Annotated in this window: 97 protein-coding genes and 3 pseudogenes (2 of these 100 only partly in view); 39 read left to right on the top strand and 61 right to left on the bottom strand. The window is 64.4% G+C overall.

Annotation, left to right across the window (positions count from 1 at the left end):
* A protein-coding gene (locus QA640_RS16120; RefSeq protein WP_283041586.1) for a VCBS domain-containing protein crosses the window boundary here: on the top strand, positions 1-2,137 show its 3' portion. The gene continues 1,076 nt to the left of window position 1, outside the view; 2,137 of the gene's 3,213 nt are visible here — the last part of the coding sequence; its start codon lies beyond the left edge, outside the window; the stop codon is at positions 2,135-2,137.
* Between the two features lie 173 nt (positions 2,138-2,310).
* Positions 2,311-2,496: a hypothetical protein gene (locus tag QA640_RS16115; protein ID WP_283041585.1), complete on the top strand. Its 186-nt coding sequence runs from the start codon at positions 2,311-2,313 to the stop codon at positions 2,494-2,496.
* A gap of 1,487 nt (positions 2,497-3,983) precedes the next feature.
* On the opposite strand, the gene QA640_RS16110 is transcribed toward QA640_RS16115, so the two are convergent.
* Genes QA640_RS16110 through fliL form a run of 4 tightly spaced genes read right to left on the bottom strand, consistent with a single transcriptional unit; the run spans position 3,984 to position 6,931 of the window.
* On the bottom strand, positions 3,984-4,757 hold the full coding sequence (locus tag QA640_RS16110) for a flagellar protein FlbB (protein ID WP_283041584.1): 774 nt from the start codon (positions 4,755-4,757) through the stop codon (positions 3,984-3,986).
* A 9-nt stretch (positions 4,758-4,766) separates the two neighbouring features.
* Positions 4,767-5,213 carry a DUF6468 domain-containing protein gene (locus QA640_RS16105; protein WP_283041583.1) on the bottom strand — a complete coding sequence of 149 codons (447 nt, stop codon included), beginning with the start codon at positions 5,211-5,213 and terminating at the stop codon, positions 4,767-4,769.
* Entirely contained in the window at positions 5,210-6,412 is a 1,203-nt protein-coding gene (gene fliM / locus QA640_RS16100) for a flagellar motor switch protein FliM (RefSeq protein WP_283041582.1), read from the bottom strand. Before fliM ends, QA640_RS16105 begins: the two co-directional genes overlap by 4 nt.
* An 18-nt stretch (positions 6,413-6,430) precedes the next feature.
* The gene (fliL, locus tag QA640_RS16095; RefSeq protein ID WP_283041581.1) at positions 6,431-6,931 is read right to left on the bottom strand and encodes a flagellar basal body-associated protein FliL; all 501 of its coding nucleotides are present in this window, start codon (positions 6,929-6,931) and stop codon (positions 6,431-6,433) included.
* Between the two features lie 388 nt (positions 6,932-7,319).
* On the opposite strand from fliL, the gene flgF reads away from it, so the two are divergent.
* From flgF to flgH, 4 genes are read left to right on the top strand one after another with little or no spacing between them, the layout of a single operon-like run.
* The gene (gene flgF / locus QA640_RS16090; protein WP_283041580.1) at positions 7,320-8,081 is read left to right on the top strand and encodes a flagellar basal-body rod protein FlgF; all 762 of its coding nucleotides are present in this window, start codon (positions 7,320-7,322) and stop codon (positions 8,079-8,081) included.
* A 21-nt stretch (positions 8,082-8,102) separates the two neighbouring features.
* Positions 8,103-8,891 (top strand): flagellar basal-body rod protein FlgG, encoded by a 789-nt coding sequence (flgG, locus tag QA640_RS16085; protein ID WP_283041579.1) that lies wholly within the window; start codon positions 8,103-8,105, stop codon positions 8,889-8,891.
* 9 nt (positions 8,892-8,900) lie between these two features.
* Positions 8,901-9,998, top strand: a complete 1,098-nt coding sequence (gene flgA / locus QA640_RS16080) for a flagellar basal body P-ring formation chaperone FlgA (protein ID WP_283041578.1) — start codon at positions 8,901-8,903, stop codon at positions 9,996-9,998.
* Between the two features lie 3 nt (positions 9,999-10,001).
* A complete protein-coding gene (gene flgH, locus QA640_RS16075; protein WP_283041577.1) occupies positions 10,002-10,766 on the top strand; it encodes a flagellar basal body L-ring protein FlgH in 765 nt (254 codons plus the stop codon).
* A gap of 204 nt (positions 10,767-10,970) precedes the next feature.
* Here the strand turns inward: flgH and QA640_RS16070 are convergent, their stop codons facing one another.
* The 4 genes from QA640_RS16070 to QA640_RS16055 form a co-directional block, all read right to left on the bottom strand.
* Positions 10,971-11,750: a fumarylacetoacetate hydrolase family protein gene (locus tag QA640_RS16070; RefSeq protein WP_283042807.1), complete on the bottom strand. Its 780-nt coding sequence runs from the start codon at positions 11,748-11,750 to the stop codon at positions 10,971-10,973.
* Between the two features lie 751 nt (positions 11,751-12,501).
* The gene (locus QA640_RS16065; RefSeq protein WP_283041576.1) at positions 12,502-13,308 is read right to left on the bottom strand and encodes a phytanoyl-CoA dioxygenase family protein; all 807 of its coding nucleotides are present in this window, start codon (positions 13,306-13,308) and stop codon (positions 12,502-12,504) included.
* A gap of 237 nt (positions 13,309-13,545) precedes the next feature.
* Positions 13,546-13,911, bottom strand: a complete 366-nt coding sequence (dksA, locus tag QA640_RS16060) for an RNA polymerase-binding protein DksA (RefSeq protein WP_085966600.1) — start codon at positions 13,909-13,911, stop codon at positions 13,546-13,548.
* 213 nt (positions 13,912-14,124) lie between these two features.
* Positions 14,125-14,736, bottom strand: a complete 612-nt coding sequence (locus QA640_RS16055) for an NAD(P)-dependent oxidoreductase (protein ID WP_283041575.1) — start codon at positions 14,734-14,736, stop codon at positions 14,125-14,127.
* A 129-nt stretch (positions 14,737-14,865) separates the two neighbouring features.
* On the opposite strand from QA640_RS16055, the gene QA640_RS16050 reads away from it, so the two are divergent.
* Positions 14,866-15,237, top strand: a complete 372-nt coding sequence (locus QA640_RS16050) for a helix-turn-helix domain-containing protein (RefSeq protein ID WP_283041574.1) — start codon at positions 14,866-14,868, stop codon at positions 15,235-15,237.
* A 182-nt stretch (positions 15,238-15,419) separates the two neighbouring features.
* Here QA640_RS16050 and QA640_RS16045 read toward each other — a convergent pair whose 3' ends face one another.
* Complete coding sequence (locus QA640_RS16045) at positions 15,420-15,833, bottom strand: flagellar assembly protein FliX (protein ID WP_283041573.1); 414 nt, start codon at positions 15,831-15,833, stop codon at positions 15,420-15,422.
* 270 nt (positions 15,834-16,103) lie between these two features.
* Here QA640_RS16045 and QA640_RS16040 point away from each other — a divergent pair, with 270 nt between their 5' ends.
* The 4 genes from QA640_RS16040 (at position 16,104) to QA640_RS16025 (ending at position 18,640) form a co-directional block, all read left to right on the top strand.
* On the top strand, positions 16,104-17,228 hold the full coding sequence (locus QA640_RS16040; RefSeq protein ID WP_283041572.1) for a flagellar basal body P-ring protein FlgI: 1,125 nt from the start codon (positions 16,104-16,106) through the stop codon (positions 17,226-17,228).
* Positions 17,228-17,593, top strand: coding sequence for a flagellar assembly peptidoglycan hydrolase FlgJ (gene flgJ, locus QA640_RS16035; protein WP_283041571.1), 366 nt, complete (start codon positions 17,228-17,230; stop codon positions 17,591-17,593). Before QA640_RS16040 ends, flgJ begins: the two co-directional genes overlap by 1 nt.
* Before the next feature lie 12 nt (positions 17,594-17,605).
* Positions 17,606-18,121 (top strand): hypothetical protein, encoded by a 516-nt coding sequence (locus QA640_RS16030; RefSeq protein WP_283041570.1) that lies wholly within the window; start codon positions 17,606-17,608, stop codon positions 18,119-18,121.
* A gap of 156 nt (positions 18,122-18,277) precedes the next feature.
* On the top strand, positions 18,278-18,640 hold the full coding sequence (locus tag QA640_RS16025) for a hypothetical protein (RefSeq protein ID WP_283041569.1): 363 nt from the start codon (positions 18,278-18,280) through the stop codon (positions 18,638-18,640).
* On the opposite strand, the gene QA640_RS16020 is transcribed toward QA640_RS16025, so the two are convergent.
* The 5 genes from QA640_RS16020 to QA640_RS16000 all read right to left on the bottom strand — a co-directional run bounded on the left by QA640_RS16020 (position 18,637) and on the right by QA640_RS16000 (position 27,034).
* Entirely contained in the window at positions 18,637-19,002 is a 366-nt protein-coding gene (locus QA640_RS16020) for a hypothetical protein (RefSeq protein WP_283041568.1), read from the bottom strand. The two genes, QA640_RS16025 and QA640_RS16020, sit on opposite strands and share 4 nt — an antisense overlap.
* 10 nt (positions 19,003-19,012) lie before the next feature.
* Positions 19,013-19,381 carry a flagellar biosynthesis regulator FlaF gene (gene flaF / locus QA640_RS16015; RefSeq protein WP_283041567.1) on the bottom strand — a complete coding sequence of 123 codons (369 nt, stop codon included), beginning with the start codon at positions 19,379-19,381 and terminating at the stop codon, positions 19,013-19,015.
* 293 nt (positions 19,382-19,674) lie between these two features.
* Positions 19,675-21,918, bottom strand: coding sequence for a DUF1522 domain-containing protein (locus QA640_RS16010; RefSeq protein ID WP_283041566.1), 2,244 nt, complete (start codon positions 21,916-21,918; stop codon positions 19,675-19,677).
* Positions 21,919-22,164: 246 nt separating this feature from the next.
* Positions 22,165-24,438, bottom strand: a complete 2,274-nt coding sequence (locus QA640_RS16005; protein WP_283041565.1) for a DUF1522 domain-containing protein — start codon at positions 24,436-24,438, stop codon at positions 22,165-22,167.
* Between the two features lie 322 nt (positions 24,439-24,760).
* Entirely contained in the window at positions 24,761-27,034 is a 2,274-nt protein-coding gene (locus QA640_RS16000; RefSeq protein ID WP_283041564.1) for a DUF1522 domain-containing protein, read from the bottom strand.
* A gap of 322 nt (positions 27,035-27,356) precedes the next feature.
* On the opposite strand from QA640_RS16000, the gene flbT reads away from it, so the two are divergent.
* Positions 27,357-27,782: a flagellar biosynthesis repressor FlbT gene (gene flbT, locus QA640_RS15995; RefSeq protein WP_283041563.1), complete on the top strand. Its 426-nt coding sequence runs from the start codon at positions 27,357-27,359 to the stop codon at positions 27,780-27,782.
* Positions 27,783-27,874: 92 nt separating this feature from the next.
* Here flbT and QA640_RS15990 read toward each other — a convergent pair whose 3' ends face one another.
* The 9 genes from QA640_RS15990 to QA640_RS15950 all read right to left on the bottom strand — a co-directional run bounded on the left by QA640_RS15990 (position 27,875) and on the right by QA640_RS15950 (position 41,378).
* Positions 27,875-29,383 carry an aspartate aminotransferase family protein gene (locus QA640_RS15990; RefSeq protein ID WP_283041562.1) on the bottom strand — a complete coding sequence of 503 codons (1,509 nt, stop codon included), beginning with the start codon at positions 29,381-29,383 and terminating at the stop codon, positions 27,875-27,877.
* Complete coding sequence (locus tag QA640_RS15985; RefSeq protein ID WP_283041561.1) at positions 29,380-30,630, bottom strand: hypothetical protein; 1,251 nt, start codon at positions 30,628-30,630, stop codon at positions 29,380-29,382. Before QA640_RS15985 ends, QA640_RS15990 begins: the two co-directional genes overlap by 4 nt.
* 1 nt (position 30,631) lies before the next feature.
* Positions 30,632-32,212 carry a hypothetical protein gene (locus tag QA640_RS15980; protein WP_283041560.1) on the bottom strand — a complete coding sequence of 527 codons (1,581 nt, stop codon included), beginning with the start codon at positions 32,210-32,212 and terminating at the stop codon, positions 30,632-30,634.
* A 9-nt stretch (positions 32,213-32,221) separates the two neighbouring features.
* Complete coding sequence (locus QA640_RS15975; protein ID WP_283041559.1) at positions 32,222-33,001, bottom strand: hypothetical protein; 780 nt, start codon at positions 32,999-33,001, stop codon at positions 32,222-32,224.
* Positions 33,002-33,070: 69 nt separating this feature from the next.
* Positions 33,071-34,945, bottom strand: a complete 1,875-nt coding sequence (locus tag QA640_RS15970) for a flagellar protein (RefSeq protein ID WP_283041558.1) — start codon at positions 34,943-34,945, stop codon at positions 33,071-33,073.
* A 20-nt stretch (positions 34,946-34,965) separates the two neighbouring features.
* Positions 34,966-36,834 carry a flagellar hook-associated protein FlgK gene (flgK, locus tag QA640_RS15965; protein ID WP_283041557.1) on the bottom strand — a complete coding sequence of 623 codons (1,869 nt, stop codon included), beginning with the start codon at positions 36,832-36,834 and terminating at the stop codon, positions 34,966-34,968.
* Positions 36,835-36,872: 38 nt separating this feature from the next.
* A complete protein-coding gene (locus tag QA640_RS15960; protein ID WP_283041556.1) occupies positions 36,873-39,122 on the bottom strand; it encodes a flagellar hook-basal body complex protein in 2,250 nt (749 codons plus the stop codon).
* Between the two features lie 179 nt (positions 39,123-39,301).
* Positions 39,302-39,817 carry a peptide-methionine (R)-S-oxide reductase MsrB gene (msrB, locus tag QA640_RS15955; RefSeq protein WP_283041555.1) on the bottom strand — a complete coding sequence of 172 codons (516 nt, stop codon included), beginning with the start codon at positions 39,815-39,817 and terminating at the stop codon, positions 39,302-39,304.
* A 97-nt stretch (positions 39,818-39,914) separates the two neighbouring features.
* On the bottom strand, positions 39,915-41,378 hold the full coding sequence (locus QA640_RS15950) for an FAD-dependent oxidoreductase (RefSeq protein WP_283041554.1): 1,464 nt from the start codon (positions 41,376-41,378) through the stop codon (positions 39,915-39,917).
* Positions 41,379-41,470: 92 nt separating this feature from the next.
* On the opposite strand from QA640_RS15950, the gene QA640_RS15945 reads away from it, so the two are divergent.
* From QA640_RS15945 to QA640_RS15935, 3 genes are all read left to right on the top strand, one after another.
* A complete protein-coding gene (locus tag QA640_RS15945) occupies positions 41,471-42,022 on the top strand; it encodes a histidine phosphatase family protein (protein WP_283041553.1) in 552 nt (183 codons plus the stop codon).
* A gap of 46 nt (positions 42,023-42,068) precedes the next feature.
* Positions 42,069-42,494 carry a universal stress protein gene (locus QA640_RS15940; RefSeq protein WP_283041552.1) on the top strand — a complete coding sequence of 142 codons (426 nt, stop codon included), beginning with the start codon at positions 42,069-42,071 and terminating at the stop codon, positions 42,492-42,494.
* Between the two features lie 91 nt (positions 42,495-42,585).
* Positions 42,586-42,969 carry a hypothetical protein gene (locus tag QA640_RS15935; RefSeq protein ID WP_283041551.1) on the top strand — a complete coding sequence of 128 codons (384 nt, stop codon included), beginning with the start codon at positions 42,586-42,588 and terminating at the stop codon, positions 42,967-42,969.
* 7 nt (positions 42,970-42,976) lie between these two features.
* Here the strand turns inward: QA640_RS15935 and QA640_RS15930 are convergent, their stop codons facing one another.
* Positions 42,977-43,213: a DUF1127 domain-containing protein gene (locus QA640_RS15930; RefSeq protein ID WP_349253748.1), complete on the bottom strand. Its 237-nt coding sequence runs from the start codon at positions 43,211-43,213 to the stop codon at positions 42,977-42,979.
* A 185-nt stretch (positions 43,214-43,398) separates the two neighbouring features.
* Here QA640_RS15930 and QA640_RS15925 point away from each other — a divergent pair, with 185 nt between their 5' ends.
* Positions 43,399-44,742, top strand: a complete 1,344-nt coding sequence (locus tag QA640_RS15925) for a PLP-dependent aminotransferase family protein (protein ID WP_283041549.1) — start codon at positions 43,399-43,401, stop codon at positions 44,740-44,742.
* Positions 44,743-44,754: 12 nt separating this feature from the next.
* Here QA640_RS15925 and QA640_RS15920 read toward each other — a convergent pair whose 3' ends face one another.
* On the bottom strand, positions 44,755-45,327 hold the full coding sequence (locus QA640_RS15920; protein WP_283041548.1) for a YdcF family protein: 573 nt from the start codon (positions 45,325-45,327) through the stop codon (positions 44,755-44,757).
* A 189-nt stretch (positions 45,328-45,516) separates the two neighbouring features.
* Positions 45,517-46,119: a hypothetical protein gene (locus QA640_RS15915; RefSeq protein WP_283041547.1), complete on the bottom strand. Its 603-nt coding sequence runs from the start codon at positions 46,117-46,119 to the stop codon at positions 45,517-45,519.
* 71 nt (positions 46,120-46,190) lie between these two features.
* Between QA640_RS15915 and QA640_RS15910 the strand changes: the two genes are divergently transcribed.
* A complete protein-coding gene (locus QA640_RS15910) occupies positions 46,191-46,625 on the top strand; it encodes a hypothetical protein (RefSeq protein ID WP_283041546.1) in 435 nt (144 codons plus the stop codon).
* Here QA640_RS15910 and QA640_RS15905 read toward each other — a convergent pair.
* A complete protein-coding gene (locus QA640_RS15905) occupies positions 46,622-48,034 on the bottom strand; it encodes an MFS transporter (RefSeq protein WP_283041545.1) in 1,413 nt (470 codons plus the stop codon). The two genes, QA640_RS15910 and QA640_RS15905, sit on opposite strands and share 4 nt — an antisense overlap.
* Before the next feature lie 281 nt (positions 48,035-48,315).
* Positions 48,316-48,822, bottom strand: coding sequence for a ferritin-like domain-containing protein (locus tag QA640_RS15900; protein ID WP_283041544.1), 507 nt, complete (start codon positions 48,820-48,822; stop codon positions 48,316-48,318).
* A 424-nt stretch (positions 48,823-49,246) separates the two neighbouring features.
* Here QA640_RS15900 and QA640_RS15895 point away from each other — a divergent pair, with 424 nt between their 5' ends.
* The 9 genes and pseudogenes from QA640_RS15895 to garD all read left to right on the top strand — a co-directional run bounded on the left by QA640_RS15895 (position 49,247) and on the right by garD (position 59,687).
* Positions 49,247-50,329 carry a YbhN family protein gene (locus QA640_RS15895; RefSeq protein WP_283041543.1) on the top strand — a complete coding sequence of 361 codons (1,083 nt, stop codon included), beginning with the start codon at positions 49,247-49,249 and terminating at the stop codon, positions 50,327-50,329.
* Between the two features lie 239 nt (positions 50,330-50,568).
* Positions 50,569-52,515, top strand: a complete 1,947-nt coding sequence (locus QA640_RS15890; RefSeq protein ID WP_283041542.1) for a hypothetical protein — start codon at positions 50,569-50,571, stop codon at positions 52,513-52,515.
* 49 nt (positions 52,516-52,564) lie between these two features.
* A pseudogene (locus QA640_RS15885) lies at positions 52,565-52,777 on the top strand (DUF1800 family protein); the annotation flags it as partial.
* Positions 52,778-52,779: 2 nt separating this feature from the next.
* Positions 52,780-53,031 (top strand): annotated as a pseudogene (locus tag QA640_RS15880) (MFS transporter); the annotation flags it as partial.
* Between the two features lie 125 nt (positions 53,032-53,156).
* Positions 53,157-54,062 (top strand): LysR substrate-binding domain-containing protein, encoded by a 906-nt coding sequence (locus QA640_RS15875; RefSeq protein WP_283041541.1) that lies wholly within the window; start codon positions 53,157-53,159, stop codon positions 54,060-54,062.
* 154 nt (positions 54,063-54,216) lie between these two features.
* Positions 54,217-55,161 carry a 5-dehydro-4-deoxyglucarate dehydratase gene (gene kdgD / locus QA640_RS15870; RefSeq protein WP_283041540.1) on the top strand — a complete coding sequence of 315 codons (945 nt, stop codon included), beginning with the start codon at positions 54,217-54,219 and terminating at the stop codon, positions 55,159-55,161.
* Between the two features lie 25 nt (positions 55,162-55,186).
* Complete coding sequence (gene gudD / locus QA640_RS15865; protein ID WP_283041539.1) at positions 55,187-56,554, top strand: glucarate dehydratase; 1,368 nt, start codon at positions 55,187-55,189, stop codon at positions 56,552-56,554.
* A 21-nt stretch (positions 56,555-56,575) separates the two neighbouring features.
* Positions 56,576-58,024 carry an aldehyde dehydrogenase family protein gene (locus tag QA640_RS15860; RefSeq protein ID WP_283041538.1) on the top strand — a complete coding sequence of 483 codons (1,449 nt, stop codon included), beginning with the start codon at positions 56,576-56,578 and terminating at the stop codon, positions 58,022-58,024.
* A 121-nt stretch (positions 58,025-58,145) separates the two neighbouring features.
* On the top strand, positions 58,146-59,687 hold the full coding sequence (gene garD, locus QA640_RS15855) for a galactarate dehydratase (RefSeq protein ID WP_283041537.1): 1,542 nt from the start codon (positions 58,146-58,148) through the stop codon (positions 59,685-59,687).
* 20 nt (positions 59,688-59,707) lie between these two features.
* On the opposite strand, the gene QA640_RS15850 is transcribed toward garD, so the two are convergent.
* The gene (locus tag QA640_RS15850; protein ID WP_283041536.1) at positions 59,708-61,213 is read right to left on the bottom strand and encodes a CYTH and CHAD domain-containing protein; all 1,506 of its coding nucleotides are present in this window, start codon (positions 61,211-61,213) and stop codon (positions 59,708-59,710) included.
* A 440-nt stretch (positions 61,214-61,653) separates the two neighbouring features.
* Between QA640_RS15850 and QA640_RS48320 the strand changes: the two genes are divergently transcribed.
* Entirely contained in the window at positions 61,654-62,562 is a 909-nt protein-coding gene (locus tag QA640_RS48320) for a hypothetical protein (protein WP_349253724.1), read from the top strand.
* 35 nt (positions 62,563-62,597) lie between these two features.
* Here QA640_RS48320 and QA640_RS15835 read toward each other — a convergent pair whose 3' ends face one another.
* The 3 genes from QA640_RS15835 to QA640_RS15825 form a co-directional block, all read right to left on the bottom strand.
* The gene (locus QA640_RS15835) at positions 62,598-62,948 is read right to left on the bottom strand and encodes a hypothetical protein (protein ID WP_283041534.1); all 351 of its coding nucleotides are present in this window, start codon (positions 62,946-62,948) and stop codon (positions 62,598-62,600) included.
* A 545-nt stretch (positions 62,949-63,493) separates the two neighbouring features.
* Positions 63,494-64,108, bottom strand: coding sequence for a DUF2147 domain-containing protein (locus tag QA640_RS15830; RefSeq protein ID WP_283041533.1), 615 nt, complete (start codon positions 64,106-64,108; stop codon positions 63,494-63,496).
* A gap of 108 nt (positions 64,109-64,216) precedes the next feature.
* Complete coding sequence (locus QA640_RS15825; protein WP_283041532.1) at positions 64,217-65,245, bottom strand: NAD(P)/FAD-dependent oxidoreductase; 1,029 nt, start codon at positions 65,243-65,245, stop codon at positions 64,217-64,219.
* A gap of 185 nt (positions 65,246-65,430) precedes the next feature.
* Between QA640_RS15825 and QA640_RS15820 the strand changes: the two genes are divergently transcribed.
* Positions 65,431-65,898 (top strand): thioesterase family protein, encoded by a 468-nt coding sequence (locus QA640_RS15820; RefSeq protein ID WP_283041531.1) that lies wholly within the window; start codon positions 65,431-65,433, stop codon positions 65,896-65,898.
* A gap of 3 nt (positions 65,899-65,901) precedes the next feature.
* On the opposite strand, the gene QA640_RS15815 is transcribed toward QA640_RS15820, so the two are convergent.
* Positions 65,902-66,222 carry a 2Fe-2S iron-sulfur cluster-binding protein gene (locus tag QA640_RS15815; protein WP_283041530.1) on the bottom strand — a complete coding sequence of 107 codons (321 nt, stop codon included), beginning with the start codon at positions 66,220-66,222 and terminating at the stop codon, positions 65,902-65,904.
* Between the two features lie 119 nt (positions 66,223-66,341).
* Entirely contained in the window at positions 66,342-66,719 is a 378-nt protein-coding gene (locus tag QA640_RS15810; RefSeq protein ID WP_283041529.1) for an Hpt domain-containing protein, read from the bottom strand.
* Positions 66,720-67,136: 417 nt separating this feature from the next.
* Here QA640_RS15810 and QA640_RS15805 point away from each other — a divergent pair, with 417 nt between their 5' ends.
* Positions 67,137-72,806, top strand: a complete 5,670-nt coding sequence (locus tag QA640_RS15805; protein WP_283041528.1) for a negative regulator of septation ring formation — start codon at positions 67,137-67,139, stop codon at positions 72,804-72,806.
* Between the two features lie 75 nt (positions 72,807-72,881).
* On the opposite strand, the gene QA640_RS15800 is transcribed toward QA640_RS15805, so the two are convergent.
* The 7 genes from QA640_RS15800 to QA640_RS15770 all read right to left on the bottom strand — a co-directional run bounded on the left by QA640_RS15800 (position 72,882) and on the right by QA640_RS15770 (position 81,938).
* On the bottom strand, positions 72,882-73,529 hold the full coding sequence (locus QA640_RS15800) for a response regulator transcription factor (RefSeq protein WP_283041527.1): 648 nt from the start codon (positions 73,527-73,529) through the stop codon (positions 72,882-72,884).
* On the bottom strand, positions 73,526-77,065 hold the full coding sequence (locus QA640_RS15795; RefSeq protein WP_283041526.1) for a NahK/ErcS family hybrid sensor histidine kinase/response regulator: 3,540 nt from the start codon (positions 77,063-77,065) through the stop codon (positions 73,526-73,528). Before QA640_RS15795 ends, QA640_RS15800 begins: the two co-directional genes overlap by 4 nt.
* Before the next feature lie 174 nt (positions 77,066-77,239).
* Positions 77,240-78,730: a sodium:solute symporter gene (locus tag QA640_RS15790; protein WP_283041525.1), complete on the bottom strand. Its 1,491-nt coding sequence runs from the start codon at positions 78,728-78,730 to the stop codon at positions 77,240-77,242.
* Positions 78,720-78,857 carry a DUF3311 domain-containing protein gene (locus tag QA640_RS15785; RefSeq protein ID WP_254106163.1) on the bottom strand — a complete coding sequence of 46 codons (138 nt, stop codon included), beginning with the start codon at positions 78,855-78,857 and terminating at the stop codon, positions 78,720-78,722. Before QA640_RS15785 ends, QA640_RS15790 begins: the two co-directional genes overlap by 11 nt.
* A gap of 273 nt (positions 78,858-79,130) precedes the next feature.
* Positions 79,131-80,015, bottom strand: a complete 885-nt coding sequence (locus tag QA640_RS15780; RefSeq protein ID WP_283041524.1) for an MlaD family protein — start codon at positions 80,013-80,015, stop codon at positions 79,131-79,133.
* A gap of 16 nt (positions 80,016-80,031) precedes the next feature.
* Positions 80,032-80,802, bottom strand: a complete 771-nt coding sequence (locus QA640_RS15775; protein WP_283041523.1) for an ABC transporter ATP-binding protein — start codon at positions 80,800-80,802, stop codon at positions 80,032-80,034.
* Positions 80,803-80,804: 2 nt separating this feature from the next.
* On the bottom strand, positions 80,805-81,938 hold the full coding sequence (locus tag QA640_RS15770; RefSeq protein WP_283041522.1) for an ABC transporter permease: 1,134 nt from the start codon (positions 81,936-81,938) through the stop codon (positions 80,805-80,807).
* A gap of 138 nt (positions 81,939-82,076) precedes the next feature.
* On the opposite strand from QA640_RS15770, the gene dgcA reads away from it, so the two are divergent.
* Positions 82,077-83,072 carry an N-acetyl-D-Glu racemase DgcA gene (dgcA, locus tag QA640_RS15765; protein WP_283041521.1) on the top strand — a complete coding sequence of 332 codons (996 nt, stop codon included), beginning with the start codon at positions 82,077-82,079 and terminating at the stop codon, positions 83,070-83,072.
* Here dgcA and QA640_RS15760 read toward each other — a convergent pair.
* Entirely contained in the window at positions 83,042-84,238 is a 1,197-nt protein-coding gene (locus tag QA640_RS15760; protein WP_283041520.1) for an MFS transporter, read from the bottom strand. The two genes, dgcA and QA640_RS15760, sit on opposite strands and share 31 nt — an antisense overlap.
* 75 nt (positions 84,239-84,313) lie before the next feature.
* Between QA640_RS15760 and QA640_RS15755 the strand changes: the two genes are divergently transcribed.
* The 4 genes and pseudogenes from QA640_RS15755 to QA640_RS15740 all read left to right on the top strand — a co-directional run bounded on the left by QA640_RS15755 (position 84,314) and on the right by QA640_RS15740 (position 88,201).
* A complete protein-coding gene (locus tag QA640_RS15755; protein WP_283042806.1) occupies positions 84,314-85,657 on the top strand; it encodes a hypothetical protein in 1,344 nt (447 codons plus the stop codon).
* Positions 85,658-85,885: 228 nt separating this feature from the next.
* Positions 85,886-86,250: pseudogene (locus QA640_RS15750) on the top strand (ADP-ribosylation/crystallin J1).
* 241 nt (positions 86,251-86,491) lie between these two features.
* Positions 86,492-87,526, top strand: a complete 1,035-nt coding sequence (locus QA640_RS15745) for a caspase family protein (RefSeq protein WP_283041519.1) — start codon at positions 86,492-86,494, stop codon at positions 87,524-87,526.
* Between the two features lie 9 nt (positions 87,527-87,535).
* A complete protein-coding gene (locus tag QA640_RS15740; protein WP_283041518.1) occupies positions 87,536-88,201 on the top strand; it encodes a hypothetical protein in 666 nt (221 codons plus the stop codon).
* A gap of 213 nt (positions 88,202-88,414) precedes the next feature.
* Here the strand turns inward: QA640_RS15740 and QA640_RS15735 are convergent, their stop codons facing one another.
* The 4 genes from QA640_RS15735 to thiD all read right to left on the bottom strand — a co-directional run bounded on the left by QA640_RS15735 (position 88,415) and on the right by thiD (position 92,309).
* Positions 88,415-89,398 carry a threonine/serine dehydratase gene (locus tag QA640_RS15735; RefSeq protein WP_283041517.1) on the bottom strand — a complete coding sequence of 328 codons (984 nt, stop codon included), beginning with the start codon at positions 89,396-89,398 and terminating at the stop codon, positions 88,415-88,417.
* 63 nt (positions 89,399-89,461) lie between these two features.
* Complete coding sequence (locus QA640_RS15730; protein ID WP_283041516.1) at positions 89,462-90,505, bottom strand: glycosyltransferase family 1 protein; 1,044 nt, start codon at positions 90,503-90,505, stop codon at positions 89,462-89,464.
* Positions 90,505-91,317, bottom strand: coding sequence for a UDP-2,3-diacylglucosamine diphosphatase (locus QA640_RS15725; protein WP_283041515.1), 813 nt, complete (start codon positions 91,315-91,317; stop codon positions 90,505-90,507). The genes QA640_RS15730 and QA640_RS15725 overlap by 1 nt, the downstream gene beginning before the upstream one ends.
* Before the next feature lie 194 nt (positions 91,318-91,511).
* Positions 91,512-92,309 (bottom strand): bifunctional hydroxymethylpyrimidine kinase/phosphomethylpyrimidine kinase, encoded by a 798-nt coding sequence (gene thiD, locus QA640_RS15720; protein ID WP_283041514.1) that lies wholly within the window; start codon positions 92,307-92,309, stop codon positions 91,512-91,514.
* A gap of 227 nt (positions 92,310-92,536) precedes the next feature.
* Here thiD and QA640_RS15715 point away from each other — a divergent pair, with 227 nt between their 5' ends.
* The gene (locus tag QA640_RS15715; RefSeq protein ID WP_283041513.1) at positions 92,537-92,782 is read left to right on the top strand and encodes an Lrp/AsnC family transcriptional regulator; all 246 of its coding nucleotides are present in this window, start codon (positions 92,537-92,539) and stop codon (positions 92,780-92,782) included.
* Positions 92,783-92,936: 154 nt separating this feature from the next.
* Here the strand turns inward: QA640_RS15715 and QA640_RS15710 are convergent, their stop codons facing one another.
* Both QA640_RS15710 and QA640_RS15705 read right to left on the bottom strand, forming a co-directional pair.
* Complete coding sequence (locus QA640_RS15710; protein ID WP_283037042.1) at positions 92,937-94,268, bottom strand: IS1182 family transposase; 1,332 nt, start codon at positions 94,266-94,268, stop codon at positions 92,937-92,939.
* A 233-nt stretch (positions 94,269-94,501) separates the two neighbouring features.
* Positions 94,502-95,428: a cytochrome c gene (locus QA640_RS15705; protein WP_283041512.1), complete on the bottom strand. Its 927-nt coding sequence runs from the start codon at positions 95,426-95,428 to the stop codon at positions 94,502-94,504.
* Between the two features lie 154 nt (positions 95,429-95,582).
* On the opposite strand from QA640_RS15705, the gene QA640_RS15700 reads away from it, so the two are divergent.
* Positions 95,583-96,002, top strand: coding sequence for a CHRD domain-containing protein (locus QA640_RS15700; protein WP_283041511.1), 420 nt, complete (start codon positions 95,583-95,585; stop codon positions 96,000-96,002).
* 454 nt (positions 96,003-96,456) lie between these two features.
* Here QA640_RS15700 and QA640_RS15695 read toward each other — a convergent pair whose 3' ends face one another.
* Positions 96,457-97,425, bottom strand: a complete 969-nt coding sequence (locus QA640_RS15695) for an IS110 family transposase (protein WP_283041210.1) — start codon at positions 97,423-97,425, stop codon at positions 96,457-96,459.
* A gap of 237 nt (positions 97,426-97,662) precedes the next feature.
* Complete coding sequence (locus QA640_RS15690; protein WP_283041510.1) at positions 97,663-98,946, bottom strand: cystathionine gamma-synthase family protein; 1,284 nt, start codon at positions 98,944-98,946, stop codon at positions 97,663-97,665.
* A 719-nt stretch (positions 98,947-99,665) separates the two neighbouring features.
* Between QA640_RS15690 and QA640_RS15685 the strand changes: the two genes are divergently transcribed.
* The gene (locus tag QA640_RS15685) at positions 99,666-99,866 is read left to right on the top strand and encodes a hypothetical protein (protein ID WP_283041509.1); all 201 of its coding nucleotides are present in this window, start codon (positions 99,666-99,668) and stop codon (positions 99,864-99,866) included.
* Positions 99,867-100,009: 143 nt separating this feature from the next.
* Here QA640_RS15685 and QA640_RS15680 read toward each other — a convergent pair whose 3' ends face one another.
* The 8 genes from QA640_RS15680 to QA640_RS15645 all read right to left on the bottom strand — a co-directional run bounded on the left by QA640_RS15680 (position 100,010) and on the right by QA640_RS15645 (position 110,708).
* The gene (locus tag QA640_RS15680) at positions 100,010-100,453 is read right to left on the bottom strand and encodes a cytochrome c (protein WP_283041508.1); all 444 of its coding nucleotides are present in this window, start codon (positions 100,451-100,453) and stop codon (positions 100,010-100,012) included.
* Between the two features lie 125 nt (positions 100,454-100,578).
* Positions 100,579-102,888 (bottom strand): xanthine dehydrogenase family protein molybdopterin-binding subunit, encoded by a 2,310-nt coding sequence (locus tag QA640_RS15675; RefSeq protein WP_283041507.1) that lies wholly within the window; start codon positions 102,886-102,888, stop codon positions 100,579-100,581.
* A gap of 243 nt (positions 102,889-103,131) precedes the next feature.
* Positions 103,132-103,539: a DUF1127 domain-containing protein gene (locus tag QA640_RS15670; RefSeq protein WP_283041506.1), complete on the bottom strand. Its 408-nt coding sequence runs from the start codon at positions 103,537-103,539 to the stop codon at positions 103,132-103,134.
* Positions 103,540-103,847: 308 nt separating this feature from the next.
* Positions 103,848-105,377 (bottom strand): murein biosynthesis integral membrane protein MurJ, encoded by a 1,530-nt coding sequence (gene murJ, locus QA640_RS15665; protein WP_283041505.1) that lies wholly within the window; start codon positions 105,375-105,377, stop codon positions 103,848-103,850.
* A gap of 527 nt (positions 105,378-105,904) precedes the next feature.
* On the bottom strand, positions 105,905-107,056 hold the full coding sequence (locus QA640_RS15660) for a DegT/DnrJ/EryC1/StrS family aminotransferase (RefSeq protein ID WP_283042805.1): 1,152 nt from the start codon (positions 107,054-107,056) through the stop codon (positions 105,905-105,907).
* A 51-nt stretch (positions 107,057-107,107) separates the two neighbouring features.
* Positions 107,108-108,112: a Gfo/Idh/MocA family oxidoreductase gene (locus tag QA640_RS15655; RefSeq protein WP_283041504.1), complete on the bottom strand. Its 1,005-nt coding sequence runs from the start codon at positions 108,110-108,112 to the stop codon at positions 107,108-107,110.
* A gap of 186 nt (positions 108,113-108,298) precedes the next feature.
* Entirely contained in the window at positions 108,299-109,711 is a 1,413-nt protein-coding gene (locus tag QA640_RS15650) for a mannose-1-phosphate guanylyltransferase/mannose-6-phosphate isomerase (RefSeq protein WP_283041503.1), read from the bottom strand.
* 7 nt (positions 109,712-109,718) lie between these two features.
* Positions 109,719-110,708: an NAD-dependent epimerase gene (locus QA640_RS15645; RefSeq protein WP_283042804.1), complete on the bottom strand. Its 990-nt coding sequence runs from the start codon at positions 110,706-110,708 to the stop codon at positions 109,719-109,721.
* A 204-nt stretch (positions 110,709-110,912) separates the two neighbouring features.
* On the opposite strand from QA640_RS15645, the gene QA640_RS15640 reads away from it, so the two are divergent.
* Both QA640_RS15640 and QA640_RS15635 read left to right on the top strand, forming a co-directional pair.
* Positions 110,913-111,872: a lysylphosphatidylglycerol synthase transmembrane domain-containing protein gene (locus QA640_RS15640; RefSeq protein WP_283041502.1), complete on the top strand. Its 960-nt coding sequence runs from the start codon at positions 110,913-110,915 to the stop codon at positions 111,870-111,872.
* A complete protein-coding gene (locus QA640_RS15635) occupies positions 111,869-112,882 on the top strand; it encodes a glycosyl transferase (protein WP_283041501.1) in 1,014 nt (337 codons plus the stop codon). The genes QA640_RS15640 and QA640_RS15635 overlap by 4 nt, the downstream gene beginning before the upstream one ends.
* Before the next feature lie 17 nt (positions 112,883-112,899).
* On the opposite strand, the gene QA640_RS15630 is transcribed toward QA640_RS15635, so the two are convergent.
* The 3 genes in view from QA640_RS15630 to QA640_RS15620 are tightly spaced (at most 2 nt apart) and all read right to left on the bottom strand, a layout consistent with a single transcriptional unit that may run on beyond the window.
* On the bottom strand, positions 112,900-113,847 hold the full coding sequence (locus tag QA640_RS15630; protein ID WP_283041500.1) for an NAD-dependent epimerase/dehydratase family protein: 948 nt from the start codon (positions 113,845-113,847) through the stop codon (positions 112,900-112,902).
* Entirely contained in the window at positions 113,844-115,064 is a 1,221-nt protein-coding gene (locus tag QA640_RS15625; protein WP_283041499.1) for a glycosyltransferase family 4 protein, read from the bottom strand. Before QA640_RS15625 ends, QA640_RS15630 begins: the two co-directional genes overlap by 4 nt.
* Before the next feature lie 2 nt (positions 115,065-115,066).
* Positions 115,067-115,343: the end of a nucleoside-diphosphate sugar epimerase/dehydratase gene (locus QA640_RS15620; protein ID WP_283041498.1), read on the bottom strand. The gene runs 1,634 nt beyond the window's last position; 277 of the gene's 1,911 nt are visible here — the last part of the coding sequence; its start codon lies beyond the right edge, outside the window; its stop codon occupies positions 115,067-115,069.

Raw genomic sequence — 115,343 nt, 5'->3', positions numbered from 1 at the left:
CAACAGTGCGAGCGGCGCCTACACTTTCGTGCCGAATAGTGACGCGATCAACGCGTTGACGGCGCCCACGACCGATGCCTTCGATATCACGGTGTCGGACGGCAACCTCTCCGTTAGTCAGACTTTCACGATCACCATCGATGGCGTCAACGACGCCGCCATCATCTCCGGCCCCGCGACCGGCTCGTCGATCGAAGCCAGCGGCGTTGCCAATGCGACACCCGGCATACCGAGCGCAACCGGCACACTCACCGACACCGACGTCGACAATACCGCCAATACCTTCACGGCGATCAGTTCGCCAAAAGCGAGCACAGGCGGCTATGGTACCTTCACCATGACGGCGGCCGGCGTCTGGACTTACACACTCGACAACACCAACAGCAAGGTACAAGCACTGAACGTCGGGGATACCCTCACCGACACCTTCACCGTAACCACCGTCGACGGTACGCCGCAGGTGGTGACGATCACCATTCATGGCACCAACGATGCCGCCATCGTCTCGGGTGACACGACCGGATCAGTGACCGAAGCCGCCGGCTGCAAACCGGAAACATCGATTGTGACCGGCACGCTCACCGACACCGACGTCGACAATCCAGCCAACACGTTCACGGCGATTGGCGTGCCAAAGTGCAGCGAGCACGGCTACGGTACCTTCTCGATCACGGCGACGGGCGTCTGGACCTACACGCTCGACAACAAGAATTGCGCAGTGCAAGCGCTCAACGTCGGCGACACCCTGACCGACACGTTCACCGTAGCCACCATCGATGGCACAGCACAGGTGGTGACGATCACCATCCATGGCGCCAACGACCCCGCCATCATCTCCGGCACGACGACCAGCGCGGTCACCGAGGCGGCCGGCTGCAAGCCGGGAACACCGACTGCGACCGGCACACTCACCGACACCGACGTCGACAATCCGCCCAACACGTTCACGGCGGTATGCTCGCCCGAGGCCAGCACGGGCGGCTACGGCACTTTCACGATGACGGCTGCGGGTGTGTGGACCTACACGCTCGACAACAGCAACAGTGCGGTGCAGGCGCTCAATGTCTGCGACAAGCTCACCGATACCTTTACGGTGACCACCATTGACGGCACCCCACAGGTCGTGACGATCACAATCCACGGCGCCAACGACCCAGCAATCGTCTCCGGCACCACGACCGGCTCGGTCACCGAGCCCGACTGCAAGACACAGGGAGCGCCGATTGCGACCGGTACACTCACCGACACTGACGTCGACAATCCAGCCAACACGTTCACGGTGGTTTGCGAGCCAAAATGGAGCACGCACGGCTACGGCACCTTCACGATGACGGCGTCGGGCGTGTGGACCTACACGCTCGACGAAGACAACTGCGCGGTGCAGGCACTCAAGGCCTGCGACACGCTGACAGACACCTTCAGGGTGACCACCATCGACGGCACCACGCAGGCTGTGACGATTACCATCCACGGCGCAGGCTTTCAGGGCTTCGACAGCCCGACCGCCGCAACGCAAGCGGCTTCGCCACCAATCGACGGAGCGTCGCAACATGATACCGCAACGAGTGGAGGCGACGGCAACCCGACACCTCAAGCGGCAGTCAGTCCTGTCCCAACGAATGCCGACGTGACCGGCGCGAATACCGGCAACGTGGTGACGGCCGATAAGAGCGGCGATGACATCGTCCAGGAAAAGTCCGGACCCGAAACGATCAATGGGTTCAATGCAAGCGATGCGCGCGGCGATGGACACTGGACGAACAACGGCGGCGACTGTTTTGTTTTTTCCTCCGCGGTCGCCTCGCTCTCCGGTGCACTCGAGCGCACCATTGCGTCTCTTCAGGCCGCCGGCGCGGACCATCCCGAATTATCCGATCCCGCACACTTGCTCCTGACCTCGCCTCTGCCCGCAGTGCCGGGCCCTGAAGACGCTTTCCACTTCAGGCACGAGATTCCCAATTCCAGAGGCTCGGACGCCATCGACACCGCGGAGTTGCTCCCTCTCCATTCATCGATCGATCAGGCTGCAGGCGCTGCAGCGGATCATGGTCCGGGCCAGGAGGCCGCTGACACTTCGGCTGCGGCTCTGATTCATGACGCAATCGCTCGCGCCTCCCATCACGATTTGATGGGGTGAAGAAACAGATCCCCACGTTCATGCGCGATTTCCGGGTGGCAGATCTCCCCCGTGGTTCCATATTGAAACAAAATTTGATCGAAGATCAAAGAATAGCGTGAATATTCCCCAAAAGCGTCTTGATTTCTTTCTGCCATCCCAGCTGGGCGTAATTTGTGGATGGGTAAGAACATATGACCGATCAACAATTGGCACTCAATGCGATTAGCGAGGCGCAATCGATTCTCGAGGATTACTTTCAACCTCGACCTCAGAGTATCGAACGTACTCTCGACAAGCTGATCGAAATTCTCGAACGTCCTGACCTGGTCGTCGCTGTAAATCGATTGCAGCGAAGCAATTCTCGTGCAGACCAATGAAGAACCGGCTTCGATCGATCGCCCTCGCGGCGTGCGCCGGTGCGCTGTTGCCGATCGAGATATCCGACGCCGTGGCAAAGCAACAATGCAGCAGCGCGGCCCCATCGGCTACACGGGGGCACTGGTGGTCCTATCGCATTATTGATGGGCGGAAATGCTGGTACGAGGGCAAGCCCATGCTCGACAAATCGTTGCTCGAGTGGCCGAAAGGCGAGTCCAAGCAAGCAAATGCCGCCGCGGACATTACAAGCGCCGTGGCGCCAAGGTCGACTAATCGATTGGACGCACAAGCCTCGGCCGCTAAGCAGCTCGATACGTTCGACGCCCGTTGGCGCGCTCGGATCGGAGACCGCTGACGGCTGCAAGCTGCAAGCTGGATGGCACCGGGCCTAACTTCAGTGCTCGACGACTTCGCGTGTTGCGCGGAAACTTCCGCACGCGAGCCGGCTCTCAGTGCTGCCTCTTGGTCAAATCTGCCCCAAGGGAACTCTCCTGATCCGAGCATTCGTCAACGTCACAATCCTCCTCAGACGTCGGCAACGCGTGCTGATGGTCCAACGTCGTCGTCCAGGCGGATGTCATCGCGAGAATGAGCAGGCGATTCACAGCGTCGTTCACGGCCTCAATTGCGCGCTCTGCTACGGACGCGTAGTTCATAGCTTCCTCCCGCGCTGCTGATTGCGAATGACCAAAACTAGAACGAACCGTTCGGCGCGAGTGTCGTGCACCTCACATTTGCACGCGTCAACTCATCGCACGTTCATAAGCTGAAGCTCCGTTCGGCCACAGCCGACACGCGAAGCTGGGCACTTCATCCGGCACAAGGTTGGTTGCCGAGTGCTCCAGCTCAACCCATGAGGTGTTGCAAGCAATGCACGACTCAGAATGAGTAGCGTCGTGACGATCCGAATTCGATTGGTCAGTGGGGGCTCGATCGATGCACGGGGAAGCCAATTGCATTCTGTGTAGCAGGGCACGAGCACTCGTTGCTCTCGTTCCAATCGCCAGGGGATATGTTCTGAAGGTTTATGAGTGCTCCTGTTGCCACAGCACTCTGCATCTTGTGACACGTTTCACCAAGGCGGCGCTGGTCAAGCAAAAATGCGGCATGCCAATTCCCGTCGGAAAATGGCACGACTCGTCCGCGGGCAATGTCGCCGATCGCAGAGGGCACCGTCGGCTCGCGAATTAGAGGCGGTGCAGGCCGCCTCCGCACCTAGCCGAACGTCCTCATGATCTGAGACAACATTGCCGTTGCGCCTCGGGTGTACCGGGCGCCGAAAAGCTGCTCATCCACGAAATGAAGGGCGAGGAGAGCAACAAATGTAGCCATCGCAACTCTCATGGCGAGAAGCATGATCGGCAGATATTATCGGCGGCTTAATTCATCATTGCAGTCAGACGCCGCACTGCACAAATCGTGACGTCAGCATAGCGGGATACCGCATGCCCCGAGGCTCAGTGCCGCGGGTGTCTTTGGCTGGTTTTCAATTGGGCTTTTGGGTCGGGCGGCCCTCGATCTTGGGGAGGTCGGCATCGGCGGAGCGGTCCCCGCCACTGCCGGCCCGGCGCGCCATCTCGACGGTCAGCCGCTCGGCGGCCTCGGGCTGCATCAACCCCATGATATCGGACATCTTGCGCGGCGCGATCTGCGTCGCGATCTCGATCAGCACGCCCATCTCCAGGCGGTCGAACACCCGCGCGGCGTCCTTGGGCTTCATGCCCTCATACATGGTCACGAGCCCCTTGAGGCGCTGAGCTTCCGCCGCCTTCTGCTCGGCCGCGGTGGTTGAAATACGGGACTCCACCGCCTTCATCTCCTCGACCTTGGACTCGATGCGCTTCTCGGCCGCCTTCAACAGGCTCTCGCGAATGTCGATTTCGCGCTGGCGCGCTTCCAGCTCCTGGCGACGGTTCTGCAAGCGCTCCAAAATCGCGCGCTCGGCGGGCGAAGTCTGCTCGCGGGGTTCTTCCGGCTTGATCACCTGGCCTTCGGGCTTGGTCTCGGGCGCGGCCGGCTTCGGCGCGTCTTCCTTGGAAGCCTCCTTCGGCGCCCCGTGCGTCGAGCCGGTGATGTCGGGGTCTTCGCGGCCGGTCGGGAAGTTGAGGTTCTCCTGCGCCCAGGATTTCTTGGTCGGGTTCGGCTGGTAGTCGAATACATAGCCGCCATTGATCACGAGGCCGGCGACCTTCAGCGTGGCGAGGGTGGCGACTGCGATCAGTACGACAGGAATGACGCGGATGTTACGAAAGGATTTCATGCAGCGACTTTATGCGGCAAGTCCGTTGGACCTTCTGCGCTCGGAGAACGCTTCGGCGGCCGCCGCCACCGCCTTCGCCGCCGAGGGCTTGGCGACCGGGGCTGCGGCAGCTTCCGGATTCGTCGCGGGGCGCGCGGCGATGGCGATCTTGGACAGGCGCCGCACTACGTTGTCGGCCTCCCCGAGCTGACGATAGAGCTGGTCGGACATCTGCGTTGCCGCGGCGAGCTGGCTGCCGAGATTTTCGTTGACATCGCGGACAGCGAGCTTCAGCCCGCCGATCGCGCGCTCGGCGATCTCGGTCGCTGTGATCAGCTCGGCGATGACGGCTTTCAACGAATGCTCGTCCGCCTTCAAGCGGGTCAGCCGCTTGTTGAGCAGAATGCAGTAGCCGATCGTCAGCATCAGGAGGATTGCGACCAGGGTCTCGATCGCCATGCCTAAGGAGTGGTTCATGGTGCCTCCATCATCTTGTTCTGCTCGTCGACCTTCTCGAACATCGCAAGTGTCGTGCCTGGCTTGCGCAGGGGTTTCGTCACGCGGATCGCGACGCGGTCGCCGACGCGTCCCATCCGCCCTTCCGTCAGCGTGACGCTGCCGCAGCGGACGGTCACGTTGGTATCCGCGCGCATGTCCAGCGGCAGCGTGTCGCCGACCTTGAGCCGCATCAGTTGCTTGAGCGGGATGTCGGCCTCGTAAAGCACCGCGTCGACCGCGATCTCGGCCTGCACGATCTCGGTGGCGAAGTGGCCTTCCCAGATCGGGTCGCGGCCGAACTTCTCGCCCATGAACATCTGCAGCAGCACGCCGCGGATCGGTTCGATGGTCGCATAGGGCAGCAGCAATTCGATATTGCCGCCGCGGTCTTCCATGTCGATGCGTAGGCGCACCAGGATCGCGGCGTTGGCCGGACGGCTGATCGCGGCAAAGCGCGGATTGGTCTCGAGCCGGTCGATCGTGAAGGTCACCGGCGACAGTGGCCGGAACGCCTGCTCGGCGTCAGCCAGCACCACCTCGACCAGCCGCTTGACCAGCTCGGTCTCGATCGTGGTGTAGGGCCGGCCCTCGATGCGCAGCTGGCTCGTACCGCGGCGGCCGCCGAGCAGCACGTCGATCATCGAGTAGATCAGGTTGGAGTCGACCGTCGCCATGCCGAAGTTTTCCCACTCCTCGGCCTTGAACACCGAGAGCACGGCCGGCAGTGGGATCGAGTTCATGTAGTCGCCGAAACGCACCGAGGTGATGCGGTCGAGCGAGACTTCGACGTTGTCGGAGGTGAAGTTGCGCAAGGAGGTCGTCAGCAACCGCACCAGGCGGTCGAAGACGATTTCGAGCATCGGCAGACGCTCGTAGGAGACCATCGCCGAATCGATGATCGCGCGAATGCCGGAATGGTCGTCGAGGGTGACGTCGCCGACGGTGAAGCCGAGGAGATTGTCGATCTCCTCCTGCGACAGCACGCGCTCGCCCGAGTTCTTGCCATTGCCGAGATCGCGGCTGCCGTCTTCGACCATGGCCGCCCATTGCAGGGCCATGGTCTCCGACAATTCATTCTCGGCAGCAGCCTTCGCGGCCTCCGCGGGATCCTCAGAATCGAGCGAGGCCTCCCATTGGGCGGCTATGGCATCTTGGTCGACTGGATCGTTGCCCGCCATGGCGCTAGCCCATCACCCTCACTGCACCATGACTTCCTTGAACAGCACCGCGCTGACCTGGATCGGCGCGACCGCCGCGTTGACGCGCTTGGTCAGCTCTTCCTTGAGGCGGAAGATGCCGGCCGAGCCGTTGAGGTCGGAGGGGCGCAGTTCCCGTACATAGGTCTGGAAGATGTCGGTGACTCGCGGCATCGTCGGCTTGATCGCCTCGATCTGCTTCTCTTCCTTCAACTCGAGCACGATCTTCAGCCGCAGATATTGCACGCGCTCGCCGGGCGCGCCGGCGAGGTTGACCATCATGTCGGGCACGTCGACGAAGGCCGGTGGCTTCGGCGGCGGCGCTGCCTCGGCATGGTGCTCGTCATCGCCGTGACGGAAGAAGAAGAACCAGGTCGCCGCACCGCCGCCGAGAACGGCGAGCACGGCGACAGCGATGATGATGAGCTTGAGCTTGTTCTTCGGCGGGGCCGCTTCGGCGCCTTCGGTGGCTGCGCCGCCTTCCGCTTCATTCTCTGCCATGGTCGCCGCGCTCGCTCACTATAAAGGGTCTGAGAGAGCGAAGCCCCCTGGTCGGCCAATGACGCGATACAAAATGCCCCAGCGCGCAACGCGCTCCTCATAGCTGCAAACGCTACGGTAATGATGGTTAACAGAACCTTTCGATTGCCCCCGCGCTAGGAAAAATCTGCCGGGCAAACATGGTCAACAGAACCTTTCTGCCGCTCCTCGCTCACCCCCGCCGAACACCTAAGCGACTGCAAATACGTCATTTTCTGCGTTGGCACGGGTTTCGCTGAGGAAAGGCCGAGACCGGACGGATTGGGAGAGCCCGAAGGTCTCATCGACGGGTCGGCCAAGACGCTTGGGAGAGCGGCGAAGCAGGACCTCCACAGGGGAGAACCATCCGATGCAGAACGCGCTTCTGGTCGGTTTATCGCGGCAGATGACGTTGGAGCGGCAGATGGATGTCATCGCCAACAACGTCGCCAATGCCAACACCAACGGCTTCAAGGCCGATCGCACGCTTTTTGAGGAATTCCTCAACTCCGGCGCGCATGAGGACAATTTCGTCGGCTCCGATCGCCGGATCTCCTATGTGCAGGACCGCGGCACCTTCCGCGACGTCGGCCAGGGCCCGATGGAGGAGACCAAGAACCCGCTCGACCTCGCGGTCGACGGCAATTCCTATTTCGCGGTGCAGACGGCCGACGGCGAGCGCTACACCCGCGACGGCAAGTTTTCGCTCAACAACCAGGGCCAGCTCGTCACCTCGGACGGCAACCTCGTGCTCGGCAATGCCGGCCCGATCACCTTCCAGCCGACCGACCACGACATCAACGTCGCGCCCGACGGCACGGTGACAGTGCTCGAGGGCACCGCCCGTACGGACTCCATCCGCGGCAAGATCCGCATGGTCGCCTTCGACGATCCGCAGAAGCTCGCCAAGCAGGGGGCCAATCTCTACGCCCAGGGTTCCGCGAACCAGCAGGCCGACGCCAAGTCAACCGTGCGCCAGGGCTACATCGAGAAGTCGAACGTGAACGCGGTCGGTGAGATGAGCCGCATGGTCGAGGTGATGCGGATGTACACCCAGGTCGCCAACCTGCTGCAGCAGCAGAGCGACATGCACAAATCGGCGATCGAGAAGCTCGCCGACGTTCCAGCGTAACGCCATCAGGAGACGATTGACATGCAAGCGCTTCACACCGCTGCGACCGGAATGGCGGCACAGGAACTCAACGTGCAGGTCATTTCCAACAACATCGCGAACCTGCGCACCACCGGCTTCAAGAAACAGACCGCGGCGTTCCAGGATTTGATCTACGAGCACATCCGCCGCGTCGGCGCGCAGTCGTCCGACCAGGGCACCATCCTGCCGATCGGCGTCGACATCGGCGGCGGCGTCAAGACGGTCGGCACACCGCGCAGCATGACGCAGGGTACGCTGTCGCAGACCGGCAACGATCTCGATCTGGCAGTCTCGGGCGAAGGTTTCTTCAAGATCCTGATGCCTGACGGGACCTTCCAGTACACCCGCGACGGCACCTTCCAGATGGACAACCAGGGTCGCATCGTCACCGCGCAGGGCAACCCGGTGCAGCCGACCATCACGATCCCGAACAACGCCTCGGGCCTTACCGTCAACGTGCAGGGCCAGGTCTCGGTGACGCTGCCGGGCTCGTCGACTTCGAGCGTCATCGGCCAACTCTCGCTGACGCGCTTCATCAACAAGGCGGGCCTCCAGCCGGTCGGCAGCAACCAGTTCACTGAGACACCCTCCTCCGGCGCGCCGCAGGACGGCACTGCGAGCTCCCAAGGCTATGGCACGATCACGCAGGGCAGCCTCGAACAGGCCAATGTCGACGTGGTCTCGGAAATGAGCGACCTGATCGCCGCGCAGCGCGCCTACGAGATGAACGCCAAGGTGATCAGCGCCGCCGACCAGATGATGCAATCCACGACGGCCCTGTTCCGCTAGGGAATGACGATGATGCGCAAGACCATCACTGCCCTCGCCGCCCTGCTCGCGCTGTCCGTGCCAGCATATGCCGCCGAAGACGGCATCGCCCCGCCGATGCTGCGCGCCAGCATCACCGTCACCTCCGACGTGGTGCGGGTCGGCGACCTCATCGACAATGCGGGCTCCGCCGCGCAGATCCCGGTCTATCGCTCGCCCGATCTCGGCACCACCGGCGCGCTGCCCGTCGCGCAGGTACTGAGCGTACTGCGCGCCAAGCAGGTGATCGGCGTGATGACCGGCGACCTCAAGGAGGTCACGGTCACGCGGCTCGCGCGCACCATTACCAACAAGGATCTCGAGCTCGCAGTCGCCTCCGCGCTCGAGCGCCGCTTCGGCCTTGGAGACGCCGCCAACATCACCGTCACTTTCGACCGCGGCGTCTCCGACGTGCGGCTGGACGCCTCCAACACCGGCGCGCTCCAGGCGATCGCCACGCGCTACGACGCGCGCAGCGGCCGCTTCGACCTGAGCTTCGAGATCAACAATGAGAACAGCCTCGCGCCGGCCAGGCTGCGCCTCACCGGCACCGCGATCGAGAGCGTGGAGGTCGCCGTGCTGACCCGCGACATCGACCGCACCGAGTTGCTGAAATCGTCCGACGTCGCGCTGGAGCGACGCCCGAAGGCGGACGTTCCGGGCGAAGCGGCCTCGCGCGAGCGCGCGGTCGGCATGCAGCTCCGTCATCCGATGCGGGCGGGGACCCCGATCCGCGTCGCCGACATCGCAAAGCCCGACCTCGTCCAGCGCGACCAGAACGTCACCATCATCTACCAGGTGCCGGGCCTCTATCTCACGACCCGGGGCAAGGCGGTCGATAGCGGCTCCGAAGGCGACACCGTCTCCGTCCTCAACGTGCAATCCAAGCGCACGCTCCAGGGCGTCGTCACCGGCCGCGGCCAGGTCACGATCCAGGGCGCCAGCCAATCCGCGCCGGCCGCCCCCGCAGTCGAACAGACCTCGTCCAGGCGCGAGGAGACGCCCGCAGCGGCCGCCCTCGCCCAAAGCCTGATCCAGGCCCCCGTTTCGCCAACCCAGATCGCGCAAGCACAAGCCAAGTCAGAGTAAGTCATGTCCAAGTTCAGTTCCGCGGCCCGTCTTCGTCGTATCGCCCTCTCCGGCACGCTGCTCGCAACCTTCGTCTTTGCGAGCGGGTGCTCCTCGATCGACCGCCTGTCGCAGATCGGCGAACAGCCGAAACTGTCCGCGATCGACAATCCGACGACGCAGCCCGGCTACAGGCCGGTGCAGATGCCGATGCCGAAGCCGGAAGTCGCCTCCTACAATCCGAACTCGCTGTGGCGCAACGGCAGCCGCGCCTTCTTCAAGGACCAGCGCGCTCATCAGGTCGGCGACCTCCTGACGGTGACGGTCAACTTCACGGACAAGGCCAACATCGCCAACGAAACCCAGCGCAGCCGTACCAGTAAGGAGGATTCGGGGATCACCGATTTCATCGGTAGCAAGACGGTGACGCAGCCGCTAAAAGTCCTGCCCGGCCGTATCCTCACCACCGATTCAACGTCCTCCGCCGACGGCAAGGGCTCGGTCCAGCGCCAGGAAGCCTTGCAGACCAACGTCGCCGCCGTGGTCACGCAGGTGCTGCCCAACGGCAACTTGGTCGTTGAAGGCAAGCAGGAGATCCGCGTCAATTACGAGATCCGCGAGCTGGTTGTCGCCGGCATCGTTCGGCCCGAGGACATCCAGAGCGACAACACCATCGACTCCAGCAAGATCGCCCAGGCCCGCATCGCCTATGGCGGCCGCGGCCAGATCACCGACGTGCAACAGCCGCGCTACGGCCAGCAAGTGATGGACGTGCTGCTGCCTTTCTGAGAGTTTCTTTGAGAGCTCCCACATCTCGTTGTGAACCTAGGCACGACGCGATGTTCTACGCGGCCTCCGGTAGCTCCCCTGCCGGAGGCCGCAAGAATTTTAGCAAGACGGCACAACCGCGGACCGCGAGTGCGGTTCCGCCGTTGGAATACCGCGCAGATACACTCCGTCATTGCAATGACGGAGGAGAATGAGGTTATGTCCTCACGTAAACTTCGCCTCCACCACACCCAGCCCGTCCAGTTCCATCCTCACCTTGTCTCCAGCCTTCAGCCACAGCGTTTTCACGAGGCTGCCGGTGAGCACGAGTTGGCCGGCATGCAGGCCCTTGCCTTCGGCGGCAAGGTGGTTGGCGAGCCAGGCAAGCGCGTTGTGGGGATGGCCGAGCACGTCGGCGCCGGTGCCGTTGCCAGCCTCTTCGCCGTTGATAAGGGCGCGGCCGGCGACCGCCTTGAGGTCGGGCAGCGACGAACGCGGGACAGCCTCGCCAAGCACGCAGCCGGCGGCGAAGAAATCATCCGCGATCAGCGTCGGCGCGCCCATCGTCTCCCACTTCACATAGCGGTCATCGACGATTTCGATGGCGGGAGCGTAGGCATCCACCGCCTCTCCCACCCATTCGGCGGTGAACGGCGCCTCGCCGGGCGCAAGATCGCGCTTCAGCCGCACGCCGATCTCGCATTCGACGCCGACGCGGACATAGTCGGAGGCAGCCAGTTTTGCGCCGCTGTCATGCACGACCTTCTCGAACACGCCGCCGGCGCAGGGATGGTCGATCTTCATGTAGTCCTGCATGACCTGGCTGGTGCAGCCGATCTTGTAGCCGACGAGCGGGCCTGCATGCGGCAGCAGCAGATCATGCAGCGCACGCTGGATCTTGTACCCCTCGGCCTCATCGCGCGGGGGAACCTCGAGCGGCGCGAGCGGGGCATGATTGCGGCGCGCCAGCGCGATCGCCTTTGCGGCTGTGAGAATTCTGTCCACCATCGGCGCCGCCTCCAACGCTACGCAACTCTACCGCGCACTTCAGCATCCCGGCCTCCGGCTGACAAGCGCCGCCGGGTGCGTGCATGTCATGCCTCGACCAGGCCGAGCCGGGTCGGGCGCTCGCCGAAGCCCAGGATTGCCTCTTAATTAATTGGGACCACGCCTGCCAGCCCAGCAGCGGTCCGGCGCCTGAAATCGTGGAACCCGGCGCGCTGCCGGTTCCCTCTCCCGCTGCAGCAACCCGCAGGGTGCTGTCGCCGATCATCTCGTTCTCGTCATTCGGGACGGCGGTCGAGAGCGGCGAGCGACATGCAGGACGTCGTCGCAGCCCGCAACTGCCTCGCGCCAGCCCTCGTCTTGGGTCGGATGTCGCAAAATCTGCGCTCGCGGGCCGGCAAATTTGATCCACCAGACCCTACTGCCGGCCTTTAAGGAGTTGTTGAGCCGGTCCAGGCTTTATGGCGGTGCGTGCCCCGCACTCCCGCAGGATGCGTGATGACGGCAATGCTTCGTGCCGCTGGTCGCATCTTTAGACATTGAGTCGATCCTATTGCTCCGACTCGCAAATACATCCTCACCTGAAGTGAAGGCTCTTTCTCATGCGAGCTCACGTGAGCATGAAGGAGTTGAGTCTAGCCCCTTGATCGTGATTCATTTTTCCCGTTCGCGGTGAACTGGATCACCGCTGGACGTGGTCGTGGCGCGCGAACGCGGGCCACGACAGCATGAGCGAACCACATTGCCTTCGTCACGCACGTTCTAGTGCGATGCGGATCGCGATCTCCACCGGCGAATAGTCGCCGTCCGCTCGCTCCAGCCGGTAGGGTTCGGCGAGGTGCAGGCACGGTTGCACCAGGAAGCGCGGCCACGTTCCCCGGTGTTTCTGCGCGGCATGAACCAGGAAGGGATGGCAGATGTAGACCGTACCGGCCGGGCCGGTCGCAAGCGCGATCGGGCAGTCCGCCCCCATTCCATCCAGCTCCATGCGCGCCCGGCCCGCCTCGCCAGCTGGCTCGAGATAGCGCGCCATCTGAAGGTGCGAGCCGACCCGGATCCGGGTCGGTGCATCGTTTTCGCCGACATCGGAGAACAGGAACAGGAGCAGCAGCGCCCGCCCCCGCGAGGTGATGTTGACGCGCCAGGCCGAGAAATCGCTCGTCTCGTTCGGGTCGCAGTCCTCGTCGGGGAAGCTGACGTCGACATGCCAGCCGGCATCACCCGGATCGTCCGGGTGCGGGAAGCGGACCGGCAAGGTGCCGATGTCACGGCGCGGACGCCATCGCCCCGGTCCCACGATCTGGTCGAACGCCGCATGAAGCACGGCCGTGTTGATGGCGTCGCGGAACGGCGCATCACTATAGCCCGGCAGCCTGATCACCGGTCGGGTCCATGTCGCAGGGTCATGCTCCCTGCACGGCAGGTCGCGCCACATGATGGCACGGGCCGCGTCGGCAAGGTCGCGGGAGAATGCGTTGTCGATCCGGACAAAACCGTCACGGATGAAGTGGGCGATTCGCGCGGGCTCGAGCGCGCGCCGGCATTCATGGTCAGTCATGATTGTCTCTCATTGGGGCGCCAGCCTGTCTCGTCCGCGAAATGCGGAACTGGCCGGCATAATCGATCGGGGATCGCGCAATCAGGATTGCAGATGCGGTACCTCCGCGGCGGAGGCGTTGCCGCTCAGCCCAGGAAGAAGACCGATGCGATATTGAGAGAGCAAAACATCATGGCCGCGCGAGTCTACGCGCGGGATCCGCGGCATTCAAGCGGCGGACGCCTTTGGCTTTCCGGCCTATTCGTCGCGATAGACCTTTTCGCGCTTCTCGTGGCGCTCCTGCGCTTCCACCGACAGCGTTGCGATCGGGCGGGCTTCCAGCCGCTTCAACGAGATCGGCTCGCCGGTCTCTTCGCAATAGCCGTAGGTGTTGTCCTCGATGCGCTGGAGCGCGGCGTCGATCTTGGCGATCAGCTTGCGCTGGCGGTCGCGGGCGCGCAGTTCGATGGCGCGGTCGGTTTCGGACGAAGCCCGATCGGCGAGATCGGGGTGGTTCACGTTCTCCTCCTGCAGGGCTTGCAGGGTGAGCTTGGACTCTTTGAGGATCTCATCCTTCCAGGCGAGGAGCTTCAAACGGAAGTACTCCTTCTGCCGGTCGTTCATGAAAGGCTCTTTTTCGGTCGGTCGGTAATTTTTCAACTTTTCCAAGGGCGGCCTATTCTTTTTAAGCAACGACTCGCGACGGACAGGGTCCGTTGAGCGGGGCTTATATAGCGGCCTCCTGTGACAGACAATATTTCCCTGATCTTGGCGTTACCGCCTCCAAGTCCTTGCACCGGCAGGTTTATCGGCAAGTGCCTGGGGGCGGTTATCCACTCAATAGCCGACCGTGAAGCGCTTCCGCAGATGCGAAGGCCGCTCGATCTCATCGGCGAGCGCAATGGCGTAATCGGCGAAGGTGATCCAGCTCTTCCCGCTCGCATCTGCGAGAAGCTGATCAGTCCCAAGCCGGAACTTGCCGGTCCGCTCACCCTCCACGAACAGTGCTGAAGGCGAGATGAAGGTCCAGTTCAGCTCCTTTTCCTGCCGCAACAGGTCCAGGAATGCGGAACCTTTCTCCGCTTCTGCCTTGTATTGCGCGGGAAAACCGGGGGTTGTGACCAGTTTCACGCCGGGGGCAACCTCGAGGCTGCCCGCACCGCCAACCACGATGTAGCGGCCGACCTTGGAGGCCTTGGCAGCGCCAATCAGCTTGTGCGGGTCACTGGCCATGAAGTGTACGGAACTGATCGCGACGTCATGCCCGGCCCACAGCTCAATGAGCCGAGCCTGGTCGAGCACATCGCCCTTGGTCGGGGTAACATTTGGCAGGCTGGCGATCCTCTCTGGGTTCCGGGCAATCGCGGTGACGATATGCCCGCGGCGGGACAGTTCCTTGGTGATCTCCGAACCGGCCCGGCCCGAGGCCCCGGTGACTGCGATTTTCATGGAAGGCTCCTTTGCTTCTGTGGTAACTAGTGGTAACTAGATATCGCAAAGGATGCTGGTGTTAAGAGAGCACTTTTGCCTTACCTGCTTACGCAAGAGTAACCGGAACGGATCGCGAGGAACGAAGACATGAAGCCCGATGTCTACGCAGCCAATTGCCCGACGCGCCAGATCCTGGATCGTGTTGGCGACAAATGGGCTGTGCTGATCCTGTTGCTGCTGCGCGAGGAGGCGATGCGTTTCAATCGGTTGCGCCGGACGATTGAAGGCATTTCGCAGAAGATGCTGAGTCAGGTTCTCAAATCGCTCGAACGCGACGGACTGATCAAGCGCCGCGCCATGGCAACCGTTCCGGTGACGGTCGAGTATTCGATCACGCAGCTCGGGCTGACGCTCGCAGCCGCGGTCGATCCCTTGCGCGACTGGGCTGAGCAGAACCTGAAGGACGTCCTCGCCGCTCAGCGCCGCTACGACGCGCAGCAGAAGCAGGAAGCAGCGTGAGAGCGCAGGCGATCTGTGCGCATCAAACTCCGCTGTCATGCCTGGCTTGACCGGTTGAATGCGCCCAGTATTCCAAACAGCGTAATTCATAACAGGGGCCGCAGCGCACTGGTCGCCCGGTCAAGCCGGGCGACGACCGCTGAGAGGTAGTACGTGAACGCGGTCGGCAACGAGCCCGCGGCTCAGCCCTGTCCGGCCTTTGCCAGTTCAACCTCGACGCGGAGCTCGATCTCGGAGAGCACGGCATCAAGACCTGGATCGCCGGAGGACGATTTGAGGTTCGCTGCCGCATCGCGCAGGCGCATCACCGTCGAGGCATCGAGATTGCCCGACAACAGTCCCATCTTGAGATCATCGAGCACATCGAGCGCGGACTTGCCACGGGCGACCGAGCGCTTGCGCCGCTCGACCGGATCCTCCTCGATGCCCTGCAGCGCGAGCAGGGCATCGATGTTGGCGGCGGCCTTCGGCGCGGATGCGGACTTGGTGTCCTGTGTCGAGGAGGTGTCAGGCAGCACGAAGGTGCCGGAGCTCGTTCGCCTGGTCTGGCTGGCGGGCGCTCCAAGCGTGGTGCCGTTCGGTCCGTAGATGCGCATCGAAGGAATCCGCGTGATCGATGGCGGCAGCTTCGCTGCATTATGGTTAACGAGGCGTAAACAGCCCGGCAAAATCTGCCGACAGGCGGCAGTTTCGTTTCCTAAGACGAACACCGGCTGGCGCCGACAAAGCGCAATTTAATCAACCTATTCAGCCACCTAGCTTGACCGCACCACGCTGGCACAGCGCTCGCATAGAGAGGTTCGGACCAGCTCGTCATGGGAGTGTCGAACCGGTCCGAGATCTGAAGGAGCCTCGGGGAGCAGAGGATGCCAGGCGTGCGTTGGGCAAGGTTATTGGGGGTGGCAAGTGCCGCGCTGTCAGCGCTGGCGCTCGCGGCCGCGCCTGCAAGCGCAACCTCGCGCATCAAGGACCTCGCCAATATCGAAGGCGTCCGGCAGAACCAGCTCATCGGCTACGGCCTCGTCGTCGGCCTCAACGGCACCGGCGACACGCTCAACAACATCCCCTTCACCAAGCAGTCGCTGCAGGCGATGCTCGAGCGCATGGGCGTCAACATCCGCGGCGCCACCATCCGCACCGGCAACGTCGCCGCCGTCATGGTCACCGGCAATCTGCCTGCCTTCGCGACGCAAGGCACGCGCATGGACGTCACGGTGTCCGCGCTCGGCGATGCCAAGAATCTGCAGGGCGGCACCCTGCTCGTCACCCCCCTGTTGGGTGCCGACGGCAACGTCTATGCGGTCGCCCAGGGCTCGCTGGCGATCTCCGGCTTCCAGGCCGAGGGCGAAGCCGCCAAAATCGTCCGCGGCGTGCCGACGGTTGGGCGCATCGCCAACGGCGCCATCATCGAGCGCGAGATCGAGTTCGCACTGAACCGCCTGCCGAACGTGCGGCTGGCGCTCCGCAACGCCGACTTCACCACGGCAAAGCGCATCGCCGCCGCCATCAACGACTATCTCGGCGTCAAGAGCGCCGAGCCGCTCGATCCCTCCACCGTGCAACTCTCGATCCCGCCCGAGTTCAAGGGCAACGTCGTCGCCTTCCTCACCGAGATCGAACAGCTCCAGGTCGATCCCGATCTTGCCGCCAAAATCATCATCGACGAACGAAGCGGCATCATCGTGATGGGCCGCGACGTCCGCGTCGCCACCGTCGCAGTCGCGCAGGGCAATCTCACCGTCACGATTTCCGAGAGCCCGCAAGTCAGCCAGCCCAATCCGCTGTCGCGCGGCCGCACCGTGGTCACCCCACGCACCGGCGTCAGCGTCACCGAGGACGGCAAGAAGTTCGCGGTCGTCAAGGACGGCGTCTCGCTCCAGCAGCTCGTCGACGGCCTCAACGGCCTCGGCATCGGCCCGCGCGACCTCATCAGCATCCTCCAGGCGATCAAGGCCGCCGGCGCGATCGAAGCCGACATCGAGGTGATGTGATGCAGACCAGCACGATCAATTCGGCCCCCATCGCCTCCTCAGCCTTCTCGGTGCAGAGCCGTAACGGCAGGCCCGACTTCGAGCTCGCCGCCGCCCTGCAAAAAGTCTCGCCGCAGCAGCAGGCCAAGGCCCAGAAGACCGCGACCGACTTCGAGGGCATGTTCCTCAACGCGATGTTCTCGCAGATGACGTCGGGCCTGAAGGGCGAAGGTCCGTTCGGCGACACGGTCGGCACCGGCGTGTGGCGCTCGATGCTGACCGAGCAGTACTCGAAGAATTTCGCCAACGCCGGCGGTGTCGGCGTGGCCAGCGAAGTCTACCGCACCCTCATCCTGCAGCAGGCGAAAACCGTCCGCACGGCATAAGGTCCAAACGACATGAACCACTTCAACTCGTCACGTCAGCCGGTGCCCGCCCCTCGCGCTGCCGCCGCCCCCGGTAGCGCGAGCGCGCCGGGCAGCGCCGAGGCCCGCAAGCTCGCCGAGGACCTGATGGATGCGATGAACGCGCTGCTCGGGCTGATCGAGCGGGAGACCGAACTGGTGCGTGCCGGCCGCTTGCGCGAAGCGCTTGCATTTGATTCGAAGAAGCAGGAATTGTCCCGCCGCTACGTCGGCGCTGTCAGCCAGCTCAAGGCGAACCAGACCCAGCTTGCGAAATCCGCGCCCGAGCTGCTCTCGACGCTGCACCGTCATCACGATGCGTTCCGCGCCATGCTTCAGGTCAACCTCACCGTGCTCGCAACCGCACACGCGGTGTCCGAAAGCGTGATCCGCGGCGTCAACGCCGAGATTCAGAAGCGCAATGTGCCGAACACCTACACTGCCGCCGGCCGGCGCGCGGCACCGGGTCCGCGCCACATCACGCCGCTCTCGGTCAGCCGCTCGCTCTGATCGCGGCAATAAATAGCGACAATTTTCCTCAAAACCGCACGCCGATCTTGGTGCGCGGCTAGGTACGTTTCCTAACTGGAGCTTTAAACCTGGCGCCCATAGTTGCGCGATTAGACGGGTTGGGATTTGACTCGGGGGCAAGGCCAGGAGGCTGCCGTGAGTACAGATTTCAGCATCAGGCCGGTGGGGATACCGGCTCCCATATTGTCAGTAACGACGTCGAACACGGCGGCGAACGATGCCGTGCAGACCGATTTACCGGTCAGCCAGACGGTCGCCGCAAGCGACGCGAGCGCGGCCGCGCGCAACGATTTGCAGGACAATGAGAACGTCTCGCGCCAGGTCGTGTTCAACCAGGCCGCGGCTTCGTTCGTCTTCCAGGTCGTCAATGAAAAGACGGACGCGGTGGTGACGCAATTTCCCGACGAAGCGATGCTGCGCCGTCGCGCCTATTTCCATGCGCTGGATTTGAGCAGGTCCGAGCCGTCGCGTCCGGTCTCGACCGACCGCAGCGCCTAGGCGTCCAGCGTGGCCTGAGCCGTATCGAGATAGGTCGAGCCGGTCGCAGGATCGGTCACGACATTCTTGATCTGCGCCTTGCCGATATTTGTCAGCGTGAACTTCGTATTGCCGAAGCGAAATGAGCTGTCCTTGATCAGCACCTGCTGATACTGCGTCGTGCTGCCGCTCTGATACCTGACCTGCGCGCGAAAGCCGTCGACATTCGAGATGGCAAGCGAGAACGTCTTGCCGTCGGGATATTTGCCCGTCCAGGTGCCCTTGTAGAGCGTCGGATCAACGGCGACGTATTTGGTCTTGCTGGGAGTGGATACGCCGGCCGCTTTGTACGACGTCGACAGGATGCTCATGAGGTCGGCCACGACGAACCTCCTACGGCCGCCCCGAAAGCCCGGCAGCGATGTTGCGGTTGATCTCGATCAGCGGACGGAAGTGATCGAACTGCGGGCTCATCTGGAGCGCTGCAGTCTGACTCAGAACGAACACGCTGATATTGGCGATCTTCTGGCGGACGTCGAGCGGCTGCGGATTGTTGTCTCGCATCGCTTCGCTCAGGAAGATCGTCCAGAGCTTGCGATTGAACATCAGCGCCTGCGTGGTCTGCTCGCTGAGCGGATCGGCGCTATTGATCGCGTCCTGCAGCTTGTTCGCGGCCTTCAGCAGCGTCTGCGCCTCGATGTCGCGAGGAGATGCAGTGGTCGTAGCGACACGCGCGTAGGCCGAAGCAGCAGAATTCGACATCAATCACACCTTGGAGGTTTTACCTAGCCCGTTGAACGGGCTTAAGGATTTCTTTCCCAACCCTAGGCAGCACCGCTTAAGATTTGCTTACGTGAGAGCGCGGAATGACTCCGGACAATTACGGGCCGAAGATTCTTCGCTCACGTCAAGGCTAAGTTCGGGTTGCGTGCACTGTAAACAACCGCGTCCGTTATGCGCTGATTTCTAATCGAGTGTTAGCGATCTCGTTCAAAAAAAACGGCGAGGCATTGGCCTCGCCGTAATTCCATTCGCTTCGATCGCCGGCGTCACGCTTAGCGGAGGAGCTGCAGCACGCTCTGCTGCGATTGGTTGGCCAGCGACAGCGCGGAGACCGCGATCGACTGGCGGGTCGACAGCGCCTGGCTGTTGGCCGCTTCCTCGTTGGTGTCGGCCAGAGTGAGGTTGGACGAGCCGGTCTGCAGCACGTTGATCAGGTTCTTCGAGAAGTCCTGGCGCACCTGCACGATCGACAGGTTCGAACCGAGCGCGGAGCCCTCCGACCGCAGCGTGCTCGAGGCCGCGTTGAGGCTCGTGAGCACTTTGTTGGTGGCGCCGTTGTCGATGAAGTCGACGCCGTTGACGAGGTTGCTGAGGCCGAGGCCCGCCGCGTTGAAGACGACGCCGTTGATGCTGAGCGTGGAGCTGCCCGTTTCGTTGAAGATGAGCTTCAACGTATCGCCGTTGAGCAGATTGACGCCGTTGAAGGACGAGTCCTGCGAGGTGGTGTCGATCTGCGCCAGGATGTTGTTGAACTGGTTGACCAGGTTCGAGCGCGCAGTCTGCGCGACCGGATCTTGGATCGGCGGCTGCGCGGTCGTGAAGGAGACCACGCCGGTGATCGTACCGCCGACCACGCCGCCGGCGGTCACGGAGCCGAGCGTCGAGGAGGCGTATTCGTTGACGGTCGTGATCGTGAGCACGCCGTTGGCGTCGATCGTCGCCGTCAGATGGTTGGCCTGGAGCTGGGAGTTGAGCTGATCGAGCGTCTTGACAGTGCCGTTGGTGCCGTCGCCGAAGGTGACGTTCACAGGCTTGCCGCCGTTGAAGGAGGTGAAGGTCAGGGTCTTGCCAGAGATGCTGCCCGTTCCCGGAGCGCGGCTCGCGGTGAAGGCGGTGCCCGTGCCGGTCGCACCGGTCAGACCGAACGCCGACAAGGCATTCCCGGTGCCGGTGATCGACAGGTCCGCCGAGGTGCCGGTGCTGAGCTTGAGTGTCCCGTTGACAATCGACGAGAGCGACGAACCGCTTGCCGCCACCACGTTGCCGGCGCTGATGGTGCCGGCACCGGTGGCGAGGTCGATCGCATTCAGCGTGTCTTGAATGTTGCCACCCTGGAGATAGACCACCGTGTTGCCGGTGGTGTTGTCCGTCACAAGGTTGCCGATTTTGGTGGAGCCTGACGGAGCGGCGGCAGGTGCCGCCGCGTTCTTGAATGCGATGGTTTTGCCGTCGACGTTGAGCGTGGAGCCGTCCTGAACCAGCGTGCCCAGCGTGGCTGCCGTCGTCTGGCGCGGCTTGGTGACGGTGACGTTTCCGGAGCCGGTCGCCGTGGTCAGGCCGAGCGCCTTCAGGAAGTCGGCCTTGCCGGTGACGCTGAGGTCGGCGCCCGTGCCGGTGGTGAGCGTGAGGACACCGGCGGCGATGGAGGCGTTGGAGCCCGAAGAGTTCGACAGCGTTGCGGTGCCGCCCGTGATCGCGGCCTTCTGAACGCCGCTTGCCAGGTCGATCGCATTCAGCACGTCTTGAACCGTGCCGGTCGGGGCGCCGCTCGTCCCCATGTAAACGGTCGAGTTGCCGTTGCCGTCGGTGACGATGTTGCCGCTGAAGCCGGAGCCGGCGGGAACGTTGGCGGCCGCCGGAACATTGCCGGCCCGGAACGTGATGGTCTTGCCGTCGACGATGAGTACGTCGCCGTCCGATGGCGCACCGTTCGCCGCAATCGTGCTCGCGCTGGACGGACCGAGCAGGGTGAGGCCCGGGGCCAGGCTGGCCGCATTACCCGCACCGTCCGGAGCCGCCGCGCCGACCAGCGACTGCGAGATACCGCCCAGCGTGGTCGCCGTGGTGATGGGGTTCGTACCGCCGGCCGTGCCGTTCGTGACGACGTTGCCGCTCGCGGTTGCGTTCGTATAGCTCGTGGTGCCGCGCAGGTCCGCGGGGCTCGCGCCGGGAATCGTGGTCGAGATGTTCGACTTGGTCGAGTATCCAACGGTCGTCTGCAGCGCCTGGTTGGCGATCGACTTCGCGCTGTCGATCAGCTTTTGCAGCGAGGTGATGCCGGTATTCGCGGCTTGCAGCACCTGCACGCCGTTGTTGATGCCGTCGAGCAGGTTGCTGATGTCGCTTGCCCGGTTGTCCAGCCCCTGCGCCGTGAAGAAGTTGGTCGGGTTGTCCAGCGCCGTGTTGACCTTCTTGCCGGTCGCCAGGCGCTGCTGCGTCGTGGCCAGCAGGTCGGCCGTCGATTGCAGCGACAACAGGTTCTGGCGAACGGACGCCGAGAGAACGATGTTGGACATTGGCGGGTCTTCCTTTTGAACCGGATACGAATCGGGCTCGCCGATCTGGAAAGCGGGCTTTGGTCCAGTTTTAGGGGCTGTCCTTTAAAGTATGGTTAACGCCGACTTAAGGGATAGGGTTAATGCCGGGTTAGCGCCCTTCCCGGCCCGGAAACACGGAATCTTCGCGGCCCTAACTAACGGCAGCAAAAAGCGGCGGGACCGAAGCCCCGCCGCCGGTTTTAGTTTCGTGATTTCAGCCGCTTATTAGCGAAGCAGCTGGAGCACGCTCTGCTGCGACTGGTTGGCCAGCGACAGCGCGGACACCGCGATCGACTGGCGGGTCGACAGCGCCTGGCTGTTGGCCGCTTCCTCGTTGGTGTCGGCCAGCGTCAGGTTGGACGAGCCGGTCTGGAGCACGTTGATCAGGTTCTTGTTGAAGTCCTGACGTACCTGCACGACGGAGAGGTTCGAACCGAGGGTCGAGGCTTCCGAACGCAGCGTGCTAGAGGCCGCGTTGAGGTTGACCAAGACCTTGTTGGTGGCCGCGTTGTCGATGAAATCGGTGCCCTGCACCAGCCCGGCCAGACCCAGCCCCTTCGAGTTGAAGGTCACGCCGGTGATGCTCAGGCTCGACTTCGCAGTCTCGTCGAACACCAGCTTGAGCTGGTCGCCGTTGAGCAGGTTGACACCATTGAAGGACGAGTCGACCGAAGTGGTGTCAATCTGCGACATGATGTTGTTGTACTGCGACACCAGGTTGGAGCGGGTCGCCTGGGCAACCGCGTCAACAGTCGGCGTCGTCGCATTTGTCCAGGTCAGGGCCGTCGTGATCGTGCCGCCGATTCCACCACCGGCGACGGCCGAACCGATCGTCGAGGACGCGTAGTCGTTGGTCGCCGAGATCGTGAGCAGGCCGTTGGCGTCGATGGTCGCAGCAAGGTTGTTGGCCTGAAGCTTGGTATTGAGCTGGTCCAGGGTCTTGACGGTGCCATTGGTGCCGTCGCCGAAGGTGACGTTGACCGCCGTACCGCCGTTGAAGGAGGAGAAGGTCAAGGTCTTGCCCGAGATGCTGCCGGACGCCGCGCTGCGGCTCGCCGTGAAGGCGGTGCCGGTGCCGGTCGAACCGGTCAGGCCGAGCGAGGCCAGCGCATTGCCCGAGCCGGTGATCGACAGATCCGAGTTCGCACCGGTCGAGATGTGCAGTGCGCCGGCGACGATCGAGGAGTTCGTCGCACCGGAAGCGGTCTGCAGGGTCGCAGTGCCTGAGGCGACGGACTTGACCGACTGCACGCCGGTGGCGAGATCGACCGCGGTCAGCACGTCGGCAACCGTCGCCGCCTGCAGATACACCGTCGAATTGCCGTTGCCGTCAGTCACGACGTTGCTGCCCGTGCCGGCAATGCTGGAGCCGGTCGGAACGTTGGCGGCGGCAGGCACCACCGCGTTCTTGAACGTAACGGTCTTGCCGTTGACGTTCAGCGTGGACCCATCGGAGATCAGCGTGCCGAGCGAGCCCGAGCTGGTGGTGCGAGCCGCCGAGACCGTGGCATTGCCCGAGCCGGTTGCGGTGGTCAGACCCAGGGCCTTCAGGATGTCGGCCTTGCCGGTGATGTTGAGATCGCCGCCGGTCGAGGTCGTGAAGGTGATCTTGCCGGCGGTGATCGCCGCCGCAGTGTTGCCGGTCGGCGTGCTCAGGGTAGCCGAACCCGAGGCGACGACCGCATTCTGGGCGCCGCTGGCGACGTCGATCGCATTCAGGAGGTCACCGACGGTTGCGGTCGAAGAGGTCGCGCTCGTGCCCGTGTAGACGATCGAGTTGCCATTGCCGTCCGTGGCGATGTTGCCGGTGACGCCATAGCCAGCCGGCGCGGATGCAGCCGCGGGAACCGCGGTCGCCGAGATCGTGATCGTATGACCGTTGACGGTGAAGCTGGTACCGTCGGTGAACTTGGTGTTGGCACCAGTGGTCAAGCCGGTGGCCGCGTCAAACAGCTTGGTGGCGGTCGTGATTGCAGCAGCCGACGTGTCGTTGACGGCAGTGACGGCGGTAAAGGTGCTCACGGTGCCCCCCAGCGTGGTGCTGCCGGTTGCGGCCGTTGCACCGCCCGCAGCGCCCGAGAACAGCACGTTGGTCAGTGCGCTCGTGCTGGAGTAGGTCGTGGTGCCGCGCAGGTCGGAGGCCGTCGCGCCCGCAATCGTGGTCGAGACGTTCGACTTGGTCGAATAACCGACCGTGGTCTGGAGCGCCTGGTTGGCGATCGACTTCGCGGAGTCCAGCAGCTTCGACAGCGAAGTGATGCCGGTGTTGGCGGCCTGGAGCACCTGCACACCGTTGGCAATGCCATCGAGCAAATTGTTGATGTCGCTGGCGCGGTTGTCGAGCGACTGGGCGGTGAAGAAGTTGGTCGGATTGTCGAGCGCCGTGTTCACCTTCTTGCCGGTCGACAGACGGGACTGGGTGGTGGCGAGGAGGTCGGCGGTGGACTGGAGAGAAAGCAGGTTCTGGCGAACCGACGCAGAGAGAACAATACCGGACATGACTCTTACCCTTCTGGTTTACGCGTCTTCGTTCGATCGCTTCGGATCGAGTGACGGGCACAGCCTGAGGGGACATGGCTAACAAAGGGTGAAACCTGCTCGCGAGCCGTAAGCGCCGGTTCACCATAAGGCTGCGCGAGCGCGTCGAGATCGGTGACGATCGATTTGAAACTCTTCACGTTTTTTCGGCGTTTGCTCCCCGTTAACCATAACCAACAGTTACTTTTTCAGAGCCGCCAGACCACCTCTCGATCGGCTGCGCAAAAACAAAGCGGCGGGGCCAAGCCCCGCCGCCATGACTTGATTGCGATGTCTGCCACTATTAGCGGAGCAGCTGAAGCACGCTCTGCTGCGACTGGTTGGCGAGCGACAGCGCCGAGACGGCGATCGACTGGCGGGTCGAGAGCGCCTGGCTGTTGGCCGCTTCCTCGTTGGTGTCGGCCAGCGTCAGGTTGGACGAACCGGTCTGCAGCACGTTGATCAGGTTCTTGTTGAAGTCCTGACGCACCTGCACCACGGAGAGGTTCGAACCGAGCGTCGAGGCTTCCGAGCGCAACGTGCTCGAGGCCGTGTTCAGCTTGGTCAGCACCTTGTTGGTCGCGGCGTTGTCGATGAAGTCGGTGCCCTGCACCAGCCCGGCCAGACCCAGACCCTTCGAGTTGAAGGTCACGCCGGTGATGCTCAGGTTGGACTTGCCGGTCTCGTCGAACACCAGCTTGAGCTGGTCGCCGTTGAGCAGGTTGACGCCGTTGAACGAAGCGTCCAGCGAGGTCGTGTCGATCTGCGTCATGATGTTGTTGTACTGCGACACCAGGTTGGTACGAGTGGCCTGGGCAACAGAGTCAGCAACCGGCGCAGTCGCGTTCGACCAGCTCAGTGCAGTGGTGATCGTGCCGCCAATCGTACCGCCAGCGGTGGCAGATCCGATCGTCGAGGACGCGTAGTCGTTGGTCGCCGAGATCGTGAGCAGGCCGTTCGCGTCGATCGTGGCGGTCAGGTTATTGGCCTGAAGCTGCGTGTTGAGCTGATCGAGCGTCTTGACCGTGCCGCCGGTGCCGTCGCCGAAGGTGACGTTGACCGCCGTACCGCCGTTGAAGGAGGAGAAGGTCAAGGTCTTGCCCGAGACGCCGCCGGACGCCGCGCTGCGGCTCGCCGTGAAGGCGGTGCCGGTGCCGGTCGAACCGGTCAGGCCGAGCGAGGCCAGCGCATTGCCCGTACCGGTGATCGACAGATCCGAGTTCGCACCGGTCGAGATGTGCAGTGCGCCGGCGACGATCGAGGAGTTCGTCGCACCGGAAGCGGTCTGCAGGGTCGCAGTGCCTGAGGCGACGGACTTGACCGACTGCACGCCGGTGGCGAGATCGACCGCGGTCAGCACGTCGGCAACCGTCGCCGCCTGCAGATACACCGTCGAATTGCCGTTGCCGTCAGTCACGACGTTGCTGCCCGTGCCGGCAATGCTGGAGCCGGTCGGAACGTTGGCGGCGGCAGGCACCACCGCGTTCTTGAACGTAACGGTCTTGCCGTTGACGTTCAGCGTGGACCCATCGGAGATCAGCGTGCCGAGCGAGCCCGAGCTGGTGGTGCGAGCCGCCGAGACCGTGGCATTGCCCGAGCCGGTTGCGGTGGTCAGACCCAGGGCCTTCAGGATGTCGGCCTTGCCGGTGATGTTGAGATCGCCGCCGGTCGAGGTCGTGAAGGTGATCTTGCCGGCGGTGATCGCCGCCGCAGTGTTGCCGGTCGGCGTGCTCAGGGTAGCCGAACCCGAGGCGACGACCGCATTCTGGGCGCCGCTGGCGACGTCGATCGCATTCAGGAGGTCACCGACGGTTGCGGTCGAAGAGGTCGCGCTCGTGCCCGTGTAGACGATCGAGTTGCCATTGCCGTCCGTGGCGATGTTGCCGGTGACGCCATAGCCAGCTGGCGCGGATGCAGCCGCGGGAACCGCGGTCGCCGAGATCGTGATCGTATGACCGTTGACGGTGAAGCTGGTACCGTCGGTGAACTTGGTGTTGGCACCAGTGGTCAAGCCGGTGGCCGCGTCAAACAGCTTGGTGGCGGTCGTGATTGCAGCAGCCGACGTGTCGTTGACGGCAGTGACGGCGGTAAAGGTGCTCACGGTGCCCCCCAGCGTGGTGCTGCCGGTCGCGGCCGTTGCACCGCCCGCAGCGCCCGAGAACAGCACGTTGGTCAGTGCGCTCGTGCTGGAGTAGGTCGTTGTGCCGCGCAGGTCGGAGGCCGTCGCGCCCGCAATCGTGGTCGAGACGTTCGACTTGGTCGAATAACCGACCGTGGTCTGGAGCGCCTGGTTGGCGATCGACTTCGCGGAGTCCAGCAGCTTCGACAGCGAAGTGATGCCGGTGTTGGCGGCCTGGAGCACCTGCACACCGTTGGCAATGCCATCGAGCAAATTGTTGATGTCGCTGGCGCGGTTGTCGAGCGACTGGGCGGTGAAGAAGTTGGTCGGATTGTCGAGCGCCGTGTTCACCTTCTTGCCGGTCGACAGACGGGACTGGGTGGTGGCGAGGAGGTCGGCGGTGGACTGGAGAGAAAGCAGGTTCTGGCGAACCGACGCAGAGAGAACGATACCGGACATACTGTTACCTTTCTGGTAGCTACGCGTCCTGTTTGACCGAGATTGATCAAACGACGGGCGGACGGTGCGTCCAAGCCTCTAACAATCCGTGAAATGAAACCGCCGGTTTGTCCGCGTCGGGCCGATGGCGGCTGCTCACGAGGTTTCAAACTCGGCTTTTGTGACCGCCAGCGCATTGAAATTGTTCGATTTTCGGCGACGGGGTCAGATGTTTACGACCCGTTAACCACATTCGGCAAGGATCAGTCCCAAATCAGACCGACAGCCGTCATTACGTGGGCACGCGCGAGGCTCGTTACAAAAGGGTTGATGGAGAACAGGCATGGCTCTCAAAGTCGAGCTCAGACCGCACGAACGCATCATCGTCGGCAACTGCGTAATCACCAACACCGACCAGCGCGCCCGCCTCCTCATCGACGGCGAGAACGTGCCGATCCTGCGCGAACGCGACATCCTGACGCCCGAGACCGCCGACACGCCGGCCAAGCTCGTCTATCTGGCCGTGCAACTGATGTACATCTCGCCGGACCCGCAGAGCCAGCACGGCACCTACTTCAATCTGGTGCGCGAGATCATGAGCGCCGTGCCGAGCTCCTGGCCAATCATCGAAGGCATCAACAACAACATCATGAGCGGCGATCTCTACCGGGCGCTGAAGGAAGCGCGCAAGCTGATCGCCTATGAAGCGAAGCTGAAGGACCAGTACGACGCCACGCATCCCAAGGACGGCGTCAGCTCGGCCGCCTGAGAGCTGTCTTTCGATCATCGCCCATTTTCTCGACGAACAAGTCGGCCCCGGATCATCTCCGGGGCCGATCTCGTTCCAGGCCGTGCGCAAGGCTACGGCGCAGCGAGCGGCGGCGATTCAATCTCGATCAGGTTACCGCCCGATCGTCGCGCACCGAAATCCAGCACGGCGGCAACCAGCGCATCGATGTCGGTCACATCCGTACGGTGATTGACGATCGCCGCGCGGATCGCGAACTGGCCGTCAATCGTCGTGCTCGAGGGCGCGGCGATGCCTGATACCTGGATGTCGGCGACGATCTCGCGATTGATCTCGTCTGCGTCGGGTGAGCGGTAGCGGAAGCAGACGATGTTGAGATTGACTGGCGCGAGCAGCTCGAGCCGAGGCTCGGCGATGATGCGCGCCTCCAGAACTTTGGCGAGCGCGCAGGTGCGCGCGATCATGGCGCCCAGCCTGTCGGTCCCGAACGTCTTCAGCGTGAACCAGGTCTTCAGTGCGCGAAAGCCACGCGACAGATCGGGACCGAAATCACACGGCCAGTGCGAACCCGCAGCCAGCCCCCTCGCCTCGCGCCGCAGATAGGCCGCAGGCTGCGCAAAGGCCTGCCTATGCTTCTCGCCGTCGCGGACCATGAGGAAGCCGGCGTCATAGGGCACCTGCCCCCATTTGTGGAAATCGAGCGCGATGGAATCCGCAAGCTCGATGCCGGCAAGGCGCGGCGCAAGTCCAGGTGAAAGAATCGCAAGCGCGCCGAACGCACCATCGACGTGAAACCAGATCCCCTCCTCGTGGCACAATCGGGCGAGATCGGCGAGATCGTCGATGGCGCCAATATCGACGGTGCCGGCGGACGCAACGACGAGGAACGGCTTGAAGCCGACCTCGCGATCGACGGCGATCTGCGCGCGCAGCGCGGCAAGGTCGATGCTATGCTCGGGGTCGACACCGATCTGGCGCAGCGCATCGGAGCCGAACCCCGCGATGTCCATCGCCTTCGCGATGCAGCCATGTGCCGCCTTCGACGTGTAGGCCGTGAGTAGCGCACCGTCACGGCCGATGCCGTGCTGACGCACAAGCGTGCCCAGCGCGCTCGTGCGCGCCACCAGCACCGCCATCAGGTTCGCCATCGACGTCCCCGTGACGAAGATTCCGCTGGCACCTTGCGGGAAGCCGAACAGCTCGCGCATCCATCCGGTGATCTGCCGCTCGACCTCGATCGGCATGTGATCGCGGCCACCGAGATTGGCGTTGAGCCCGGCCGCCAGCATCTCCGCGAGCATGCCGACCGCGGTGCCGCCACCATGCACCCAACCCATGAAACCCGGATGGACGTTGCCGGTCGTGTAAGGGGCGATCACATCTGAGAACTCGCGATAGACATCAACGAGTTCGGCTTCCGCACGCGGCACATCCGACTTCAGTTGCGCGCGAACGCTGTCCGGCGCGGGCTGCCACACAGCCCGCTCGCGCACATTGGCGATCGAGTCGATCGTCTCGTCCAGCATGCGATGGGCGAGCACGCGAAACTCATTCCAGTCCTGCGGATCGAGCGAGGTGCCCGTGAGCGCGCTTCGCACGTCGCCCCGGATGATCTCGTTCATGCCCCGCTCCCGTTCGCCTTCGCATGTCGCGACAGCATTGCCGTGAACGCGGCAAAGATCTTGCGCATCTGCGGCTGCTTGTACGGAAACACGTCCGGCGAATCCATGTTGTGCACTACGGCCGTGTTGTCAGCTTCGAAGATCAGAAGCTCGCCGCGCCGGTTCTCGGCGCAGTCGATGGTGAAATAGTCGAGCCCCACGCGAGCGATCATCTCGTCGAGCGCGGCACGATGGCGGCCCGCGAAGCCAGTATCGAAGTCGCGCATGAAGGCGGCTTCCTCCGCGCGCTTCTCTTCGCTGAAGGCCATGTTGGCATTGAGATACCAGATATCCCAATGGTCCGCGATCGCCATGTGACAGGCGTACGGCCTGCCGTCGACGATGGCGAGCCGATATTTGCGGAACAATCCGTCGGCGCTGGAATAGTCGACGAAGCGCGCGACGAAGAAATCGTGGTCCTGCCGCGCGGCCAGATAATCCGCAAGCGCCGCGAAATCGTCGACCTTTGCCAGTCCCGCGCCTGCATGCGTGCCGCGCGGCCGCACGATCATCGGAAACTGCAATTCGCTCGTGATGTCCTCGCACCGGATCCGCGCATGCGACAGATCCGACAATTGCGCGCGCGTCGCGCCGACCGTCGCGGGGATGTCGAGGCCCGCCGTGCCGGCGAGCAGGCGATGCAGCTTGTCGCGGTCGAGATTGGCGATGCGATCCGGGCGGTTGAGCAGCGGCCGCGGCCAGCGCGATGCGGCATTGTCGATCGCCGCGAGCGCCTCGCGGCATTCCTCGGAATCGGATGCGACGACGATGGCGACGTCGTGATCCGGCAGCGGCTCCGGCAGGCCAATACCCTTGACGACGTAGAGCGTCAACAGCTCGATGTCCGAGCTCTCGAGCAGGAATTCGATCGGAGTATTGCCGCCCATGTCGATCGCCGCCGCAAGTGCGAGCACGCGCAGCGCAGGTTTTGCAACGGCGCAAGGCGAGCGAAACAATTGATGAAAGGCGAGCACCTCGGCCTGGATCGCAAGGCCCGCCTCCTTGTCACCGAGAAGTTGCGCGATCAGCGACAGATCGAGCCCCTCGCCGGCCTGTGCGGTGCCGTCGGCGATCTTGCTCACGAGCCGATCGCGGAGCGGCCGCAGATCGACGCCGACGAACGCCTGGTGCGTCAACCGCGCAAAGCCGATACGATCGGCGACTTGCGGCGCGCTCGCGCCGGGCGGATGCGAAACTTCAGACTGCATGTCAGGCTCCGGATGCAGATGCCGCATCGTTCGTGCGGCCAAGCAGCAGCTCGATCTTCACCAGCACGTGGGCGATGCGATCGAGAACGTGCCGAAGATTCCTTTGCGCTTGCGCCGCATTGGCCGACCAAGCACCGGTCACGAGCTGCGCGCCGATGCAGAGCCGCAGTGGCGCGGCTTGCGTGCCGTCCGGCCGCTCCAGCCGCACCGGCTGGCCGACGAGGCAACGCTGCGCGGCCACCTGCCGGTCGGCGGCACTGCCGACCACGTCATCGCCCAGGTCGCGGGCGAGCGCACGATAGACCGCGTTTGTCTCGGTGATCGACACCGACCGGCCATCGCGCAGAAGCATGACGGGAAAAATCGTGTCGTGGATGAACTCTTCGTCGTCCACGCTGCCCCGGCGCGTGGCGGGCGCGATCGCGCCGAGTGACGGCGTCAACGCGATCATGTCGTCGATGCCTGCCCTGAGCTCGCCCAGCGCCCTGGCGCGGAAGGCTCCGGGTAGCGCGTAGTAGCTGGCGATCTCGGCCATCGCCGCCTCCCAGCGCAGCCATTGACCGAAATTCGGCCGACGCTCGAAACGTGATCGCAGGCCGTTCCAGCCCTTCGGCCAGTCGAAACGGCTCGCGTAATCGAGGAAGCCCGGCGCAATCTCGTTCAAGCGATCGAGCGCGCGCGCAAATCCCTTGGGCACCAGCAGCGCGCCGCTGAAGGCCGGACCACCGAAGAATTTCGAGCCGGTGACCAGCACCATGTAGCCGCGGTCGAGATAGAAGCGCAACCGCCGCCGGCCCAGCCGCATCTGGCAGGCATCGACCACGATCTGAACCTTGCCCGGCCACCGCTTTGCGATCTCGTCGAGACAGCCCTCGCTCGGCGCACGCCAGCCGAGCTTCGAGGAGTCCATGACCTGAAGCACCACGGGTGCACCTTGAGCGATCGTGGCCTCGATTGCGCGAAGCACCGCGGAGTCGGCGTCCACCTCATCCATCAGCGGCAGTGCAATACTGTCGCCGCCAAGACCCGCGATCACACTGTCCTTGCGGACCGACAAACCGCTCGCCGTCACCGAGCTGAAATGGCGCCCGCGCGCCGTGAACGCCGTTCCGCTTCCCGTCTGGTCCGAGCCGACGACGATGGTGACCGGCGGCGCGCCGAGCACCGCGCGCGCCAGGAACAGCGCGTGAAGCTGCGCATCGGTGCCGGAAGGCGCGAACACGACATCCACCCGCGGCGAGAGCTGGAGGTGGGCGCGCAATTCGTCACGCATGTCCTCGAGGCGGGCGTCGAAGGCGACCTCAACCTCGTCGAACAGCGACTTGTGCACGAGTTCCTCACGCGCGAGCGCGGCGCGCTCATAGGCCACTTGCGAGATCGAGGATGCGGTCGAGGATGCGAAATTCCAGATCTCAGGCGTCGGCTGCGGCGCGCAAGCGTAGGCGTTGAGACCGTCGCATGGATCGAGCGCGAGGCGCGGGTCACCGCCGGAGGCAAGCAGCGTCTCCAGCGGCGTAAAAAGGTCGCGCAGCCCGTAACGCGGACCGTCGTCAACATGGAGCCGGGATATGCCGAGGCTCATCCGGCCGCCTCAGGCAGCATCTGCTGCGGCGGGTGCCGGCGCGAATTGCGAGGTGATGTCGCCGTGGAACACCGATCGCCCGACGTGGTCGAGCGAGCTCTGGATGTCGGCCCAGATCTCGCCGCCGATATCGGTCCAGCGCTTGCAGAAGGCGAAGTCTTCGGAAAGATAGGTACTGGTTGCCGGGTCGATCATGCATTCGAACAGCGCGAAGCGGTTCTGGCTCCCAGCCAGCGTGTCGTGAGAATGTTCGCGGAAGAACTGCAAGCCGGCGTAACTCGGATGCCGGCACATCGCCTCCAGCACGTGACGGCGGATCATCAGGAAGCCGGTGCCCGCGTAACGCACGCGGGTAAATCCGTTGACGACGACGATGCGGTCGGGATCCTCGATCTCGAGCACGTAGTCGAGCGAGGCCGCCGGCACGTCGACCCGGCCGGCCTGGATCGCCCGCTTGGCCTTGTCCCAGTTGACGCGCTTGATCGGATAGCATCCGGCGACGACGTCGGCGCCGCATTCGATCAGCCGGAACACCTGTTCGGGCGCAAAGCCGATGTCGGCGTCCACGAACAAGAAATGCGTTGCCTTGGGATCGTCGAGGAACATCGCGACCAGATTGGCCCGCGCGCGGGTGATCAGCGCGTCGCCCTCGCGCAAGAGAACCTTGAGCTCGAGATTGGACATGCCATGCACGGCGCGCTGGAGCCTGAAGATCGAGCTCGCATAGATGCTCGACACCTGTCCGCCGAAGCACGGCGTTGCCACCACAAGCTGCATCCGATCCGACATCAATGGCCCCGCGCGTCCGAAATCCTCACCAAGAGGTAAACAGGCATGGTTAATGGAGCCTTAACGCTGTTACAGGAACTTGACGAGCGAGAGCTGCGCCAGCTTCGCCGTGGTCTGGTAGGACGCCTGGAGCGCGTTCTGGAGCGCCAGGATCTCGCTCGCGACCTGATCGGGAGAGGCCGACTCGGCCTGGTCGATGATGGTCTGAAGCTGCGCCTTGGCCTGGGTCTGGCGTGTGGTGGCATCCTTCATCGTGTTCTGGGCCATCGCGATATCGGTCTGGATATCCTCGATACGCTGCTGCCCGGGCTGCTCGGTCAGCGCCTGCGCAACCCGCTGGCTCAGGGCGGACACCTGACCGCCCGAATATTGCCCGGTCGGCGACGTCGAGAAAGTGCCAAACACAGCGGTCGCCTGCATCTGCCGGCGGATCGCGTCCTCATCGGCCTGCGCGCCATATTGAACCGTGACGGCATCGTCGACGCGCGCGACCGCTGTGGAGCGTGCCGAGCCGGGCCCGTCATTGCCGGTGTACCATTTGATCGTGTTGGCCGAGCCGTTCACCAATGTCGTCGCCGAGCTCGCCGGCGACGAGCCGACACGCAATGGCGGCTGCGTGGCCGTGATCGGAGAGGAGCTGAAACCAAGCGCCCCCAACGCGGCCGTATTCGAGCTGGTGATGTTCAGGCTTGCCGCGTCATCGGTGTTGATTGTGATCACGCCGCCATGGATCGTCGACGGTTTCGAGGTGCCCGTGATGGAGTCGATCTTGCCGAGCAGGGTCTGGATACTGTCGGTGACGTTGAGCTGGTTGCCGGTCGCGCCGGAATTGACGAAGGTCAGCGTGGTGCCGTTGACGGTGATGGTATTACCGGCTGCAAAGCTGGTCCCGATCGAATCCGAAGGCGCAGTGCCCGACAGCAGCGTCGCACCGGTGACCGGCGCCGGCGTCGCCATCTGGTTGTTGACGGCCGTGCCGATCGCCGAGCTCGCAGTATTGAAGAAATTGTCGCCGGCCGTCATGGCAGACGCCGCCACCAGCGAGGTGTTGGCAAGCTTCTTGATTGCGGTGTTCAGCGCGGTGTTGAGGTTGGCGGCCGTGTTGTTCGGCGTGGTCGGGTCGATGGCGAAGCTGCCCTGTGGCGCTGGTGTTGCGCTGGACGCGGTCAGGTCGATCTGCTCGGTCGTACCGTCCGGCAGCCTGAACTGAACGCTCAGTTTGTCGCCATTGTTCGGATTGTTGCCGTTGAGATCGACCGAGAAGGACACCGGCGAACCGCTCGGCCCCGTCACGGTGGCGCCGGTCAGCTTCGAGGAGACCGCCGCAATCTTCAGCCCGAACGGCGATCCTGCAACATCCTCGGCCACCTGCACCGAGCTCGCCGTCGGCTGCGTCTGCACCAGCCGGCCCATGCCGTTGGCGCCGAGGTCGGCGGCCTGGCGCTCGGCCATGACGGTCTTGAAGCCGGCCTGCGTCGTCGTGCCGTTGATGATGGCGTCGGCGTTGGCGACGGACTGCGAGTTGAAGGCGGTCCCGGAGAACAGATAGCGGTTACCCGACTGGGTGTTCAGCACGCCGACCATCGAGCCGAACTGCGCTGCCGCGGTGTTCTGCGCGATGGTCTGGCCGTTGACGTTGAGATCCTGCGCGGTGCTGGCTGCGCCAGTCTGCACCGTATTGCGGATCGTCGACAGCGACTGCAGCGCGGTGTTGGCGAGGTTGATGCTGACGTTGACGTTGGTGATCGTATCGGTATAGGCCGCGATGTTCGAAAGCTGCGCGCGGGAAGCAATCGCAAAGCCTTCGTTGGTGCCCATGCCGGAATAGTTCTGCGACAGCTTGCCGGTGGAGAGCTGCGTCGATAGATCGGTGAGCTGCTGATTGATGTTGCGGATCTGCGCGCCGAGAACCGACGATGAGTAGTTGATGCTGGCGATCGACATCTTTCAGAGCCCTAAACTGGTTACCTTTGAGCCTGGATCAACGTGTTCATCATGCTCTGTACCACCGACATAACGTGGGCGTTGGCGGCATAGGCATTCTGCAGCTGGATCAGGTTCGACATCTCCGAGTCGATGTTGACGCTGGACGTCGAGTTGAACTTTGCCTGGAGCGTCGAGACCACGACGCTCTGTCCTTGCTGCAACGCCGTCGCCTGGGTCGAGGCGTTGCTTTGGATGCTCAGAAACTGCTGCAGATAGCTCGAGACCGTGCCGCTGAAAGGCTGGCTCGACGAGCCCAGCCCCGTCGTCGGCGAATAGGAGAACACCGAGCTGGTGAGCTGCGTGTAGAGGAAGTCCGAGCGCGTGGTATCGCCCGCGGGCGTCACCGGCGAGGTGTTGTAGACCGAGAGCTTGCTCGGATCGGTCACCACCGCCGCGTTCACCCCGATGCGCCCGGCAAGTCCGGTCATCTGCGACCCCGAGGAGGTAATCGCCCCGGTGTAGAGCGCACTGCCATCGGTGAACAGCGGCAATTGCGCATTGCCCGACTGGAGCGACGAGATCGTCTTGGTCACCGAGACCGAATTGACCGTGCTCGAACCGGTGCCATCGGCCGTGATCTGGAGCGTGGTGCCGGAGCCCGCAAACGACAGATGCGCGCTACCGGCAAGCGCGGTGTTGAGCGTTGACAGGATCGAGCCCATCGGCGCGGAGAAGTCGATGCCGACTTTCAGGGGATTGGCATTGGTGGCGTTTTGCAGCGGCAGCGCCGCCGGATCCGCCACGTTGACGATGGTGATCTGGCGCTGGGTGTTAGTCGCCGTATCGGTGTAGGTCAGGTTGACCGAATTGCCCGGCGCAGCACCGGCGAGGTCGACCTTGAAGCCGGACGGCGGGCCGGCGACCGCTGTGCCGGCGGTGGTCTTGTCGGACATGGCGCTCGCCATCGTCGCCGCGAATTGGTCGACCTGGGTCTGTGCCTGCACCAGCGTCTGTTCGCGCAGCTTGAGGTCGGCCGCGATCTGTCCCGACGAAACCACGTTGTTGGCGACAACGTCAATCGACGAGCCGTTCGGCAGCGAGATGTTGAACGCGCCGACGCCGGATTTGGCCGGATTGCTGTCATAGAGTGAGTTCGCAGTCAACGCGCCCGCCGACGCGAAGCTGAACTTCGAGGCCAGCCCCGCGCCAACGAGCTGGATGCCAGTGTTGGTGTAGACGTTGGCCTGGTTGGAGCCGTCGGTGACGACGCGGACGTCGACATATTTCGAGAGCGTGTTGATGGCCTGGTCGCGCTGATCCATCAGCGTCGCCGCCGACGGATCGGTCGAGCTCAGGCCTTGCAGCTTGGTGTTGATGTCGGCGATCTGCTGCATCGCCGCGTTGGCCTGCTGCGCCGAGGTGCCGAGATCCTGCTCGACATTGGTGCGCAACGACTGGATACCCTTGGTCGTGAGGTTGAGCTGCTGCGCCAGCGATTGCGCAGCGGCGACCGCGACGGTCTGCGCCGACGACGCGCCTGCGCTCGTCGACAATGCCTGCAACGAGCTCGTGAAATCGTTCAGCGCGGTTTCGAGGGTGCCGCTGCCGCCGGGATTGCCGTAGACATTCTGAAGCTGCTTCAGGATGTTGGCCATCTGGTCGGCATAGCCGCCGCCCCCGGTCTCGGTGCGCAGCTGGCCCTGCACGAAGGTATCGAGGTCGCGGCTGACGCCGGTGGTGATCACCGTCGAGCCGAACTCGCCGGTGGTGACCTCGATCTGGTTCGGCGACTGGGCAACGTAACCCGGCGTCTGCGAATTGGCGACGTTCGAGGAGACGATCGAAAGCGCGGCCTGGTTGGCACGCAGGCCGCTCATTGCGCTGGCGAGGGATGAACTCAAACCCATGTGACTGCCCGCCCTTGGTTACGCTGCGTCAGCGCTGATCAGCGCAACACGTTCAGGAGATCCTGCACCATCGAGTTCGCCGTCGTGATGACCTTGGTGTTGGCCGAATAGGCCTGCTGGGTCACGATGAGCTTGGTGAACTCGTCGGCGATGTCGGTGTTCGATCCCTCGAGCGACGAGCCGCTGATGGTGCCGGAGGCCCCCGCGATCGCCGGACCCGACTGGTCAGTGACGGCATAGGCGCCGCCATCGAGCGCCTTCAGGTAGTTGGTGCCGTTGAAGTGCGACAGCGTCACCGAGGCGAGGTCGAGGTTTTGGCCGTTGGAGAAGGTGCCGACCACAAGACCGTTGTTGTTGACGGCGACCGAGCGGAGCTGACCGGCGGCGTAGCCGTTCTGCGTGATGGTGTTGATGGTGACCGCGCCGCTGGTGCTCGCATATTGCGTCAGTCCACCCGAGGAGATGTTGAAGGCGACGGTGCCGAGCGCCTGACCGCTGACGGTGACGTTGGGGATGGAGATGCCGGAGCCACTCGGCGAGCTCAGCGAGCCGTCGCTGGCGAAGGTGAAGGTCTGCCCGGTATTGACCCAACCAACCCCCGTGCCGGTGGCATTGGGGTCGGTCTGGTAGAACAGGTTCCAGCTGTCGGTATGGCCGGCGCCCAGCGACGCGCTGTCGGTCTTGGCCCAGCGCAATTGCAGGTTAACGGGCGTGCCGGCCGCGTTGTACGCAGTCACCGCACCGCCGCTGATCGATTCCTTGGTGAAGGTCGCGATGTCGTTGCCGATCACGGTGCCCGTGCCGGCGGTGCCGCCGCCGTTGCGGGTCTTGCTGATGGCGGAGGTGAAGCCGAGCGCGGCGAAGGCGGAGGAGTTGGAGCTGGACATCGTCAGGGTGGAGACGGTGCCGGTATTCAGCGTGATCACGCCGCCCGCAATCGACGAGCCAGTTGCGCCGCTGAGACCATCGATCTTGGCCAGCAAGGTCGAGATGTTGTCGGTGATGTTGATCTGGTTCGCGCCCGACGCACCCGAGGTCATGAAAGTCAGCGTCTGACCGTCGACCGTGATGGTATTGCCGGCCGCAAAGCCCGACGAGAGGACTTCCGCGCCGCCCGCCGTGGCGCTGCCGCTCAGCACGGTGGAGCCCGTGATCGCAGGCGTCGACAGCACGTTGCCGCCGCGCGTCACGGTGCCGAGGCCGAGCGCGGTCGCTGCCGCGCCACTAGTGACCGACACATCGGTTGTGGTGCCGGTGGCTATCTGAATGTTGCCGCTGGCGGTCAACGTCGCTGTGACGCCGGCGCCGCCGGCGGTCTGGATTGCGGTCAGGATGCTTTGAACCGTCGCCGTGGTGCCCGCTCCCAGGCCGATCGTGGTGTTGCTGCCGGCCGTCGTGACGGTAGTGCCGCCGTTGAAGGTAACCGTGTTGCCGTTGATCGTCAGGGTCGTGCCGCTGAGCGCGGTGAGGATGCTCGAGGCGAGATGGTTGCCTGCGGTCGCGTCGAGTGAGGTGGTCGCGGCTGCGGCCGCCGATGCATTGTCCTGCAGAGCGACCGAGCCCGTCGCGCTCGTCGAGGTATAGGCCGAGCGCAGATTGCCGGTGGCTGCGGCGCCGGAGATCGTCGCGTTCGTGTAAGGAGCGGGCGGCGTGCCCACCGGCAGCGGGTTGGCCGCGAAATCGGACGGATTGATTCCACCCGCTGCGAGCAGCGTACCACTTGCCGCCGTCGAGCCCGCGACCGTGTTCGGCTGGGTCGGCAGGTTCGCCGCATACTGGATCGCGGTGGTCGCCTGCGCCGGGATGAAATTGTTCGCGAACTTCAGCACCGTCGGCACGCTGCCGGTGGGATTGCCGGTCTTCGCGTCGACCGTGACGCCCATCAGATAATAACCGGCGCCGTTCACGAGATTGCCGTTGGCATTGACCTGGAAGTCGCCGCGGCGGGTGTAATAGGTGACGCCGTCGAACACCGGCACGTTGTCGACGACGCCGCTTGCCTTCTGCACTGAGAAGAAGCCGTCGCCAGTGATCGCCATGTTGGTGGCGACGCTGGACGATGAGATCGTGCCTTGGGTCGTGATCGTCGCCTGGGCATGCGCGGTGACGCCGCCGGCGACCTGCTTGCTGGGCACCTCGGCGTTGGGAATGAGGTCTTCGAAGCTGGTCCCGATGCCCTTGTAACCGGTGGTGGAAGAGTTCGCGATATTGCCGGAAATATTCTGAAGCGCGTAGGACTGCGCCTGCAGGCCACCCACCGAGGTGTTCATTGCATCGAAGATACCCATAACTTTGTCTCCAAAATCGATCTCGGCGGCCGGCCGACCCATGGCCGCAATCGAAGGGAGACGTCGCAAGGCCTATGCCAATGCAGTACCTCAATGAAATCAAAGATTTAAATAGACATGCCCCGGCCGTGAGACCGGGGCACAATTGCCGGGCCGGCAACAATTGCCGGGCACACCCCCTACGTCGCGGACGCTGCCGCGGGGTGGAAAACAAGCCCGAAACCATCGATGCAATAACGCAATCCGGTGGGCTTCGGACCGTCGTCGAAGACGTGGCCGAGATGGCCGCCGCAGCGCCGGCAATGCACCTCGATGCGAACCATGCCGTAGGTGCGGTCCTCGGTCTTGCCGACATTGCCTTCAATCGGCTGGTAGAAGCTCGGCCAGCCGGTGCCGCTTTCGAACTTGGTGTCGGAAGCAAATAGCGGCAAGTCGCAGCCGGCGCAGGCAAAGACGCCCTTGCGATGCTCATTCAGAAGCGGACTCGAGCCGGGTCGCTCGGTGCCGTGGTTGCGCAAAATCTCGTACTGCTGAGGCGTGAGTTGGGCGCGCCACTCCGCCTCCGTCTTCTCGATCTCGAATTTCTCCGCGGCCTTTTCTTGTGCGGCCTTGGCCGGGGTCGCTCTCAGCCAGCGGAACGCCGTAAGACCGAACAGGCCGGCGACGGACGTCAACAGGACGCGGCGGTCAAACATCTCTTTCTCCGTGCGAGGGGACTTTTCACCTGTCCACGCGCTGAGATACGGGCTTCAACGCGCGACGTTACACCGTCAGGCGGAGTTTTTTCTCAACTTATTGCGAGATGCCCTGCTCCTGCGACGCGGCTTCCGCGGGATGCGGGACCGGTTCCAGCGGCGGCGCCGGCCGAACCGGGCGCATCGCGCCGGGCGGCGCGCGCCGCGGACCGGTGCCGGCGGCCCGGTTGGCCTCAGCCAGCTTCGCCTCGCGCTCCCTCTCCTTGACCCGCGCCCGCTCGCGGTAACGGGCAAGGGAGCCCGCGGCGGCCGAACTCGCCCTCCCCCAGAGCCCGATCACCTGGCCGGCGGCCCGCCCCGTGATCCCGCCCGCCCAGACCAGCTCGAACGGCGAGAACAGCCGCCAGCGCTCGTCGCCCCGGAGGATGCTGCGGGCGATGAGTTGCCCGGCCATGGCCGAGGTGTTCATGCCCTGGCGGCCAAAGCCGCTCGCCACCCACAGGCCTTTGCGGAGTTGCCCGATCTGCGGCATGCCGTGCACGGTCTGGCCGGTGGCCCCGCCGAACATCTCGGCGATATCGACCTCGCCGAGATCTGGAAAGATCGTGCGGATCCGGCGCTTGATGGCACCGGCGAAGCGTTGTGGGCCCGCAGCCCAGGTGGTCTCCGGGCTTTCCCACATCAAGCGGTCGCCATCGACGACGCGGAAATGATCGATGCCGTCGGTATCCATCACCGATCCCTTGAAGGCGAGGATTTCGGAGAGGCGTTCGCCGAGTGGCGCGGTGATCCCGGCGTAGCGCCAGATCGGCAACAGCGTGTCTGACAGGCGCTTCAGCGGCGCGCCGAGATGAATGTTGCCGGCGAGCACGATGTGCGTGGCGCGCATGCGCGCCGACGGCGTCACGATGCGCTTGCGGATGCCGGAATGATCGATGCTGACGACCGGCGTGTCCTCGAAGATGCGCGCGCCGGCCCGCCGGGCCAAGGCCGCGAGCCCGTGGACATATTTCCGCCCGTCGACCTGGAACGCCGTCGGATAATAGACGCCGTGGAAATACCGGCCGGTCTTGAGTACCGCACGCACGCGGTCGGCCTGCCAGCCTTCAGCCTCGGTATCGAAATCCTCGTTCAGCATCTGGAGCCGGCTGATCAGCCGGTCGCCGACGTCGACATTGGAGACCTCGAGCACGCCGTCGCTCACGCCAATCCCCGGCATCGTCTCTTCGGTGGCATTTGCCCGCACGAATTCGGCGCCCTCCTTCGACAGCGCCCAGAGCTCGCGCGCATCCTCGAAACCGATGCGCTCGATCAGGTCCGCGAGCGGCAGCGCAAAACCCGGCATCACGGTGCCGAGCTGGTTGCCGGAGGCGTTCCAGCCGACATGCCGGCCCTCCAGCACTGCGACGCTGGCGCCGAGCCGAGCCGCCTCCAGCGCGATGGTGAGCCCGGCGAGCCCCGCGCCGATCACGCAGATGTCGGCGTCGAGATCGAACGACAGCCGCGCGCGCTCGCGATAGCCGGCTTCTTCCTGGGACACGCTTGTGTAAGTCTCGCTCATGTCGTTTTCTTAAGGCACCGGTCGGGCGCTTGTCACCTTGTCCTGAACCCGTGCCTGTAGATTAAATACGACCGTAATGATTCGAGAATGCCATGCGCCGTTTGATGCTGCTGCGTCACGCCAAGACCGAGACTGACGCACCGAGCGGCCGTGACCAGGACCGCCGCCTCGACGACCGCGGCCATCGGGATGCAGCACAGATAGGCGACTGGATGGCCCGTCATCCGCCGTTCCCCAATACTGTGCTGGTTTCACCGGCCGCGCGGGCCAGGCAGACCTGGGACATCGCCTGGCGCGCCATGAAGGACCGTATCGCGCCGCCCCAGGTCGAATTGCTGCCGGAACTCTACGGCGCCGATCCCGCGCAGCTCCTGGAAACCATTCGCACCGCAACCATTTCGGCCTCGCCCAAGCATCTTTCGCCAAAGATCCTGATGCTGGTCGGTCACAATCCCGGCATGCATGAAATTGCGTTGCTGCTGATGGGCAGCGGCGAGGAGGCCGGCCGCAAGGCCCTTGCCGACAATCTGCCCACCGCGGGGCTTGCGGTCTTCGACTTTGACGTCAAGGATTGGGATGACGTGGCGTACCGCCGCGGGAAACTGGTGAAGTTCATCAGCCCCAAGTTGCTGAAGCAGGCATGAGGACACAGGGCGCCGTCCTCAGCCGTCGAAAGACAGGGAGGCGCAGATGTTCAAGTCCATTCTCGTGCCCATCGACCTCGCCGACACCGATCTCGCAAAACCTGCGATCGCGACGGCTGCGACGCTGTCGCAGACCTGGAACGGCACCGTGCGCCTGCTCAACGTGCTACCGATGACGCCGGTGATGCTGGCCGAATATGTGCCGGCCGATTTCGACGAGCAGCAGCGCCAGACCTCGGAGGAAGCGCTCGCCATCGTCGCGCGCGAGTCCGGCATCGACGACGCGCATATCTCCAGCGTGGTGCGCCAGGGCGGCATCTATCACGAGATTTTGGAAGAAGCGGCACATATGAAGGCCGACCTCATCGTCATGACCTCGCACCGCCCGGCGATGCGGACCTATTTCCTCGGCTCAAATGCCGGGCATGTGGTGCGTTACGCCAAATGCTCGGTGCTGGTGGTCAGGCATTAACCTCGGAACAATCGCGTGAAGAAGTGGTGGCGCGAGCTGAGCTACGAAATCCCGCTCGCCATCGGGGAACGCGCTGTGGGAGGTATGTGTCGTGCAACTGGCCGCCCTGCTGGACAGGCTGACGTTGCGGCAGATCATCGCCTTCGTCCCGGTCGTCATCCTGATCCTGGCCTACTACCACCGCATCCCGATTCCCCCGGAATTGATGCTGGTTGGTGATTTCCTGGCCTATATCGACATCTTCGCGGTGCTGTTCCTGCTGGGCGTTCTCAGCCGTGCCGCAACGATCCTGTTCGTCATGAAGCAGGCGGCGGCGCGCACCGCCGTGCTGGTCAGCAGTCTCGTGGAAAGAGTCGGACTGGATGGCCGGCACCGCCGCGAGCGCGGAGCCACGGCTAGGCCGCGCCCCAAGCCCGACCATCCCGAGGACGATCGAGCTTTCGGCACGGCATGGGGTCGGGCCGCGATCGCCTGACCTCCTCTTATTGATAGCGCGTCAGCTCGGCTTTCATCTGCCCGTAAACGGCATCCTCGATCTGCGAGCGCGTGATCCCGATGTCGCGCAGCGCGCGGTCGTCGAGTTCGTTCAGCGTCTTGACGGCGGCACGACGCTCCAGGAAGCCGAGCAGCGCCGAGGCGCCGTTGACAACGGAGCGGAGGAAGCCGCCTGACGAGGATGGGCTGAGAGGCTGCCCGGCAGTTTGCGAGATGGTTGTCATGTTTCTTCTCCGGCAATCGTCCCGCGCGGCGAAAGCGATGCCGTCGGCCCAGGCGCTGATCGGCGCCTGCTCCTTCATTGCCCTCGGAATGCTCGCGCAGCCGGGGTTCAATCGCGGAACTTGATGGAACTTAAATGCTCCAGTACAATCCTCGGTGCAAGGGAAACATTGATCTCGGTGCAATAATGTCCAAGTTCGAGTACGTGAAGCTGGCCGACGCCATTGCCGCCGACATCACTAACGGAGCCTTAAAGCCCGGCGACCGCCTGCCGCCGCAGCGCAATTTCGCCTATGAGCGGGGCATTGCGGTCTCGACCGCGAGCCGTGTTTATACTGAGCTACTGCGTCGCGGCCTCGTCGTCGGCGAAGTCGGCCGCGGCACGTTCATTTCCGGCGAGGCGCGGCGCGGCGTCTCAGCTCCCGCCGAGCCGCGCGGCGCGCGCATAGATTTCGAGTTCAACTATCCCGTATTGCCGCAGCAATCGGCGATGATCGCAAAGTGCCTCGCCGGTCTCGAGCGCCCCGAGGGGCTCGAGATCGCGCTGCGGCCTGCGACCAGTACAGGCACGCAGGCAGCTCGGAGCATTACCGCATCATTCCTCGCACGCAAGGGCTGGACGCCGAACGCCGATCACCTCGTCTTCACCTCGAACGGACGGCAATGCATTGCCGCCGCGCTTGCCGCACTCGTGCCTGCGGGCGGGCGCTGCGGCGTCGAGGCGCTGACCTACCCCTTCATCAAAGGCATCGCCGCGCGGCTCGGCATCGCGCTGGTCCCGCTCGCGATGGACGAGCAAGGTGTCCGCCCGGACGCGATTCAGAAGGCGCATCGCGAGGCGCATCTCGCCGCGCTCTATCTCCAGCCGACGATGCAGAACCCGCTCGGCATGACCATGCCGCTCACTCGGCGCAGCGACGTGCTGCGCGTTGCCGAGAAGCTTGACCTGCCGATCATCGAGGACACCGTTTACGGCTTCCTCACCGACGAGGTGCCGCTCGCCTCGCTCGCGCCGGACCGCTGCCTCGTGCTCGACAGCCTCTCGAAAAAGGTCGCACCGGGGCTCGCGCTCGGCTTCATCGTCGCCCCGCCCCACTTGCGTGAAAGCGTGCTGGCCTCGGTGCGGTCGGGCGGCTGGACCGCATCCGGCTATGCCTTTGCGGCCGGGCAGCGGCTGATGGCCGACGGCACCGCGGCCGAACTGTCTCGCCTCAAACGCATCGATGCGGGCAAGCGCCAGCATCTGGCGGCGCAGCGGCTTGCCGGCTTCGACATCCAGGCCGATCCGAAGTCCTATCATCTGTGGCTTGCGCTGCCGCCACATTGGCGGTCGCAGACGCTGGTCGCCGCGGCCGGCCGGCGCGACATCGCGCTGACACCGTCCACAACGTTCGCGATCGCCAACGGCCACGCCCCCAACGCGGTCCGCCTTGCGCTAGGCGCACCGACTTTCGAGCAGCTCGACACGGGCCTGCGCACACTCGCGGCGATGTTGCGCTCGAAGGAAGAGGATTTTGATTCGACGGAGTAGCGCGCTGGCCTCTCACGCCACCGGCCAGTCCGCGATGAAGCCTTTCGCCTTGTACGGCGCAATCTTGTCCCACTCGTGCAGGACGCGGCGGCGAAACTCGGCATCGGTGTGCCAGAGCCCGCGCGGCGTCGCAAAGCTATCGACAGTCACGAGCATCTTCGTCGCCTCCGGCCAGTGGCGGTGCAGCGTCATAGGATAGCGACGCGCCGTCCAGGTATTGCCGAGGCAGATCACGCTACGAATAATTTGCAGCCCGAGCGCCGCATCGATGACCGGCAGCGAGAAGACGACATTCTCCCCCGTATTCATCGCCCGGTGCTCTTCGAGGATGCGGCCTGCCGGAATGCCGGCTTCGACCATCGCAGCCTTGATGAGCATGCACTCGGATTGCTCCGAGCCCGGCGTCACCCCGCCGCTGACAATCGACCAGCGGAAATAACCGTCCCGCCAGAGCCGGGCTGCGGCATCTGCGCGCAGCGCGACGTCCTCGCGGGTGCCGAACAGGAACAGCAGATCGGCCGGGCAAAGGGGAGTCTCGATCAGATGCGTGGCATTGATCGCGGCGATCTCATCCGCCGTCGGCATTCGGGTGCTGCGGTCCATGACGACAAGGATGCGGCATGGACGCGCTCCTGCGAAGTCACGTTTGATGACCGCCGGTTGCAGCCGCCGCTAGAAGCATGATCCGGAAAAGTGTGCAGCGGCTTTGCGAAAAGATCATGCTCAAACAATAACCTAAATCGCAAAGACAAATCATCCCAATCTCATCGCGCTTTACGGCAGCAGCGCCTCCGGCAGTCGGTCAAAGCCGTAGCGGCGCGGTTGGTTGCGCCGGATGAAGCCGCCGATCTGCCAGGTGAACAGCGCGGCGAAGCCGATGATGAACAGGGCGCCGGTGAATTCGCCGGTCACAACCGCGCGGATGAGAAGCCCAGCCATCGCCGCCGCCAGCATCCCCAGAAGCGCGAGCGCCGCCGAATAAGCGGTGCGTCCGAGGCCCGCGGTCAGCTTGGCACGGCTGCCGGCTTTCGCCATGCGCGCATGCAGCGCGACGATGAAATCGCGAAAGCCGTGATCCTGCGCCGCCATCAGCGCCGCGGTCTGCCAGGTCGTCGACAGGATCGCGATGCGACCGCCATCCGCATGGCGGAGATCGGCGCGAAACCGGTGCTGCTGCATCGAGACCGGCCGGTACGACAGCCGGATCGCCGCGATCTCGCCATAGCGCCACAGGCCGGAGCGTCCGGCGATGGACCAGGACAGGCCCTCATCCGTCAGCTCGAAGCGGTGCGCCGAGCCGATCAGCGAGGCCTTGTAGGCGTAGCTCGTGACTTGCTCGCTCGGGACTTGCGCGGCGGCCTCCTGAACCTCGGACATCTCGATCCTTATCAACTTCGCGCGGCCTGATCGGCTTGCGCGACCGCCCTCACCCATCCTACAAACCAGGCATGGCTGAGACGACCTTTTTTCCCCGTCACCTGATTCTCGGCGGCGCGATAATCGCGGGCGTGCTGCTCGCGCTCGCGGTGCACATGCTGGGCGCGCGCTACGGGCTCGACCTCGGCGGGCTCTGGCGCTCGGACACGCATGAGTTCATGCCGGCGGGCGCCGCGATCGCGTGGTGGCTGATCGCGACCGTCGGCTTTTCCGGCGGCTACTTCACCGCAACACTGATGCAGAGCGCGGTCTCGGGCCAGATCCCGCAAAGGATGCGGCAGTTCCTGATCGCGCTCGGCGTTTTGCTGCTCGCCGGTGCCGGACAAGCGGCCTCCGCACCAAGTCCGATCCCAACCATCTCAGGCGTATTGGCAGGCCTCGCCGCACTATGCCTCGGCGCAGTGATGGCGTTCTGCGGCGCGCATTTCGCGCTCCGCAAGGCTTAAGCCATCCCCTCGCGTTCTCGTCCAGCCGCCCGCCATATCGCCGTCGCGGCCAATAGCAGGACCGCTGCCGCAATGATCAGCGACGCGTGCAGGCCGCTCATGAAGTTTCCCGCAACGAGCGAGCCGAACAGCGCAACGCCGAGCACGCTGCCGGTCTGCCGGGTCGCATTGAGCACGCCGGCCGCGATGCCCGAGCGGGCCTTCTCGACGCTGCCGAGCAGCGTCGAGGTCAGGGGCGGCACCAAAAGGCCGAGACCGCCGCTGATCGCGATCATCTGCCCGGCGATCGCCCAGTAGCTCGTATCGGGAGCCATGCCGACCATGCCGAGGCAACCCAGCGCGGAGACGCACGCGCCCAGGATCATGGTTCTGCAAGCTCCGATGCGCTCTGAAATGTGCGGTGCCAGCAAATTCACCGGCAGCACCGCGCCCATCATCGGGACGAAGGCAAGCCCGGTCCACCAGGCCGACAGCCCGTTGACTTCCTGGAAGTAGAGGCTGAGCACGAAGATCAGGCCGTAGATCGCAACGTTCACGAGCAGGCCCACAAGCGAGGTCAGCGCGAACATGCGGTTGCCAAACAGCGACAGCGGCAGCATCGGCTGCGCCGTGCGCTGCTCCCGCCAAACGAACAGCGCGGCCAGGACAGTGGCCGCGACGAAGGCTGCGATCACGGCAGGATGCGCCCAGCCGATCGCGCCTGCCTCGATGATCGCGCCGGCGAGCGCGCCCAGTGCACCGATCGCCGCGCACTGGCCTGGCAGATCGATCTCGCGCGCTCGCGAACGCGTGGTCTCATCGGCGTAGCGCCAGGTCAGCCAGAGGCCGACAAGCCCGATGGGCAGGTTGACCAGGAAGATCGCGCGCCAGCCGACCAGCGTGATCAGGCCGCCGCCGACGAACGGCCCTGCGGTCAAGGCGAGGCTGGCGCCTGCGGCCCAGACCGCGACGGCGCGGCCGCGCTGCTTCTCGTCCGGATATGCATGGTTGAGCAGCGCCAGCGAATTCGGCACCAAAATCGCCGCCGCCAATCCCTGGATCAGCCGCGCGCCGATCAAGACGGTGGCGTTCGGCGAAAGCGCGCAGGCGAGCGAGGCCGCGGTGAAAAGGGCGAAACCCACCGTGAAGACGCGCTTGGCGCCGATGCGATCGCCGAGCGCGCCCGCGGTCAGGATGAAGGCGGCAAAGGCGATGGTATAGGCGCTCACCACCCATTGCAGTTCGGCGACCCCGCCACCGAGCGCGGTGCCCATCGCATGAAGCGCGGTGTTGACGATGGTGACGTCGAGCTGCACCACGCCATAACCGAGGCTCATCGCAGCGAGCGTCAGCGAGGTGCCAAGGCGGGAGCGCTGCGTGCTTTTCAAGGACTCATAGTCGATAGTGGTATGGGCAATTTTGGTCCGCATGCTGCCATCCCGATTGCAGCCCCATGCGAAGACCACGCCCCGGCCTCACGCACGCTTCGATAACGAACGAATGATGCGCGCGGGGTGGTCTCGGCTCTCAATTTCCCCAAGTGTCATCTTCCCCAAGTGTCATCGCCCGCGAAAGGCGCGCGATCCAGCATTCCAGACACCGTGACGAATGCGGAGACGCTGCGGCGTACTGGGTGCCGCGCCTTCGCGGGGCATGACAGCATCGCGAGAACGCCGCACGTCGTCCGCGCGGCGATCTCACTCGCCTCGAACTAGCTCGCCGCGCGCAGGTTCACCTTGGTCTCGGCGATCGTGGTCAGCTTCTTGTCGGTCGCCTTTTCTTCCTCGAGCGTCTTGGCGAGCACCGCCGCGCAGTCGTTGCGGCCGAGCTGCTTGGCCCAGGCGATCAGACTGCCGTAGCGGACGATCTCGTAGTGCTCGGCAGCCTGCGCCGCGTTGATGAGGGCCGCATCGAGCACCGCCTTGTCGGCGACCTCGCCGGCGGTCTCGTCGGCTTCCTCGATGATGCCGTCGATCGCCGGGCAATCGACTGCCTTCACCGTGACGCCATGCATCTTGAACACTTCTTCCAGCCGCTTCACATGCTGTTTGGTTTCATCGAGATGCGTCAAAAAGCCCTGCTTCAACTGCGGATCGGTCGCCTTATTTGCCATTTTCGGCAGCGCCTTGGTGAGCTGTTGCTCGGCATAATAGATATCCTGCAATTGATGCACGAACAGGTCGTTCATGGTCTTGATGTCCTTGGTGAACAGTCCCATCGTTCCAATCCTTGCGCTTCGGGAACAGAGCGGCGCCCGGCCTGCAAGCAGGCCGCTGTCGCGCGATGTTCGGTTGCTGATGCACCGCTAACCGACACGCATGACGGTCGTTCCGACGGGATCGAAAACCTTGTGCTGGAACAAGGCGAATTGCGCCATGGTTTGGCAAAATGCGGGCAATGAGACGGCAATGCTGCGACTCGCCATCCGTGACGCGCGGCAATGTGTAGGACGTATGACGGAAGGGATGCCGAAACGCAGAAGCTTCCGTTGTCAAGGGCTGCACAAGTCGCTGTTTTTGCCTTAAGGAACTAGGATATATGGCTTGCGATCGGCGCCAGGCTTCTGGTGGTCATCGCGCTCAATCGGCACCCGCTCGATTGGGCAGGTTTTACGAGTTGCTTGCCCCCCGCCGGGAGGATGAATGCAGGACGTGCTGCCCACGCTGAAACGCGGCTTCAAGAGATGGATCGGCTGGCGTCGGCTCGGCATTGCCGCGAGCGTCATGATCATCGCCTTCGCGATCACCACGCTGGTGCGCACCCTCAAGGGCATCGACACCGGCGTCATCCTGACTGCGTTAACTGAGATTCCCCGCGGCAATATCGGCCTTGCGGCACTCTGCGTCTTCTTCGCCTTCTGTACGCTGACCTTCTACGACTTCTTCGCACTGCGAACGATCGGCAAGAAACACGTCCCCTACCGCATCGCAGCGCTGTCCAGCTTCGCCTCCTATTCGATCGGCCACAACATCGGCGCGACCGTTTTCACCGGAGGGGCGATCCGCTTCCGGATCTATTCGGACTACGGGCTGAACGCGATCGACGTCGCAAAGATCTGCTTCCTCTCCGGCCTCACCTTCTGGCTCGGTAACATCTTCGTGCTCTCGATCGGCATGGCGATCCATCCCGATGCCGCCTCCGCGATGGATCAGCTCCCCTCCGCGATCAACCGCCTGATCGCCCTTGGCGGCCTTGCGTCGATCGCCGCCTACCTGGTCTGGCTGTCGATGGGCGAGAAGCGGCGCGAGCTCGGCCAGAAGGGCTGGAAGGTGGTGCTGCCGTCGGCCCCCCTGACGCTCGTGCAGATCCTGATCGGCGTGGTCGACCTCGGCTTCTGCGCCATGGCGATGTACCTCCTGGTGCCGTCCACTCCGCCGATCGATTTCATGTCGCTGGCGGTGGTGTTCATCCTGGCGACGCTGCTGGGCTTTGCCAGTCACGCCCCCGGCAGCATCGGCGTGTTCGACGCCGCCATGCTAGTAGCGCTCCCCGAATTCGGCCGCGAGCAGCTCCTGGCGACCCTCCTGGTCTTCCGCATCCTCTATTTCATGATCCCGTTCGGCCTCGCCATTTCCATCATGGGAGCGCGCGAGCTTTGGATGAACGTCGTGGAGCCGTGGCAGGAACGCCGGCGGCTGGCGGAGGCCTGCACGCAGGGCAACCTGCCCAAGCAGGTGACGCAGATGGAGCGCGAACGGTCGCTGCGGCAGGCCAGCAAGCGCTAGGGCATGATCCGGACCCGAAGGACCGCGTTAGCGCAAAGTGAGAAGCGGTTTTCCCTCGCGACAAACGCGGAACGCGTTTGCGCGGAGATCATGCTCAAACAATAAGCTAAAGCGCGATGACCATTCATCGCGCTTTGGCCGCTGGACGTCGGCCAGAAAACGCGTCAGACCAACGTCGAAGGGCGGGTCGAGGAAGCTCTCTTATTTCCGCCTCAACTTTGACGTTGAAGACGCGGGTCATGATCCGAGCCAACCTCCGCACCTTTCTCGCCGGCGCCCTGCTTTTCGGGATATTCGGCGCTCTGCCGCCTGAACGCGCTGCCGCGCAGGACGGCAGCTTGCAGATCACCTGGGAGGTGCGCAACCGCTTCCGACTGTTCCGCGAAGAGCGCGACTTCCTGCTCCACGTCGAGAACGCCCGCAACCGCAGCATTCTCGCCACCGAGCAGTCGCTGGAGATGCAAAGCGAGGGCCGCGGCTGGGCCCGCAACATGGTCAACCGACTCTGCATCGACCTCCAGGGCCGGGTCAACCAGCCCTGCACCCGCGACAACGTCAAAGAGAACTACATCACGCCGGTCGACCATCCCGTGACTGTGCGCCTGACCGGTGCCGTGCCGGTCGGGGCCACCTGTGCCTGGTCGTTCGACGACGGCGACGGGCCGCAAGCCTCGACTTTCGACTGCGCCGAGCCGGTGAACTTGCGCGTCCGCTACGGCAAGCAGACGGTGGCGACCGTCGACGTCTCCTCGGGGTCCGACCCGACCCAGCGCATCCAGGCCGAGATCCAGGTCCGCGACATCTTCATTGCGGGCCTTGGCGACAGCATCGCCTCGGGTGAAGGCAATCCCGACCGCCCCATCGCGCTGTCCGACGACGGTTTTTGCTTCCGCTCCTATCTCGGCACCGCCGGCGCGCAGTACTACCGGCCGAGCCGCGCCGGCTTCAAGGGTGGGCGCGCCTGCGAGGCGCCGGACACGCTCGCCAACTGGCAGCGCTACGGCGCGCTCTGGTTCAATGCTGCCTGCCATCGCTCGCTGTACAGCTACCAGAGCCGCACCGCGCTCGTGCTCGCGGTGCGCTATCCCCACATCGCCGTGACCTATCTGCCGCTCGCCTGCACCGGCGCGAGCATCAGCGATGGGCTGTTGGGCTCGCAGCGGGCGCGCGAATGCCCGCCCGGCAAGAGCGGCGTTTGCCAGACCAGCGTGAACGCGCAGGTCGCTGAACTGCGCGAGGCGCTCACCGCAGCCCAGAAGCGGCAGCCGGACCGCAAGCTCGACCTCGTGCTGCTCTCGATCGGCGCCAACGACGTCTATTTCTCCGGCCTCGTCGCCGACGTGATCGTTGACACCGCGACCGAGCGTGCGCTGTTTACGCGCTCCGGCGTGATGGCCGGTGTCGACGATTCGCGCGATGCGCTCGCGCGCGAGCTGCCGAGGAACTTCGTCAAGCTGCGCGAAGCCTTGAAGCCGCTGGTCGGCGGCGACCTCTCGCACGTCGTTTACGTCTCCTACGCCAATCCGGCGCTCGCCGACGGCGGCGTGCCCTGCCGCGGCGGCCGTGCCGGCTTCGATATCCATCCGGCCTTCAACGCCGATCCGCAACGACTAGCCCGCGTCTCGACCTACGTCGACACCGAATTCCTGCCGCAGCTCAAGGGGCTCGCGACCTGCACGCAGGGCGCGCTGTGCCGCGATCCCGAATCCGATCGCATGACCTTCGTCGACTCGCATCAGGATCTGTTCGCCGACCACGGCTTCTGTGCGCATGCCGGCTCCGATCCCGAGTTCGACCGCGCCTGCTTTGCCGAGAACGGCCAGAGTTTCAACCCCGACATCGTCACTGCCGCAAGCCAGCCCATGCTGTGCGGCCGCGGCGCCTCCGAATATCGCGCCTATCTGCCACGCGCGCGCTGGATCCGCGACGCCAACGACAGCTATTTCGCTGCGATGACCTATCCGCAGGGCCTGCCGGCCGCGAGCCAGCCGAACGACATTCACGATGCGACCTGGGGCGTGCTTTCCGCCGTCTATGGCGGCGCCGTGCACCCCTCCGCCGAAGGTCACGCCGCGATGGCGGACTCGGCCCTGCCGGCTGCGAGCGCCGTGCTCGGCCTCGACGCCGTGCCGCCCAGCTTCACCCGCGGCCTGCTGGCGCCGTTGCTGCCTGGCGCAAGGCGGTAGCCTTTTTCGCACTGGCCGACTTCGGGCGCGGGTGGCGGTCCGACCGGTCTGGTTCTGGTTCAAGCATTTCAACGTCCACCAGTACAAATCGAATTTGCGCGTGCTCGTCGGCGACTATGTCGACCACGCCATTCGACCCCATTCGCTCGGCAAGTTTCGCGATCTGCTCGCTGCGACCGTTCGGCACCCCGCGATGTTGCGATACCTCGACAATGCCGGTAATGCCGCAGGTCGTCTCAACGAAAACTACGCCCGCGAGATCATGGCGCGCTCGGCTGGGCCGTCGCGTCGGACACCTCGCCCAAGGAAGCGGGCGGCGTCTCCGGCGGCCTGTTCAATACCTTCGGCAACCTCTCTTCGATCACCACCCCGATCGTGATCGGCTACATCGTGGCCGCGACCGGCTCTTTCAACGGCGCGCTCGTCTTCGTCGGCGTCAACGCCATGGTCGCCGCGATCGCCTACCTCGTGGTCGTCGGGCAGATCCAGCGGGTGGTGCTCAAGCCTTTCTCCTGAGCGCTCCGAGAAATCGGAGCAGGACAAGGCAACTTGCGGCGGCGTCTTTGCCGCCGTGTTTGTTTCGGGGGTGATCGATGCTAGAAATGCCGGGGAAACGCCTTATCCATCTAAGGCCAGTATCGATGTTCGACCTCAACCAGCTCCGCTGCTTCGTCACCGTGGCAGAGGAACTGCATTTCGGCCGCGCTGCCGCGCGGCTCAACATGACCCAGCCGCCGCTGTCCCGGCAGATCCAGGTGCTCGAGCACATCATCGACGCGCCGCTGTTGGAGCGCACCAGCCGCTCGGTCCGCCTGACGCCGGCCGGACGCAGCTTCCTGCCCGAGGCACGACGCATCCTAAAGCTCGCGGAGAGCGCCTCGCAGGTCGCCCGCCGCATCGCGCTCGGCAAGACCGGCTCGCTGAAGATCGGCTTCACGGCCGCTGCTGCCTACGGCTTCCTGCCCGAGCTCGTCGCCGCCTGCCGCGCCAAACTGCCCGAGGTCGATTTCTCGCTGAAGGAGATGGTTTCCGGCGACCAGTTCGAGGCGCTCGCTTCCGGCCAGATCGATGCCGGCCTGCTGCGTCCGCCGATCGCGCGGCCGGAGCTCGCGAGCCGCCGCGTCGTCGCCGAGCCCCTGCTCGCGGCGATCCCGAAAAAGCATCCGCTGGCGAATGCCGAGTCCGTCACCATCAAGGATTTCGACGACCAGCCCTTCGTGATGTATTCGCCCTATGAGAGTCGCTACTTCCACGATCTCCTGGTCGCGCTCTTCACCCGCGCCGACGTGCTGCCGCGCTATGTCCAGCATTTGAGCCAGATCCACTCGATCCTCGCCATGGTGCGCGCCGGCCTCGGACTTGCCATCGTGCCGGCGGCGGCCGCGAGCCTGAAGATCTCCGACGTCCGCCTGCGGCCGCTCAAACTGCGCACGCGCGTTCCGGTCGAGCTCTTCATGGTCTGGCGGCGCGACGACGAGAACCCGCTGCTCTCGGCGCTGGTGAAAATCGCCGGTGAATTGGCCGCCGCGGAGACGATGGAAGATTGATGCTGAATACGCATCATTCGATATAGGCTTTGGCTTGGACGCGCATCGAACGGTCTCTTAAGTAACGGCCATGGACGCCCATATTGAGCGTCAACCAGAACATCCGGCGCGCAAGTCCGCGCGCCGCCTTCAAAACCCGGAGGGAGCAGCGCCCATGAGCAAGATGACCCCGCAGGAGATGGCCGAGAAGATCGGCTCCGGCCTCCTCTCCTTCCCCGTCACGCCGTTCAAGGCGGACTACTCCTTCGATGAGGCGACCTATCGCGCCAACATGGACTGGCTGTGCGGCTATGACGTTGCCGGCCTGTTCGCCGCCGGCGGCACCGGCGAGTTCTTCTCGCTGACGCCGACTGAAGTGCCGCAGGTGGTCAAGGTCGCCGTCGATGAGACCAAGGGCCGCGTCCCCGTGCTCGCCGGCACCGGCTATGGCACTGCGATCGCGCGCGAGATCGCGATCGGCGCTGAAAAGGCCGGCGCCGACGGCCTGCTCTTGCTGCCGCCCTATCTCACTCATTCCGAGCAGGAGGGCCTCGCCGCCCATGTCGAGGCAGTCTGCGCCGCCGTGAAGATCGGCATCATCGTCTATAATCGCGACAACGCCATCCTCCAGCCCGACACGCTCGCGCGCCTCGCCGAGCGCTGCCCGAACCTCGTCGGCTACAAGGACGGCATCGGCGACATCGAGCTGATGACCCGCGTCTACACCAAGCTCGGCGATCGCCTCACCTATATCGGCGGCCTGCCCACCGCCGAGACCTTTGCCCTGCCCTATCTCGACATGGGCGTGACGACCTACTCGTCGGCCGTGTTCAACTTCGTGCCGGAGTTCGCGACCAAGTTCTACGCCGCCGTGCGCAAGCGCGATCATGAAACCATTCACGCCGGCCTGAAGAACTTCATCCTGCCACTGATCGCGATCCGCAACCGCAAGAGGGGCTATGCGGTCTCGATCATCAAGGCCGGCATGAAAGTGATCGGCCGCGACTCCGGCCCGGTCCGCCCGCCGCTCACCGATCTCACCGAGCAGGAGATGGCGGAACTCACCGCGCTCGTGCAAAACCTGCCCGCCGCGCAATCGACACAACAGGCGGCAGAATAACGACACGAAAAGAGAGGAGCAGCCGATGGTCGAAATTTCCGGCGCGTCAATCGCCAGCGCGCCAGTCGCCGGCGCGCCAATCGTCACGTCGATGCAGGTGATCCCGGTCGCCGGCCGCGACGGCATGCTTCTCAACTTGAGCGGCGCGCACGCGCCGTTCTTCACCCGCAACATCGTCATCCTCACCGACAACTCCGGTCACACCGGCGTCGGCGAGGTGCCGGGCGGTGAGAAAATCCGCAAGACGCTGGAAGACGCCCGCGATCTCGTGGTCGGCAAGACCGTTGGCGCCTTGAACAACATCCTCGCCGACATCCGCACCGCCTTTGCCGACCGCGACGCCGGCGGCCGCGGCAAGCAGACGTTTGACCTGCGCGTGATGATCCACGCCGTGACCGCGGTGGAATCCGCGCTGCTCGACCTGCTCGGCCAGCACCTCGGCCTGCCCGTCGCAGCTCTGCTCGGCGAAGGCCAGCAGCGCAAAAGTGTCGAGACGCTCGGCTATCTCTTCTTCATTGGCGATCGCCGCAGGACGAATCTTGCCTATCTCGAAGGCGAGACCGGCAAGCCCGACTGGTTCAACCTGCGCCATCAGGAAGCGATGACGCCCGAGACCATCGTGCGGCTGGCGGAAGCCACCCACGACCACTATGGCTTTGCCGATTTCAAGCTGAAAGGCGGCGTCTTGCGCGGCGAGCAGGAGATCGAGGCGGTCACCGCGATCGCCAAGCGTTTTCCGAATGCGCGCGTCACGCTCGATCCCAATGGCGCCTGGTCGCTCGATGAGGCGATCCGGCTCTGCAAGGACATGCACGGCATCCTCGCCTATGCCGAGGACCCCTGCGGCGCCGAAGCCGGCTTCTCCGGCCGCGAGATCATGGCCGAGTTCCGCCGCGCCACGGGACTGCCGACCGCGACCAACATGATCGCGACCGACTGGCGCCAGCTTTCGCATGCGCTGCGCCTCGGCGCGGTGGACATTCCTCTCGCCGATCCCCACTTCTGGACTATGCAAGGCTCGGTCCGCGTCGCCCAGACCTGCCGCGACAACGGCCTGACCTGGGGCTCGCACTCCAACAACCACTTTGACATCTCGCTCGCCATGTTCACCCATGTCGGCGCCGCCGCCCCCGGCAAGGTCACCGCGATCGATACCCACTGGATCTGGCAAGATGGCCAGTCGCTCACCAAGGAGCCGCTCCAGATCAAGGGTGGCAGGATCGCCATCCCCGACAAACCGGGCCTGGGCATCGAAATCGACCGGGCAGCCATCGAAGCCGCGCATGGCCTCTACAAGCAGCATGGACTTGGTGCCCGGGATGACGCTATTGCCATGCAGTACCTGATCCCCGGCTGGACCTTCGACGACAAGCGTCCTTGCCTCGTGCGCTAAAAGCTTCCCTGGAGGAAAAAGATGACTGCGATCCTGAAGAATTTCATTGGCGGTGAATGGGTCGATGGCTCTGGCATCACCAAGAACATCAACCCCTCCAACACCAACGACGTCGTCGGCGAATATGCCAAGGCCGACAAGGCGCAGACCGAAAAGGCGATCGCGGCCGCGAAAGGCGCCTTCCCGGCCTGGGCGCGCTCGACGCCACAGGAGCGCTATGACGCGCTGACCAAGATTTCGAGCGAAATCCTCGCCCGCAAGGAAGAGCTCGGCCGCCTGCTCGCCCGCGAGGAAGGCAAGACCCTGCCCGAAGGCATTGGCGAGGTCGCCCGCGCCGGCCAGATCTTTGCGTTCTTCGCCGGCGAAGCGCTGCGCCTGATCGGCGAGAAAGGCGCTTCCGTCCGTCCCGGCCTCGAGGTCGAGATCACCCGCGAGCCGGTGGGCGTCGTCGGCATGATCACGCCCTGGAACTTCCCGATCGCGATTCCCGCGTGGAAGATCGCGCCCGCGCTCTGCTACGGCAACACGGTGGTATTCAAGCCGGCCGAGCTCGTGCCGGGCTCTGGCCACGCGCTCGCCGAAATCATCACCCGCTCCGGCATTCCGGCCGGCGTGTTCAACCTCGTCGTCGGCTCCGGCTCCGTGGTCGGCCAGACGCTGCTCGAGCATCCCGATGTCGCCGCGATCTCCTTCACGGGCTCGGTGCAGACGGGGCGCAAGATCGCGCAGGCCTGCGTGCTCTCGAACCCCATGAAGAAATTCCAACTCGAGATGGGCGGAAAGAACCCCCTGGTCGTGCTCGACGACGCCGATCTGAAGACCGCTGTCGAGGTCGCCGTCAACGGCGCCTATTTCTCGACCGGCCAGCGCTGCACGGCCTCCTCGCGCCTGATCGTCACTGAAGGCATCCACGACCGCTTCGTCGCGGCGATGGCCGAGCGCCTGAAGGGCCTGTCGGTGGACGACGCGCTCAAGGCCGGCGTGCATATCGGCCCGGTGGTCGACCAGAGCCAGCTCGATCAGGACCTGCGCTACATCAAGATCGGCCAGGACGAAGGCGCCAAGCTTGCCTGGGGCGGCGAGCTACTCAAGCGCGAGACGCCTGGCCACTACCTCCAGCCGGCGCTGTTCACCGAAGCCAACAACAACATGCGCATCGCGCGTGAAGAGATCTTCGGCCCCGTCGCCGCGGTCATCCGCGCCAAGAATTACGACGAGGCGCTCGCTATCTCCAACGACACCGAGTTCGGTCTCGCCTCCGGCATCTGCACCACCAGCCTGAAATACGCTTCGCACTACAAGCGCAACAGCGAGTCCGGCATGGTGATGGTCAACCTGCCCACCGCCGGCGTCGACTATCACGTGCCGTTCGGCGGCCGGAAGGGCTCGAGCTACGGCGCCCGCGAGCAGGGTTCATACGCCCGCGAGTTCTACACCACGGTGAAGACCGGCTACACGTTCCCTGGGTGATTGCTGACATCGTAGGGTGGGTTAGCGCAGCGCAACCCACCACTTCTGTTCCCCCGGAAAAGCAAAGAGGTGGGTTACGCTGCGCTAACCCACCCCACGCAGCTGTTCGTGAGAAAAGCGCATGGACCAGTCAGTCGCAGCGAAAGAACAGCCCCGTTACATCAAGCTCAACGAACGCGACAATGTCGCGATCGTGGTCAATGATTTCGGGCTTCCCGCCGGCTCGCGCTTTTCCTGCGGGCTGACGCTGCGCGCCTTCGTGCCGCAAGGGCACAAGACAGCGCTGGTCGATATCGCGCAGGATGCGCCGATCATCCGCTATGGCGAGGTGATCGGCTTTGCGCTGTCGCAGATCCTGGCCGGCGAATGGGTGGATGAAGCGCGCATCCGCATGCCTGAGGCGCCCGCGCTCGACAGACTGGAAATCTCGACCGCCGTTCCCGCGCCGTTGCCCCCGCTCGAAGGTTTTACATTCGAAGGTTATCGCAATCCGGACGGCTCGGTCGGCACCAAGAACATCCTCGGCATCTCCTCCTCCGTGCAATGCGTCAAGGGCACGATGGAATATGCGGTGAAGCGCATCCGCGCCGAGCTGTTGCCGAAATATCCTGGTGTCGACGACGTTGTTCCCCTCACCCACGCCTATGGCTGCGGCGTCGCCATCACCGCGCCTGACGCTGTCGTGCCGATCCGCACGCTGCAAAACCTCGCGCTGAACCCGAACTTCGGCGGCCAGATTCTCGTCGTTGGCCTGGGCTGCGAAAAGCTCGCCCCCGAGCGGCTCGTGCCCGAGGGCATGAATGACGCCATCGTCCGCATGCAGGACGAAGCCTTCGACGGTTTCGGTGCGATTGTCGATGCGATCATGACGCAGGCCGAGGCGCGCCTGAAAATTCTCAACACGCGCAGGCGCGAGACTTGCCCGGCGTCCGACCTCGTCATCGGCCTACAATGCGGCGGCAGCGATGCCTTCTCGGGCGTCACGGCAAATCCTGCTGTCGGCTATGCCGCGGATCTGTTGGTGCGCGCCGGCGCCACCGTGATGTTCTCGGAAGTCACCGAAGTGCGTGACGCCATCCAGCTCCTCACCCGCCGCGCCATCAACGAGGACGTCGGCCGCGCGCTGGTGCGCGAGATGGCCTGGTACGACTCATATCTCGCCCGCGGCGGCGCCGACCGCAGCGCCAACACCACGCCCGGCAACAAGAAGGGCGGCCTTGCCAACATCGTCGAGAAGTCACTCGGCTCGATCGTCAAGTCAGGCTCGAGCGCGATCACCGGTGTGCTCTCGCCCGGCGAAAAGGCGACGCAGAAGGGCATGCTGTTTGCGGCGACCCCGGCGAGCGACTTCATCTGCGGCACGCTTCAGCTCGCCTCCGGCATGACGCTGCAAGTGTTCACCACCGGCCGCGGCACGCCTTACGGCCTCGCCGCCGCCCCTGTGATCAAGGTCGCGACGCGCAGCGAGCTTGCACGGCGCTGGAAGGATCTGATCGATTTCGATGCCGGTCGCATCGCGACCGGCGAAAAGACCATCGAGGAAACCGGCTGGGACCTGTTCCGCCTGATCCTCGCCGTCGCCAGCGGCCGCACAAAACCATGGTCGGATCGCTGGGGCATCCACAACGACTTGACGCTGTTCAATCCCGCGCCGGTGACGTAACGCGCCGGCGGCAATGCCCCTCAAAACGCGGCCAGCGCCCGTACTTGCCTGGCCGCAACTTTCATCAGAGGCCTGACCATCTGATCCTCGCGACCGACTACGAAGCCTGATGCAAAGGCACGGGGGCGAGCATTGTGGCGCGGCGCATGAAGCGCAGCATCAATGGCCATGTCGCGGTGGGCAACGAAGTCGTTGAGCGAGCCCAGCGCGTCCTGACTCTTCTTCAGATGCTTGGACATGCGCGCGAGCAGCTTCTGTTTGCTCTTGCGGCCGTAAAGGCTTTCAAAGAATTCGACGGCATACCTGATCTTCTTGATCCTGATCCGGAATTTGTGCCGCTCGCGGCTCGACATGTCGCCAAGATGCCGGCCGTCCCTGCGTGCCTTCTTGACGCGGCGACGAAGCAGGCGATCGGCGAACTTGTCGATCAGCATCTCGGCATCCTCGGTCGCTGTCGTTTGCTTCGCTTCGATCCATTGCAGCGTGTCGATCAGGAGCGTCCGATAGCGCTGCGAATTGACCGCCCTTGCGGCCCGCGCGAAGGCCTCATCGCGCCGTTCGGAGAACTCCTGCTTGATCGCCTTGCCACCCCGGCGCAGCAACGCGTCATGCGTCGCCGGTTCTATGTTTTCCGTCATGAACACGTCGATCTCCCGCGCCGGCGCGAGTTCCGTCGTGAGCCACTTCAGCTCGGTCTTGGTCCTTTCCATTCCAGCGCCGGAGAGGATTTTTGAGAACAGCGAAATGGCCGCCCGCAGCCGGCGCAGTCCAACGCGCATCTGATGAATGCCTTCCGGCTCGCCATTGCGAACCGGATCGGCGTTCGCCGAAAAATGCCGGAACGCGGCGCGCCCGATCACGCGGAACGCCTCGCCCGCACTCAGGTCCGGGTTCAACTCGATCGGCTCGGCGGAGGTGATATGATGCTCGCTGTCACGGAGGAGATCAAAGCCGCGCTCCGATTTCGATCGCAGATCGAGCTCGGCTCCCGACTTGTGCTCCAGTGCCTTTGCGATACGGAAAAGGTCGGCCGGCCGACCACTCTTGAGCTCGAGCTCAATCTCCTCGATGGGACTCGAACGATGGCCGGCCACGATTTGTCCGCGATCGATGGCAAGCTCGATCTCGCTTCGTCGCGTGCGCAGAGGCACAACCGTTCGATGGACCGACGTCTCGAACACGGGCTTCAGCTTGCGGCCCAGCTTCCTGGTCGCGAGCGCCTCGACCGGCGTGCCCCTCGTCTTGCCCAGGTCAGGCGCACTGTCCTTGATCTCCGTCTCCCATTCGTCGCGACCAAACTGCGCCCCGTTGGCCGACTTGATGGTCTGGACCTTCGTCTTGCCATCTTGCCTGACGCGAAGCGTCACGCCACGCTGGTTCAGCTTGTGCTTGGCGGTATCGAAATAGGTCGAAACCAGATCGCGCTCGGATTTCTCGCTCAACTTCGCCCCCGGAATCCGGCGCCGCAGCAATCCCGTCAAGTTGCGCGCAGGGACACGGAATTTCAGTTCTGCCTCGACAGCCATCCCTTCCTCCATCCAAAGCATGATCCGAAAAAGGGCGAAGCGGTTTTCAAGGATCATGCGCAAGCAACAACCTAAAGCGCGATGACGCTTCATCCTATTCTCATCGCGCGTTAGTTTAGGGCTGCTCAACTCGCCTCGGATAACGCGTCAAGGCTGTTCGCGTAGCACATGAAGTGGAGATTATTTGCGGTTCCTCGCTGCTCGGCGTTGAGCGACGTCAAAGGCGCAAGCCTGTCAGTAAAAGACGCAGCGGCGGGCTCGATGCGGTCATGCGCACATCGCTCGTTCATAGCTCATGAAACGATCCTGAAACATGTCGGCGCAAGATTTCCGGATCGCTTCGTCGCGCGCGGCGTCTCGCAACCAAATGCCTGAACGGGAGAGAAGGACGGAGGAGGCAGGCATCGACTGACGCATTTCCGGCCCGCCAGCGCCTTGCGATGTGGCGCGAGCTCTACGGCCGCAGCATTGCCAACGTCGACATCGAGACGATCGGCGACGAGCCGTTTCATGCCAGCGTGACCTTCCAGGGCCTGCCCGGCGTCGGGCTGGTCACGGGATCCCGCTCGCCTGCGCATTATCACGTCACGCGGCAACATCTCGCCCGCGCGCGAGACGGCTTCGGTCTCTCAATGCTGATGAGCGGTGCTGCCACCACGCGACAGCTTGGCCGCGAGATCATTTGCCGTCCCGGCGCTGCCTCGGTGATATCGGGCACCGATCCGTCCGTGAACACGATGCACAGCCTTGGCAGCTTCATCACCATCGTGCTGCCGCGGCCGGAAGTCTCGGCCCTCGTGCCGGATCTCGGCGCGGCCTATGCGCGACAGATTCCCGCCGACAACGGCGCGTTGCGGCTGCTGATCCGCTACGTACAGACCCTGCACGAGAACGGCCCGCTCGATGCCGGGCCGGCGAAGGCCGCCGCAAGCCACATCTTCGACCTCGCGGCACTTGCGATCGGCGCTAACGCCGACGCAGCGCATGAGGCGCGGCATCGCGGTGTTGCAGCCGCAAGGCTGCAATCGATCAAGGCGGAGATCCGCGAGTGTCTCGGCGACGGCGATCTCTCCGCTGCGACGCTTGCCCTTGCGGCACGGCGTGACGCCGCGCTACGTCCAGAAGCTGTTCGAACGCGACGGCACGACCTTAGTTCGTCCTCGCCCGCCGGCTCGAGCGCGCCTTGTACATGCTGCGAGACCCGGATTTTGCGACATCGACGATCAGCGCGATCGCCTTCGAATGTGGCTTCAGCGAACTGTCATATTTCAATCGCACGTTCCAGCGCGCGTATGACGCGACACCGTCGGACATCCGTCACGCGGCGGCCCTACGCCGGCGCCAGATAAGTTACGGCCTGCTGTAGCGCTCGGGATCTTCCGTCTCAGATCATTGTGCCCGGCATGAAGCAGCGGACGCGCGGATGGCCGTCGACATAATGCTTCCACACCATGGTCCGCCCGATCTTGTTCGGCTCGGTGATGACGGCACCGTCGGGTACCACGACCCATTCGTCGTCGATGTACACGCGATAATGGCCGTTGTCGGATTCCCAATCGACGTCGGCGATGACGTAACCGTCGGCGTCCGAGCAGCATTGCCCATATTGGCTGTGCAAGCTCTCGAACCAGGGCTTGAGCGGCGAATTAGCGTAGCGCCCGTCGTCGCGCGCGAACGCCGACGTGGCCAGCATGATCGCGCCAAGCACGACGGCGGCACAATGTCTTGCAAACATTTCTTCGTCTCCGCGGGTCGGTGTCCGCCGCGGGGCGCAAGCGCCGCTATTCGTCCGCCACGGATCCCGGCAGACGTGGAGAAATAGCGATTCGCTCCCCCAGCAGCTTTCCCGACCACTATGCAAAACGGACGCCAAAACACATTCCGGGGAACTACTGTTGGGGACATCGGCGGCATGGGTCTTTGGATTCATCCACCCCGCAGTCCGAAACAGGACTGCATTCCCATAAACGGTCGCTTACCACCATCATTGCAAGTGCAGCGAAGCAGCCCAGAGTGTCACCACTGAGGGATCCTGGAATGCTTCGCTGCGCTTGCAATGACGAGATTGGGGCACGTAAGTCCCGTACCCTCGGTGTCTTCGCCCGACTTGATCGGGCGATCGAGTACTCCGAGATGTCCGCGATGAATCGACAAGCTGCCGCATACTGAATGCCCCGCCGGAGCCTGTCATCGGACGCGCCGCAGGCAAGACCCGGTGGCGGGCATACAACAGCAGGCGGGACGACGGCGCGCGAACAGTGACTGGCGTCGCGCAGCGCCCTACTGCTTCAGCGGCGCCATCATTGCGCCGCCCTTCTTCGCGGCCGGCGCGGGCGGCTTTGCGGCGGCGGCTTGTGCGGGGAGATACTTTGCGATGATGGCGGGATCGAGCTGCGCGATGTAGGTGTCCGGCAGGCGCGTCCAGCTCTCGTCCTTGCCGAGCAGCGAGATGCCGAGATAGCCGCGCAAGGTGAGCGTCTGACCGTCCGGACTGACCTTCATGTTGGCCTTCCAGATGTTGCCGTCGCGCGGATTGAGCACGTTGCCGCCTTCGTACTTCAGGCCGTCGCGCTTCATATCGCGCACGAAGGACAGGCCGAGCACCGGCGCGTTCTTCCGATCGTCCGTGCATTTGGTGCAGGTCTCGTTCGGATCATCGCCCGGACGCGGGAAAGTCTTTGCTATCACGCCTTCGAAGACGCCGTTGTGATCGATGAAGAGAAACCACCCAACCTGCCTGCCGTTCTCCATCTTCTGCCAGAGGCCCGCAGCCGAAGGCTGCTGGGCTTGCGGCTGCTGGCCCTGCGCTGCGAGGGGCCGTGGCATCGCAAGCGACAGCACGAGGCCGAGCGCGACGAGCGAAAGCAGTCGGAAGCTGGAAAGGATGTTCCGCATTATGTTCACCTAGCTAACCCACGACTGGAATGGCCGCAGACTAAGGCTATTTCGCGAAGGGTTCCAGCACCAGAAACATGGGACGTGCCCTCCGCGTCTCCGCCCGGATCAGTTGACTCCGAGCTTCTTTTGCAGGCTGGACGAGGATGTCGTGTACTGGAACACCAGCCGTTTCTCCGGATAGACGTAACGATGGGCTTTTTGCGCCATCAGCGCGCCCTCGTGGAAGCCGCACAGGATCAGCTTGATCTTGCCCGGATAGGTGTTGATGTCGCCGATCGCGAAGATGCCGGGCACGTTGGTCTCGAACGCGCTGGTCTCGACCGGCACCAGATTGTTCTCCAGCGCGATGCCCCAGTTCGCGACCGGGCCGAGCTTCATGGTGAGCCCGAAGAACGGCAGCATGGTGTCGCAGACGATCTCGGTGACGCTGTTGTCGTTGCCCTTGATGGTCGCGCCGGCAAGCTTGCCGTCGCTGCCCGAGAGCGCGGTGACCTGGCCGAGCCTCAGATCCATCTTGCCGCTCGCGACGAGTGCGCGCATGTGCTCGACACTGTGGGGCGCGGCACGGAATTCATCGCGACGATGCAGCAGCGTGATGCGCTTGGCCAGCGGATGCAGATTGAGCGTCCAGTCGAGTGCGGAATCGCCGCCGCCGACGATCAGGATCTCCTTGTCGCGAAACTGCTCCATCTTGCGCACGGAGTAATGCACCGAGCTGCCTTCATAGGCCTCGATCCCCGGCACCGGCGGACGCTTGGGCTGGAACGAGCCGCCGCCGGCGGCGATCACCACCACCTTGCATTCGAACACCTTGCCGGAATCGGTGGTGACGCGGAACGCTGGATCGCCGATCTTCTCCAGCTTCTCGACCATCTCGCCGAGATGGAAGGTCGGATGGAACGGCTTGATCTGTTCCATCAGCGCGTCCGTGAGGCCCTGTCCCGAAACCTGTGGAATGCCGGGAATGTCGTAGATCGGCTTTTCCGGATAGAGCTCGGCGCACTGGCCGCCGACCTTGTCGAGGATGTCGACGAAGTGCGCCTTCATGTCGAGAAGGCCAAGCTCGAAGGCAGCGAACAGCCCGCAGGGGCCCGCGCCAATAATCAGCACATCGGTTTTGATCGCGTCGCTCATGTCGTCTCTTTATCGGCCATTATCGGTTGGACGGCGCCCGGCGGGCAACGGAAAAGGGCAGTTCCTGTCTAGCCAACAGGGGCGGCCCAGGGAAGGCATAAAAGCATTGGCCGCGTGCCGGCAGGCTACTTGCCGGGGCAGGATAGCTGGGCTGTAACGGCGGAGGGAATGAGGGAGATCAACCGGTGAATGTGCCAAGCCGCCTTAATTCAGAGCCGCGACTGGAGGATTTCCCCTATCGCCTCGGCGACAATGTGCGCTTCGGCGATCTCGATCCCAACCAGCACGTCAACAACGCGGTGTATGCCACCTATTTCGAGACCGGCCGCGTCACGCTGATGAAGGACCCGAAGATCGGGCTGACGCCGCCGGGGCTCGCCTGGATCATGGTCCGGCTCGACATCCATTTTCGCGCCGAGTTGCACTGGCCGGGCACGATCGAGCTCGGGCTTGGCGTAGTGAAACTGGGACGGACGTCGGTGACCTTCGAGCAGGTCGTGTTCTCCGAAGGCAGATGCGTTGCCTCCGCGATGTCGGTCGGCGTGCTCATCGAGGAGGCCTCGCGGCGGCCGACACCGCTCACCGCCGCGGTCATCGAGAAGCTCAGGCCCTGGCACAAGCGCGGCATCGAGGTCGCGCCGCCGAAGCTCTAGATTTCAGGCCTGCCGTTCCGGCGTCGACACCACGAGCCCGTCGAGTTCGTCGGACACCTTGATCTGACAGGACAGGCGCGAATTCGGGCGCACGTCGAAGCCGAAGTCCAGCATGTCCTCTTCCATGGGCGTCGGGCTGCCGACCTTCTCGCGCCAGGCTTCGTCGACATAGACGTGGCACGTCGCGCAGGCGCAGGCGCCGCCGCATTCGGCCTCGATGCCGGGGATGGCGTTGCGGATGGCGGCTTCCATCACGGTCGCGCCGTTCTCGACTTCTACCGTGCGGGTTTCGCCCTTGTGGTCGACAAAGTGGATTTTGGCCATGTGTGCTCGTGCTGACGGAGTCTTGGGAATGAGGGAGGGTCCGGGCTGTCCTATAACGGGTCGGTTGGCGCAGCGCTAGTGCACTCGCCCCGGGCGGTTTGCGGGATTTGGGGCCTGCCTCAGGCGCGGCGCAGGATCGCCTCGATCGCTTTGCGGGCCTCAGTGACTGCCTCCTTCAGCACGGCGAAGGCGCGGGTCGGGTCGTCGCCGGTCCGGATCGCGCATTCGAGCTCAGCGGCCGCATCCGCCACCGCAAAGGCGCCGATCCCGCGCGCCGAGCCTTTCAGCTTGTGCGCCAGCGCGGATGCATCTGCGGGGAGCGCCGCCATTGCGGCGATCAGCCGGCTCGACTGCTCCGCAAACATCGCGAGCACCTCGGATTCGAGCTCGGCATCCCCGAGGGTCATGCGCGCAAGATGGTCGAGATCGAGGGGATGGTCGAGCGGAGCAAGCGGCGGCGACGGCATCCAGTCCATCCGTTGCAGATCAGGCGTCATGGCGCGGGCCCCGGCATCGCTGGCAACGCGCCGGTCCGGCGGCGAAGCTTTCGCTCCCACCCAACCATGGAAATGGTTAACGGAACGTTATGCCTGTTTTGCCCAATTCCGCCGGCATCCCAATTCCGCCGGCATATTGACGAAATGTTGCCGCAATCGACCAAGTTCCGTGGAGAATTTCATTTATTGCTAAGGCCTTACGGCCCGTTCCTGTTAACGATGATTAAGATTGTCTTAATCGCGGCCATTTCATTCGCAGCGCTCTGCAAATAGGATGTTGCAGAAATTGGCGGACAAGCCGTCCGGGGTGGAAAGACGGCGATGAATCCGCGCAAGCGGCATGAACCGGTCTGTGGGCTCGCGGAACACGCGGGCCTCGCGGGGGACGTGTACAAGTAACGAGGGCTCAGACTGAACATGGCGAACACTCCCAAAAAGGTCAAAGACCCCACGGAAGTCGCGCTTTCTGCAATCCAGGAAGCCCTGAATATCAGCGACACGGCCGCGGATACCAGCCGCGCCTCCGCGGTGCACACCGAGAACGCGCCTCCGCTGCCGCCGCCGGCGCCGCCCTCCTTCGACGAGCCGACCTTCGAGGCGCGCCCGGCCGCGACCGAGCGGCCGGTGTTCGACCCGATCGAGGAGCCGCGCACGCCGCGCCGGGCCGCCAATGACGACCGCGAGACCATCGGCCAGCTCCTCCAGGCGCTGCAGAAGGGCCGCCCTGCCCGCAGCGTCTACACCTTCGCAACCGTCTTCGCCGGCATCTGGCTTGCGGCCTGCGCCGCGCTGACCGTCGGCTTCCTGCCCTCGATCCATGCTGCCATGGGCCAGAGCGGCGGCGTGCTGGTCATCGCCGGCCTCGTCGCGATGTTCTTCGCGCCCATCATGCTGTTCTACTTCCTCGCGAGCCTCGTCTGGCGCGGCCAGGAAATGCGCATGATCGCGCAGGCCATGGCGCAGGTCGCAATCCGCTTCTCCGAGCCGGAAGGCTCGACCTCCGACTCGATGGTCACCGTCGGCCAGGCCATCCGCCGCGAAGTCGCTGCGATGGGAGATGGCATCGAGCGCGCGATCGCGCGCGCCGGCGAACTGGAGACGCTGGTCGCCAACGAAGTCGCCGCCCTCGAGCGCGCCTATAGCGACAACGAAGTCCGCATTCGCGCCCTGCTCCAGGACATCGCGCATCAGCGCGACAACCTGGTCGGCCAGGCCGAGCAGGTCCGCAGCGCCATCTCCGGCGTGCAGATCGACCTGCGCCACGACATCGCGCTGATCTCGGACGCGATCGCCTCGCGCGTCGACGAGGTCGCAAAATCCATCACCGGCGCGCTGGAAGAGCGCGGCGCCCACATCACGCAGGCGCTGAGCAATGCCGGCGACAACATGATCCTGGCGCTCGGCGAGCGCGGCGGCGACCTGCTCGACCGCCTCGAGGAAGCCAGCAACGAGACCACGCGCGCGGTGCTCGACGCAAGCGAGCGGCTGACCACCAGCCTCAACTTCAAGACCGGTCACGTCCACGACGAGTTCGTCGACCTCGCCGACCGCGTCCACGAGATGCTGAACGAGCGCATCGACCGCATCATCGGCGAATTCGAGCAGCGTTCGTCCGCGATCGTCGACGGCATCTCCGAGCGTACCGAGCAGGTCCACGACTCCCTGAAGAACTCCTCCGACTCGCTCCTGCTCGAGCTCGAGCTGCGCAGCAACGACCTCTCCGCCAAAATCGACGATGCCGGCCACCGGCTCGCCGGCCAGATCATGACGAGCGGCGACAAGGCGAGCGAGGCGCTCGACGCCACCGTCAACACGCTGGTCGCCAAGGTCGTGAGCCAGACCGAGACCGCGCACGACTCGCTGTCGCTCCAGATGAGCGCGTTCGACGAGCTGGTGAAGAACCAGGGCGCCGATCTCGTGGAGAGGTTCGCCCGCGACTCCGGCACGCTGGGCGCGCTGATCACCCGCCACATCTCCGAGTTCGACCGCACGGTGAAGACCTTCGGCGGCGAGATCGTCGAGCGCATGGGCCAGCGCACGGCCGATATCGCCGAGACGCTGAAGACCTATGTCGACAATTTCGACACCCGCCTCACTTCGAACGGTGGCGAGATCACCGCGACGCTCGACCAGCGCCTGGTGCAGTTCGAAACCACGCTCGGCGAGCGCATCGCCAATCTCGACGCTTCGCTTGATAGCAAGATCACCGGTCTCGACGGCTCGCTCAACAGCAAGCTTGCCAACTTCGACGGTGTAATCGAAGGCCACATCAAGACCCTCGACGATCAGCTCGGCGGCCGCGTCGTCGCGCTGGAACAGTCGTTCGACACGCGCGCGAAGTCCGTCACCGAGACGATCGACGACCGCCTCGGCGCGCTCTCGACGTCCTTGACCGATGGTGCATCGCAGGCGATCCAGTCGATCGACTCGCGCCTCACCCACCTCACGGCGTCGCTGACCGATGGCGCGACCCAGGCGATCCAGTCGATCGACGCCCGCCTGACGCACCTGACCACGTCGCTGACGGGCGGCGCGGCGCAGGCGCTGCAGTCGATGGATACGCGCTTCACCGAGCTCACGCTCTCGCTGACCAACACGGCCGCGCAAGCGGTGCAGTCAGTCGACTCGCGGCTCACGCTGCTGACCTCGACCCTGTCTGACGGCACCGCGCAGGCGATCGAAGCTGTCGACCGCCGCATCACCGGCGTGACCGAGACGATCGACGGCCGCAGTTCGCTTCTCGCCAGCACGGTCGCCGCGCGCTTCCAGGAAATCCACCAGGCCATCGAGACCAAGGTCGGCTCGGTCGCCAACGACATCGACGTGCGCGTTGCGCAGTTCGAGGATCTGCTCGGCTCGCGGGTCGAGGCCGTGGCCGGCCGCATCGAGAGCAGCGGACGCCAGGCCAGCGACGACCTGATGTCGCGCGCGGAGATGATTTCCACTGCCATTCGTTCGCATGTCGAGGACGCCGAGCGTTCGCTGACCAACCTCGTGGTCAACACCAGCGAGACCATTCAGACCGGCGCGCGGACCGCCCAGCAGTCCCTGATGGCGGTGTCGTCGGACGTCAATGCACAGCTCAAGATGACCTCGTCCGAGGTCGAGCGCGCACTGACTGCCGTCGGCACGGGCGCTGCGAACTCGATCCTGGCCAGTGCCCGCGAGGCGCAGTCGACCCTGGTGTCGGCATCGGGCGAAGCCGCGGGCCAGATCAAGTCCCTGTCGGCCGACGTCGAACGCACCCTGTCGGCGGCGGGCTCGGCCACCGCAGCCTCGATCCTGGCCGGCGCGCGCGAGGTGCAGACGTCCCTCATCACCGCCTCCTCTGATGCGGCCAACCACGTCAAGACGCTCACGGCCGACGTGCAGCGCTCGCTGTCGATGGCCGGCACCTCGACGGCCGAGGCCATCACCGCGGGCGCACGCGACGCGCAGAACACGCTGATCGCGACCTCGACCGAGACGTCGAACCAGATCAAGGCGCTGTCCTCCGACGTGCAGCGCTCGCTCTCGATGGCCGGCACCTCGACGGCCGAGACCATCACGGCCGGCGCGCGCGAGGCCCAAAACACCCTCGTCACCGCGTCCTCGGATGCGGCGAGCCAGGTGAAGTCGCTCGCCGCCGAAGTGCAGCGCTCGCTGTCGCAGGCAGGCCAGTCGACCGCTGAGGCGATTACGACCAGCGCCCGTGACGCGCAGAGCACCCTGCTCGCGGTCTCGGCCGAGCAGACCGGCCAAGTCAAATCGCTCGCCGCCGAGATGCAGCGTTCGCTGGCCATGGCCGGCGGCGCCACCATCGAGGCGCTCACCGCCGGCGTCCGCGACGCGCAAGGAACGCTCGTCACCGCCTCCTCGGAAGCGGCGAGCCAGATCAAGTCGCTGTCGTCCGATATCGAGCGGACGCTCACCGCGGTCGGCGCCGATACCGCGGCGGCGATCCTCAACAGCGCGCGCGAGGCGCAGTCGTCGCTGACCGCGACGTCGGCGGATGCGGCAAGCCAGATCCGCGCGATCTCGACCGACATCGAGCGGGCGCTCGGCACCGCGACCTCGAACGCCACCAACGACATCCAGACCAGCGCGCTGAATGCCCAGAATGCGCTGATCACCGCCTCGAACGAGGCGAGCTCGCGGGTCAAGTCGAGCTCGGCTGACGTCGAGCGCTCGGTGCTCGCAGCCAGCGGCTCGTTCGGACAGGCCATGACGGCCAAGACCGACGAGATCGTCACCTATGTGCAGCAGCAGGCCGACCGCCTGTCGAACCTGATCGACGCCAAGCGCGGCACGCTGGTTGACGCGATCGGCTCGAAGACCAGCCAGCTCACGCTCGACATCGACCGCGTCACCTCCGAAGCGCTGAAGTCGATCGAGACGCGCGGCCAGGCGTTCTCGCAGTCGATGTCGGGCAACGGCAGCGAGGTTGCACGCATCATCAACGCGGCGAGCGAAGTCGCGACCGGTGCGGTCAACAAGTCGCTCAGGGACCTCGAGCAAGCCTCGCGCGCGGCGATCGACCAGTCGCGCCAGGTTTCGATCGCGGCGGTCACCGAGATGCAGGAGACCAGCAAGATCCTGCGCACCGACACCGTCGCCCTGTTCGAGCGCCTGCGCGAAGGCAACATCCTCCTCCAGGAGGTGCTGACCGGTGCGCACGACAACCTCAACTCGCTCGAGCGTGCGCTGGTGACCCGCGTCGCCGACTTCGTCTCGGCGATGAACGACGTCACTGCGCGCAACGGCGCGGCGACGCAGAACCTCGAAGAGCAGCTCAACGTCTTCAACACCAAGACCACGAAGGCGCTGGTCGACCTCGGCGAGCTCTCGAACCAGTTCGACGCGCACGGCAAGGCGCTTGTCGACGCCGCGGCCGTCGTCGAGCAGAGCAACAAGAACACCACCGCCTCGCTCGCCGAACGCAAGCAGGCGCTGGAATCGCTGGTCACCACGATCGACCTGCGTACCGCCGACCTCGACCAGCGGCTGTCGCGTTTCACCGGCCTGCTCGATGAATCGCTTGCCGCGGCCGAAGAGCGCGCCCGCGACATCGCGCGTGTCGTGGCGGAAACCGCCGGTGCGGGATCTGCCGCGATCACCCGCCAGTTCGAGGCGGTGCGCGCGGCTTCCGAAGAGGAGCACCGCCAGACCATCGACGCCATGCACGACATCTACCGCCAGACCACCGACGAGGCGGACACGATGTTCAAGCAGTCGGCCGAGAAGTTCGGCAACCTCGTCGCCAGTATGAAGCAGATGGCGCTCGAGATGCACAACGAGCTCGAGGCCACCCGCAACGAGCTGCGCCGCGGCGTGCTCGAGATGCCGCAGGAGGCTGCCGAGAGCACCGCGCAGATGCGCAAGGTGATCGTCGACCAGATCGAGGCGCTCGCCGAGCTCAACCGCATCGTCGCCCAGCACGGCCGTGGCCTCGACGTCACGACAGCAGGCCGCGCCAGCGTGCAGCGTCAGGAGCAGCCTGTAATGGCTGCCGCCGTCGGCGGTCGCGGCACCGAGACGCGCATGCGCGACACTGGCAGCGCGTCGACGCTGCCGCCACCCGACCTCGGCATGCCCGCCTCGCGCCGCACCGAGGCCCCGCCGGTCGCGCCCGCCGGCAACAGCGACCAGGGCCGCGACGGCTGGCTGTCGGATCTGCTGAACCGCGCCGATACCGGCCCGGCGGCTCCGACGGGCCGTGAGGCACCGCGCGGCCGTCCGCAACAGCCGCCGCCGGCCCCGCAAGGTAACGGCAATCCGCTGGAGTCGCTGTCGCTCGACATCGGCCGGCTGATGGACCGCAACCTCGCCGCCGAGATGTGGGATCGCTACCAGCGCGGCGAGAACAAGGCCTTCACCAAGCGCCTCTACACGCCCGCCGGCCAGAAGGCCTTTGACGAGGTCGCCCGCAAGTATCGCGCCGACCGCAACTTCAAGGGCACGGTCGACCGCTACATCGCGGAGTTCGAACGTCTGCTCGACGAAGTCGCCCGGGACGGCCGCGGCCCGCAGGAGCTGCGCAGCCACCTGACGTCGGAGACGGGCCTCGTCTACACCCTGCTCGCTCACTCGGCAGGACGGCTGGGCTGAGCGTCAAGGTTCGCGAATAGAGACTTGCGATTAGCGAAACGAAAACGGAGATCTCACGGCCTCCGTTTTTGCTTTTTAGCCCGGCTGTCCGAACGACAACCGCTCGGCCAGCACAGCTGCCTGGGTGCGCGAGCCGACCCCGAGCTTGCGCAGGATGGTCGAGACATGGCCCTTCACAGTCTGCTCGGCAATCTCGAGCTCACCTGCGATCTGCTTGTTGAGCTTGCCCTCGACGATCATCGCCAGAATCCGCAACTGCTGGGCCGATAGCGAAGCCATCCGCGCGGCAAGCTCGACATCGGCGCTCTGGATCGAGCCGCGGCCGCCGACATTGGGCGGCATCCAGATCTCGCCGGCGAGGATTCTTGTGATCGCCTCCGCCATCTCCGGCAGGCGCAGCGATTTCGGGATGTAGCCGGAGGCGCCATAAGCGATGGCGCGGCGGATCGTGGCCGCATCCTGCCGCGCCGAGATGATCGCAACCGGCACCGTCGGGAACTGCGCTGACAGGATGAACAGCGCGGCAAATCCCTGAATACCCGGCATCGTCAAATCCCAGAGGATCAAGTCGATCTCCTCGGACTGGGCCGACAACACGCCGAGCGCCTCGTCGAGCGACTGGCACGCGATGATGTCGAGATCAGGCAGCACGCTCGACAGCCCGCTGCGTAGCGCGGCCTGCACAAGCGGATGATCGTCGCCGATAAGGATGCGCGTGGTCATGCCGAGGAAGATCCCTGTTGGGTCGCGAACTGCCGGCTCAACACCTCGCCGCCGAGGAAACGCCGCAGCGCGGCGGGCTTCACCGGCTTCGGGAGGAGTTCGCAGCCTCGCGCCCTCGCCTCCTTGCGCACTGCCTCGCTGCGATCCCCGGTGACGACCAGCGCGCGGAAGTCGAGACCCGCCTTCTGCCTGAGATCGTCAAGAAAGTCCAAGCCGCTGCCGGGTTGATCGAGATGGTAGTCGAGCAGCACGACATCCGGCCTGCAATTCGTCGCGGCAGCCATCGCTCGGTCGGCGTCATCAGCGACGACGACGCGATGGCCCCAGCCGGTCAGCAGCGCCCTGAGACCGTCGAGAATGGTCGCATCGTTATCGAGACACAGGATAGTCAGCGATCGCTCCGTCCCGGGCTGCGGCACATCCGCATGCTTGCCCTGAAGCGGCATTCCGGGCCCTTGCACAAGCGGCACCGTGACGGCGAAGCACGAGCCACGTCCCGGACGCGAGCGAACGTCGATCGCATGGCCCAACAGGCGGGAGATGCGATCGACGATTGCGAGCCCAAGCCCCAGCCCCTTCTCCGATCCGGGCGCGAGCCGCTGGAACTCCTCAAAGATCCGCCTCCGGTCCTCCGGGGCAATCCCGACGCCGGTATCCCAAACCTCGATGCGCAGATCATCACCGCGCCGCCGGCAGCCCAAGAGAATGCGTCCTTTCGGCGTATAGCGCAGCGCATTCGACAGCAGGTTCTGCAGGATCCGCCGCAACAGATGCGGATCGCTGCGCACGGTAAGCTTGCAATCGACGACGCGCAGCGCGAGCCCGCGTTCGCGCGCCATCGCCGAGAACTCCACATTGAGCTGCACCAAGAGATCGGCGATCGGAAACTCCGCCGGCTCGGCGCGAACGGCACCGGAATCATAGGAGGAGATGTCGAGCAACGTATCGAGCACGTGCTCGGTGGAACGCAACGCGGTGATCGCGCTGCCGGCGAGGACGCGTTCCTTGTCGCCTGTGCCGGATTGCAGGCTCTCGTCGAGCGCCGACAGGAACAGCCGGGCCGCATTCAGCGGCTGCAACAGGTCGTGGCTCGCGGCCGCGAGGAAGCGCGTCTTGCCGAGATTGGCCTGCTCGGCCTCCGCCTTCGCCTGTTCGAGCGCCTCGGTCCGTTCGCGGACACGCAGTTCGAGATCCTCATTGGCGCGGCGCAGGGCTTCGGCGGCGCGGTGACGCTCGGTAACATCCGTATAGGTCGAGACATAACCGCCCTCGGCGATGCGATCGTAGACGATCTCGAGCACGGTGCCGTCGGGCCGCGTGCGCTCATAGAGATAGGGCCAGGTCTGCCTCGCGACATCGCGATTGACCAGGAGCGCGGCGAATTCGGAGGCGGCATATTCGCCGCGGTCGACGTTGAAGCCGATCAGATCAGCCAGCGGCAGGCCGACGCGCACGAGATCCGGCGGCAGGTCCAGGAGCTGGATGAAACGGCCGTTCCACGCCGTGATGTTGAAGTCGGCATCGAAGGCGCAGATGCCCTGCGGCACACTCTCCAGTGTGCTCTGCAACAGGCTGCGGTTGAAGCGCAAGGCCTCCGAAGCCTCGTCCAGCATTGCCATCGCAGCGCGTCGCGACAGCGAGTGCCCCTCCAGCGAAGCGGCGATCACCACACGCGCGGAGGCCGCGCCGATCGCGCCGGCAAGCAGGTTTTCGGTGAAGCGGATCGAGTCGAGGTCGACGAGGCCCGATGGATCGAGGCGCGGTCCGCGGCCCGATCCGCGCGCCGCGACATAGCCGTCGAAGGCTGCCGCGCCGCGCTCGGCACCGACGAAGCGCACCGCAAGCGCGCGAAGATCATCGAGGCGGACAACCACGCGCGAGGATAGTTTTGGAATGGACTCGCGGACCACACCATTGGCAAACGCCGCCGCCTGGTTGCGCTCGACGGTCGATTGCCGTCCGAGCGCAGAGAACAGCAGGAAGCAAACGAGGTTGGCCCCGAGGCTCCAGAGCGTGGCGTGCGAGATCGGATCGAGCCCCTCGAGGCCGAACAGCGCATTGGGCCTCAGCGTAGCGATCTGCCACGGTCCATGGCGAACGATCTCCTCGACCGCGGGCCAAAGCGGCGCGGCCGATGGAAGCAGCAGCGTATAGGCCCAGATGCAAAATCCGACCGCGATCCCGATCGACGCGCCGGCCTTGTTGGCGCGTGGCCAGAACAGGCCGCCGACGAAGGCCGGGCCGAATTGCGCGACCGCGACAAACGACAGAAGTCCGATCACGGTCAGCGGATAGGCCTGATTGACCAGGCGATGCATCAGATAGGCGAGCAGGAGGATGCCGAGGATCGAGAGCCGGCGCACCGCCACCAGCACGGACGCGACCGGCCGGCTCTGCGCGCGCAAGCCAAAGAACCGCGAGCGCAGCAAGAGCGGCATGATGACATCGTTGCACAGCATGGTGCTGAGCGCGACGGAGGTCATGATCACCATGCCGGTGGCGGCCGAAAGCCCGCCGAGGAAAGCGATCAGGCTGACGATCGTGGCGCCCGCCGCGATCGGCAGCGAGATGACGTAGGTGTCGGGGTCCATCATGGCGCCGAACCTCGTGAGTCCGGCGGCTGCGATCGGCAGGATCAGCAGGCTGAACAGCACGAGGTAGGCCGGATAGAGCCACGCCGCCGTGCGCGTATGGCTCGGCGCCTCGTTCTCGACGACCGCGACATGAAACGCCTGCGGCAGGCACAGGAAGGCGATCGCAGAGATGATGATCGTCGAGGGCCAGACCGGCTGCGTGGGATCGAACATCAGGATCGTCGAAAGCTGCGGCTCCGACTGAAATTGCGACAGCAGCCCGGCCGGCCCACCGGACAGTCCGAACAGCACGAACAGCGCGACGATCAGGAACGCGACCAGCTTGACGACGCTTTCGAAGGCGATCGCGAGCATCAAGCCGCGATGGTGCTCGCTGGCGTGGACATGCCGGACGCCGAAGACGATCGCGAACAGCGCCATCGATGCTGCGACCCCGAACGCCGAGTCCTGCCAGAATCGCAACGCCTCGCCGCCGGCCCGCTCCGGCTGGAGCAGCAGATAGTCAAAGCTCTTGCCGACGGCCTTGAGCTGAAGTGCGATATAGGGGAGCACGCCCAGCAGAGACGCGAGCGTCACGAAGGCCGCAAGCGCCTGACTCTTTCCGTAGCGCGCCGCGATGAAGTCCGAGATCGAGGTAACGTTCTGCGCCTTGGCGATGCCGATCACCTTGGTGAGCAGCCTTTGGCCGAACAGCAGCACCAGCGTGGGGCCGACATAGATGGTGACGAAGTCCAGTCCCGTCGTCGCGGCACGACCGACCGAGCCGTAGAAGCTCCATGAGGTGTTGTAGACCGCAAGCGTCAGGCAATAGCTGATCGCCGCGGCCCAGGACTTTGGCGAAACCAGCGGCCCACCTGCGCTCCGCCGATCGCCCCACCAGGCAATCAGGAACAGCGTGGTCACATAGCCGGCTGCGACCGTGAGAACGAACCACGCCTGCAAGGAATCCTCACTCGAGACCGTCTGATCCGCCCGCGACAAGCGGGTCTGGAGAGCGGGCGGATACTAGAGCGTTTTCAATCGCATGAAAGGCAATTTCATTCCCGGAGAATACCGGCCGGCCGCGCCGGAGGATCGGCGGCCGGACGACCGGCCGCCGCAGATCGGAGGGGGTTATCAGGCAGCTTCCCGGGACAGCCGCGCCTGCGGCAGGCCCTTGAGCACGAGGTTCACCACAACCGCGACCACGATGTTGAGGGCGAGTGCCAGAAGCCCGGTATAGATCGCGACCGTGCCGGCGCCGAAGTCGATGCCGTGCAGCGGCTTCAGCCCGTCCGACCAGGCGAGCCACGATCCGCCGGCAAGGCCGACGGCCCAGCCGGTCAGGAGCGCCGTGCTCGAGAACCAGTTCAGATAGAGCCCGAAGATCAGCGCCGGCAGCGTCTGGAGGATCCAGAGGCCGCCGAGCAGTTGCAGGTCGAGCGCGAACTGCGTCGGCATCAGGAGGATGGCCAGCAGCGCCCCGACCTTCACCAGCATGGAGGTGATCTTGGCGACCTTCGCCTCACCCGCCGGCGTCACCTTCGGATCGACCCACACCTTCCAGAAGTTGCGGGTGAACAGGTTGGCCGCACCGATGCTCATGACGGCCGCCGGCACCAGCGCGCCGATCGCGATGGCGGCGAAGGCGAAGCCCGCGAACCAGCTCGGAAACAGCGTCTTGAACAGCGCCGGCACGACGTCGTTGTTGCTCGCAAGCTTGAGGCCCGCCGCATGGCCCATATAGCCGAGCAGCGCAAGCAGGCCGAGCAGCAGCGTGTAGGCCGGAAGCAGCATCGCATTCTTGCGAATGGTGTTGCCGCCTGATGACGCGAAGATGCCGGTCAGCGTGTGCGGGTACATGAAGGCGGCGAGCGCCGAGCCCAGCGCCAGCGAGGCATAGGGCACGATCTGCGCCGGCGACAACAGGACGCCGCCCGAGCCCTTTGCCGCAAATGCCGCGTCAGCCGCGGTGAAGATCGCGCCGTAGCCGCCAAGCTTCGACGGCACGATCGCGATCGCGGCGATCACCACGATGTAGATCATGATGTCCTTGACGAAGGCGATCAGCGCCGGCGCGCGCAAGCCCGACGAATAGGTGTAGAGCGCGAGCACCAGGAAGGCGAGCACGAGCGGCACCTCGCCGTGCAGGCCCAGCGCCTTGATCGCAACCTCCATGCCGATGAGCTGAAGCGCGATGTAGGGCATCGTCGCGAGCACGCCCGTTGCCGCAACGGCAAGCTCGAGTCCGCGCGACCCGTAAGCACCGCGCACCACGTCGCCCGCGGTGACGTAACCGCGATCCTTGGCGACCTTCCACAATACCGGCATCACCGCAAAGACGAAGGGATAGACGATGATGGTATAGGGCAGCGCGAAGAAGCCGTAGGCGCCGACCGCGTAGACCAGCGCCGGAACGGCGATCACGGTGTAGGCGGTGTAGAAATCGCCGCCGACCAGGAACCAGGTGATCCAGGTCCCGAACTTGCGGCCGCCGAGGCCCCACTCGTCGAGATGGGCGAGCGTCTCGGGCTTGCGCCAGCGCGAGGCGACGAAGCCCATGCCGGTGACGAGGATGAACAGTGCGAGGAAGACGGCGAACGCCGCGCTATCGACATCAGTCAACATGGCGCACGCTCCTGTAGACGATGAAAGTGAGGAGCGAGGTCAGCGGCACCCAGGCGAGCTGGTACCAATAGAAGAACGGGAAGCCGAACAGATAGGGCTCCCGGATATTGTAGAACGGCACGATCATCAGGCCGATGAACGGCAACAGCAGCAACAGGCGTATCACGCTCTCTCCTCCCCTGTGAGTGAAACGACGCGCTTTGCTCGAGCGCGACTTGAGCGCGATATAGCCGACAACGCGCCCCGACCCCTCCCCCTACCTTGGCGCCGGCCGCCCCCCATACTTTCGTATCGCCAAGTGATCTTCACCACGTGTCGGGAATGCACGCGCGCGCCAGCGTGGCTTGCGCGGCGCAGACAGCTGTGACGCGATTGGTGTTGGGTTGGCGGAGAGCGGCCGCTATTGCCGCTTGCGCTCGTTCGCAGCTGCAGGCTTCGGCGGCTCGGCCGGCGGCGGGGCCGGTTGCGCGCTGCTGCCGTTGCTGGCGCCGAACAACACGCGGGTCGGGTTGCGATCGAAATTGTTCACGGCGCGGCTGATGTCGCCGAGGGTGCGGCGGCCGTCGGACATTAGCGCCCCGGAGCGCTTGTCGAAATCATCGGCGAGTTCGCGGATCGACTTTACGGCCTGGAAAAGCTCGCCGCCGTCCTTGCCGCCGGCCAGCGTGTTGAGGCCGAGCATCAGGTTGTCGGCCTTGAGCATGACGCCGTCGACCTTGGCCATGACCGCATCGATGCGCTCGGAGTTGCGCGCGAGCGAGGTAGTGAACGTCTCGAGATTTTTCAGCGAGTTCTTCACCGATTCCTGGTTGTCGGCGACGAGCTTGTTGATGTTCAGGAGCGTGCCGCGGATCGCTTCCGTAACGTCCTGGAGCTTGTTGGGATCGGCGGTGAGGGTCGGGATGCCGTCCTCGTCCAGCGACGGCGGAGGGGCCGCCTCTTCGCCGCCCTTCAGCGAGATCGCGGCGACGCCGGTCAGGCCCTGGAATTCGAGGCCGACCAGGGTGTCCTTACGGATCGGGGCATTGTTCTCGACCATGGCGAGCGCGACAACCCGACGCGGGTTGTCCAGCTTCACCGAGACCACCTCACCCACCCTGATACCGTTGAAATTGACGCTGCCGCCGTTGCGCAGGCCCGCCGCCGGGCCCTCGAACACGACGCGCAGCGGGCTGCGCTGCTTGGTGGTGTGCAGCGACTGGAACCACAGCACGAAGCCGATCGCCGCGGCAATCACCGCCAGCGTGAACGACCCGATCAGCACGTAATTCGCCCGCGTTTCCATGAGGTGCTCCGGATATTCAGCTCATGACTGCGCGGGCGCGCTTGCCATGGAAATACTGCCTCAACCAGGGATGCTGCGAGGCCTGCATGTCGGCGATCGACCCTGCCGCAATGATTTTACCGTTCCCTAAAACGGCAATGCGGTCGCAAGCTGTATAAAGGCTGTCGAGGTCGTGCGTTACCATGAAAACGGTCAAGCCCAAAGTGCGCTGGAGCGTCCTGACCAGCTCGTCGAAATCGCCGGCGCCGATCGGATCGAGGCCCGAGGTCGGCTCGTCCAGGAAGACCAGCTCGGGGTCGAGCGCAAGCGCACGGGCCAGCGCGACCCGCTTGATCATGCCGCCCGACAGCTCCGATGGGAAGCGCTCGGCGACCTCCGGCTTCAGGCCCACCATGGCGAGCTTGGCCATGGTGATCTCGTCCATCAGGCGCTGCGAGACCTTCAGATATTCGCGCATCGGAAACTGGATGTTCTGCCGCACCGTCAGCGAGGAGAACAACGCCCCCTGCTGAAACAGCACACCCCAGCGCCGTTCGACGCCGCGGCGCTGCGAGGTGCTGGACGAATCCAGATCCACGCCGAACACTTCGATTCGGCCGGCAACCTTCGAGACGAGGCCGATGATGGTGCGCGTCAGCACCGACTTGCCGGCGCCGGAAGGTCCGACGAAGCCGAGGATCTCGCCGCGCTTGACGTCGAGGTTCAGGCCGTCGAGCACGCGCGTCGCGCCGAACTGAACGGTGATGTCGCGGACGCGGATGATGGGGTCTTGAATTTCGGGTGCCATCATCACATCCCGATCGATGCAAAGAAGATCGCGAACACGCCATCCATCACAATGACGAAGAAGATGCCCTTCACGACCGACGAGGTGGTGTGCTGGCCAAGCGATTCCGCGCTGCCCTGCACGGCGAGCCCCTCGACGCAGGCGACGATGCCGATCACCGCCGCCATCACCGGCGCCTTCACGATGCCGACGATGAAATGATCGATCGAGATTGCGTCGCGCAAGCGCAGCAGGAAGGCTTCTGGATCGACGCCGCCATAGAGCCAGGCAACGAGCCCGCCGCCATAGAGCGCGGCCATTGCGCCGAGGAAGGCGAGGATCGGCAGCGCCAGTACCAGGGCCAGCATGCGCGGCAGCACCAGCACCTCGATCGGATCGAACCCCATGGTGCGCAGAGCATCGATCTCCTCGCGCATCTTCATCGAGCCGAGCTCGGCGGTGTAGGCGCTGCCCGAACGTCCCGCGACCATGATCGCGACCAGCAAGACGCCGATCTCGCGCAGCACCAGGACGCCCAGCATGTCGACGACGAAAATATCGGCACCGAACCTGCGGAAATGGAAGATGCCCTGCTGCGCGATGATGCAGCCGATCAGGAAGGTGATCAGCACGATGATCGGCACTGCGCGCCAGCAGACCTGCTCGAGATGATGCACGGTCGAGGTGAGGCGGAACGAGCTCGGCCGGATCAGCACGCGACCGCTGGCTGCGAGCACCGCACCGAGCATGTCGACGAGAGCGGTCACCGTCGAGGCGAGGCCGGCGACGCCACGGCCGATCTGCTCCAGCATGCCGGCAATGGTGATGGCACCGGTCTCGATGACCGGCGCCGCCTTGACCCGCCGCACCTCGTCGACCAGGCTCGAATAATTCGCCGACAGGCCCGCGATCTGGGCCTCGACGGCGCCTTGGGTCAGGCTTCGGCGCAGCCGCTCGATCAGCCAGGCGCCGAAGGTGTCGAGCTTGGAGACCTCGGAGACGTCGATGAAGATGTTCGGCCGGCTGCCGGCGAGCTTCTCGGCGTCAGCCACCATCCGCTCGAGGGCCGGCGCGAAGCTCGCGGTCCAGGTTCCCGTGGCGCAAAGTGCCAGCGCGTTGCCCCTGGCAATCCGCTCCAGCTTTGGATCGCCGTTCAAGAGGTCCGCTCCCTAACGAAGGGGGCGGATGAGAAGAGATGGTTGCGCACGCGCCCTTACCTTGAAGAAGGTATCCCCAACCGGCCATAGTTAGTTGCATCAGGTAGCCAGCCGGTTCAGAAATTGCCAGAGTTCTAAATGACTTCCAGCAAACTTCCAATGTTGGCAGCGCGAATCGAGCACTTCCCGATCGCCGGCCGCTTCACAATCAGCCGGGGCGCCAAGACCGAGGCGGTGACCGTCGTGGCCGAGATAAGCCGGGGTGACCTCACCGGCCGCGGCGAATGCGTACCCTACGCCCGCTATGGGGAGACCCCGGAGGCGACGCTGAGGGCGCTCCAGGCCATGCAGGAGGCGGTCGGGGGCGATTTGGACCGGCGCGCCCTGCAAGCCGCGATGGCCCCGGGGGCGGCCCGCAACGCCCTGGACTGCGCCCTGATCGACCTGGAGGCCAAGGAGGCCGGCTTGAGGGCCTGGAACCTGCTCGACCGCCCGGCGCCGGGGATTTGCACCACCGCCTACACGATCTCGTTAGGTACCCCCGAGGCAATGGCGGAAGCAACGGCCAAGGTCGCACACCGCTCGCTCCTGAAGATCAAGCTCGGCGGCGAGGGGGATCCCGAACGGATCGCCGCGGTACGGAAGGCCGCCCCCGAATCGGAGCTGATCGTCGATGCCAACGAGGCCTGGACATCGGCCAATCTGGAGCAAAACCTGGCCGCCTGCGCCGAGGTCGGCGTCACCCTGGTGGAGCAGCCGCTGCCAGCCGGCCAGGACGAGGCGCTGGCGCGCATCAAGCGGCCGCTCGCCGTCTGCGCCGACGAGAGTGTGCATGACCGCACTTCGCTCGCGCCGCTTCGCGAGCGCTACGACGCCGTCAACATCAAGCTCGACAAGACCGGCGGCCTGACCGAGGCGCTCGCGATGGCCGATGCGGCGCAGGCGCTCGGCTTCGAGATCATGGTCGGCTGCATGGTCGCGACCTCGCTGTCGATGGCGCCGGCGATGCTGGTGACGCCGCAGGCGCGGTTCGTCGATCTCGACGGGCCGCTGCTGCTGGCAAGGGATCGCGATCACGGCTTGCGTTATGAGGAAAGCCTCGTCTATCCGCCGGAGGCCTCGCTCTGGGGATGAGTGATGAGCCGGTGCCGCGCGGTCCACATCAGCAGCGCGCCCGTGCCGGCCATCGCGGCCATCAGGTAATACAGCGCCTCGCCATAGCGCGCGTAGATCGCGCCTGAGATGATCGATGTCGTCGAGCTCAGCAACCCGCTGGTGGCTGCATAGTAGCCCTGCCCGCGCGCCATCTGATGCGCGGGCACGTGACGCACCAGCAGGTTCATGACTCCGACCTGGGTGAGGCCAAAGCTAAGCCCATGCCCGAGTTGAACGATCGCGAGCAGCGCGACCGGCGGCTCCTGCGCGGTAATCGACCAGCGCGCCACCGCACTCAAGCCGCCGATCACCACCAGCAGCGAAGGATGCAGCGAAAGCCGCGGCGACACCGCAAAGACGATGATCTCCGCGAGCACGCCGAGCGCCCACAGGCCGGCGATCGTCAGCCCGCCGAGCCCATGCGCCTGCCAGTTGATCGAGGCAAAGGTGTAATAGGCGGTATGGCTGCTCTGGATCAGCGCCGCCGAGGCGACGATCGCGAGGAAGCTCGTATCGCGCAGCAGGCGCTTGCCGCCATGCGCGGCTGCGCTCTTTCGTCGCGTCTCATCCAGTGGCTGAAGCGAAAGGCCGGTGAAGGCGGTGAGCACGGCAAGCGCGACGATGATCCAGATCAATTCACGCGCCGCGATCACGTCGACCAGCAGCCCGCAAGCGAGCGCACCGGCGATGAAAGCCACCGATCCCCACAGCCGCAGCGGCCCATAGTCGAGCTTGTAGCGGGCGACGCCGCGCAGCGCATAGGCGTCCGTCAGCGGCAGCAACGGCGTCCAGAAGCAGCAGGTGACGACGTAGAGCAGCAGCACCGGCAGGGGCTGATGCTGCGTGCCGAGGAGCGCAAAGCCCGCCGCCGATGCGAAGGCGGTCAGGATCAACGCGGCGCGCACGGCCTGGCGCCGCTCGGCAAGGCCGGTCACGAAGAGGAGCGTGGTGAATCGCGTGACCGCAGGGACAGCGCCGATGATTCCGATCCAGGCCGGCTCGATGCCGACCGCCTTCAGCCACACCGTGAAGAAGGGCGTATGCGTGCCGAGGATGGCGAACGACACGCTGTAGAACAGCGCCAGGCGCGCGGCGAATCGCCGGCCTTGCGCTGTTGCAATGGGGATTTGTGATTCGGGCGACATCAATTCAATTGCGATTCGGTCGATATCGTGATGATCGTTACTGTAACGCGCACTGATTTGCGCGACGAGATCGCCATGGCCACTGAAGCATTCGCCCTCTCGCCTATGTCTGCCCGCGCGGCCGAGCCGAACGAGCAGGACTACGATGCGATCCGCGAAGCCTTCATGGAGACGGCGCGCGGCCGCTGGTTCCTCGGCGAATACGCCAAGCGCAACCGCAATGCGGACACGCGCATGGTGCTCGATGCGGTCGCAAAAATCGAGGAAACCCTTGCGGCACAGCGCCAACCCGTCGTCGAGGACCGGCTGCCAGAAGCGCTCGTGGCGATCCGTCGCGCCATCCGCGAGGCCGAGACGATCGCGATCGCGGCCTTCGATCCCGCTCTGCTCGAGAGCAGCCTCGGGCCGATCCATCGCGGTGTGCGCATCATCAAGGAGATCTCCTGGCGCTGGCGCGAGATCGGCGCCGACGGGCGCATCTGCGACCTGATTGATTCGCAACTTGCGGCCATCGAGGCCGCCTGCGGTCAGACTTCGACCATCGATCCCCGCACCGATCTCAAGGCCGCCTTCGATCTGCTCAGGGACCATATCGAGCGGGTCGAGACGGCGGACAACGCGGCCCCAGCCGCCGCGGCTGCTCACCCCTCGCCTGCTCCGGCGCCGGAGATGCCCGCGACGATGGAAGTGCCGTCTGCGGACGCCGAGACGGCGATGTCGGCAAGCGAGCCGCCCGCAGCGGAGATGCCGCAGGAGGTCGCAGCCGTTTCCGAGCCCGAGGACACCGTTACCGCGGCCGAGAACGCCGAGGAGATGGCGATCAACGAGGCGATGGAAGTCGGCAGCGAGCCCGAGTTGGCCGAGGTCGCAGAAGGCCACGTCGCGATCGAACAGAGCGCCGCCGAGCCTGCCCCCATTGCAGAGGCTGTCGACGAGTTCGCGATCGATGCCGCAGCAGAGGCTGAGGACGAAGCTATTCTCGAGCGGATCGCGCTGGAGATGGCCGCGCCCGACCCGGAGTTCGACGAGGCGAGCGAACTGGCCGAAGCGGCAGCCCCCATCGCGGAGCCCGTCGCCGCCGAGCCGGACTTGTCCCAGCCAGGCTTGCCAGGATCAGTCTTGCAAGAGCCCGCTTTGCCCGAGCCAATCGCAGCCGAGCCGATTGCACCTGTCGCAGCGTTCGATCCCGCAGTCGCGGTCCTGGAGCGTCCAGCGCCGGTCGAAGCCCAGACGCCCCTGCAAGCCACGGCCACGCTACAGGCATCGCCCCTTCCCATGCCCTCGCCGCTATCGGAGCCGTCGCTCGGGGCGACCATCCTTGCGAGCGGCATGCTGCAAAAGCCCCGCCCCCCTGCCAACGATCCACTGGCGCCGATCCGTCGCATGACCCAGGCCGAGAAGATCGCGTTTTTCTCCTGAAGGACGCTCTCGGGCGGGCGCCGAGTCAAAATTGCGAAAACAACCCCATGCAAAGGAGCGGGGAGCACGGATATCGTGCACTGCGCATTATCCGAAATAGATTGACACGTCGGGCAAATCAGGGGTAATCTGCCATCATTGCGTAGTTCGCAGGCGCGGCTGTTTGCCCTCTCCCGACAATAGCAATTGAGCACCGTCACGGTAGGCTGACGGCTTTGATTCGCACCGATGCTCTCGTCCAACAGGTCCAACACTGATGAAGACACACTCATCCTCTGGCGTCCGGTTGGACCGAAGGAGCTTGAGTTAATCGAGCAAACGGGCATGCGCGCCTTTCCGCCGCGTCTGCCGGACCAGCCAATCTTCTACCCGGTGCTGACTGAGGGCTACGCCATCAAGATCGCGCGTGACTGGAATGTGCCTGCGAGCGGCGCGGGCTTCGTGACGCGCTTCCGGATCAAGCGGAGCTACATCGACAAGTACGATGTGCAGGAAGCCGGTCCCATCTGGAATACTGGATCCCCGCAGATGACCTCGACGCGTTCAACGCCGCCATTGTCGGCCTGATCGAGGTCGTCAGGAGCTTTCCCTGACCACGACCGGTTGCATGCGTGACTCAGATCACGTCCGCTTCCATCGTGATGGGCATCACGTACCCCTCACCTGAACGCGGTCTAGCGTCCTCGCAACCAATCTCGCATCGAGATTAGCCCCGAGGGAGCACGCTTATGTTCCGTTTGAAGTCGTTCCTGATGTATGCGGGCCTGCTTGGAAGCCTGTTCGGCATCGCGTGCAGCCCCGTTTCCGCGCAGACCACCGTCGTCCAGCAGGGCAATGTCGCGCCAGCCCGCGCTGCAAGGCCCGGAGCAGCGGGTGGCGCTGGTGATCGGCAATTCGAACTACCAGAACGCTCCGCAGCTCGCGAACCCCGACAATGACGCGCAATCGATGGCGCAGTTCCTGAACTCGGCCGGGTTCGAAGTGATTTCCGCGACCGACCTGACCCAGAACGACATGCTCCGCGTCGTGCAGGACTTTTCCGCCAAGGTCGCCGCGCACGGCCCGAACACCGTTGCGATGGTTTACTACGCCGGCCACGGCGTGCAGCTTGCCGGCGAGAACTATCTCGTGCCCGTGGATGCAAAAGTCTCGAGCCCCACCGAGCTCGTCAACAATTCGGTCCGCCTCGTCGACGTGATGTCGACGCTGGAGACGATCCCGAGCCGCATGCGCATCGTCATTCTCGATGCCTGCCGCAACAATCCGTTCCCATCCCTGACCGATGCCAATCGCGGCCTTGCCATCGTCGACGCGCCGAACGGCTCCATCGTGGGCTACTCGACCGCGCCGGGCGCGGAAGCGCTCGACGGCAGGGGTGGTCATAGCCCCTACACCCAGGCCTTCCTGAGCGTCGCGCGCGAGCCGAATGTGCCGATCGAGCAGTTGTTCAAGCGGGTGCGGCTGGAGGTGAACCACACCACCGATGGCGCGCAGACGCCGTGGGAAAGCTCGTCGCTGACGAGCGACTTTTATTTCTTCGGTGATACCGCTGTCGCCGCCGACCGTCCGCCGGTGAAGGCGCCGGTCGTGGAGGTGGCGTCCAACCTGCCGAGCCGCTCGGCGCGTCAGGCCTATGACTACGTGCTCTCCGAGGGCAATCCCGAGTACTATCAGGAGTTCGTCCGGATGTACCCGCACGACCCGCTATGCGACCACATCCGCTGGCTGCTCGCCAACCTGCTGATGGCGGAAGCCTGGCACAAGGCCGTTCTTGCCAACTCGCCCCTCGCCTACAAGACCTTCTACGACAGCTACGCGAGCAGCCCCTATGCAACGCCGGCATTGAAGCTCCAGATAGAGCCGAAGTAGATCCCGCTGATGCAGGCGACGCATTTCCTCGCGCCGCAGACCATCGCGCCGACGCTGAAGCTCGGCAATCTCGGCCCGACCAAGTACATCCCGCTCATCCAGCAGGGCAATGGCGGCGTGCAGAACAAGCCGATCCCGATCGACACCAACGTCATCAGCAAGCTCGGCAACGGCGGCCAGAACGGCACGCTACCGTCCGGCAACCAGCCCAACACCACGCCGTCGCAACTCCCGGGCAAGATCGTCACGTTGCCCGCGCCGACCAACGGCACGACAAACAACGGCACCGTCGGCAAGATCGTGACGCTCCCAGCGACCGGCAACACCACGAATACCGGCAACAGCAACAACGGCAAGTTCGTGACCCTGAAGGTGACGAGCGTGGGCAAGGGCGGTTCGAACGTCGACATCAAGAACATCGACGTGAAGACCAACAACGTCCAGACGCAAAACCAGACGATCCGCGCCAACAACGGCAATCCCGGTATCGTCAAGCCCAAGAACAATGCGCCGAACAACATCCAGGTGCAGACCAACCGTCCGCAGCTCAACACGGTGCCGAGCCGGACAGGCGGCGGCGCGATGAACACCAACTTCAAGCCGCAATATGCCCAGACGATGAATCGGGCGCCGGCAAACGCCGGCGTGAATCGCCGCGTCGGCTTCATGCACTGATCATCACCGACCGCAAAACGACGAAAGGCGGAGCAGCGATGCTCCGCCCTTCCCTAAAGCGCGATGAGATCAGGATGAATCGTCATCGCGCTTTAGGTTGTTGTTTGCGCATCATCTCCGCGCAAAAGCGTTCCGCGTTTGTCGCGAGGGAAAACCGCTTCACAGTTTTCCGGATCATGCTTTGGTTTCAGATTTCAGCAAGCGAGCGCGGCGTCAGGCCACGAGCTCGGCGAACAGGTCGGCATCGACATTGCCGCCCGAGAGCACGATGACGACGTTCTTGCCGGCGGCATCGAGGCGGCCGGCGAGCAGCGCGGCAAGGCCAACGGCACCGCCGGGCTCGACCACCAGCTTCAACTCGCGATAGGCGAACGCGACGGCCGCACCGACCTCCGCATCGGAGGCGGTGACGCCACGCGACAACAGCTTTCCGTTGATGGCGAAAGTCATCTCGCCCGGGATCAGCGCCATCAGCGCATCGCAAATCGTGCGGCCGGCGGGCGCATGCGCCTCGCGGTGACCTACGGCGAGCGAAAGCTTGTGATCGTCGAACGCTTCGGGCTCGGCCACGACGAGCTGGGCCTGCGGATAGCGCGCTTTCACCGCGGTCGCGACGCCGGCAATCAGGCCGCCGCCCGAGGCTGGCGCCACGACCATGTCGGGCGCGATGCCGAGCGCCGCCATGTCCTCGGCGATCTCCCGGCCGGCGGTTCCCTGCCCCGCGATGACGAAGGGATCGTCATAGGGCCTGACCAGCGTCGCGCCGCGCTTCTCGGCGATGCCGCGCGCGATCGCTTCGCGATCGTCGCGGTCGCGATCGTACAGCACGACCTCGGCGCCATAGGATTTGGTGCGTTCGCGCTTGGAGAGCGGCGCATCCGACGGCATCACGATGGTCGCCTGCATGTCGAGGATCTTTGCCGCCGCCGCCACGCCCTGGGCGTGGTTGCCCGAGGAGAACGCGACAACGCCGCCGCTGCGCTTGTCCTGCGGAATCGAGGACACCTTGTTGAAGGCGCCGCGGAACTTGAAGGAGCCGGTCCGCTGCAACATCTCCGGCTTCAGGAACACTTTCGCGCCGACGCGCTCGTTGAGCACGGGGAAGGACAAAAGCGGGGTGCGGATGGCGAAGGGCGCGATCACGCGCGCTGCGGCATCGATGTCGGCAGGTCCGACCGGGAGGGGCTGTTCCGTCATGGGCAATTTGTATCCCGGCCGACCACGGCTGGGAAGACACCGCCGCGTGAGGGATTCTTCGCGTCAGGCGACGAAACGCGGCTGTTCCGGCCCGTGGGCATGCGGCAACACGGCGCCGACGGCCCGGATGCTGTCGACGAAGGCGCGCGCGGATGCCTCCCAGGTATGGTTGGCGGCGAATTCGACGCAGGCTTGCCTCGAAATGTCGAGCGCGGCGAGGCAGGCGCTGCGCAAATCCTCCTCCAGCACACCGACCGGCGCATCGCCGATCACGTCCCGCGGCCCCTTCACCGGAAAGGCCGCGACCGGCAGCCCGCTCGCCAGCGCTTCGAGGAGCACGAGGCCAAACGTGTCGGTCCGGCTCGGAAACACAAATACGTCGGCCGCCGCATAGATTTCGGCCAGCGCCTCGCCGTGCTTTTCGCCGAGGAAGATCGCCTGGGGATAGGCCTGCTCGAGGCCTGCGCGCGCCGGACCGTCGCCGACGATCACCTTGGTGCCGGGCAGATCGAGGTTGAGGAACGCCTGGAGATTCTTCTCCACCGCGACCCGGCCGACACACAAAAATACCGGCGCAGGAAAGCAGAGGTCGATGGCGCGGGGATAGAACAGCTTGTTGTCGACGCCGCGCGGCCACAGTACCACTTTGTCAAAGCCGCGCTCGCTGAGCTCGCGCGCCAGCGCCGGGGTCGCGGCCATCACGGCGTGGCTGGGGGCGTGAAAACGGCACAGCGCCCGCCAGATCAGCGATCCCGGAACCGGCACCCTGGCGCGGACATATTCGGGAAAGCGGGTGTGGAAGCTCGTCGTGAACGGCAGCTTGCGCTGCCGGCAGTAACGGCGGACCATGAGCCCGATCGGCCCTTCGGTCGCGATATGGATGCTGTCGGGACGCGCCTCCTCGATCAGCTTCGCAATTCTCGCCGGCCGCGGCATCGCGAGGCGCACGTCGCGATAGCTCGGCATCGCGAAGGTGCGGAACGATTGCGGAGTGAGGAAGCTGAATTCGACGTCCAGCGCCTTGGCAGCGTCGGCGAGCTTGGTCAGCGTCCGAACGACACCATTGACTTGCGGGTGCCAGGCGTCGGTCGCGACCAGGATGCGCATCACGCGGCTCTTGCGGCCACCGGCACGACTGGCGCGGCCTTTCGCAACTGATCGGCCCAGGTGATGATCTCGAAATGACCGTCGTCGTGCTCGACAAGCGCGGTGCAGCTCTCGACCCAGTCGCCGCAATTCATGTAGCGGATGCCGTTCTCGTCGCGGATCACGGCATAGTGGATGTGGCCGCAGATCACGCCGTCGGCATCGTGGCGCCGTGCTTCGGCGGCAAGCGCCTGCTCGAACGCGCCGATATAGTTGACGGCGTTCTTGACCTTCAGCTTGGCCCATTGTGACAGCGACCAATAAGGCACGCCGAACGCGCGACGGAAGAAGTTGACGAGCCGGTTGACCTGGATCGCGAAATCGTAGGCCTTGTCGCCGAGATGGGCGAGCCAGCGCGCATTCTGCACCACGAGATCGAAGATGTCGCCGTGGATCACGAGATAACGCTTGCCATCAGCGCCGGTGTGGACGGTGTTCTCGACGACGTCGATCCCGCCGAAATGCGTGCCGTAATAATTCCGCAGGAACTCGTCGTGATTGCCGGGAATGTAGATGACCTTGGCGCCCTTGCGCGCCTTGCGCAGCAGCTTCTGGACGAGATCGTTATGCGATTGCGGCCAGTACCAGCCCGATTTCAGCGCCCAACCATCGACGATATCGCCGACGAGATAGATCGTGTCGGCATCGTGGTAGCGCAGGAAGTCCAGGAGGAGATCGGCTTGCGAACCGCGGGCTCCGAGATGAACGTCGGAGATGAACAAGGTCCGGAAGCGCCGTTCGGGACTCTCGTCACTCATATCGTAACTTCCCATGCATCAGCCTGTAACAATGTCCCGTGACAGGGGGATGACGATTTTGAACCTGCGAGGCGTGTACAAATACGAATCAGGTTTCGCCTCGCGCCCTCAGCGGATACCAGCCGCGTGCGACAATCTGGCGACATGGCGAAGCGATGCGGCCCGCAAGACTCCGGATGGACAGCCCGCGTGTTGGTTAATCGCGGCGCTCAGTAGATCCGGTGGAAATGATGGATCGGTCCGTGGCCGTGTCCGACGCTGAAGCGGTCGGCGGCCGCAATGGCCGCGCTGAGCCAGGCCTTGGCGTTGCGCACGGCCGTCGCGAGGTCCTCGCCTTTGGCGAGACCAGCCGCGACCGCCGAGGACAGCGAGCAGCCGGTGCCATGGGTATTTTGGGTCGCAACGCGCGGCGCGGCGAGCGCAGTCGCCCCATCCGCCGTGACGAGATAGTCGATGCTCTCGGCGCCCTGCCCGTGTCCGCCCTTGATCAGCACCGCGCGGCAACCAAGCGTGAGCAGGCGGCGCCCCTGGCTCTCGATCCCGGCCCCGCTCACCGCCACCGGCTCGTCGAGCAGCGCGGCAGCCTCGGGCAGGTTCGGCGTGATCACCGATGCGAGCGGAATGAGTTCTTTGCGGAGCGCCTCGACGGCCTCGGCCGCCAGCAGCCGGTCGCCGGAGCTCGCGACCATCACGGGATCGAGCACGACATGCCGCGGCGACCATCGTATCAGGCTGGAGGCGATCGCATCGATGCTGGCCGCCTGCGCGACCATGCCGATCTTGACCGCGCCGACGTCGAGATCGGAGAACACCGCATCGATCTGCGCGGTCACGAAGTCGGCGGGCACCGCGTGAATGCCTGTCACGCCTTTCGTGTTTTGCGCGGTCAGCGCTGTGATCGCCGAGGCGCCATAGACGCCGAGCGCGGCAAAGGTCTTCAGGTCAGCCTGGATGCCGGCGCCGCCGCTCGAATCGGAGCCGGCGATGGTCAGCGCCGTGGGCGTCATGGCGCGGCTTTTTGCTGGATCGGGGCCATGGTCTGTCCTTTCCTTGGAGCATGATCCTTTCGGAAAACCGGTGCCCACCTTGCGCTAACGCGCGGGTCCGGATCATGCTGTAACCCGCATACCGGGGGGCAGCAAGCTTGCCTGCGCCCGAGACCGGCAAGTTCGCTTGCTAAAGCCGGCCGATTTTGCCCTATTAGCCGCCAAATCATGCCTTCGGAGCAACCGCGATGGTTCCTTTCTTCGTCCAGATCAAATGCAAGCTCGGCCAGTCCTACACGGTCGCCAACGCGCTCGCCGAAGCCGAGATCGCCTCCGAAATCTATTCCACGGCGGGTCACTACGACCTCCTGGTGAAGTTCTATGTCGACAAGGACACCGACATCGGCCACTTCATCAACGAGAAGGTGCAGGTGCTACCGGGCATCCAGGACACCCTCACCATCATCACCTTCAAGGCGTTTGGAGGCAGTTAGTCCTTCTGGATCACAAGCACTCTCCCCCTCATCCTGAGAGCTTGCCAATCTTTCTCGTTTTGCGTGGTCATCGAAGGATGTGGCAGTTCCTCGTCGTGGCAACGCGTGGGCTGGGCGGCTGTGGCGAGGTTGGGGGATGTCGATGAACGCTCCTCTATGCGCTAGCGAGGCGGTTGCCTTGCAGGATGTTGTTGGCGAGGGCGTACCAGAGCACGACGGCGCGGACCTTTTCGAAGCCGCGCACGGTCAATTGGCGCAGGTCCCAGTTGCGCCAGCGGGCATGTATGCACTCGCAAATCGACCGGGGCTTGTATCGGGCCTTGCCCTCTTCGCTCGCCATGCGCGCACGCCAGGCCAACACCCCCGGGCCGTCGCCGCGTCGCGGTAGATGGGGATCGGTGCCGTGCTTGGATTGAGTGGGCGGGCAAAAGATATCGATGCCCTCGGCGTGCGCCCACTCGATGTCCTCGGCACTGCCAAAGCCGCCATCGACGAGATGGTCCTTGGGCAACCCGCCAGGACGCGCGCGCTGCCGCTCCAGCATGGGCCGCATCAGGCCGCGGTCGGACCCGGTGTTGCAGACCTTGATGTCAACGACGATCGGCTGGCCGGCGGCACTCGTCACCTGCACGTTGTAGGCGGGGCGGAAGCCGCCGTCGGCCATCTTCATGACCCGTGCGTCGGCGTCCGTCGTGGAGGCCCGCGGCTCTTTCGGCTTCTTGCCGTTGCCGCGCTTTTCTTCGCGCTCCTTGCGCTGCTGCTTGATTTCGGCGAGCGCCGTCTGCGCCGCTTTGACGCGCGCTCTGCGCTCACGCGCGGCGCGCTCCTTGGCGGCCTTCATGCGCTGATTGCTAGCATCCGAACGAGCGTCAACCTCGCGTTTGAGGTCTTCCACCACCGCCTCAGCCAAGGCCAGGTGCCGATCGAGCGTCGCCTCCCGCCGGAACGAAGCGGCCCCGGCGCTGGCCCGGACCCGAACACCGTCCTGCGCCAGCGTTTCCAGATTGACGAGGCCGACCTTCGCCAGCACCGCCAAATGCTCGCAAAGCAGCCGGTCGAGCAGGTCGGCGCAACCGACCCGGAAGTCCGCCAGCGTGTGATGGTTCACCGACACCCCGCCACACAGCCAACGATAGGCGTCATGGCTCTCGCAAAGCCGCTCCAACGCGCGCGCGCTGCCGACGCCCTCGCTGGTGGCATAGAGCCACAGCGCCAGCAAAAGCCGCGGCGATGTCGCGGGGTGACCGGGCCGATCGCCCCGCGCTTTGATCCGGTTCTCCAGCTCACTCAGGTCGAGTTCCTCGACATAGGACCAGATCAGGCGCACCGGATGGTCTTCCCCGATCAGGCTCTCGATATCCACTGCTCGCAACTCGATTTGATCGCGTTGGGGCTCACGAAGTCGCGGCGCTGCGAGCGGCGCCGCACCGGCTTGCGGCTTTGCCTGCTCCGGCAGATCCCCAAACAATTCATCAGCGGCCATCATCCCTCCTGCGAATCCATCACCGCAAGAGAATCACACAGCACCAGCTTTCGGCTATACCGCTTGCGAGCAGTCAAAAAGATTCACAGCCTCTGAGGAGCCCGCGAGAAGCTGGCGTCTCGAAGGATGGCCGCGGGTGAGATCCGGGCCTTCATGGTTCGCCCGGCGATGCGAAGCACCGTCCGGAGACGCCCGTTCCGCGCTCCTCACCATGAGGGTCTTGCGACGGAGCAAGACTAGCCACCCTCCTTCCGCTTCGGCGGCGGCTTGGGTCCCTCGACCGGCGGCAGCGATTTCAGATATTCGGCCATCGCGGCGCGGTCCTCCGCCGTGAGCTGGGCGAGATTCTTGATCACCGGCCGCATCGCGCCGGAGGCGCTGTCGCCCTCGGGCATATCGCCGGTCTCGAGGAAATCGGCGACGTCGTTCTCGCTCCAGTCGCCAATGCCCTTTTGCGTGATGTTCGGCACCCAGCCCTCGCCTTCCGGACTGGGGCCGCCGGCAAAGCGCTGCGAGGTGATGAGACCGCCGAGCAGATTGCGCTGGCTGTGGCATTCGGCGCAGTGGCCAAAACTGTTCACGAGATAGGCGCCGCGATTCCATTGCGGCGAGCGCGCGGCATCCGCCACGAACGGCGTGCCGTCCATGAACAGCCATTTCCAGACGCCGACATTGCGGCGGATGTTGAACGGAAACGGCAGATCGTGATCGCGCACCCTGCCCGACACGGCAGGCAGCGTCTTCAGATAGGCGAAGAGATCGCGGACATCGTCCACCTTCGCATGCGCGTAGGACGTATAGGGAAACGCCGGAAAGTAATGCCCGCCATCGGGCGAGACACCCTTCATCACCGCATTGACGAAATCGGCCTCGCTCCAGCGTCCGATCCCGTCGGTCGGATCCTGCGAGATGTTCGGCGCATAGAAGGTGCCGAACGGCGAGCCGATCGGAAGGCCTCCACCGAGCCGCAGGCGGTCGGGCTGATTGGGCACGGCATGGCAGGATGCGCAGCCGCCGGCGTTAAACAACTCCTGCCCGTTGGCAAGATCGGGCGCGCGCGAGGCGGCCGGCAGTGCCAGGGCGACCGGCGCCGTGAGCCACCAGTAGAGCGCAAGGCCGAGACCGGTGGCGAGCAGCGCAGCAATGATTGTTCGTCGCAACATTCGTAGAATCCATCGATGTCCGACGAACTTAAAGGCGCGGCCGCGGCCGCTCCAGCCACGATTAATTTAGATGGTTTGATCGGCGGAGGGGAATAAATTCCAAGTCGCACTGTTTGGACGTTTGCCACCTTTCGAGGTCAACAGGGAGAGAACCATGAACAAGCCCCTTCTTGCCACGCTCGCGCTGACGGCCGCCGTTGCGTTTGCCGGACCCGCCTGCGCGGAGAAATTGAAGGCAACGCTGGACGCCAAGTCCGAGGTGCCTGCGACGACCAGCAGCGGCACCGGCAAGGCCGATCTGGACTATGACGCCGCCAGCAAGAAACTCTCCTGGACCGTTACCTATTCCGGCCTGACGGGCCCCGCGACCGCCGCTCATTTCCACGGCCCGGCCGAGGCCGGCAAGAATGCCGGCGTCGCGGTCGCGATCCCGAATGCGGCGACGAGCCCCGTCAAGGGTGAAGCGACGCTCACCGACGCGCAGGCCGCCGATCTGCTCGCCGGCAAGTACTATGTCAACATCCACACCGCGGCGAACCCGGGCGGCGAGATCCGCGGCCAGGTGACGAAGTAAGCAGCATTGTCTTGCCACGAAACTAGGCCGGGTGCCCGTAGGAGCGTCCGGCTGTTTTGTGAACCGAAGACACAGCACACCCCGCTTCGACGAGGTCATTCCGAGCCCTGCATGCATCGAACAGGGTTCATCGGATCCGACGTGAAGATGTCGGCGACTTCGGTGAACAGCAGCGACATCGCATTCTGCTTCAGATCATCGAACCTCTCGAAACATGTACCGAAAGGTTTTCTTCCGGCACTCGTCTTCCAGTAGCAACCATTAAATGGTGGCTGTGTTCTACGCCCTTTTGATCATCCGAGCCCGCCACGATGACGCCGTACTCGCGTCCGTCAAGGCGTGGCCTGGCGGCAGATAAGGTGAGTTCTGGCGAGCGACGGCCAGCCTTGACGGACGCTGCGCGCGGCGTCGTGAGAGGCCGTAGGTCGGGACGAAGAAACTCGTCCCGGTCCAACTAAGAAACAGAGAAGGATCGCACCGGCGGTTCGCCGCACCATGGCGTGCCGCGAGCCACCACTGTGTTGGCAAAGATGAGCATCTTCCTGGCACAGGCAACGAGCGCGCGCTTGTGTTCCTTTCCGGCTGCGGTCAGCCTGCGGTAGAGCTCGATGAGCTGTGGATTCCATCGAAACGATGCAGCCAGTGAAGCGGTATAAAGGGCGCGACGCAGCCGCTTTCGTCCGCCTTCAATATGCCGAACCCCGACCTGGTCGCCGCTGTCGTCGTCATAGGGCGCAAGTCCGGCGAGAGCGACAGCTTGCTCCCGTGTGATCCGGCCGATCTCAGGCAGACGCACCAGGATGGCAACGGCGGTCGGCAGCCCGATGCCGTCGACGCTGTTGATCAGCGCAAGCCTCTTGGCAAGGTCGGGATGCTTGCAGATCGAGGCGACCAGAGCCTTGAGTGCGGCCTTCTCACGTTGTTCCAAACGCGCGATATCCTCATGCCAGAGCTGGTTAATCCCTACATTGCGGCAGCTCTCGATCCTGTTCTTGAGGCGCGCGATATCCTCGCCGATCTGATCGATCATGGTCAGTTGCTCGGCGAATGGCCGCAACCGAGGATCGGGAGCGGCATGGATCTTCCGCACCGCTGCGGTGCAAGCTGCGATAAGAGCAGCATCGATCTTATCGTTCTTGGCCCGCCGCAAGTGGAATTTGGCATAGGCCCGGACCTGAGCCGGCTGAAACACCACAACCACAAACCGCTTGCGTCGCAGTTCAGCGACGACAGGCTGTTCGTAACCGCCGCTCGCCTCGATGCCGATGCGCTTGACGCGATGCTGTCGCAGCCACGCCAACAAAGCCTCGTGACCTTCCGACGTGTTCTCCACCTGCAACTGCTCGCGGCGGCCCTCGATCGCCACATCAAGCTTCCGTTTGCCGGTATCGACCCCGGCACAGGTCGTGGTATGCTTGCCCATCTTCGTCGATCCCTCCCTTGTTATGCGAACCTCAAGTTCGTTCAACCATTCGGGTCCCGATGAAGTGCCGGTCGCGATCTCGCTACGTCGGACAGCCCTTAAGGCTTCGATGGGTACCGATCCGATCGAACGGCGACCCAGCTCGGGCCGTCACCCGGGCTGGGCCATTCCTCACGGAACGGCACCATCATAAGAGATCGGGCTAATACAAGGATGGCTAGGCTCGCGCCCGACCAGCTAAGCCGCACCCAACGCCTGCGCGAGGTCCGCGATCAGATCGGAGGGGTTTTCGATGCCGATCGAGAGCCGGATCGTGGACTCCAGGACGCCGATCTTTTGGCGGATGTCCGCGGGAACGCCGGAATGGGTCATGGTCGCAGGCAGGCTGGCCAGCGACTCCGTTCCGCCCAAACTCACCGCCAGCTTGAGGATTTGCAGCGCGTTGAGGAATTTCACGGCCGCCGCCTTGCCGCCGACGATGTCGAAGGAGAACGTCGACCCCGCGCCGAGGCATTGCCGTGCAAACACGCGTCCGGCCGGCGACGTCTCTTCGTGGTGACCGAGATAGTGGACCTTCGCCACCTTGGGGTGGTCGCGCAAATAGTCCGCCACGAGGCGCGCATTGCTGTCGGCCTTCTCCATGCGCAGGCTCAACGTCTCGAGCGACCGGTTGATCATCCAGCAGGAATGCGGATCGAGCTGGGTGCCGATGGCCCCGCGCAGCGCCTTGATGCCCTTCATGATCGCCTTTGAGCCGAGCGCGGCACCTGCGATCAGGTCGGAATGACCCCCGACATATTTGGTCAGCGAGTACAAGGAAATATCAGCACCATGCTCGATCGGCCGCTGAAACACCGGCCCGAGCAAGGTGTTGTCGCAGGCGATGATCGGCGTGTGTCCCTGGGTCTTTCCGATCGCGTCGGCAACGCGACGGATCATCGCGATATCGACAAGGCCATTGGTCGGGTTGGCCGGGGTTTCGATGATGATCATGGCAACGCGGCCCTTGCGCAGGGCCTCCTCGGAGGCCTGCCTGACCGCGGCCTCGTCGATGCCATCGGCGAAGCCGACCGCGCCAATCGAGAGGCGCGCAAGCGTGTTCGTCAGCAGGGTTTCCGTCCCGCCATAGAGCGGCTGGGAGTGCAGAATGACGTCGCCCGGGCGGACAAAGGCGAGGATCGTGGTCGAGATCGCAGCCATGCCGGATGAAAACAGCGCGCAGCTCTCGGTGCGCTCGTACACCGAGAGGCGGTCCTCGACGATTTCGCTGTTGGGATGATTGAACCGCGAATAGACGAGGCCCGCCCCCATCCCCTCGGGCGGCTCGCGCCGGCCGGAGACGAAATCGAAGAAGTCCTGACCGTCCTCGGCCGTCCTGAACACGAAGGTCGAGGTCAAAAACACTGGCGGCTTGATGGCGCCTTCCGACAGTTGCGGATCGTAGCCATAGGTCAGCATCAGCGTTTCGGGATGCAGCATATGATTGCCGATATGGGTCTTCGAAGGAAACGGTTTTGTCATGGCCTGTCTCGCTGATGATTTCAGATCCTCGCAGTCGCCGAAGCTCCGCAGTCGCAACGATCGTGAAAGATGCGCGAGCATCCAACAGCGCTCATCCGCGACGCAGCGGCTCGACTTGAAGATAACTCATCCTCGGCACTGTGACAGCGCTCCCTCAGAGCCTCGACGCTTCCGCGGCCAAACGCACAGGATGGCTGAAGTCGCATTCGCCGCGGGATGGCACGCCCTGACCCCGATCCGACGATCGATGTGCATGGATCGGTTTGTTCGGCAAGCCCATGCAATCGCGACGGATTTGAAGCTTTGGTGTTGATGTCGGGAATGGTCGGGAGAGGCCCAGTCGTTCGCTTGATCGTGACGCAGCAAAAACCGACCCGGCCGAGCCAATTTTGTTTTGAACCATTCGCGGAACTGGTCGTTTCGCTACATCACCGGCCGAGGCTCTGACCGTAGGCGTCGGTGGCTGAGAGACCGATTGCGCTCCCGCCTGCACAACAGGGAGCGCGGCTATGCCGGGTCCACGCGACATCCATCATCCATTACCCTGCGATACGGCGCACATCGAATACGTGCGTAACGCTTTGCGCGACGCGCTGGAGGTCTTGAGGCAGCCGACGCCTGATGCGTTCCTCGGCCGAAAGACATATGAGCCTTTCCCAAGAGAAGAGCCGCGTAACATAGGTGATGGCGCTTCAGAGGAAATCTGACACAATCACTGCATGACGAATCCCCTGCTCGCGCGTGCGCAACGCGCGCTCGAAGAAAACGCGAGCGTTCGCGAGCTGCGCCGCCTCCTGCTGAGGCAGTGCAGCGACGAGAGAGAGCAGCTTCGCATCGCCGTATTCGAGAGCGCGATGTCTCGATCGGAGGTGAAGGCATACCGCGACGATGCGCATGGCGTCAGGAGCGAGCCGCGCTGAAGAGCAGCGCGCGAGCTGCACGCTATGTCAGTTACCCTGCCCTACTGGCCTTGAACCGGACCACGGCAGGGTGGTTCCCAATTTTTTCGGGCTCGACCGACAATCGCAACGCGCAGGACGAGCAGGAGCGAAGCGCGAGACCGCTACTTCAGCTTCACGCGATAGGTCTCGTGGCAGTCGTTGCAGCGGTCGTTGATGCGGGTGTAGGCCGCCTTCAGCGTTGCGACGTTATGGACCTTGGCGTCGGCGATCGCTTTCTGCACCGGCGGGATCTTGGAGTCGAAATCGGCCTTGTTCTGCCAGACCTTTTGCGACGCGCCGTAGGTCGCGTTCACGACGTCCTGCTTAGGATTGACTTCAAAGGTCTTCTCGATCTTGGCGACATCCGCCTCCAGTGCAGCAAGCGCCTGGTCCACTTGCTTCTGATTGTAGGGAATGTTGCCTTTCGACATCTTCTGGATGACGTCATACAGGCTCTTGGCCTGCGAGCGCATCAGATTGTCCTGCTGAACGGCAATCTCCTGCTGCGCCATCACGGCGCCCGCCCCCAACAGAAGGGCACCCGCGACAACAATCGTCCGTTTCATTTGGTATTTTCTCCGGGCTCGCAGACGTTTCAAGAGAGGCCCATGCTCCGCATTGCGGGAGGCACGGCCCATCCCTGAATAGAACCCCGCCGCGGGCTTTTATTCCCGCGTGCGGAGATCACGCATTAGAGGCTGTGACGGCGGCGATGCTCGTTGATCGCGATCCACACCCGCTCCGGCGTTGCCGGCATGTCGATGTGGTCGATCTTGTATTCGCGCCAGAGGCCCTCGACGATGGCGTTGACGACGGCAGGGCACGAGCCGATCGCGCCGGCCTCGCCCGCGCCCTTCACCCCCAGCGGATTGGTCTTGCAGGGGACGTTGTGGGTCTCGAACACGAAGACCGGACCATCGGCCGCGCGCGGCAGCGCATAGTCCATATAGGTGCCGGTGACCAGCTGGCCGTCACCCGCGCCATAGACCACCTGCTCCATCAGCGCCTGGCCGATGCCCTGCATGGCGCCGCCATGCACCTGGCCTGCGAGCAGGAGCGGATTGAGCGTCTTGCCGAAATCGTCGACGATCACGTAGTTGACGATCTTGATCGTGCCGGTGGCCGGATCGATCTCGACTTCCGCCAGATGCGTGCCGTTGGGATAGGTGCCGTCGGCGCTGGCAAAGGTCGCGCTGCCGTTCATCTTCGAGGGGTCGGCGCCGGGACGCTTGGCGAGATCGGCAAAGGAGATCGAGCGGTCGGTGCCTGCGATGCGGATCGCGCCGCCCGAGATCTCGAGGTCGCCGGCGCTTGCCTCCAGCGCCTGCGCCGCGAACTCCTTGAGCTTCTTGCCAAGTTCGCCCGTGGCGCGCTCCACGCAGACGCCGCCTGTGGGGATCGAGGCCGAGCCGCCGGTGCCGAGCCCGGTCGCGATCTCGTCGGTGTCACCCTGGTGGATATGCACGCGCTCCGGCGGCAGGCCGAACTGCTCGGCAACGATCTGGGCATAAGCCGTCTGGTGGCCCTGCCCGCTCGATTGCGTGCCGATCAGGACGGTGACGTCGCCGTTGGGGTCGAGCCTGACATTGGCGGTCTCTTCTCCCATCACGCCGCAGATCTCGACATAGCTCGCTAAGCCAATGCCGCGGATCAGCCCTTGCTTCTTGGCCGCCTTGGCACGCTTGGGAAACTCCTTCCATTCCGCGATCTCCATCGCGCGCTTCAGGTGCGCGGCGAAGTCGCCGGAATCGTAGACCTTGCCCGTGGCGGTCTTGTAGGGCAGCGCCTTCGGCTGGATGAAATTCTTGCGACGGATGGCGTCGGGCGTCATGTCGAGCTTGCGCGCGCAGGCATCGACGAGACGCTCGATGACATAGGCCGCCTCGGGCCGGCCCGCGCCGCGATAGGCGTCGACGGGAACGCTGTGGGTGAAGATGGTGCGCACACGGCAGTGGAAGGCCTGGATGTCATAGAGGCCCGGCAGCATGCCGGCGCCGCCATGGGGGATGTAGGGGCCGAAGGTCGACAGATATGCGCCCATGTCGCCCATCAGGTCGCAATCCATCGCGAGGAATTTTCCGTCCTCGGCCAGCGCCATCTTCGCGGTGGTGACGTTGTCGCGGCCCTGCGCATCGCCCATGAAATGCTCGGAGCGGTCGGCCGCCCATTTCACCGCCTTCTTCAGCTTTCGCGCCGCGACCGCCATCAACGCGTATTCGCGGTACGGAAACAGTTTTGTGCCGAAGCCGCCGCCGACGTCGGGGCAGATCACCCGCATCTTGTCGGTCGGGATATTGAGAACGTTTTGGCAGAGGATGTCACGCAGGCGGTGGCTGCCCTGGCTGCCGACCGTCAGCGTCAGATGGTCGCGCTTGGCGTCGTATTCGCAAACGGCTGCGCGCGTCTCCATGAAGCTCGCGACTACGCGCGGATTGACGATGGAGATTTCGGCGACCGCATGCGCCTTGGCGAAGGCGGCTTCGGTTGCGGCCTTGTCACCGATCGAGACGTCGAACAGCACGTTGCCGGGCTTGTCCGCCCAGACCTGCGGTGCGTCCTTCTTCACGGCGTTGACGACGCCGGTCACCGCCGGCAGCGGCGTCCACTTCACCTCGATCGCCTCGATCGCGTCGCGGGCCTGATCGATGGTCTCGGCCACCACGAACGCGATGGAATCGCCGACATGGCGGACCTCGTCCTTGGCCAGGATCGGATAGGGCGGGCCGGTGAACGGATCGGTCTCGAGGTTGAACAAACACGGCAGATTGCCGAGATCCTTGACGTCGTCGGCGGTCAGGATCAGCGCGACGCCGGGCAGCGCGCGGGCGCGGCTCACATCAATCGTATATTTGGCGTGCGCGTGCGGCGAGCGCAGCATCAGGCAGCGCAGGGCCGCGTGTGGCGCATAATCGTCGGTGTAGCGGCCCTTGCCGCGGATCAGTACGTCATCCTCCTTGCGCAGCACGCTTTGGCCAACGCCGAACTTGATGGGAGCAGCCATTTTTTCTTCCCGTCCTCATGGTTGTTTTGCCGGCATATTGCCGTGGAAAAAGAGGCAGTGCAAACGGCTTTAGCCCCTGTCAGTTGGCGAAAAGTGACCAGCGCCCTCGGCTGTGAGGACCGAATTGCGCGGAAAGGTGTTGCTCTACGCCACTACCCGATACGATTTTGGCTGGGCGCTTGCTACCTCTGTCTCGAACGACCCCAATTGAGACATCATTGTCCGCTTCTGACGGTTGATCGGTTATATCACGCCACGGCTCCATAGATGCGTCGCGCTATCTCTAAGCCTATCGATAGCTCGTTGAGCTGTGATGTAGTCGATCTCACCGCGCGTCAAGCCGATATCCATCAGCTCCCTGTCGCTCAGGTCCTGCAAGGCGGTTCGTAATCTTTGGCGTTCGCGCCACCCCTGAAACGCACGCCAATATCGCTTGAGCAAGCCGGGGACGCTCCGCGTCGATACATCCGTTGGTCCAGCAGCATCCTTTTCCGACAAAGCGTCGTCCCGCGCGGCAACCGACGCATTGAGTCGCGCCGCCACCAAAGCCTGGTCCGTTGCGTCTTTCGCCAATGCGATGGCAATGTCGGGGCCGAGCCCTGCGGCATCGCGCTCGGTCTCGGCTATGATGTTTGTCTGTTGGGGTGGCATCGCATGCTCCTGCTGTTTGCGCCGGCAGGGAGCGTGGCCAAACAAAAGGCCCCGTCCGATGCCAGCGGGGCCTGGTGAAAAGATGTCGTCGTCGAACTCCTAGCGAGCGACTCCTTCCACGGCCCAGCCGACGCGGGTCATGTGTTTGAAGTCGACGATGCGCACTGATCTGTTCATCAGATGCGAATAGCACAGCGATCGCACAAAATCAAGGGATGTACGAATGTCGATTGCACCCTAGAGGCGAGCACCTCGCTCCGCGAACTCGTCCTCCGTCAGGCCGACACGACGAATCTATTGAAGTTCGCCTAGCTGCGCACCAGCGAGAACAGCCAGGCGCGACCGAATAGCGCGAGGATCGCGAGCGCATAGACGATTGCGCCCCCGACGGCCAACAGAACCAGCGTCAATTCGTCCCGAAAGACCTGCATGGAGGCAAAAGTGGCTGCGCTGAAGCGCGCGATCAGCCAGAAGGCGGCGGCCAGGATGATTCCGGTCAGAAGGAATTTGGCGAGCGACAACAGCCAGGCGCGGTCCGGCACGAGAAAGCCTCGCCGCATGGCAAAGAAGAGCACCAGCAGCAGATTGGTCCAGACGCCGACGGCTGTCGCCAGCGCCAGACCGATCTGGGCGAGCGATCCCATCAATGCGACCTTCAAGGCGACGTTGACCGCGATGCCGGTCAGCGAGGCGCGAACCGGCGTCGCCGTATCCTTGCGCGCATAGAAGGTCGCGACCGCGCTACGGATCAGCACGAAGGGGATCAGACCGATGGCATAGGCCGCGAGCGTGGCGCCCGCGGCGGCGGCATCGGCCTTCGAGAACGCGCCGCGGGCGAACAGCGCACGCATGATCGCCTCGGGCACGGTGATGAAGGCCGCGACGAAGGGTACGGAGAACAACAGCGTGAAGTCGAACGCGCGGCGCTGCGCCTTCATCGCGCCGTCATGGTCATTGGCGGTGATCCGCCGTGACATCTCCGGCAGCAGCACCGTGCCGATGGCGATGCCGATAACGCCAATCGGGAGCTGGTTGAGGCGATCGGCATAATAGAGCGCCGACAGCGCGCCTGCGGGCAGGAAGGTCGCGATGATGGTGTCGGCAAACAGCGCGACCTGCGTGCCCATCGAGCCCAGCGTCGCGGGGCCGAGCGCCTTGAAGAAGCTGCGGACGTCCTCGTCGAGCTTGAGCGGCGCAAAGCGCGGCAGGCCGCCATGGCGTGCGAGATCACCCGCAAGCAGGAAATACTGGAGGAAGCCCGAGATCAGCACGCCCCAGGCCGCAGCGTGCCCCGCGCTGGGAAACCAGGCGGCCAGCGCAAGCGTCATCATCATCGAGACGTTGAGGAAGATCGACGCGGCCGCGGCACTTGCAAAGCGCTGCATCACGTTGAGCATGCCGCCATAGAGCGTCACCAGCGTGATCAAAAGCAGATAGGGAAAGGTGATCCGCGTCAGCGCGATGGCGAGACCGCGCTGCGCGGCATCCTCGGTGAAGCCCGGCGCGAGGATGCTCATGGCCTGCGGCATGAACAGGAAGGCGACGATCAGCAGCACGAGTTGGGAGGCAAACAGCAGAGTGAAGATGCGGTCGGCGAACAGTTTTGCAGCCGCCTCGCCCTTCTCGCCATGGACATGGGCATAGGCCGGTACCCAGGCGGCGTTGAAGGCGCCTTCGGCAAAGATCGCGCGGAAGTGATTGGGCAATCGCAGCGCCACGAAGAAGGCGTCGGCGACCGGACCCGCGCCCAGGATCGCCGCGAGCATGATGTCGCGGGCAAACCCCGTCAGCCGCGAGAGCAGCGTATAGCCGCCAACTGTGAAGATACGTCCGAGCATGCGTCTGTTCTAGAGCATGTCAGGAATAGGTCTAGGTGCAAACCGGGGCGACAGTCCGCTCGCTCCCCCGCTTGCGGGGGAGAGTTGGGGAGAGCGTGTCTCCACAAGCGATGGCCCCCAAGAGGAAAGAGCCCTCACCCGGCGCTTCGCGCCGACCTCTCCCGCAAGCGGGAGAGGTGAACAGCGGCGAAATCGAGATCAGGTCGAGTTGCGAGCTGCGAAGCAGGTCCGCCCCCTCCCCCGCTTGCGGAAGAGGGTTGGGGAGAGGGTGTCTCCACAAGCGAGAGCCCCCAAGAGGAAAGAGCCCTCACCCGGCGCTTCGCGCCGACCTCTCCCGCAAGCGGGAGAGGTGAACAGCGGCGAAATCGAGATCAGGTCGAGTTGCGAACTGCGAGGCAGGTCCGCCCCCTCCCCCGCTTGCGGGGGAGGGTTGGGTGTCTCCACAAGCGAGAGCCCCCAAGAGGAAAGAGCCATCACCCGGCGCTTCGCGCCGACCTCTCCCGCAAGCGGGAGAGGTGAAAGCAAACTCAGCCCGCAATCGCCCCGCGCACGGCGGCGATGATTCGCTCCTGGGCCGCTTCGTCCAGATAGGCGTGCATCGGCAGGCTGATGACGTCCTCCGACAGGCTCTCGCAGACCGGCAGGCCGCCGTCGGCGACCGGATAGTGCCTGTAGGCCGTCTGCTGGTGCATGGACTTCGCATAATAGATCGCGGTCGGCACGCCCTGGGCCTTGAGCGCGGCGGCAAAGGCGTCGCGGTCCGTGCCCTCAGGCAGGCGAATGGTATACTGCGCCCAGACCGAGGTGCAGCCGGGCGCAAGCCGCGGCACGGTGACGACGTTGGACAGGCCGCGCGCATAGCGCTCGGCCACCTCGTTGCGCGCCGCGATCTCGTCGTCGAAAATCTTGAGCTTCTCGATCAGGATCGCGGCCTGCATGGTGTCGAGCCGGCCGGTCAGGCCGAGACGCACGTTGTCGTATTTGTCCGCGCCCTGGCCGTGGACGCGAATGCTGCGCAGCGTGTGCGCGAGTTCGTCATCGTCGGTGAAGATCGCACCGCCGTCGCCGAAGCAGCCGAGCGGCTTTGCCGGGAAGAAGCTGGTCGTGGTCGCGAGCGCCAGCGTGCCGAGCTTGCGGCCCTTGTAGCTCGCGCCAAAGCTTTGCGCCGCGTCGTCGATCACGAACAGGCCTTCGGCCTTTGCGATCGCGGCGATCGCGTCGTGATCGGCCGGCTGCCCGAACAGATCGACCGGAATGATCGCGACAGGCCTCAGCCCGGCCTTGCGGGCGGTCGCAATGCCCCGCTTCAAGGACTCGGCGCTCATGTTGAAGGTCGCCTCGTCGACATCGACATAGACCGGTGTAGCGCCGGTTCGCGCCGCCGGCGAAGCCGTTGCAATGAAGGTGAACGACGGACACAGCACGGCATCGCCGGGCCCGACATTCTTCGCCATCAGCACCATCAGCAGCGCATCGGTGCCGCTGGCGCAGCCCACCACTTGCTTGGCGCCGCAATAGGCCGCAAGCTGCTTCTCGAGCTCGGTCACCTCCGGACCATTGACGAACTGGCAATGGTCGAGAACGCGCGTGACGGCTGCATCGAGCGAAGGGCCGAGCCGGCGGCGCTGTGCGCCGACGTCGATGAAGGGAATGGGATCGGAACGCAGATGCTGGTTCATGGCGCCTTGCGGGTTGTCTTGCAGATTCTGGGTGGCCGACATCGAGACGGATCAGCCGGCGACGCGGCGCGGCCCCTTGCGGGCCGAAGATGCCGCAGCAGGCCTGCTCGGTGCCTCCAGGCAGCGCGTGGCGATTTCGAGGCTCGCAACGCCCTCATCGCCGGTCACCGCCGGCGTTTCGCCGTTGCGCACCGCGTTGAGGAACGAGATCAGCTCGGCACGCAGCGGCTCGTCATGGCCGACCGGCAGATGCCGCATCGAATAGCTGCCGTCCGGCTTGAAGCCGAAGCATTCGGTGACCTGGCGCGTCAACAGATCGCCCATGACGTATTTTCCGCGGGTCGCGACCGTCACGCTGCGCGCCTTGAACGGCGTCAGCCAGTTGGTGTTGATGTGGGCGAGCACGCCCGAGGCGGTGCGGAACTGCAACAGCGCGATGTCTTCGCGCTCGGCAACCGCGCTCGACAATTGCGGCTGCACCTCGACGATGTCGGACTCGGTGAACCAGCGGATCAAATCGATGTCATGCACGGCGAGGTCGATGACAACGCCGACATTCGACATGCGCGGCGGAAACGGACCGACGCGCGTGATCGCGATCGACAGGATGTCCTCGCCTGCGATCGCCTGCTTGACCGCGGCGACCGCCGGGTTGAAGCGCTCGACATGGCCGACCATCAGCGTCACGCCGGCGTTCTGCGCGGCCGCGACGATCTCGCGACCTTCCTCCACGGAAGATGCGATCGGCTTCTCGACCAGCACGTGGACCTTCCTGGCGATGCAGGCGAGCGAGATCTCGTGGTGCAGATGGGTCGGCGCCGCGACCGTGACGGCATCGACGCCTTCGGCGACGAGCTGATCGAGCGTCTCGAAGCACTGGCAATTGGCAAGCTCGGTCGCACGCGCGCGGTGCGCCGGCGAGGGATCGACCACACCGACCAGGCTGACGCCGGGAAGCCCCGCGAGCACACGCGCGTGGTTGCTGCCCATCACGCCCGCGCCGATGACGCCGACGCGCAAGCCGGCCTTTGCCGGTGCAGATCCTTTGGAACTCATCTGATCGAACCCCGATTCAACCCAAATCCCCGGCGCCACTCCTAGCACGGGCGCCACATTTGTGGCGAATGCCGAGATAGCGGTCCGGACACGATTTGATTCAAAAAATTACACGTTCCCCGGGCCTTAGTTAGCGCCGAATGACGTCGGTGTCTGGGCCCGGATCACGTGATTCGGAGTTGCTGGTTACGACCTTTGATAGTCGTCTTCAATCCGGATGATATCGTCTTCCCCGAGATAGCTGCCGGTCTGGACCTCGATCAGTTCCAGCATGATTTTACCGGGGTTCTCCAGCCGGTGCACCGCGCCCATCGGAATGTAGACCGATTCGTTCTCGTGCACGGTCTTCACGATCTCGTTCACGGTCACCCGGGCCGCGCCGCGAACAACGATCCAGTGCTCGGCGCGATGGTGATGCTTCTGGAGCGACAACCGTCCGCCCGGCTTCACCACGATGCGCTTGACCTGGTGGCGCGCGCCGTTGTCGACCGACTGATAGCTGCCCCAGGGGCGATGCACCTTGAGGTGCTCCTCGGTCACCTTCGGGGCCACCGTCTTCAGCCTGGTCACGAGGCGCTTCAGGCCGTCGGCATCCTTCTGGCGCGACACCAGCACGGCGTCGGCGGTCGCCACCACGACGAGATCGTCGACGCCTTCGAGCGCGACCAGCGCCTGATCGGTCGTGACGTTGCAATTGCGCGAATCCTCGAACACGGCACTGCCGTGCGCGGCATTGCCCTGCGCGTCCTTCTCCGACAGCTCCCACACCGCAAGCCAGGAGCCGACATCGGACCAGCCGCAGGCCACCGGAACGACCGCGGCGCGCGCGGTCTTTTCCATCACCGCATAGTCGACCGAGATCGCCTTGGCGGAAGCGAACGCCTTCGGCTCCAGCGTGACGAAGCCGAGATCGTGGCCGGCGTTCGCGACGGCCTCGGAGACCGCCTGCACGCTTGCCGCATCGACCTTGCGATATTCATCGAGCAGGACAGCCGCCGGGAACATGAAGTTGCCGCTGTTCCAGAGATAGCCGGAATTGACGTAGTCGGTGGCCTTCACCGCGTCCGGTTTCTCGACGAACTTCGTGACCGCGCGCACCTCGCCCGCGACCGCTTCACCCGGGTTGATGTAGCCATATTCGGTCGCCGGCCGTTCCGGCTTGACGCCGAAGGTGACGATGTACCCTTCGCCCGCGGCAACCAGCCCCTGCCGGCAGGCCGCGATGAACGCGGCGTTGTCGCGCACGACGTGATCGGCGGCGAGCGCCAGCACGATCGCCCCGTTGTCGCGACTCTGTGCAAAGGCAGCGCCAGCCGCAATCGCGGGGCCTGAGTCACGCCGCATCGGCTCCAGCAATACATCGGCCTCGATGCCGATCTCGGCGAGCTGCTCCAGCACCATGAAGCGATAGGCGGCATTGGTGATGACGATCGGACGATCGAACAGCGTGCCATCGGAGACGCGCATCAGCGTGTCCTGGAACGTCGAGCGCGTGCCGAACAGTGGCAGAAACTGTTTGGGGCGCACCTCGCGCGAAGCCGGCCACAGCCGCGTGCCGGCACCGCCGCACATGATCAGGGGGATAATGCGTCTGTCCATGGTCATCTCAAACCTTGTAGTAGTCCCGATACCAGCCGACAAAATTGCGGACACCCGTCTCGATCGGAGTTGATGGTGCGAATCCGGTGTCGCGCATCAGATCCCCGACGTCGGCGAAAGTCTCCAGCACGTCTCCCGGCTGCATCGGCAACAGTTCCTTGACTGCCGTCCGGCCCAGCTCACGTTCCAGAAGTCCGACAATGTGCATCAGCTCTTCCGGATGGTGGTTACCCACATTGTAGAGCCGAGACGGCGCATTTGCGGCGGCCGGATTATCCACAGGCACCCGATCAATCAGCTTGGATACTACTCGAGTGACGTCGTCAACATAGGTGAAGTCGCGCCGCATCTTGCCATGGTTAAAGAGCCGGATCGGCTTGCCATTCACGATGGCGTTTACAAACAGAAACATGGCCATGTCGGGCCGGCCCCAGGGACCGTAAATGGTGAAGAAGCGCAAGCCCGTGACCGGCAGCCGGTACAGATGGCTGTAGGACTGCGCCATCACCTCATTGGCCTTCTTGGTCGCGGCGTAGAAGCTCACGGGATGGTCGGTCTTGTCCTCGACGGCAAATGGCAGTTTTGTGTTGGCGCCGTAAACGGAGGATGACGAGGCATAGACGAGATGACGACAGCCATGGTGCCGACAACCCTCGAGCACGTTGAGAAAGCCCTGAAGATTGGAATCGACGTAAGTCTGCGGATGGTCGATCGAGTAGCGCACGCCGGCCTGAGCTGCGAGATGCACGACGGTCGCGAACTGGCGCTGCGCAAACAGGTTCGCGATCGTGTCGCGATCGGCGAGATCGGCCTGGACGAAGGAAAACCCGCCATCCCGCTGCAGCGCGTCCAGCCGCGCCCGCTTCAAGGCCGGATCGTAATAGTTGTTGAGATTATCGAGCCCGACGACTGGCCGGCCTTCGGCCAGAAGCTGCCGGGCGACGTGAAAACCGATGAAACCGGCCGCGCCCGTGAGCAAAATCGCCTGATCTGCCATCATGTTCCCAAGGCATCTTTCGTCCGCGGAGGCTTCTTTAGCCGCCACCCCAAGGGGGCGGCAATAGCCACCCCGCCCCCTCACGACGGCTCCTCCACGACAGCTATTGCAAGATAGGCGCCAAGACCATACCAAAGCGGCCGAATTCGGCGCAGGGCGTCGGGTTACGCCTACTTAGAAACCCCCTGTTCAAGCGCGGGCGAGATGCGCCGAATCCTGCTGTCGACTGCCAAAATCGTGATCTCCGGGGCGCTGCTCTATCTGGCGCTGCGCAAGGTGAATCCGTCCGATCTGTTCTCGCGGTTCACCGTGACCAGTTTGTACTGGATCGCCATCGCGATCGCGGTGACGTTCCTCCAGATCTTCATCGGCGTGCTGCGCTGGCGCGAGATCAGCACGCAGTGCAGCGCGCCGCTCGAACTCGCCCGCGCGATGCGCTACAATGTGATCGGAACGTTCTTCAACCAGACCCTGCCCTCCGCGATCGGCGGCGATGCGGTCCGGCTCTGGCTCGTTGCGCGCGCCGGCGCCGGATGGCGTGCGGCGACTTATTCCATTTTCGTCGATCGCGCGATCGGGTTGATCGCGCTCGCAGTCGTCATCGTCGCCAGCCTGCCCTGGAGCTATCGTCTCATCAACGATGCACAGGGACGCTCGGCGCTGTTGCTGCTGGACTTTGCCGCGCTCGCGGCCGGTCTCGGTTTCCTGGTGCTCGGGGCCCTGAACTGGCCGTGGCTGAAGCGCTGGTGGGCCACCCACCACATTCACGCCTGCGCGGTGATCGCGAACCGCGTGATCTTCAGTCGCTCGCGCGGACCCATCGTTGCGATCCTGTCGATCGGCGTTCACGTCCTGGCGGTGGTGATCGCCTGGTGCGTCGTGCAATCGATCGCAGCGCCCGTCAGTTTCGGCGAAATCTTCCTGCTCATTCCGCCGGTGATGCTGATCACGATGATGCCGATCTCGATTGCCGGCTGGGGCGTGCGCGAAGCGACCATGGGCCTCGCCTTCGGTTTTGCAGGCCTTGCGGCCAATGAGGGCGTCAACGTCTCGCTGCTGTTCGGTGCCGTGACCTTCATCGTCGGAGCGTTCGGCGGGCTGGTCTGGATCTTCAGCGCGGAGAAAGCCGCGCAGGGATCGGCCCCGATAGGGGTGCCGGAGTGAGCACGCCGTTTCTTGCGACAGGATCACTGCTGATCGCGGCCGCGGTCGCGGCGCTGCTTTCGGCGATCGTCACCTGGGTCAGCCGCCCGCTGCTCCAGCGCTATGCGCTGGCGCGACCGAACGCACGCTCCTCGCACCGCATTCCGACGCCGCAGGGTGCCGGCATTGCAGTGATCGGCGCGACGCTCCTGGTCGCGCTTTCCTGGGCAGCCTGGTCGAGCCTCGCCATACCGCCGGCGCTGGTGGCCGCCACGGTGGTGATTGCGCTGGTCGGCTTTGCCGATGACATCAAACCGCTTCCCGTGCTGCTTCGGCTCGTGCTCCAGGCCGCTGCCGTCGGAGCCGTCGTGTTCACGACACCGGATACGCTACGGATCATCCCGGCGCTGCCGCTTGTGTTCGAGCGCGGCCTCATCCTCATCGCCGGCGTGTGGTTCGTGAATCTCGTCAACTTCATGGACGGGCTCGATCTGATGACGGTGTCGGAGGTGGTCCCGGTCACCACGGCACTGGCCCTGCTCGGATGGCTCGGCGACCTGCCGTTGCCGGCGGCGCTGGTCGCGGCGGCGCTGTGCGGCGCCATGGTCGGATTTGCGCCGTTCAACCGGCCCGTCGCAAAGGTGTTCCTGGGGGACGTCGGCAGCCTGCCGATCGGACTCCTGCTCGGCTGGTGCCTGCTGGGGCTTGCGTGGCATCAGCAAATCGCCGCAGCGCTGCTGCTGCCGGCGTACTATCTCGCCGATTCCACCGTCACGCTGCTCCGGCGCATTGCGCGGCGCGAGCCGTTCTGGTCGGCGCATCGCACGCATTTCTATCAGCGCGCCACCGACAACGGCTTCACGGTGTCTCGCGTGGTCGGCGAGGTGTTCGCACTCAATCTCCTGCTTGCGCTGCTCGCCCTCGCCACGATCAAGGCCTCCTCAATGACGGCCACCACGCTGGCGCTGCTTGCAGGCGCGATCGCAGTCGGCTTCGTGCTGCACAGGTTTTCTCACATGCGGGCGGGCTGAGACGACGCCGCCGGCTGTCAGGCGTCCTGATCGGACAATGCCAGCCGCAACCCCTCGTCAAGCGACACCTCCGGCCGCCAACCGGTCGCGATCGCCTTCGATACGTTGAGTTCGAGCGAGCCGATCAGGCTGTCATGGGTGTCCTGGCGGCCGATGAACCCGAGAAGCGAACCCAAGAGATCCTGCGGGACCGCAAACAGCCGTGGCCGCTTGCCCGCAGCCTTGGCCAGCCTCTCGATGAATTCGGGCGTCGAGACCTGCTCCTTGTCGGCGATCAGGAAGATCTCGAAATTGCTCGCGGGATCGGGATGAGCGAGCCGGCGCAGGATGAACGACGAGAGGTTTTGAACGGCCAGGAAGGCGCGCTGATTGCGGATCGCAGCGAACGGGAGCGGCAATCCGAGACTGACCGCCCGGCAAAGCAGCGCAAAATTTCCTCTGGCCCCGGCGCCATAGACCAGCGGCGGCCTGATCACCGAAATCTTCATGTCGCTGTCGCGCGCCAGCGTCTTGAGACCTGCCTCGGCAGCCGCCTTGGACATGCCGTAAAGCCCGCGCGGGGTCAGGATATCGTCCTCGCTGAACGGCGCGCGGCCCTCATTGCTGCGGCCGTGCACCAGCACGGTGCTGATGAAGACGAATTGGCGCACGCCGGCCGCAGCCGCCGATCGCGCCAGATGCAGGGTGCCGGCGATGTTGACGTTGCGATAGAGCTCGACCGCGTGCTCATCGTGCTTATGGTGAACGCGGGCAGCAAGGTGGACGACGGCATCGACGCCGTCGAGCGCGGCCAGCCAGTTGGTTTCGGGACCGATCGATTTGATGACGACCTCGTCATCCAGCCCCTCGGAGCCGCGCACCGCGCGACGCACCGACCACCCCTGCTCCATGAGGGCAGGCGCAACGTGGCGGCCGACAAAGCCGCTGGCGCCCGTCACCAGCACAACCGGCTTTCGCTCGCTCATCGTTGCCCCGCTAGCTCCGGATTGCGTAACAGTTCGTCGATCACGCCAACATAGGCATCCATGGCCGCGGCACGATCGAATTTTGCCGCGACCTTCACCGCCCGCTCCGCCATGGCCCTGGCGTCGGCGCCGGCCGCCGCGCAGATTGCGTTGGCCAGCTCCTCGGGCCGCCCCGGCGCCACCACCCAGCCCAATCCGTTTTCGACCACGGTCAATGCGGCCTCCGCCTCCGGCTCCGAAACCAGCACCACGGGACGACCGACGGCCAGGAGATTATAGAACCTACTCGGCACCGACACACCCGCGACGTTCTTCCGATAGGGGATGATCCAGACGTCTGCGGCGGCAAGAAACGCCTCGAGCTCGGCGTCCTCGACGCGCGGCACGAAGGAGACGTTCGTCAGGTTCGATTCCGCCTGCAGCTGCTTCAGCCGCTCGAAGCCGATCCCCCAGCCGGAGAGCAGGAAGTGGATGTCCGTCTCCTGCTGCAACAGGCGCGCGGCTTCGAACACGATCTCCGGATCGTGCGTGAAACCGAGATTGCCCGACAGCCCGACGATGAAGCAGGCCGGCACCGCGCGGCGGAAAGGGTTGTCCGCTGTGACCGGACGCGGCGCGGGAACGAGGGTCGCCCAATTCGGGATGAAACGGATCTTGTTCGGGGTCATGCCGCGGTAGCGCAGCAACGGCCCCTCGGCATCACGGCCGATGGTGATGACGGCATTGAGCGCGCGGAACATGAACGCGTTCGCGGCACGGATCACGCGGGTCACGATCGAGCGGGGCTCGAGCAGGCCCGCCATCACCAGCACGTCGGGAAACAGATCGTGCATGATCAGCGCCGAGCGCGCGCCCTTCAGCCTTGCTGCCACCGCGACCGCATAGGGCAGCATGAACGGCGCGGTCACGGTGAGCACGACATCGCCGCGCTTCAACACTTTCGTCAATGCGAAAAAGGTACGCAGCGCAAACAGGATCTCGGCCAGGGCGCGCCGGACCAGCGCCGCCTTTCCGGTCATCCGGTTCTTGACGGCGATGACGCGCGGCTTGCGCGGTCCGGTCTGCGAGGCCGGCAAGTCGCCGGGCGTGCCGGACAGCACGACGACGTCATGGCCCACGGCAAGGCGGCACGCGATCTCCGCCATGATCGCCGCCGTGGTGCTGGGATCCGGCGGATAATGCTGGCTCGCGACGACGACCTTGCCTTGAGACTGCATGGTCAGGCCGCAGTCGACCCGAATTCCGGAACGGCGTCCTTCAGGATGGTCCTGATGGTGGCGCGATCGTCGCGCGCGATCGCCAGCTCGAGCGCGGTGATCCATTTGCGCAAGGTCTGCATCGGCGGCTCGTTGGGCCGCGCCGCCATGATGCCGGCAATTCCGATCTCGACCGTCGGCTCTTCGGACGCAAACAGGATCTCGTTCAACCGCTCGCCGGGCCGCATGCCGCTGAACACGATCTCGATGTCGTAGCCGGGCTGGAGGCCGGACAGGCGG

The organism is Bradyrhizobium sp. CB82 (genome assembly GCF_029714405.1).
In the GTDB taxonomy this organism is placed as follows: domain Bacteria; phylum Pseudomonadota; class Alphaproteobacteria; order Rhizobiales; family Xanthobacteraceae; genus Bradyrhizobium.
Note: the sequence above shows the minus strand (reverse complement) of the source record. Positions and strands in the feature narration are given on the sequence as shown.

Coding starts and splice junctions, on each gene's coding strand:
- msrB (WP_283041555.1), bottom strand. CDS start 39,817: ATGTTTGACCGCCGCGTCCTGTTGACGTCCGTCGCCGGCCTGTTCGGT.
- QA640_RS15805 (WP_283041528.1), top strand. CDS start 67,137: ATGGCGAACACTCCCAAAAAGGTCAAAGACCCCACGGAAGTCGCGCTT.
- QA640_RS15775 (WP_283041523.1), bottom strand. CDS start 80,802: ATGGCACCCGAAATTCAAGACCCCATCATCCGCGTCCGCGACATCACC.
- QA640_RS15925 (WP_283041549.1), top strand. CDS start 43,399: ATGTCCAAGTTCGAGTACGTGAAGCTGGCCGACGCCATTGCCGCCGAC.
- QA640_RS15810 (WP_283041529.1), bottom strand. CDS start 66,719: ATGACGCCTGATCTGCAACGGATGGACTGGATGCCGTCGCCGCCGCTT.
- QA640_RS15725 (WP_283041515.1), bottom strand. CDS start 91,317: ATGGGAAGTTACGATATGAGTGACGAGAGTCCCGAACGGCGCTTCCGG.
- QA640_RS15825 (WP_283041532.1), bottom strand. CDS start 65,245: ATGAGCGACGCGATCAAAACCGATGTGCTGATTATTGGCGCGGGCCCC.
- QA640_RS15930 (WP_349253748.1), bottom strand. CDS start 43,213: ATGACAACCATCTCGCAAACTGCCGGGCAGCCTCTCAGCCCATCCTCG.
- QA640_RS15695 (WP_283041210.1), bottom strand. CDS start 97,425: ATGGGCAAGCATACCACGACCTGTGCCGGGGTCGATACCGGCAAACGG.
- QA640_RS15700 (WP_283041511.1), top strand. CDS start 95,583: ATGAACAAGCCCCTTCTTGCCACGCTCGCGCTGACGGCCGCCGTTGCG.
- QA640_RS15670 (WP_283041506.1), bottom strand. CDS start 103,539: ATGCCACCCCAACAGACAAACATCATAGCCGAGACCGAGCGCGATGCC.
- QA640_RS15895 (WP_283041543.1), top strand. CDS start 49,247: ATGCAGGACGTGCTGCCCACGCTGAAACGCGGCTTCAAGAGATGGATC.
- flbT (WP_283041563.1), top strand. CDS start 27,357: ATGGCTCTCAAAGTCGAGCTCAGACCGCACGAACGCATCATCGTCGGC.
- QA640_RS15755 (WP_283042806.1), top strand. CDS start 84,314: ATGGCCACTGAAGCATTCGCCCTCTCGCCTATGTCTGCCCGCGCGGCC.
- QA640_RS15645 (WP_283042804.1), bottom strand. CDS start 110,708: ATGGCAGATCAGGCGATTTTGCTCACGGGCGCGGCCGGTTTCATCGGT.
- flgJ (WP_283041571.1), top strand. CDS start 17,228: ATGCAGACCAGCACGATCAATTCGGCCCCCATCGCCTCCTCAGCCTTC.
- QA640_RS15685 (WP_283041509.1), top strand. CDS start 99,666: ATGACGAATCCCCTGCTCGCGCGTGCGCAACGCGCGCTCGAAGAAAAC.
- QA640_RS15830 (WP_283041533.1), bottom strand. CDS start 64,108: ATGCGGAACATCCTTTCCAGCTTCCGACTGCTTTCGCTCGTCGCGCTC.
- QA640_RS15780 (WP_283041524.1), bottom strand. CDS start 80,015: ATGGAAACGCGGGCGAATTACGTGCTGATCGGGTCGTTCACGCTGGCG.
- QA640_RS15990 (WP_283041562.1), bottom strand. CDS start 29,383: ATGAACGAGATCATCCGGGGCGACGTGCGAAGCGCGCTCACGGGCACC.
- QA640_RS15710 (WP_283037042.1), bottom strand. CDS start 94,268: ATGATGGCCGCTGATGAATTGTTTGGGGATCTGCCGGAGCAGGCAAAG.
- QA640_RS16110 (WP_283041584.1), bottom strand. CDS start 4,757: ATGAAATCCTTTCGTAACATCCGCGTCATTCCTGTCGTACTGATCGCA.
- QA640_RS15900 (WP_283041544.1), bottom strand. CDS start 48,822: ATGGGACTGTTCACCAAGGACATCAAGACCATGAACGACCTGTTCGTG.
- QA640_RS15745 (WP_283041519.1), top strand. CDS start 86,492: ATGTCGCGCCAGCCCGCGCTGCAAGGCCCGGAGCAGCGGGTGGCGCTG.
- QA640_RS15675 (WP_283041507.1), bottom strand. CDS start 102,888: ATGGCTGCTCCCATCAAGTTCGGCGTTGGCCAAAGCGTGCTGCGCAAG.
- QA640_RS16000 (WP_283041564.1), bottom strand. CDS start 27,034: ATGTCCGGTATCGTTCTCTCTGCGTCGGTTCGCCAGAACCTGCTTTCT.
- QA640_RS15920 (WP_283041548.1), bottom strand. CDS start 45,327: ATGCCGACGGCGGATGAGATCGCCGCGATCAATGCCACGCATCTGATC.
- QA640_RS15940 (WP_283041552.1), top strand. CDS start 42,069: ATGTTCAAGTCCATTCTCGTGCCCATCGACCTCGCCGACACCGATCTC.
- QA640_RS15875 (WP_283041541.1), top strand. CDS start 53,157: ATGTTCGACCTCAACCAGCTCCGCTGCTTCGTCACCGTGGCAGAGGAA.
- QA640_RS15740 (WP_283041518.1), top strand. CDS start 87,536: ATGCAGGCGACGCATTTCCTCGCGCCGCAGACCATCGCGCCGACGCTG.
- QA640_RS15985 (WP_283041561.1), bottom strand. CDS start 30,630: ATGCAGTCTGAAGTTTCGCATCCGCCCGGCGCGAGCGCGCCGCAAGTC.
- QA640_RS15950 (WP_283041554.1), bottom strand. CDS start 41,378: ATGAGCGAGACTTACACAAGCGTGTCCCAGGAAGAAGCCGGCTATCGC.
- QA640_RS15800 (WP_283041527.1), bottom strand. CDS start 73,529: ATGACCACGCGCATCCTTATCGGCGACGATCATCCGCTTGTGCAGGCC.
- QA640_RS15970 (WP_283041558.1), bottom strand. CDS start 34,945: ATGTCGATCGCCAGCATCAACTACTCATCGTCGGTTCTCGGCGCGCAG.
- kdgD (WP_283041540.1), top strand. CDS start 54,217: ATGAGCAAGATGACCCCGCAGGAGATGGCCGAGAAGATCGGCTCCGGC.
- QA640_RS15705 (WP_283041512.1), bottom strand. CDS start 95,428: ATGTTGCGACGAACAATCATTGCTGCGCTGCTCGCCACCGGTCTCGGC.
- QA640_RS16040 (WP_283041572.1), top strand. CDS start 16,104: ATGCCAGGCGTGCGTTGGGCAAGGTTATTGGGGGTGGCAAGTGCCGCG.
- QA640_RS15850 (WP_283041536.1), bottom strand. CDS start 61,213: ATGGCTGTCGAGGCAGAACTGAAATTCCGTGTCCCTGCGCGCAACTTG.
- flaF (WP_283041567.1), bottom strand. CDS start 19,381: ATGTCGAATTCTGCTGCTTCGGCCTACGCGCGTGTCGCTACGACCACT.
- flgG (WP_283041579.1), top strand. CDS start 8,103: ATGCAAGCGCTTCACACCGCTGCGACCGGAATGGCGGCACAGGAACTC.
- QA640_RS15975 (WP_283041559.1), bottom strand. CDS start 33,001: ATGTCGGATCGGATGCAGCTTGTGGTGGCAACGCCGTGCTTCGGCGGA.
- QA640_RS15910 (WP_283041546.1), top strand. CDS start 46,191: ATGGCTGAGACGACCTTTTTTCCCCGTCACCTGATTCTCGGCGGCGCG.
- QA640_RS15735 (WP_283041517.1), bottom strand. CDS start 89,398: ATGACGGAACAGCCCCTCCCGGTCGGACCTGCCGACATCGATGCCGCA.
- dgcA (WP_283041521.1), top strand. CDS start 82,077: ATGACTTCCAGCAAACTTCCAATGTTGGCAGCGCGAATCGAGCACTTC.
- QA640_RS15715 (WP_283041513.1), top strand. CDS start 92,537: ATGGTTCCTTTCTTCGTCCAGATCAAATGCAAGCTCGGCCAGTCCTAC.
- QA640_RS16050 (WP_283041574.1), top strand. CDS start 14,866: ATGAAGCCCGATGTCTACGCAGCCAATTGCCCGACGCGCCAGATCCTG.
- QA640_RS15690 (WP_283041510.1), bottom strand. CDS start 98,946: ATGACAAAACCGTTTCCTTCGAAGACCCATATCGGCAATCATATGCTG.
- QA640_RS15815 (WP_283041530.1), bottom strand. CDS start 66,222: ATGGCCAAAATCCACTTTGTCGACCACAAGGGCGAAACCCGCACGGTA.
- murJ (WP_283041505.1), bottom strand. CDS start 105,377: ATGCTCGGACGTATCTTCACAGTTGGCGGCTATACGCTGCTCTCGCGG.
- QA640_RS16065 (WP_283041576.1), bottom strand. CDS start 13,308: ATGACTGACCATGAATGCCGGCGCGCGCTCGAGCCCGCGCGAATCGCC.
- QA640_RS15945 (WP_283041553.1), top strand. CDS start 41,471: ATGCGCCGTTTGATGCTGCTGCGTCACGCCAAGACCGAGACTGACGCA.
- QA640_RS15640 (WP_283041502.1), top strand. CDS start 110,913: ATGCGCCGAATCCTGCTGTCGACTGCCAAAATCGTGATCTCCGGGGCG.
- QA640_RS16010 (WP_283041566.1), bottom strand. CDS start 21,918: ATGTCCAACATCGTTCTCTCGGCGTCCGTTCGCCAGAACCTGTTGTCG.
- QA640_RS16030 (WP_283041570.1), top strand. CDS start 17,606: ATGAACCACTTCAACTCGTCACGTCAGCCGGTGCCCGCCCCTCGCGCT.
- QA640_RS15980 (WP_283041560.1), bottom strand. CDS start 32,212: ATGAGCCTCGGCATATCCCGGCTCCATGTTGACGACGGTCCGCGTTAC.
- QA640_RS15890 (WP_283041542.1), top strand. CDS start 50,569: ATGATCCGAGCCAACCTCCGCACCTTTCTCGCCGGCGCCCTGCTTTTC.
- QA640_RS15655 (WP_283041504.1), bottom strand. CDS start 108,112: ATGAGTTCCAAAGGATCTGCACCGGCAAAGGCCGGCTTGCGCGTCGGC.
- QA640_RS16115 (WP_283041585.1), top strand. CDS start 2,311: ATGACCGATCAACAATTGGCACTCAATGCGATTAGCGAGGCGCAATCG.
- QA640_RS15625 (WP_283041499.1), bottom strand. CDS start 115,064: ATGCAGTCTCAAGGCAAGGTCGTCGTCGCGAGCCAGCATTATCCGCCG.
- QA640_RS16105 (WP_283041583.1), bottom strand. CDS start 5,213: ATGAACCACTCCTTAGGCATGGCGATCGAGACCCTGGTCGCAATCCTC.
- QA640_RS15915 (WP_283041547.1), bottom strand. CDS start 46,119: ATGTCCGAGGTTCAGGAGGCCGCCGCGCAAGTCCCGAGCGAGCAAGTC.
- gudD (WP_283041539.1), top strand. CDS start 55,187: ATGGTCGAAATTTCCGGCGCGTCAATCGCCAGCGCGCCAGTCGCCGGC.
- QA640_RS15660 (WP_283042805.1), bottom strand. CDS start 107,056: ATGAACCAGCATCTGCGTTCCGATCCCATTCCCTTCATCGACGTCGGC.
- QA640_RS16005 (WP_283041565.1), bottom strand. CDS start 24,438: ATGTCCGGTATTGTTCTCTCTGCGTCGGTTCGCCAGAACCTGCTTTCT.
- QA640_RS16045 (WP_283041573.1), bottom strand. CDS start 15,833: ATGCGCATCTACGGACCGAACGGCACCACGCTTGGAGCGCCCGCCAGC.
- QA640_RS15680 (WP_283041508.1), bottom strand. CDS start 100,453: ATGAAACGGACGATTGTTGTCGCGGGTGCCCTTCTGTTGGGGGCGGGC.
- QA640_RS48320 (WP_349253724.1), top strand. CDS start 61,654: ATGTGGCGCGAGCTCTACGGCCGCAGCATTGCCAACGTCGACATCGAG.
- QA640_RS15630 (WP_283041500.1), bottom strand. CDS start 113,847: ATGAGCGAGCGAAAGCCGGTTGTGCTGGTGACGGGCGCCAGCGGCTTT.
- QA640_RS16055 (WP_283041575.1), bottom strand. CDS start 14,736: ATGAAAATCGCAGTCACCGGGGCCTCGGGCCGGGCCGGTTCGGAGATC.
- QA640_RS15650 (WP_283041503.1), bottom strand. CDS start 109,711: ATGGACAGACGCATTATCCCCCTGATCATGTGCGGCGGTGCCGGCACG.
- flgA (WP_283041578.1), top strand. CDS start 8,901: ATGATGCGCAAGACCATCACTGCCCTCGCCGCCCTGCTCGCGCTGTCC.
- QA640_RS15960 (WP_283041556.1), bottom strand. CDS start 39,122: ATGGGTATCTTCGATGCAATGAACACCTCGGTGGGTGGCCTGCAGGCG.
- QA640_RS15835 (WP_283041534.1), bottom strand. CDS start 62,948: ATGTTTGCAAGACATTGTGCCGCCGTCGTGCTTGGCGCGATCATGCTG.
- QA640_RS15860 (WP_283041538.1), top strand. CDS start 56,576: ATGACTGCGATCCTGAAGAATTTCATTGGCGGTGAATGGGTCGATGGC.
- flgF (WP_283041580.1), top strand. CDS start 7,320: ATGCAGAACGCGCTTCTGGTCGGTTTATCGCGGCAGATGACGTTGGAG.
- flgK (WP_283041557.1), bottom strand. CDS start 36,834: ATGGGTTTGAGTTCATCCCTCGCCAGCGCAATGAGCGGCCTGCGTGCC.
- thiD (WP_283041514.1), bottom strand. CDS start 92,309: ATGACGCCCACGGCGCTGACCATCGCCGGCTCCGATTCGAGCGGCGGC.
- QA640_RS15785 (WP_254106163.1), bottom strand. CDS start 78,857: ATGATCGTGCCGTTCTACAATATCCGGGAGCCCTATCTGTTCGGCTTC.
- QA640_RS15760 (WP_283041520.1), bottom strand. CDS start 84,238: ATGTCGCCCGAATCACAAATCCCCATTGCAACAGCGCAAGGCCGGCGA.
- fliL (WP_283041581.1), bottom strand. CDS start 6,931: ATGGCAGAGAATGAAGCGGAAGGCGGCGCAGCCACCGAAGGCGCCGAA.
- QA640_RS15905 (WP_283041545.1), bottom strand. CDS start 48,034: ATGCGGACCAAAATTGCCCATACCACTATCGACTATGAGTCCTTGAAA.
- QA640_RS15790 (WP_283041525.1), bottom strand. CDS start 78,730: ATGTTGACTGATGTCGATAGCGCGGCGTTCGCCGTCTTCCTCGCACTG.
- flgH (WP_283041577.1), top strand. CDS start 10,002: ATGTCCAAGTTCAGTTCCGCGGCCCGTCTTCGTCGTATCGCCCTCTCC.
- garD (WP_283041537.1), top strand. CDS start 58,146: ATGGACCAGTCAGTCGCAGCGAAAGAACAGCCCCGTTACATCAAGCTC.
- fliM (WP_283041582.1), bottom strand. CDS start 6,412: ATGGCGGGCAACGATCCAGTCGACCAAGATGCCATAGCCGCCCAATGG.
- QA640_RS15730 (WP_283041516.1), bottom strand. CDS start 90,505: ATGCGCATCCTGGTCGCGACCGACGCCTGGCACCCGCAAGTCAATGGT.
- dksA (WP_085966600.1), bottom strand. CDS start 13,911: ATGAACGACCGGCAGAAGGAGTACTTCCGTTTGAAGCTCCTCGCCTGG.